Raw genomic sequence first — 107229 nt, forward strand, 5'->3', positions numbered from 1 at the left:
AAGGGCCGCACCCCCCGGGTTGGACGCCTGGGGTGCGGCCCTTCGGCCTGTCCGTCCTACGCTGGACACATGTACGCACGGCGGCGTCACACGTACTTCGCGATGATGGGCCTCTGCATCGGCCTCTTCGTCCTGGCCTGGGGTGTCGTGCGCCTCTGGTCCGTTCCCGTGGCCGTCGGGATGTGCGTGGTCGCCATGGTCATCCCGCCTGTCGCGGCCATGGTCGCCAACCGGCGCGGCCCGGAGGACCGGTGGTGGGACGACCCGTCCGGGGATCCCCAGTCCGACGAGTGGTGGGACGAACTGGACGGCAAGAAGCGGCCGCGGTGAGCGGCGTCGTCCCGCCCGCCGGGGGGCCGTCGCCGAGGCCGCGCGCCGGCCTCACGACGACGTCCGGGTGCCCATGGACGGAGGCGGGCCACCCGTCCCGCCTCCGCACGCGAACGCCTCAGTAGACGAGCGCCTGCGTCTCGTCCGCCATCGCCTCCTGGACGAAGACCTGCGCGCCCGCGATGCGGACACCCTTGATGACGTCCTGCTCCGTGATCTCGCGGCGGGCGGCGCACTGCGTGCACAGGGTGACGCGGCCGGCCGTGAGGAGGGATTCGAGCAGGTCGGGCAGGGGAGCCGCGTGCGGCAGCTCGAACTCGGCGGCACGGCCCGGCAGGGCGAACCAGGCGGACTCGCCGGTCAGCCACAGGGAGACGTCGACGCCGCTCGCCACGGCCACCGCCGCCACCGTGAACGCCTGAGAACACCGCTCGGGGGCATCGGCCCCCGCCGTCACCTTGATCACCAGCTTCTTCGCCATAGCCGGAATCGTAGTCCGCGATCGTAGGGCCGAACGGGCCCGCGTAAGCTGGGCCCGGCCCCGTGCACACATCCGCAGCCCGCTCAAGGAGCACCCCGTGGAGATCTTCTTCGAAATCCTGTTGGTCCTGGTCGCCGTCGGCGTCCTCGCCTTCGCCGGACTGACCGTGAAGAAGCTGTACCAGGGCCAGCGCTGACCCACGTCTAGGAAGTTCCCATGATCGAGATCCCGTCCGACCTTCACAAGGACCTCGTCCCGCTCGCCTTCCTGCTCGGCGACTGGGCGGGCGCCGGCGTGCACGACTTCCCCGGCTCCGAGAAGTGCAACTTCGGGCAGGAGGTCTCCTTCACCCACGACGGCCGGGACTTCCTGGAGTACCGGTCCCACAGCTGGGTGCTGGACCAGGACGGCAACAAGGTCCGTCCCCTGGAGTCCGAGCAGGGCTACTGGCGGATCGACTCCGGCCGCAAGGTCGAGGTGACGATGACCCGCGACGACGGCGTCATCGAGATCTGGTACGGCGAGCTGGCCGACAAGAAGCCGCAGATCGACCTCGTGACGGACGCGGTGGCCCGCACGGCCGCCTCCCAGCCCTACACCGGCGGCAAGCGGCTGTACGGCTACGTCAAGAGCGACCTGATGTGGGTCGGCGAGAAGCAGACCCCCGAGGTCGAGCTGCGCCCCTACATGTCCGCCCACCTGAAGAAGGTCGTCACCCCGGAGGAGGTCGAGCGCTGGGCCAAGGCCCTGCCCGACGACATGCCGGACGACGGCATCGCCTTCTTCAAGTGACCGCATGCCTTCCTCGACCGGCCGGATGCGAGTCGGCCTAGACTGGCCGGTGTGGTGGACACCGACTGGAAGAGCGATCTGCGGCAGCGCGGCTACCGGCTGACCCCGCAGCGGCAACTCGTGCTCGAAGCCGTGGACACCCTGGAGCACGCGACCCCCGACGACATCCTCGTGGAAGTGAGGAAGACGGCGTCGGGGGTCAACATTTCCACGGTGTACCGGACGCTTGAGCTCCTGGAGGAGCTCGGTCTTGTCAGCCACGCGCATCTGGGGCACGGGGCGCCGACATACCACCTCGCGGACCGGCACCACCACATCCACCTGGTCTGCCGCGACTGCCAGAACGTGATCGAGGCGGACGTCTCCGTGGCCGCCGAGTTCACGGCCAAGCTGCGGAAGACCTTCGGCTTCGACACCGACCTGAAGCACTTCGCGATCTTCGGCCGGTGCGAGGACTGCACACTCAAGGCTTCAACTACCGAGTCGTAGGCTTACGCATATGAAGAGCCCCCTGCTGACCCTGCCCGGCGCCGTCCCCGCCGAGGGCGTGGACGAAGGCGTCGCCGCCCACTACGGCGATCTGTTCCGTGAGCAGCGTGCCCTCGCCGACGGCACCGGATTCGTGGACCTCTCGCACCGGGGGGTCGTCGCCGTCACCGGCGAGGACCGGCTGGCCTGGCTGCACCTGCTGCTCACCCAGCACGTCAGCGACCTGCCGGCGGGCCGGGCCACCGAGGCGCTGATCCTGTCCGCGAACGGCCACATCGAGCACGCGCTGTACCTCGTCGACGACGGCGCGACGGTCTGGGCCCATGTGGAGCCGGGCACCCAGGAGGCGCTGATCGCGTACCTGGAGTCGATGAAGTTCTTCTACAGGGTCGAGGTCGCCGACCGCACGGCGGACACCGCGGTCGTGTACCTCCCGGCCGGGTCCATCGCCGACGTCCCCGAGGGCGTGGCCGTACGGGAGACGCCGCACGGGCGGGACCTGTTCCTGCCGCGCGCCGACCTGGAGACCTACGCGGCGCAGGCCGGGCCGCCCGCCGGGATCCTCGCCCACGAGGCGCTGCGCGTGGAGCAGTACCGGCCCCGGCTCGGCTTCGAGACCGACCACCGCACCATCCCGCACGAGCTGGGCTGGATCGGCTCGGCGGTGCACCTGCAGAAGGGCTGCTACCGGGGGCAGGAGACGGTCGCCCGGGTGCAGAACCTGGGCAAGCCGCCGCGCCGGCTGGTCTTCCTCCACCTCGACGGCAGCGAGGTCCACCTGCCCGTGGCCGGGACGGAGCTCCGGCTCGCGGACGACAGTCCCGACGGCCGGAAGGTCGGCTTCATCACGACCTCCGCGCGCCATCACGAGCTCGGGCCGGTCGCCCTCGCCCTGGTGAAGCGGAACGTGGCCGTGGACGCACCGCTGATGGCCGGAGACACCGCCGCAGCGCAGGAAGTCGTCGTCGAGCCGTAGGACTTGTAGATCTTTCGGGTCAGATTTCGATCTGCACGGTGAACGGGCCGTCGTTCGTCAGCGATACCCTCATCGCCGCCCCGAAACGGCCCGTGGCCACCGTCGCGCCCAGCGAGCGCAGCCGGGCGACGACCTCGTCGACGAGAGGTTCGGCCACGTCGCCGGGGGCGGCGGCGTTCCAGGTGGGGCGGCGGCCCTTGCGCGCGTCGCCGTAGAGGGTGAACTGGCTGATCACCAGCAGCGGGGCGTCGATGTCGCTGCACGACTTCTCGTCGTGCAGCATGCGGATCGACCAGAGCTTGCGGGCCAGCTGGGCCGCCTTCTCCTTGGTGTCCTCGTGGGTGACGCCGACGAGGACGCACAGTCCCTCGCCCTCGATCGCCCCCACGGTCTCGCCGTCCACGACGACGCTCGCGCCGTCCACCCTCTGCACCACTGCTCGCATACGTCCATCATGCAGGGCGGTGACATCGACGCCGCGGGCGGTCGGCGCATGGCCCGAAAGGGTGGTTTGCGCGGGCGCCAACAGCCCCTGCACGGCCGTATTTTGCTGCTATACCGCCCATCTGGGGTCTATCGGGGGCACTCGTTCCCATAGCGGCCACTTGGGGTGGCACGATGCATGCACACACCGGTCGAGGGGACGGTTGAGGCACATGAGCACACCAAGCACCGGACAGCAGCAGGCGGCTGTCCGGTCGACGTACACGGGGATCGGCGCGTCGGAGTACCACCGGCCGCCCACACAGCGCACGGACAGCCCGCGGCTGCCTTCGGACGCCTGCGCGCCCGAGTTGCCCGCGCTGAGCCTGCCCGACCTGCGCAGGCTGCGCCGTGAGGCCCAGCGCGACGAGGCCGACCTCAGCTATCTGCGGCGGCTGCTCCAGGGGCGGATCGACATCCTGCGCGCCGAGGTCGCCCGGCGCGGCCCGGCGGGCTTGGCCTCCGTGGCCGTGTCCGACGCGGGTTCGGTGGTGGAGCGGCTGGCGGAGATCCTGCGGGACGGCCCGGCCCTGCACCGCTCCTCAGCCCGCCATCTGACCCTGGGCACCCCCCAGGGCGAGGAGTACCGGCGGCTGGCCGCGGAGATGCTCGCCGAGGTCGAGCTGTCCGACCTGGACGCGCGCACGGACCAGGAGCTGACCACGGCGATGGGACGGCTCGAACGCCACGAGCAGCAGGTCTCCCGGCGGCGCCGGCGGCTCCAGCGCACCGCCGACGAGTGCAGCGCGGAGATCGCCCGCCGGTACCGCGAGGGGGAGGCGCAGATCGAGGACCTGCTGGTGTGAGCCGTCCGGGGCCCGGGGGGAGGGGGGCGGTCGGATATTCACGCGACACCGACCGGCCCTCCGCCTAGCGTGAGTTCATGACCTCCGTGTCCCGTGCCGACGACATCGACGTACGCCCGATCACCGCGTCCGAGTTCACCGACTGGCTGCGTGCCGTGAACACCGGCTTCCTGCGGGCGCCCGCCCTCACCGAGGAGGAGATCGAGGGCCGGCGCGGGAAGTTCGTCGAGGGCCGCTACCTCGGAGCCTTCGACCACGGCAGGTGTGTGGCGACCTTCCGGTCGTTCGACCAGGAGCTCACGGCCGTGGGTGGCGCGAGGGTCCCGGCGGACGCGATCTCGGGCGTCACCGTCACTGCCACCCACCGCCGCCGCGGGCTGCTCAGCCGGATGATGGCGCGGGACCTGGCGGCCGCGAAGGAGCGCGGGGACGTCGTCGCGACGCTGATCGCCGCCGAGTACCCGATCTACGGCCGCTACGGCTTCGGGCCGGCGACCACGATGGCGGAGTGGACGATCGACGTGCCGCGCACCGGCCTCGACGCCCGCTGGGCGGGTCCCGCGGACGGCGGGCGGGTCGACCTGGTGGAGGGCGAGGACGTCCGCAAGCTCGGCCCCGAGCTGCACGAGCGGCTGCGCCGGGGCCTGCCCGGCGCCATCGACCGCGACGAGACCTGGTGGAAGGTGAACACCGGCGCCCTGCTGTTCGACCCGTCGTGGAAGACGCCCTTCTTCGCCGTGTACCGCTCGGCGTCCGGCGAGGTCGAGGGCATGGCCGCGTACGACGTGGACGACAACTGGGGCGACGCCAAGCAGCCGCTGAACACGGCGACCGTGCGGTGGCTGCTCGGCGTGACACCGGCCGCGGAACGCGCGCTGTGGGAGTACCTGTGCTCCGTCGACTGGGTCGTGAAGGTGAAGAGCGGCTGGCGGGCGCCCGACGACCTGCTCCCGCACTTCCTGCCCGATCCGCGAGCGGCCGGGATCACCTCGCTGGCGGACTGGCTGTGGGTCCGGATCCTGGACGTCGTACGGGCGCTGGAGGCGCGGACGTACGAGGGGCAGGGGACGCTGGTGCTGGAGATCGCCGGGGTGGACGGGCTGACCGGCGGGCGCTACCGGCTGGAGGCATCACCCGAGGGGGCGTCCTGCACGCCGACCACCGAGAGCGCGGAACTCGAACTGGGACTGGGCGAGTTGGGGGCCCTGTGGCTCGGGGGCGAGTCGGCGGTGCGGCTGGCGGCGCTGGGGCGGGTGCGCGAAGAACGAGCGGGCGCCGCCCGGAAGGCAGACGCCCTGCTGCGTACGCCCAGGCGGCCTTGGTGCCCGGACATGTTCTGAGCCGCTCCCTCCTGCCGGTGTGCTGGGCCCGCATCCGTAGCGAGCTGTTCAGTTGTGGTTGCCGTGCGGCCGTACCGGCCGGGCGGGACTCCCGGCTCCCCTCCGGAAGGGAGTCCCTGAGCGGGTGGCCAACCCCCAGAAGGTCTGACCATGTTTCCCAAGTTGGTTACCAACTTCACTGTTCTTATCTCCGCTTGGAAGCGGCTCATAACCACCTTTCCGTGAACTGCCGCAAGATGGCGGGAAGTTGTACTGTTCAGTTGTGGACCCGGAACACGACTCCGTCACTGGACGGAACAGGTCGCAGCGGCCACAGAGAACACACCACGAGGTGGCCGACGAGCTGCGCGCCCGGATCAGGTCCGGGTCACTGCGGCCGGGCGAGCGCCTGCCCACCCAGGCCCGGCTGGCCCAGGAGTTCGGTGTCGAGCGCGGTGCGGTGCGGCAGGCGCTGCGCGTCCTGCAGTCCGAGCGGCTGCTCACCAACGTGTCCAAGGGCAGCCCGGCGACCGTCGCCCCCGACCCCGCCGGTGCGCTGACCGGCCCGCAGTCCCCGCCGCTGCCCACCACGGTGGCTCTCGCGCCCCGGATCGCGACGGCGTTCGCGGCGGACCACGTCGAGATCGACGCCGTGTGCCTGACGTCCATATCCCTCACGCTCGCCATCGGGGAGCCACTGCGGCAGATCCACGCCGGACGGCTGAAACCGGCCAAGGTCGACATGCGGGTGCTGCTGCCGAGCCGGGACATCGACCTGGCCTTCCCGGTGCCGGTCGAGGGGAGCGGAGACGACTGGGTGCACGAGCGGTGGCTGGCGATGCGCAACGCCCAGGGGCAGGTCCTCCAGCACAATCTGCTGGCCCTGCGCGCCACGCACGGCATCGATGTGCACGTCACGTTCCGGGCGCTGCCCTTCACCCCGCCGGTGAAGCTGTACCTGCTCAACGGCACGGAGGCGCTGTTCGCGTACTACACGCTGACGCGCCGGGAGGCCGAGGCCGATCACGAGCAGCCGGCGCTGTACGACGCCCAGGGCACCCAGTCCATGCTGTTCGCCTTCCGGCAGGGTGCCGGGCTGCGCGACACGACGTTCGTGGAGCAGTCGCACCTGTGGTTCAACGCGCTGTGGGAGACGATCAGTTCGGAGCTGGTGCTCACGAGCTGACGTCTCCCACGGGCCGTTCGGGGTGGCGCGGTGCGTCATCGGGCGGGCCCCGTCATCAGCAGCGCGAGCACGACCGCTCCCGCGGAGCTGACGGCCGGGCTCTTGGCCTTGACGCCTACGGTGAGAAGGATCAGGCCGACGATGCCGGCCGGACCGTACCTCCACTGGACGAGCTGTTCGAAGGCGACGACGAAGGCGGCGGAGAGGAGAGCGAGGGCGGGCATCGGTGTTCCCCCTTCGGAAGTCCGGAAGCAAAACTTCCGCCAACTCCGAGAAGTTGGCAACCAACTCTGATTAAGTTGTCCCCACTTGGCCCCTAGTTATAAACAACTTTCAAACAACTCCCGCCAGATGGATCAGAGTTGTAGCGTTTGGTCGTGACCCAGGAGAGCGTGGCGGAGAGCGTGGCAGTGAACGGCAGCAGAAGGTCATCGCCCCAGGAGATCGCCGACATCCTGCGGGAACGCATCCGTGCCGGTGAGCTGAAGCCCGGGGACCGTCTGCCCACCCAGGCCGAACTCGCCGAGGAGTTCGGCGTCGAGCGCGGCGCCGTCCGCCAGGCCCTGCGCGTCCTCCAGGAGGACGGCTTCCTCACCAACGTCAGCAAGGGCAGCCCGCCACGGATCGCCGCCCCGGCCCCGGCCCGGGCTGAGCCCCAGCCGACGATGGTGGGCCTGGCACCGCGCCTGACGGAGGCGTTCTCGGCCCCGCGCGTCCGCGTCGACGTCGTCTGCCACACCGCGGAGACGCTGATGGTCGCCATCGCCGAGCCGCTGCGCCTGATCCACGAGGGCCGCATCCACCCCGAGGCCATCGACGTCCGCATCCTGGTCCCCTCCCGGGACATCGAACTGGCCTTCCCCGTCCCGGTCGAGGCCCACGGGAAGGACAACCCGGTCCACACCCGGTGGCTCGCCATGCGCAACGCCCAGGGCCAGGTCCTCCAGCACAACCTGCTGGCCCTGCGCTCCACCCACGGCATCGACGTACGCGTCCGCTTCCGCGCGCTGCCGTTCACCCCGCCTGTGAAGCTGTACCTCCTCAACGAGCAGGAGGCCCTGCTCGGCTATTACATGCTGACCAGGCGCGAGGAGGAGTGGGGCAGCCAGACCCTCGACATGTACGACGTCCTCGGCTCCCGCTCCCTCCTCTTCGCCTTCGCCAGGCGAGCGGGCCTGCGAGACGGTGCGTTCGTGGAGGAATCGCAGAAGTGGTTCAACGCCCTCTGGGAAACCATCACGACCGACCTGACACTCTCCTAGTGACTTCAGATGCGACGCAGACTGGTGCGGTGCCCGACGAGACCGAGAATGATCCGAATCGACTCCCTCATCTGATCAGACGTGCCCGTGTCGTGCTCTGGGACTTCGACGGCCCCATCTGCCGCCTGTTCGCCGGACACTCCGCGGAGCGGGTGGCGGGCGACCTGGTGTCCTGGCTGGAGGGCCGTGGCCTGCACGGCCTGCTCAACGACACCGAGCGCGAGTCCCTGGACCCGCAGGTGGTGCTGCGCGCCGTGGACCGCAGGCACCCCGGCAGCGACCTCGTCGCCGCGCTGGAGGAACGTCTCACCCAGGAGGAGCTGAGGGCCGCGTCCTCGGCGTGGCCGACCGCGTACGCGGACCCGCTGATCCGCACCTGGACGGCGGTGGGCACCCGCCTGGCGATCACGACGAACAACTCCCCGCGCGTGGCCCGCGAGTACCTCGCGAGCCGCGGCCTCGTCGACTGCTTCGCGCCCCATCTCTACGGACGGACCCAGGAGCTGCACCACCTGAAGCCGGACCCGCACTGTCTGAACCGCGCGTTGAGCGAGATGGGGGCCGCGCCGGCGGATGCGCTGATGATCGGCGACGCACCCTCCGACCTTCAGGCGGCGGAGCGGGCCGGGGTGCCGTTCCTGGGCTACGCGCGCAACGACAGGAAGGCGAAGTTCCTGCTGGAGGCCGGCGCGGAGTGGGTCGTGGGATCCATGGAGACGCTGCTGAAGCTGCTGCGCGAGTGACGAGGAGCGCGACCGCTAGCGCTCGGCCAGCAGCAGACCGAGGAGGACGGCGGCGATCGTCAGGCATGTCGGGTTGCGCGTCCTGACGCCGACTCCCAGGAGGAACAGGAACAGCATGCCGGACGTGCCGTAGCGCATCTCGAAGACGCGCTCGATGGTCGTGCCCAGAAGCACGGGCCACGGTCGAACGAGTTTCATGGTGCCCCCAGCTACCATTTTCCGTTAAGCGATCAACTTGCAGTCCAATTGGACTGGTTGTCGTAATCTGGTTCTGCCCTGGGCTGTTGATCCCTTAACCAGCAGCTGATTTGGCTGCTGAGTTGACTGAAACTGGTTTGGCCCTACGTATGACGAGGTACGGTCGCGGTGTGAGTGAGGGGCACACCGGCGAGGGCGGCGGCAGGTCATTCGAGCGCGTCGCGGGCGAGTTGCGGGCGCGTATGGCCGACGGACGTTACCCGCTGCACGCGCTGCTGCCCCCGCAGCGTGAACTGGCCGAGGAGTTCTCCGTCTCCCGCGACACCGTCCAGAGGGTGCTCAGGGAACTGAAGAGCGAGGGCTGGATCGAGTCCCGCCAGGGAAGCGGATCACGGGTGATCAGGACCCAGCAGATCCACTCGCCGACGAGCAGCAAACGGCCCGACCGCATGGTCACGCTCGGCCCGCTCATCAGTGAGGCGTTCGAGCAGCCCCACGTGACCCTGGACGTCTTCACGCTGACCTCGGAGTCGCTGGACGCGCACATCCGCCTGCAGACGGAACGGATCGGGGCCGAGCTGATCGCCCCGCAGAGCATCACCCTGCGCATGCTGCTGCCCGACGAGTCCCTCGACTTCCCCTACTGGCGTACCAAGGACGGTGCCAGCGACACCATCCTGAAGGAACGGTTGCTGGGCATCACGCGACGGCACACCGCGTCGCTGCGCAGCGTGCTGAGTGATCTGAAATCGATGGGGCTGGTGCCGTCGGTGGATTTCGAGATCCGTCAGGCACGGCTGGTGCCGACCTTCAAGCTGTATCTGGTCAACGAGGTGGCGGCGCTGCACGGTCCCTACCAGCCGTTCCAGCGGAAGATCGTTTTTGAGGACGGGCGGGAGATCGAGGCCATCGACGTGTTCGGCCTGGGGGCCCAGCTCACCCACCACGTCAAGGACGAGGACCCCTACTCGCCGGGCACGGTGTTCGTGGAGACGCACCAGACCTGGTTCGACTCCGTCTGGACGCACCTCACATGACGCGGCAGGACGCCCCTGAGCCGAGGAGCTTCCCCGCACCCGCGAGGACGGTGAGATGTGAGGACACCACGAAGTCGGCACCGTCCTGCCGCATTCCCTCGGCCCGGCCCTCGTCCCGGGTGTAGCCGAGAAAGCACGTTCCGGCCGAGCGGGCCGCCTTGAGGTCGGTGAGCTGGTCCCCGACCATCAGGCAGGACGCGGCCGGAAGCTCCAGGTGCTCCCTGGCCCGCTTGATGCAATGCGGGTCCGGCTTCATATGCCGCGCGTCGTCCTGGTCCCGGCCGAAGATCCGCTCGAACTTCGTGTCGAGCCCGTGAGTTTCCAGGTACGTCCGGATCGGATCCTCCGCGTTGTTGCTCACCATGACCAGGCGCATGCCGAGGTCGAGCAGCGCATCCACGAGATCCGCGACATACGGCGTCGGCGTGGCACGTCCGACTGCTCTGGCCTCCTGCTGGGCGACGATGCCCTCCGCCAGCTCCAGGGGACGCCTGCAACGAGGCCGGGGTGAGGGCCGGTCGTACATGTCCCTGAGCCTCAGCAGGATGCCGTGGGAGTCGGCGCAGGCGCTGACGTCCGGGTCGAGGGTGCCCCAGTACCGCCGGGCCACCCGCTTGACCTCCTCCGCGACATCCCGCGTCGACGTACCGCCGAAGAGGTCGCAGACCGGACCGTCGAAGTCGAACAGAACCGCTCGGGTGGGGCCGAGCAGGCGCACCAGGGCATCCTCGTCGGCGGTCGCGTCGGTCATGGGCCTCCCCGGCCTCTCGTAGTCGCGCGCGTCAGTCTTCACCATCGGCGCCGGTCGTACCAACGGCGCAGGTCCGACAGCGTGATGGCCTTCAGCCGCCGTCCGGGTGCGCGTCGACTGCCCCGGGGAGGGAACCCGCTCTCCGGTTGGCCGGGTTTTCCTCCGGCAACCGAGTTCGGTGGAGTAACGTGCGTTCCCCCTTACACCATCGGTACCACCGGAACAGGCTGAACCATCGAATGACATCCCCCTCGGTCTTCGGTGCTCGAGAGCGAGCAGAGGAGATGAGCGGCGACCCGAGCCTGGTCATGGGGCCGCTCAAGGGGTATCACCACGAGACATACGTCTTCGCGTTGCCGGGCCGGGCACGAACCGTCAAGGTCCGTGAGCCGCGGGCCGAGATCCTGTGGTTCGACCGACGGTGCTTCAGGTCGGAGGAGGAGCTCCTCAAGGCTCTTCAGGCGCACATGAGCCGTGTCCCGGACATCATCGACGTGGGGGGCATGGCGCTGCAGGGCTTCATCGAAGGGCGGACGCTCGGAGAGCAGCGCCGGCCTGGACGGCGCGTTCCCGACGCCACGTTCCGTCAGATCGTGGACCTCTTCGGCGAGATGGTGCGGGTCACGCCGGACATGCTCAGTGTGCAGCGGCGCTGCGAGGACCGGGACCGTGCCGAGGACGGCGACAGCGACGGATTCCTGGAACGCCTGATCGTCTTCGTCGAGGAGCAGGTCTACGAGAGGAATCACAGCGGGTTCGCCCGGCTCTTCCATGCCCTCGGCGTCTCGGAGGAATCGTTCACCCTGCTCAGGAAGCGCGTACTGGGGCTGCAGGAGCGTCCCTTCTGCCTCCTGCACGCCGACCTGCACCGGGAGAACTTCGTCCTCGACCCCCGGCAGCGGCTCTGGGCCATCGACTGGGAGCTGGCGATGCTGGGGGACCCGCTCTACGACCTGGCAACCCATCTGTACCTGATGCGCTATCCGGCCGATCAGGAACGCCGCATGGTGCGCGAGTGGTGCCACGTCGTCGAGGGGATCCGGCCGGGCGGCTCGTCCGGCCGGGAGCGGGACCTGCCGATGATCCTCGACTTCAAGAAGGCGCAGTCGGTCTTCACCGACGTCATCCGGGTGTCGCTGTCCCTGCGCGAGGAGTGGGGCTTCAACTGGCTGGCCCTGCCCGTCGCCGCGGGCCGGCTGCAGAGAATCCTGGCCGCCGCCGCACAGCCGCTCGGCCTGGAACAGGTGCCGAGCCGGTCCCACATCATGGCCGCACTCGTGCGCTGGCACGGGGAACGCGAAGCGTCGCGCGAGGAACGGCCCATGCCCACCGCGTCGGACGTGTACTGACACCGGGCTGCCGCGACCGCTTCCGCTCCCGGGGTTTGGGCCGGGTGAGTGGTGCGCCCCTTATGGTGGTATCCGGCTCCGCCGAGAGGCCCGAGCGATCAGGAGCAGCCCGTGGGCGCACCTCCTCACCCGTCACGCTTCCCTGGGAAACCCGAGAGGCCGGCATCCGTCGTCGAGGACTTCATGGAGACGGCCGTGGAGCGGGGCCGGGAGACCAGGGGTCATCACAACAGCAACTACGTTCTGCCGCTGACCGAGGGCATGGCCCGGCTGCTCGGCCGGGAGGCGGGCACTTCCGTGACCGTACGCATCCGTCGTCGTGATGCCCTGCCTGTCGTGATCCGGACCTGGCAGGACGAGACGGAGATTCTCCGAGCCGTCGCGGGGGCCCTGCCGCACGTCCCCGAATGCCTGATGAAGGGCGCGGATTTCGCCATCCACAGCTTCGTGGAAGGCGTACCGCTCTCCAGCGTCTGCGGCAACGGCAAGCCTGTCGACGGCCTCCTCGTCGAGGCGTTGGCGGGCCTGCTCGTCCAGATGGCCCGCGTGGGGCGTGCCGCACTGCCCGTCCTTCCACCGGGCTGGCCTCGCGACGACGGGGACAGCCAGGGTTTTCTCCGGACGCTGGTCCACTTGGCCGACCGGCAGATCAGGCGTCCGAACTGGGCCGCGTTCGGAGGGCTCTTCGCGGCGCTGGGCGTCAGGGACGACGCCCTCGACGAACTCGCCGGGCGGATACCGGCCATGGCCCGACGGCCCTACAGCCTGCTCCACGCCGACCTGCACCGCGACAACGTGATCATTTCGTACGCGGGCGACCCGCCCCTCATCTGTGTCGACTGGGAGCTGGCGACCTACGGCGACCCGCTGCACGACCTCGCCACCCACCTCGTGCGCATGCGGTACCCCGGTCACCAGTGGGCCGAAGTGGTCGACGCCTGGGCCGAAGCGATGCACGAGGTCCGTCCGGCCGCTGTCGACGGGCTGGCCGGGGATCTGCGGCACTACCTGGCGTTCGAACGGGCCCAGTCCGTCTTCCCGGACGTGATGCGCGCCGCCCGGTCCCTCGAAAGCTCCCTCACGCACACGAGACTTGACGAGGCGACGGCCCGGGTACGGCTCGCCCTCGAAGCGGCGGCGGCACCGCTGCGGCTCGCCAGCGTGCCGGGTGAGGGCGAGGTGCGGCGGGCCCTTCTCCGGTGGCTGGCCCCGCGGATGAACGAGGAGGGCACCGGCCCGGTCTGGACCGCGAAGGTGATCCAGTGGCGGCCCGACCGGCGGATACCGGAGCGTCCCGACTTCCCGGCGTCCGCGGTCCGTGAGGCTCTGCTGGCGGAGGGGGCCGCGCCCGCAGGCAGGGTCTTCAAGGGGACGGCGCACCTGAACACGGTCGTGTCGGTGCCGGACATCGACTTTCCCGTGGTGGTACGGCGCGAACTGCCCGGGGTGCACCGGCGGCAGCGCCGCCTGCTCAGCGAGCACGCCGTGCTGCGCGCGATCGAGGAGTCGTCCGTCGAGGTGGCGGCACCGCGCGTGCTCGCCCTGGGCGAGACCTATCAGAGCGACAGCATCGCCCTGCACACGTACGTCGGGCCCCGGGACGCCGGCCGGCCCCCCGGCCATCCGGTTCACGGCCTGCTGCCGCACGAGGCGGACGGCCTGGTGGACCAGCTGTGTGCCCTGACGCACGTCGGGTACCAGGTGCTGGACCCGACCGCCGGCGAGTGCGCGTTCCACCACTGGCTGCGGGACCAGCTGATCTTCCTGGTACAGGATCTGCCGAAGGAGTCCCAGCAACTGGCCCGGCAGCTCGGGCTGCCCGGCGCGGACCGGTTGCGCCTGCTCCTTTCACGGCACGAGGTGAGTCACAGGGAGCCGGCCCTCCTGCACGGGGATCTGAGTCCCCACAACCTCGTACGCCGCGACGACCGACTGGCGCTGACCCTCATCGACTGGGAGATGGCAATCGTCGGCGACTCCCTCTACGACCTCGTACGGCACATGCACCTGACCCCTACCCGGCCGGAGATCCGGGATCGCCTGTTCCGCCGCTGGGAACGCCGGCTGCCCGCCGCATACACCCGTGACTGGCGCAGGGACTGGCTGGTGTACCGCCGGCTGGAGATCGTGCGGTCTGCGTATCTCGATCTCGACCGCCTCGTGACCGGTGCGAGCCCGAGCGTTCCGGAAGCCCGGCGGGCCGCGGATGCGTACCCCATGACTCTCGCGGCGGCGATGGCCCTTCTCGGGCTGCCGGCGCCCCCCAGGGCGAACCCCTACCTCGCCCGCGCCCTGGCCTGACTCCCCCGCTGCGTAGGCTCCCCTCATGAGCGACCCCGGCCTGCGTGAGCGCAAGAAGCAGCGGATGTACGAGACCGTGTCGGACATCGCCGTGCGGCTCTTCATGGAGAAGGGGTTCGACGCGGTGTCCGTCGCGGAGGTGGCGGCGGCCGCCGAGATCTCGAAGCCGACGCTGTTCCGGTACTTCCCGGCCAAGGAGGATCTGGTGCTGCACCGGATCGCCGATCACGAGGGGGAGGCCGCCCGGGTGGCGGCGGCGGCCGAGGGGGCGGCCGTGGAGGCGTTGCGGCGGCACTTCCTGGAGGGGCTGGAGCGGGAGGACCCCGTGACCGGGCTCAGCGACCATCCCGATGTGCTCGCCTTCCACTCCCTGCTCTACGGGACGCCCTCCCTGGTCGCCCGCGCGTACGCGCACCAGGAGCGGTCGGAGGCCGCGCTCGCCGAGGTGCTCGGGGGTGAACTGGACGCGCGGCTCGCGGCCGGGCAGATCATGGCCGTGCTGCGGGTGCTCGCGCTGGAGAACTGGCGGCGGATCGCGGCGGGGGAGCGGGTGGCGGACGTGCGGCCGGACGCGGTGGCGGCGGCGGAGCGGGCGTTCGGCCGGCTCGCGGCCGGGCTGCCACCGCACCTCTCCGGTGAGACTCGGTAATTTATTTAACCGGGTCACGTTTTCGCGTACGCTCGGTGGAATGACCTCGCCCGAGCCTGCCCTCCAGTCCGTCCTCGACCGGGAACGCGCCCACCACGAGCGCTGCCGGACCGCCCTCGCCGCGATGGTCGAGGGCGCCGGCGAACAGGTCGTCATCGGAGAGGACGTGTCCGCGTCCGGGGCCGATGCCGAGGTTCTCGGGTACCAGCTGCGCAGCCGGGCGAAGGCACTGCGGGAACTGCCCGAGGGGCCACTGTTCTTCGGGTCCCTGCGGGGCGGCGAGGGGCGGTTGCACATCGGGCGGCTGCGGATCTCCGAGCACCCGGCCGAACCGCCCCTCGTCGTCGACTGGCGTGCCCCCGTCTCGCGGGCCTTCTACCAGGCCTCGGCCCGGGACCCGCAGGGCGTCGCCGTACGGCGCCGGTTCGGATGGGCGCCCGGGAGCCGGGGCGACTCCCGGGATCTCACCGGCCTGGAGGACGAACACCTGGAGCAGGGGGAGACGCGCGACAGCGAGATCGTCGCCCGGGAGATCGAACGGCCCCGGGTCGGGCCCATGCGGGACATCGCCGCGACGATCCAGCCCGAGCAGGACGACCTCGTCCGCGGCGACCTGGCGCTGTCGGTGTGCGTGCAGGGCGCGCCGGGCACCGGCAAGACCGCCGTCGGGCTGCACCGGGCCGCGTATCTGCTCTACACGTACCCGCAGCGCATCCGGCGCGGGGGTCTGCTGATCCTCGGGCCCAACCGCACCTTCCTGTCGTACATCGCCGAGGTGCTGCCCGCCCTCGGCGAGACCGGGGTGCGGCAGTCGACGCTGGGGGAGGAGATCGCGCGCTGCCCGGTCCGGGGCGTGGACGGCGAGCGGGCCGCCACCGTGAAGCACGACGCGCGGATGGCCGAGGTGCTGCGGCGGGCGCTGTACGCGAGGGTGCGCGCCGAGGGGAACGGCGCGGAGATCGCCCTGCCGGACGGGGCCTACCGGTGGCGGGTGCCGGCGGGGCGGCTCGCGCGGATCGTGGCCGAGGTACGGGAGGAGGAACCGCCCTACGAGGTCGGGCGGGAGCGGGTCAGGGCGCGGATCGTGCGCTGTCTGCGCGAGCAGGTCGAGCGGCGTGCCGGGCCGCCCCCGGGCGCCTGGGTCCGGCGGATCGAGCGGGCGCGGCCGGTGTCGGCGTACGTCGACGCCGTGTGGCCGCGGGTGCGGCCCGAGGAGGTCGTGGCCGGACTGCTCGGCGACGAGAAGGCGTTGGCGGAGGCCGCCGAGGGGCTGCTCGACGCCGGTGAGCAGCGGGCCCTGCTGTGGGAACGGCCGCCCCGGTCGTGGAAGTCGGCGCGCTGGTCGGCCGCCGACCTGGTGCTGCTCGACGAGGTCGCCGGGCTGATCGCGCATCCGGAGGGCTACGGGCATGTCGTCGTGGACGAGGCACAGGACCTGTCCCCGATGGAGTGCCGGGCCATCGCCCGCCGGGCTCGCTTCGGTTCGCTGACGGTGCTGGGCGATCTGGCACAGGGGACCACGCCTTGGGCGGCGCGGGAGTGGCCCACGGTCCTCGCGCACCTGGGGAAACCGGACGCGGCCGTGGTCGGGCTGACCACCGGGTTCCGGGTGCCGCGGGCCGTCGTCGGGCTCGCCAACCGGCTGCTGCGGCGCCTCGACGTGGACGTGCCGGCGGCCCGTTCACTGCGCGGGGACGGGGAGTTGCGCATGCGGGAGACGACCGTGGACGGCGTGCCCGGGGCGGTCGTGGCGGCCGTACGGGACGCGCTGGGGCGGGAGGGCTCGGTCGGGGTCGTCGCGGCGGACGCGGACGTTCCCCGGGTGCGGGCGGCACTGGAAGCCGCCGGCATCGGGGCGGCGGGCCCGGACGAACTCGGCGCGCGGCTCGCCCTGGTGCCGGCGAGCGTGGTCAAGGGCCTGGAGTACGACCATGTCGTGGCCGTCGAGCCGGCGGCGATCGCCGAGGCGGAGGAACGGGGGCTGCACCGGCTGTACGTGGTGCTGACGCGGGCGGTGTCGCGGCTGGAGGTGGTTCGGGGAAGGCCGCTGCCCTTTTAGGGAAGGGTGGTTAGGCTCCGTGCCATGACCGACGTCGACGCGTTCACGGACATCCCCACGACCACCCTGGCCCCTCTGCTGGGCCGCGAACAGGTCATGGACATCGGGATCCGCCCGCTGTGGGACCCTGTGCCCCGGGTGGCCGGACCCGCCTTCACCGTACGGTGTCCTCCCGGCGACAACCTGATGCTGCACGCCGCGATCCACCGGGCAGGCCCCGGCTCGGTCGTCGTCGTGGAGTCGGGCGACCTGGACTATGCCCTGGCCGGCGGCAACGTCTGCGCCGTCGCCCGGCGCCGGGGCATCGCCGCGTTCGTCGCCGACGGGGTGATCCGCGACCTCGCCGAGGTCCGGGAGATGCGCTTCCCGGTGTTCGCACGCGGCGTCATCCCCATCCCGGGCACCAAGTCGGCCGCACGGCCACTGAACGAGCGGGTGCGCTGCGGCGGGGTCACGGTCGACGCGGGCGACACGGTCGTCGCCGACGAGGAGGGCATCGTGGTGGTCCCCGGGGCCCGCCGCGAGGAGATCCTGGCCGCGGCCCGGACCAAGCTGGCCGAGGAGGCCGCGGAGTCCCTGGACACGTGGGAGTCGGAGCACCGCGCCCGCGTCGGCAAGATCCTGGCGGACCAGGGCTTCGACGACTGACGGACCGGCTTCGGCCGATCAGACGCCGGGGCCGCTCACGCCTCTGCCGCGAAGGGCCCTCCCCGCGTGAAGGCCAGGTCGTGGAAGCGGTCGCCGATGTGGTGGTGGGTGGCCGCGTCCGGGTGGACGTGGTCGGGCAGGGGGAGGGCGGCGGCGTCCTTCGGGCCGTAGAGGGCGAGGCCGTCGAGGTAGTGGAGGTCCGGGTCGTCGGCGGCGCGCTGTTCGACGATCCGGGCCAGTTCCTCGCGGATGACGGTCAGGGTGAGCTTGCCGGCGGGTGTCTCCGCCGGGTCGCCCATGGCGGCGAAGGTCAGACGCCCCTTGCCGATCTCTTCGCTGTCCGGGGCGGTGGGGCCGGGTGTGTCCTCGTGGATGGCGCAGTGGATCGGGGAGACGAGCAGCAGCGGGGTGTCCGGGTGCCCGTCGCGGATCGTGTCGAGGAAGCCGTGCACGGCCGGGCCGAAGGCGCGCAGCCGCATCGCGTCCGCGTTGACGATGTTGATGCCCATCTTGACGCTGATCAGGTCGGCCGGGGCGTCGCGCATGGCGCGCGCGGTGAACGGGTCGAGCATCGCGCTGCCGCCGAAGCCGAGGTTGACCAGCTCCACACCGCCACGCAGCGCGGCGATCGCCGGCCAGATGGCCGTGGGGCTCGCGGCGTCCGAGCCGTGGCTGATCGAGCTGCCGTGGTGCAGCCACACCCGGCGGCCCCGGTCCGCCGCTGGGGTGACGGGCGCGTCCGTGCGCAGGGCGACCAGCTCGGTGGTCTCGTTGTGCGGCAGCCAGATCTCGACGTCCTTGTCCCGCGCGGGCAGGCCCGTGAAGCGGACGGTGCCGACCGGGCCGGGCGTGACCTCGCCCGCCCAGGTGGCCAGGTCGACGGTGAGGACGTTGCCGCCGGTCCCTGCGGCCCGGCCGGCCGGGACGCCGTCGACGAGCAGGTCGTACAGGCCGTCCGGGCGCGGCGGGAAGCCGGTGTAGTCGCGCTTGGTGCGCAGCGTGTCCAGTTCGACGGCGGTCGCGGCGGTACGGAAGACCAGGCGTACGCCGGAGGGCTGGGCCTCGGCCATCGCCAGCTGCGCGTTGGTGTTCTGCGCGCGGGCCCGGGCGGGGAGCCGGTGGGGGAGCAGGCCGTGCTCGGTGCGCTCCACGTCGAGGGCGCCGCGCAGCAGGTCCGCCGTGAGGGGGGTCGTGATCCAGTCGTGCTCGGTGTGCATGGGTGTCAGCCTCGGGGATCGGTAGGGGCCGCGGGCCAGTTCCGCAGCAGCGTGTCGAGGGCGTCGAGGATCCGGGCCCAGGTCTCCTCGGTGTCCGGGGCGCTGTGGCTGAAACCGCCGCCGAGCTCCAGGCTGACGTAGCCGTGGAAGACGCTGCCGAGCAGCCGGACCGCGTGGGTCTGGTCCGGTTCCGTCAGGGCGTAGCCGCGCAGCAGCGCCCGGGTCATCTGCGCGTGCCGGACACCGGCGCTCGCGGCCGCGGTGTGCGGGTCGAGCCGCAGCTGGGCCGCGGAGTAGCGGCCCGGGTGTTCCCGGGCGTAGTCGCGGTACACGTTCGCGAGGGCGGCCAGGGCGTCCTTGCCGGCCCGTCCGGCCAGGGCCTCGGAGGCCCGGTCGGCGAGTTCGGTGAGGGCGAGCAGGGCGATTCTCGTCTTCAGGTCGTGGGAGTTCCGCACGTGCGAGTAGAGGCTCGCGACCTTGACGTCGAACCGCCGGGCGAGTGCCGAGACGGTGACCTGCTCGAAGCCGACCTCGTCGGCGAGCTCGGCGCCGGCCTCGGTCAGACGCTCCGGGGTCAGTCCTACGCGTGCCATAACAACTCTCCCTTCTGCCTGAAGAGAGTGTGCCTCTGCCTAAAGCTTTTAGGCAAATCACTGTGACCTTCTGCCCCGGCGGGTCTTCCCCCAGGGCTTCAGGACGGAGATCACCGTCATGAAGACGTACGCGGACAGCGACACGACCGGCCCGAACAGCACGTCACCGGCGTCCGGCAGCGGCCCGCCCGCGGCGACGGCGGTGACCGCGGAGTCCACCCCGGGGCGCAGTGCGAACACCGTCGCGGTGGTCGTGGCGAGAGTCAGCCAGAACTTCGTGTACACCCAGCGGTACCGGGCCAGCCCCCACACCGTGCCCAGCGACAGCAGCAGGCCGCTGAGGAGCGTGAGGAACGCGACGGGCAGCAGGAGCCAGTCGGCGAAGAGCTTCATGGCCCGGACGGAGCCCTCGACGGTCCGGGCGGATCCGGTGGTGGCGGCGGTGATCCCGAGCGCGAGCAGCCCGAGCGTGAGCCCGAGCCAGCAGGCGGAGGCGATGACGTGCACGACGAGAGCGGCCCGGCGGGCCGGGCGGCTAAGCCTCGGCGGCGGGCTCGACATCTGCTTCTTCGGCTTGGTCGGCTTCGGTCCGGTATGCGTGTCCACACCGGACACGGTGCCGAACGGGGGCCGCGGGGTCGTCTCACGGCGGGAGTAGACCGGCGTACCGGCGTCGGAGTACGGGTCGTGTCACCGCTGTCGCCTAGGTTCGTGGCATGACCGAGCCCTCCCACCTCACCGCGGTCCGCGAGTCCTACGACGCCGTCGCCGCCGACTACGCCCGGCGCGTCAAGGAACCGGCCGACCTGGACCCGGTGTCCCGCGCGATGCTGGCCGCGTTCGTCGACCTCGTACGGCCCCCGCACCCCGGGCCGGTCGCCGATCTGGGCTGCGGCCCCGGCAAGGTGACGGCCCATCTGGCCGCCCACGGGGTGCCGGCGTTCGGCGTGGACGTGTCGCCGAGGATGATCGAGCTGGCCCGGGCGGCGTACCCGGAACTGCGCTTCACCGTCGGCTCGATGACCGCGCTGGACATCACCGACGGCGAACTCGGCGGCATCCTGGCGTACTACGCCACCCACCACACCCCGCCGCAGTGGCTGCCGACCGTGTTCTCCGAGTTCCACCGCACCCTCGCGCCCGGCGGGCGGCTGATGCTGGCCGGCCATGTCGGCAACGACGAGCACCTCCGCCCGACCCACGCCTACGGCGACCACCCGGTGTCCTACGCGTCGTACCTGCTCCCCCCGGACCGCATCGCCGAACTCCTCCACCGGGCGGGCCTGGTGGTCACGACGCGGGTGGTGCAGGAACCGGAGGGAGGGACGAAGAGACAGGTGGGCACGTTCCTGGCGTACAAGCCGGAATGACGCCGGGGGCTCAGGCCGGCCGCTCGTGCACCCACACCCGGAGCGGTCCGGCGGGCTCGAAGCCGTGGCGGAGGGCGGCCGCCAGGTCGTCTCCCCGCTCGTAGCCCACGACGGGCAGGGCGGGGAAGAGCCGGCCGACCGCGTGCAGGACGAGGGGCCAGGCCACGTCGGGCGGCCCGAAGAGGTTGGACACACCGACCACGTGACTGCTCCGGCCGACCACCGCTCCCACGACCACCCGTCCGTCGGCGGACCGCCCGGCGAGCACGAACGTCTCCGGATCGTCGAGCAGCCCCGGCCCGAACAGGTCCGCGTTCCCGCCCCCGTCGTCCCAGGCCAGAGCCCAGTCACGCAGCGCTCCAGGATCACTCACGACATCCCACGCGAGGTCCGGCGCGGCCACGGGCAGACCTGCCGCACGATGAATCCACTCCGCCTCGAACAGCACCCGGAACCCCGCCCCCGTCAGATCGAGGTCGGCGAAACTGTCCTTCACCGAGGCCCCGGGCGAGACCGTGTCGATCCGCGCCACGAGCGCCTCCGGGTCAGCGCCCGGCTCCAGCGTCACGGCGTCGGGGTAGTACAGAGGCGTACGTCGGGCAGCGGCCCAGGCTTCCTTCCCGAACCCACTGTCCACCTCGTGTGCCCGGCCCATCACCGCACACCACGCGGCGTTGTTGCGGGCGGCCGACCGGACCAGGGCTTGCTGCGGAGTCGTCACGACGCGCATCAAATCGATGGCCGGCCCGGTCCGTCCACCGATTTGATGATTGCCGCCCCCGACCGCTGCTGGAAGGACCCCCTGTGCCTGTCTCCCCTCCCGGCTCAGGACCGGCCGTCGCGCTCCTGCGCGGGCTCGGCGCGGCGGACGTCGCCCATCCGGGCGGCACCCTCCTCGCCCACCTCACGCGGGTCCAGCGGCAACTCGCCTCGTGGGGCGCCCGCCCGGCCCTGCAACTCGCGGGCCTGTGCCACGCGTTCTACGGAACCGACGGTTTCCCTGAAGCCCTGCTTCCCCTGGACCGCCGTGGCGAACTCGCAGCGGCGATCGGCGCCGAGGCAGAGGCCCTGGTGTACCTGTACGCCTCGTGCGATCGCCGGGCCACCTATCCGACGCTGACGGATGCCGACGGGCCTTTTCATGACCGGTTCACCGGCCTGAGCCATGTCCCGGAGCCGCAGTGGCGGCGTGACTTCGCCGAGCTGTCCGCCGCCAACGAGACCGACCTCGCCCGCCTCGACCCGGCTTTCCGCGCCCAGTGGGGACCCGAACTCCTCGGCCTCTTCACCCGCATCCGCCCCCTGCTGAGCCAACCGGCCTGGGCGGACTGCCAGGAGGTGCTGGCCGGATGAGGTTGAGCGCGATAACCCTGGACTGCGCGGATCCGCTCGCCCTCGCGGAGTTCTACCAGCGGGCCACCGGGCTGGAACCGCATCCGAAGTCGGACGCCGACTTCGCCGCGCTGGGCAGCGATGGCGGAATCTCCCTCGGCTTCCAGCGGGTCGACGGCTACCGGGCACCGAGCTGGCCCGACCAGGAGGTTCCTCAGCAACTGCACTGCTGCTTCGAGGTCGAGGACCTGGACGAGGCCGAGGGGCGGCTGGTGGAGTTGGGCGCCGGCAGGCCGGAGCACCAACCGAACCCGGGCAGGTGGCGGGTGCTGACGGATCCGGCGGGGCATCCCTTCTGCCTCCTCGCGGGCTGAGCGAACGGCTCGGCCGCCAGGCAGGCTCGGGGTTCAGCTGTCCGGTTCGCCCTCCTCGTGCGTGTCGCCGGTTGCCTCCGGCAGTTCGATGACGTAAGTGCCCTTCGCGGGCAGGGTGGCGACGAGTCCTCGCCTGCGGAGTTCGACGACGGCGCGACGCACGGTGCCGATGCTCACGCCGTACAGATCGGTCATGGCGCGCTCACCCGGCAACGCGGCGCCCAGCGGCAGCTTGCCGGACGCGATGTCTACGGCGATGGCGTCGGCGAGTTTCACGTACTCGTAGCGCGGGAGTTCCGTCATCTTTACACCGTGCCGCAGCCCTACGCGCGCCGCAGTGGCGGGACGCGTCCCACCGCAGCAGGACGCGGAAAGACTCAGAGGGGTGCAGGGGGACGCAGTTGGTGGTAAGGTCGACATGACGAGACCCCGGCGAGGTGGCTAGACCTCCCGGGGCGCGGCCAACGCTTACAAGGAGCGTCGACATGCACGACCTTATCCCCCGTGCCCTCCATCGGCTGCGCCTCTTCTTCGCTCCCGGCGCCGGGAAACGGCGCGGGGGCCGCCCTCGGCGGCACCTGTCCCCCCACGTCCACCTCACCCTCGTCAGCTGCCCCTCCGCCCCCCAGCCACCGCAGCTCCCCCGCCACCGCTCCCCGTACGGCCTGCACAGCCCGCTCGACGGCAACACCTCCCCCGTTGTCCGCCGCTACGTCGCCGCCGACCTCGGGATCGATCTCGACCGGCACCTGATCGGCGCGGGGAAGGTGGCCGCCTGATGGAACGCCCCACCGGTCGGACACACATCACGCCGCCACCCCGGCTTCTGCCCTGGCCATCCCCGGACGGCAACCCCTGCTACCTGGTGACCGACGACAACGGCAGCCACCTCTCCCGTCTCGCCGACGACCTTGAGGCCGTCCAGCTCGCCACCGGCACCGACGTGCTCGGCCTCGCCCGCAAGGTGCTGGACGACCCGGCCTCGCCGTACACGGAGGTCCGTTTCGCCGGCCTCCGCCTGGCCGAGTGCCTGACCGACGCCCTGCGGGTCGCCGAGTCCCGGGGGATGCGCGTGCCCCTGCCGGACACCGTGGCCACCGAAGCGGGCGAAGACGCTTACGGACAGATCACGCACCACGCAAGGAGCGGACTATGGTCGTAACCACGACGCGTCGAAGGAGTTCACCGGCCATGACCGCCCACGCCGCCGAACCGACACCGGGCGTCCCGCCCATGCCCGAACGGACCCCGAAGGCCCTGCGCGAGGCGATCGTAGAGCACGCGCCTCAGCTCCTCCCTGACTTCGACGAGCACTGGAAGTGGGCTGTCGCCGACGCCTACGACATCAGCACGGTGCCCGCGTTCATGGCCCGCTGGTGGGGCCAGTACGCGATCGCCCGCGACCCGAAGCTCGACGCCCACGTGGCCGATCTCGAACACCGTGCGGCGGAGTCGACCGACATCGCCGAGGCCAAGGCGATGCTCGAAGAGGCGTCGAACATCCGGCACCAGGTGCGGCGGCTGGAGCCCGGCCAGTGACCGACGAGGGATTCATGGGTCCGCCGTGGCAGATGGACTGGACGCTCAAGGCCCAGGCGGCTCGCGACACCCTGCCCGAGAGCGTGCGGAAGACGGTCGACGCCGCGCGGGCCGAGTTGGTCACCGCAAAGGACCCCTACTTCCGGGGCGTTGACGTCGACGCTGATCTTCCCGACGGGATGAAGGTTCGGCCGCTTGAGTCCAGCAAGCCGAAGGGACCCCGCATCCTCCTCTTCGACAACGGGCACGGTTGGATGACGTACACGTTCATCCGGCGCGTCGATGATCCTCAGATCGTTGTCGAGGAAGTTTTCTGGCAGTGAACTGAGGTCAGTCACGCGACGGGCCGGCAGGTGGCGTGGCGCACTTTTGCAAGCGGGTGCTTGCAATAGTTAGCGGAGTGCTGCACTGTGAAGGCATGGCATCGCTCAACGTCGGCAATCTCGGTGATTATCTGCGCGAACAGCGGCGCACAGCGCAGCTGTCGCTCCGGCAGCTCGCCGATGCCGCCGGGGTGTCCAATCCGTATCTGAGCCAGATCGAGCGCGGGCTGCGCAAGCCGAGCGCGGAGGTGCTGCAGCAGGTCGCCAAGGCCCTGCGGATCTCCGCCGAGACGCTGTACGTCCGGGCCGGCATCCTCGACGCCGAGCGCGACCGGGACGAGGTGGAGACGCGCGCCGTCATCCTCGCCGACCCGGCGCTGAACGAGCGCCAGAAGCAGGTGCTGCTGCAGATCTACGAGTCCTTCCGCAAGGAGAACGGGTTCGGGAGCGGCGACGGCTCGGATGACCCGGGTGTTTCCGGCGGTGCGGGCGTCGTCGGTGTCGTCCCCGATCTCCCCGGGGACGGCGCGGGGAGCAGGGACGGGGACGCCCCCGACGCCGGAGCCGAGATACCGGCGCCCGGCCCGGCCGCGGGCGCTCAGCCCGCCCGGCGCCGCAGCCGCAAGAGCACCGGCGACAGCACCGGCAAGAACGCCAAGAAGAACGACGCCAGCGACATCGACCCGCAGCAGACGGCCGGCTGAGCCGGACCAGGGCACCGGCCGCTCTGCCGCGGATCACACAACCCTCAGCCGAACCCTCAAGCGAGACAGAATCCGGGAGGACCATCACCATGGCCATCACCGACGACCTGCGCAAGACCTTCAGCGACCCGACCCCGCTCTACTTCGCCGCAGGCACCGCCGACCTGGCCCTTCAGCAGGCCAAGAAGGTGCCGGCCCTGGTGGAGCAGCTGCGTTCCGAGGCCCCCGCGCGGATCGACGCCGTACGCAACACCGACCCCAAGGCCGTCCAGGAGAAGGCGTCCGCCCGGGCCAAGGAGGCCTCCGCCCGCGTCAAGGAGACGCAGGAGACCCTGCAGACCAAGGTCACGGAGTTCATCGGCTCCATCGACGTCGACATCAAGAAGCTCGGCACCACGATCGACTCGGACCTGAAGAAGTTCGGCGAGAACGCCCAGGACTTCGCGCTGCGCGGCGTCGGCGCGGCCGCCGAGTACGCCGTCAAGGCCCGTGAGACCTACGAGAAGGTCGCCGAGCACGGCGAGCAGGCCGTGCGCACCTGGCGCGGCGAGGCCGCCGACAGCATCGAGGACGTCGCCGAGGGCGTCGAGGAGCTGGCCGTGGCCGTCGAGCCGAAGCCGCAGCCGGTCGAGGTCAAGGAGGAGCCGGCGAAGCCGGCCGCCGCCGCCCCGGCGAAGAAGGCTCCCGCCGCCAAGAAGGCCCCGGCGCGCAAGACCACCACCGCGAAGAAGACCACCCCGCCCGCGAAGTAGGACGGCGGAGCGGCCACACGGGCCGGGCACCCTGGGGGTGCCCGGCCCGTTGTACGGGTACGGTGACCGCGTAGGGACGAGCCGAGTCGGGTGGTGGACGTTGTGCTGATGCAGGGCTTCCAAGGATTTTTGTCGCTTCTGAGCCTGGCCCTGATCCTTTTCAGCGGCTTCGCGTTGCTCGACGCCGCCGTGCGCCGGGAGGACGCCTATCGCGCGGCCGACAAGAAGACCAAGCCCTTCTGGCTGATCATCCTGGGGATCGCCGTCGTGGTGAACCTGCTCTTCGGGATCCTGTCGTTCCTGCCGATCATCGGCCTCATCGCGACGATCGTGTACATGGTCGACGTCCGGCCCGCGATCCGGGCGCTCCCGGGCGGCGGCCGCAGCCAGCGCGGCTCCAGCAGCGACGGCCCGTACGGCCCGTGGAACGGCGGCCGGTAAGGGCCCGGCTTCGGCGGTTCCGGCAGCGACGGCCCGACGGCCCGTGGAACGGCGGCCGGTAAGGGCCTGGCTCCGGCGGTTCCGGCAGCGACGGCCCCGGCTCTCGGCGGAACCTACGGGACGCGGTCCAGCAGCAGGACCGCCACGTCGTCCGTCAGCTCGCCACCGTTGAGGTCCCGCACCTCGTTGACGGCCGCCCGCAGCAGCTGCTCGCCCCGCAGGCCCTCGGCGAACTGACGGCGGACCATCTCCGTCATGCCGTCCTGGCCGAGCCGCTCCCGGCCCTGGCCGATGTGGCCCTCGATCAGGCCGTCGGTGTAGAGCATCAGGCTCCACTCGGCGCCCAGCTCCACCTGCATCCGCGGCCAGCGGGCGCCGGGCAGCAGCCCGAGGGCCGGGCCGTTGTTGTCGTACGGCAGCAGACGGGCCGGCTTGCCCGGGCTGGCCAGCAGCGGCGACGGGTGGCCGGCCAGGCACAGGCCGGCCCGGCGGCCGTCCGGCGCGATGTCCACCGTGCACAGGGTCGCGAAGATCTCGTCGTCGGCCCGCTCGTGCTCCAGCACCTGCTGGAGCGTGCCCAGCAGCTGGTCGCCGCACAGACCGGCCAGGGTCAGCGCACGCCAGGCGATCCGCAGCTCCACGCCGAGGGCGGCCTCGTCCGGGCCGTGCCCGCAGACATCGCCGATCATGGCGTGCACGGTGCCGTCCGGCGTGCGCACGACGTCGTAGAAGTCGCCGCCGAGCAGCGCGCGCGAGCGGCCCGGGCGGTACCGGGCGGCGAACCGCAGCGAGGAGCCCTCCAGCAGCGGCGTCGGCAGCAGGCCGCGCTCCAGGCGGCGGTTCTCCTGCGCCCGCAGCCGGCCCTCGGCGAGCCGGCGCTCGGCCGACTCGGAACGCTTGCGCTCCACCGCGTAGCGGATCGCCCGGCTCAGCAGCCTGCCGTCCAGCTCGTCGCGGAAGAGGTAGTCCTGGGCGCCGACGCGCACCGCCTCGGCACCGCGCTCGGCGTCGCCGGACGCGGTCAGCGCCAGGACGGCGTGCCGGGGCGCGAGCTCCAGCACGTGCCGGAGCACGGCGAGCTCGTCCGCGGAGTCGCTGTGGCCGGGCGCGGGCAGCGCCAGGTCCAGCAGGATGCAGTGGACGTCGTCGGTCAGCAGCCGCCCGGCCTCCGTCAGGTTGCGGGCCGTGCGGACGCGGATCGGCTTGCCCGCCTGGTCGAGCATGTCCGGCACGATCGGTGAACCGGCCGGATCGTCCTCGATCAGCAGCAGCGTCAGGTTGGTGTGGGCGGTGTTGTTCTCCACCTTGTCCGTGGTGTTCCCGGCGGTGTCCGGCGTGCGGCCCGTCGGCGAGGCGTCCTTCACGGACTCCTCGGCCGAGCCGCAGCGCGGGGACGCGGCCTGCGCCTGACCACTCTCCACGGCCGGGATCGCTCTCTGCCGCGGTATGGGTACGGGCATCGTCTTGGGTTCCTTCCCTCCCCCCGAGGGCACGATGGGGCGAGGGACCTCGACCCACCGACGGGGACCATAGCGGGTGTCGGCGCCGCATTGGAATGGTGTGAGCCACGCCGCTGTGCCATCGGCCAGTGTCATATGCCGCGATATGTGCCCCAGTTGGACACCTCGGAGATGCCGCGGTGATGACGAACGTCACGTCAGCGCGCGGTCTGCTCGCGGTACGACGTGCAGTGGGTCACGTGGGCCAGGTCACCGCGGATGTCCGATATCCGGTGTGCCGCCTTCAGGTCGCCGTCGGCGATCAGTTGGTGCCGCTGTCCGCGTCCGGCCGGACCACGCCGAGGATGGGCATGGACCCGGCCCCCGCGATCGTCACGGTACGCCCGGGCCGCGGCGCGTGCACCATCGCCCCGTCGCCGATGTACATCGCGACGTGGCTGGCGTCGTCGAAGTAGATGATGAGGTCGCCGGGCCGCATGTCCCGGATGTCGATGTGCCGCAGCCGCTTCCATTGCTCCTGCGAGGTGCGCGGGATGCCGCGTCCGGCGGATGTCCAGGCCTGTGACGTCAGCCCCGAGCAGTCGTAGGTCTTCGGGCCCTCGGCGCCCCACTGGTACGGCTTGCCGATCTGGGCCGTGGCGTACTGCACGGCCTTCTTGCCCTGCTCGGAGGCCTTTGTGCTGACCTCGTCGAGGACGCCGGAGTCGAGCCAGGCGGTCTGCGCCTTGTTCGCGGCCTCCTTCTCCAGCTCGGCGAGGCGCTCCTGCTCCTCCTTCTGCAGGGCGGATTCGAGCTTCTCCGCCTGCGCGATCTGCTTCTCGATCTTCTTCTGCGCGGCGGCCTTGGCCTTGCGGCCCGTCTCCAGCTTCTTCAACTGCGCGGAGGCGTCCTTGGCGTACTGCTCCAAGTCCTCCTGGGTGCGGGTCACTTCGCCGAGCAGGCCCTTTGTCGCGTGGTGGCCCTCGCGGACCCGGCCGGCGCCGTCGAGGAAGTCCTGCGGATCGTCGCTCAGCACCAGGTGGGCCTCGGGCGGCAGCCCGCCCCCGCGGTACTGGGCGGCGGCCGCGGCGCCCGCGCGGTCCTTCAGCTTCCGGAGCTTCGCCTTGCCCTTGACGATCTTCTTGGCCAGTTCGACGACCTCGGCGGACTGCTTGTCCGCCTTCTCCTCGGCGGCGTTGTACTCGTCGGTGGCACGGCCCGCGGCGCGGTAGAGCTTGTCGAGCTTCTTGCGGACGGCTTCGAGGTCCTTGCCGGTCGTGAGGGCCGGGCCCGCGCTCGGGGTGGGGGAGGGGGCGGGGTTCGCGAACGCCGTGCCCGGTGCGGCCAGCACCGTGACCGCGCAGACCACGGCCACCGCCGTCGTGATCAGGCCACGCTTGCCCGTTCCCATACCTCGGCCCCCAAACTGATTAACCGTCAGTAACATGCGGTTCGTCCGGGGATGCTGCCACGTCGGCCCGGAAAGCGACAGAGGTAGTACTTCCCGCCGCCCCCTCGCCGGTATGCCCCCGGCATGCGATCTCCCCGGTCTGTGTGACGAACGACTCAAAGAGATCGTTCCATCGGGGCCTCGCCCGGTCCGTGACGGCCTTTTCCGGACCGCAGCAGCCCGTGCCCGGTCCGTGACGGCCCTCTTCGGACCGCAGGAGCCCTTGCCCGGACCGCAGGAGCCCCTGCCCGGGCCGCAACGACCCCGCCCGGGCCGCAACAGCCCCCGCCCGGGCCGGAGGAGTCGGGTGCCCGGGCCGCAGGAGTCAGATGCCCGCACCGCAGGAGTCAGGTGCCCGGCGCCAACGCCTCCCAGCGCAGTGTCACTTCGCCCTGCCGCCACCGCACCGGCCCGTCCACCACCGGCCAGTCGGCCGCCAGGTCCCGGACCGCGCGGATCCAGCGCTGCCGGGCACCGTACGAGGCGTAGGGCGCGGCGGCCGCCCAGGCGCGGTCGAAGTCGCGCAGGAAGGCGTGCACCGGCTCGCCCGGGACATTGCGGTGGATGAGTGCCTTCGGCAGCCGTTCCGCCAGGTCCGAAGGGCGCTCCAGGGAGCCCAGCCGGGTCGCGAAGGTGACCGTGCGCGGTCCCTCCGGGCCGAGCGCGACCCAGACGTGCCGGCGCCCGATCTCGTCGCAGGTCCCCTCGACCAGCAACCCGCCGTGCGACCCGGTCGCCGGGTCCGCCGGTGCGAGCCGCGCGCACAGCCGTCGCCACACCGCCGCGACCTCGCCCTCCTCGTACTGCCGCAGCACGTTCGCCGCGCGCACGAGCAGAGGCCGCTGCGGGATGGGGATCTCGAAGCCGCCGTGCCGGAAGACCAGGCCCGGGCGCTCGTAGGGCAGCGCCGCAGCGACCCGTGCAGGTTCGATCTCGACGCCCACCACGCGCGCGCGTGGCGTGACCGTACGCAGGCGCTGCAGCAGTTCGACGGCCGTCCAGGGGGCGGCGCCGTACCCGAGGTCGACCGCCACCGGGTCGGCGGCGCGGCGCAGCTCGGCGCCGTGCGTGGCCGCGATCCAGCGGTCCATGCGGCGCAGCCGGTTGGGGTTGGTCGTCCCGCGGGTCACCGTTCCGAAGGGGCGGGTGGTCGCGCGGGGTGTCATGGGTACGAGGTTAAGCCGCTTCCTGCCGCTGTCACGGGGCGAGGTGCCGCCGCCAGTAGGTGGTACGCCAGTAGTAGAGGCCGGTGAGGTCGTCGGGCATCGGGGTGCCGGCCGGCCCTTGCTCGAAGGGGTCCCGGTCCGGGTCGGCGGGCCGGAAGCCCGGGTCCAGCGGCTCGTCCTCCCGCGGTGGCCGCACGTAGCGTCGCATCTCCTCGGTCACGGCCCCGAGCCGCCGGTAGTTGGCCTGCGCCTCGATCAGGCTCAGCCCGTGGTTGGGGCCTGTGCCGGCCGTGGGGTGGCGGAGCTGGAAGGGGTCCTCCTCCCAGTAGCAGACCGGGCAGATCTCGTAGGCCCACAGCTCGCCCAGGGTCCGGTGGCCGCAGCACGGGCAGGGGAGGAGCTCCTCGGGCGCAGGCGCAGGCGCAGGCGCAGGCGGAGGAGGATGCGCAGGCGGAGGAGGAGGTGGCGGAGGCGGCGGTGGTGCGGCGCGATGCCGTGGGCCTGTCATGCCCGGAAGGGTAGGGATCCCGGGGCCTCACCGCCTCGCCTTCCGGCGCCCCGGCGGCTACTGGCTTCCCCCGTACGTCCCGAATCCCGCCGCCCCCGCCGACTCGAAGACATGCACCGACAGGCCGCCCGGTGTCGTCCGGTGGCCGGTCAGCCGGAGCCCCGCGGGGGCCCCGCCGTCCGGGAAGAGGCGCCGCCCCTGGCCGACCACGACCGGTGCGATCGCCAGCCGGAGGGTGTCGACCAGTCCGGCGGCCAGCAGGGACTGGGCGAGGCGGGCGCTGCCGTGGATCTGGAGCTCCCGGCCGGGCTGCCGTTTCAGCTCCGCGACCTGGGCGGGGACGTCACCGGACAGGATCGTGGTCGGGTTCCACCCGGCCTCGGTCAGGCTGTGGGAGGCGACGTACTTCGGCAGGCCGTTCATGATCCCGGCGAGGGGATGCCCGGTCATCGCGGGCCAGTCACGGGCGAATCTCGTGTACGTACGGCGCCCGAACAGCAGAGCGTCCGCCTCGCCGAGCCAGCTGCCGGCCAGCCGCTCGAACTCCTCGTCCAGATGCGGTACGAACCAGCCGCCCCGCTCGAAGCCGTCACCGGGGTCCTCGTCCGGCGCGCCCGGCCCCTGGGAGACGCCGTCGAGCGACAGGAACTCCTGCACCACCAGTTTCATCACGCACCGCCTTCTTCCCGCTTGTCGCCGTCCGTGGTTCAGACAGCGTGAGGCGCGAAAACTCATCGGCCCCCGGTCTCCTTCACCCTCGAACGGTTGAGCGACAAGCGGTAATGATTCGGTAAAACCTCCGAATCGGGAAATGGAGCACCTGCTTCCGGCGTTGGACTCCGTCGGAGGGCAGCGTGCGCCCTGCGGAAGGCATGCCCCGAGCGAGGAGGAACGCCACGTGAGCCAGTACATCGGCAGGCTCGGTCGGCGCTCCGCGTCGTCACCCGCGCGCCTCCGGCTGCACCGCAGGCCCCGCCGCGTCGCCATGCTCTCCGTGCACACCTCCCCGCTCCACCAGCCGGGCACCGGCGACGCCGGCGGCATGAACGTCTACATCGTGGAGCTCGCCCAGCGCCTCGCCGCGCACGGTGTCGAGGTCGAGATCTTCACGCGCGCGACCGCGGCGGCCCTCCCCCCGACCGTCGAGCTGGCTCCCGGCGTCCTCGTCCGGCATGTCGACGCCGGTCCCTACGAGGGCCTCAACAAGGAGGACCTCCCCGCCCAGCTGTGCGCCTTCACTCACGGCGTCATGCAGGCCTGGGCCCACCAGCGACCCGGCCACTACGACCTGGTCCACTCCCACTACTGGCTCTCCGGCCACGTCGGCTGGCTCGCCGCCCAGCGCTGGGGCGTCCCCCTGGTGCACGCCATGCACACCATGGCCAAGGTCAAGAACGCCAACCTCGCCGACGGCGACACCCCCGAACCGGCCGCCCGCGTGATCGGCGAGACGCAGATCGTCGCGGCCGCCGACCGGCTCATCGCCAACACCACCGAAGAGGCCGACGAGCTGGTCCGGCACTACGAGGCCGAGACCGACAAGGTCGCAGTCGTCCACCCCGGCGTGAACCTCAGCCGCTTCTCGCCCGCCGACGGCCGCGCCGCCGCCCGGGTCCGCCTCGGTCTGCCCCAGGACGCCCTCATCCCGCTCTTCGCGGGGCGCATCCAGCCCCTGAAGGCCCCGGACGTGCTGCTGCGCGCCGTGGCCGTCCTCCTCGACCAGCGGCCCGAACTGCGCTCGCGCATCCTCGTGCCCGTAGTCGGCGGCCCCTCCGGCAGCGGCCTCGCCAAGCCCGAGGGCCTGCAGAAGCTCGCCGCGCGCCTGGGCATCGCCGACGTCGTACGGTTCCGCCCGCCGGTCGGCCAGGAACAGCTGGCGGACTGGTTCCGCGCCGCCTCCGTGCTGGTCATGCCCTCCTACAGCGAGTCCTTCGGCCTGGTCGCCATAGAGGCGCAGGCGGCCGGCACCCCGGTGCTCGCGGCGTCGGTCGGCGGCCTGCCGGTCGCCGTGCGCGACGGGCACACCGGCTTCCTCGTCCAGGGGCACGATCCGGCCGAGTACGCGCGCGTGCTCGGCGATTTCGCCGACGACCCGCAGCTGGTGCCCCGGCTCGGCGGGCAGGCCGCCCGGCACGCCCAGTCCTTCGGCTGGGACACGGCCGCCGCCGCCACGGCGGACGTCTACACGGCCGCGATGCAGGCACACCGCCGTCGCGTACGCTCGCTGCATGGGTGAGACCGATCAGGAACAGCGCGCGGCCCAGGTCATCGAGGGAGTGCTCAAGGACGCCGAACTGGAGTGGGAGAGCCCCCGGCCCGGCACGTACGTCGCGCAGCTCCCCGGCACCCGCAAGCTGAAGACGACGCTCTCCCTGATCGTCGGCCGGCACTCCCTGTCGCTGAACGCCTTCGTCATCCGCCACCCCGACGAGAACGAGCAGGGCGTCCACCGCTGGCTCCTGGAACGCAACCTCAAGCTCTACGGCGTGAGTTACGCCGTCGACCAGCACGGCGACGTCTACGTCACCGGCCGGCTCGCCCTGCCCGCCGTCACCGCCGACGAGCTCGACCGCCTGCTCGGCCAGGTCCTGGAGGCGTCCGACGGCGCCTTCAACACCCTGCTGGAGCTGGGCTTCGCCTCGGCGATCCGCAAGGAGTACGAGTGGCGGGTGTCGCGGGGGGAGTCCACGCGCAACCTGGACGCGTTCACTCACCTGACCCAGCGCCCCGAGCGTTAACCGGCCCGACCCGCCCGGTAACGCCCCGGCGGCACACCCACCAGCTTCCGGAAGTGCCGGGTGAGGTGCGACTGGTCGTAGAACCCGGACGCCACCGCCACGTCCCCCGGTGAGCGCCCCTCCAGGAGCAGCCGCCGGGCGCGCCCCACGCGCAGGGACGTCAGGTACTGGTGCGGGGCGATGCCGTAGGCCGTGCTGAACGCCCGTACGAGATGGGCGGGATGGGCGCCGAGCAGTCCGGCGGCCTCCCGCAGGACGACGCCCTCGACGATCCGCTCGTCCAGCAACTCGCGCAGCCGCCGCGCGAGAACGGAATCGGCGGACCGGGGGGAGGCGGGGTCCCCCTCCAGATGCCCCCGCAACCGCTCCCCGACGAACAACAGCCTGCTCTCGGCCTCCAGTTCCTCACCGGGCCGCCCCAGCGTGCCGTGCAACTGCCCCACGCGCCGCCGCAGCAGCGGATCGCGCAGATCGGGCCGGTCGACGGCGGCCCCGATGAACTCGTCGCCCAGATGCGTCCCGTCGAGGTACAGCACCCGCTTGCGGAAGCCCTCCGGGGTGACGGGGGAGCCGTTGTGCGGCACGTGCGGCGGCAGCAGCGACACGCTGTCGTGCGGCGTGCCGTGCTCGTGCCGGTCGAGGTCGTACCGCACGGCGCCTCTGTCGACGATCAGCAGCGTCCAGGCGTCGTGGACGTGCATCGGATACGCGTACTCGGTGAACCGCGCGTGGAAGACCTCGACGACACCCGGGACGGCGGGCCGCCAGGCGGAGACGATCCGGGCGGGCTGGGGGGCCATGCAAAGAACGTACAAGACCTCGACGAGGACCGCCCGGCACGCTCGGATCATGAACACGATCATCGAACCCCCGCGGCCGGAGCCGATCCGCTTCGACACGAAGATCGCCGTGCTGCTGCGCGCGGACCTGGAGCCCTGGCAGCGCCTCAACGTGACATCGTTCCTGGTCAGCGGCCTGGGAACCCAGCTCCCCGAGGTGATCGGCGAACCCTACGAGGACGCGGACGGCGTGCCCTACCTCCCCATGTTCCGCCAGCCGGTCATGGTCTTCGAGGCCACCAAGGAAACCCTGGCCACCGCCCACGCCCGGGCCCTCTCCCGCGCCCTGACCCGCGCGGTCTTCACCTCCGACCTCTTCACCACGGGCAACGACCGCGACAACCGCGCCGCCGTACGGGCCGTGCCCACCGCGGACCTGGACCTGGCCGGGCTCGCGGTCCACGGTCCGAGGAACGCGGTGGACAAGGTGGTCAAGGGAGCGCGGATGCATCCGTGAGACCAAAGTCGGAGGCACGTAGACCAACGGCTGATGACAGTGCGGACGGCCCTTCCCGAGACTGCTTCCATGGAGGAAGCCAGGAAAGTTCGCTTGGGGAAGAGGCCCGTTCCGTCCACGCCTACGGACGACAAGGCCACGCAACTCGCCGAATCGGCATGGGCCATCGTGCTCTTCTGCGTGGCCTGCGGTGCCGTCGGTGGCGTGCTGCTGCCGCTCATCGCCCGCTGGCTGCTCACCCTGCCGTGGGCGCCGCTCGAAGGCCCGGCCGAACTGCTGACCTCGGTCCCGGAACCCGCCCTCACCCTCGGCACGATCACGGTGGGCGTGCTCGGCGGCCTGCTGCTCGGCTTCACGGCGGCACACGAGTCACTGTCCGTGCGCGTCCGCGACACCCATGTGACCCTGGCCGTCCGGGACGGCTCCCCGGAGTTCACCCGTGAGGAGATCTCCGTGTTCTTCCGGGACGGCAAGCAGCTCGTCCTGCTCGGCCCGGACGGCATGGAACTGGCAAGGGAGCACTGCGGCCTGCCCTGGCAACGCCTTGCGGACGCCTTAGCGGAACACGGATACACGTGGGCGGAGGAGGACCCGTACCGCGCCGAGTTCCGCCGCTGGGTGCCCGGCACCCCGGGCCTGCCCGAGGGCGCGGACGCCCTGCTGAGGGCACGCGCGCAGGCCCGCAAACACGAGGACGACGCCAAGGACGCCCGGGAGTTGCGCGGCGAGCTGCTGCGGCTCGGGGTGGTCGTACGGGACGAGGAGAAGCGGCAGTACTGGCGGCTGGTGCGACGGGATTGAGCTTCACGGGGTCGGTCCGCGCTGCCGGTCCCGGGGGGCAGGGTCGGGTTGGTCCGCGCCGCAGGTCCCGGGGGCCAGGGGGTTTCTGACGGATCTCCGCGGAGAACCATCAGAAACCCCCTGGCCCCCCTAAACTCCGTGCGGAGGTCCCCGTGACAGTGACCCGCTCACCCGGCTCAGCCGCCGCGCTCGCGTTGCTCGTCGCCACGGCGTTGGTCGCGGGGTGCGCCGACCGGGCCCCCGACGCGTCGTCGGACCGGAGCCCGGCCGGATCCGCGCCCCGCCCGGCCATTCACCTGGACGAGGACGACGGCCGCGAGGTGGTCCCCGGCGGCCCGCCGGTCCCCTTCCGTGTCTCCGTCGAGGGCCGCCTGACCCGCGCCCAGGCGGCACGACGCGTACTGGGGCTCCACCTCGGCCTGATCCCCGACCGGCTCCAGTTCCGGGAAGACGGCGCGTGGCACGACGTGCCGCTCCTGTGGACCAACGAGCAGGACGACGACGGCGAGTTCGCCGCCGTCCTGCCGCTCGCGCACCGCGGCAGAGCCCGGACGGAGTTCGACTTCCGGGTGTTCACCGCCGACAGGGAGCGGGACTCCACGCAGGCCGGACTCTCCGCCCTGCGCATCGCCGCGCAGCTGGCCCCGAAGGGCTGGACACCCGGTCCCCACCCGGTGGCATCGGCGCCGCGAGTCCGCCTGCCGGTCGACCCCACGCACCTCACCATCGAGGCCCCGAACCTGCCCAGGGCGGTCAAGGGCGGCCCACCCGTGGAGTGGAAGGTGCGCGTGCGCAACGCGGCGGGCACCCGCACCCGCTCCGGCCTGCGCATCGCCGTCACCCTGAGCCCGGGAGACGTCGGCCGGCCCGTCGGCCACCTGCCCTGGTCGATCGGCGGGGACGGCCGGTGGACCGACCTGACGGGACGGACGCACGTCGAGACGGACGAGTTCACGCTCACGCCCGGCCGGTCCCGCACCGTCCGCATCCGCGTCGCCCTGCCGCCCGGAGCGGCGACGAACTCCGTCGGAGCCGCCGCGGTACTGTCCGCCGCGGTCACGGCCCCTTGGTGGCCGTCCGACCCTGACGAACCCTCGGGCATCTCCGGCGACCCGGCGTCCACGAACGTCCTGGCTCAGCGGTAGGGCGTGGTCACGGGGCGCAGGCCTGGGCGATCGACAGGCTGTTCTCGTAGAGGTGGTGCCGGGTGATCCGCCCGTCCTCGACGGTGAGCCGCAGAGCGAAGGGCCCCGAGAAGGACTTCCCGGTCGCCCGGACCGTCCCGGAGAGCTGCCCCATCAGCACGGCGTCGGTCCCGTCCACGAGGACGGCGTCCACGGACGCGCGAGCGTCCTCCGGGACGGTGTACCGGGCCAGCTCATCGGCCTGTGCCGCACATTCGGCGGCGGTGGACCGAGGCCGGATCCAGGGGACGCCCGGGTTGTCGGCGAGCATCCAGTCGACCTCGTCGGCGAAGAGCGCGGCGAGCCCCTCGGTGTCACCGGCGAGCCGGAGTCCGAGGAACTTCTGGACGGTGAGACGGGTGGCTTCCGCGGTGTCTGCAGGTGTCATGGGACCCAGCCTGCCGGGACAGCTGGGGAGCGTCGATTACGTCGGAGGTAACCGCGGTGCCGCCGCCGGTGGTGATCCGGGATGGGCCGGGAGGCGGGGTGGGCCGGGAGGTGACGTCGAACCTAGAATCGAACGCATGAACGATCCAGAGTCGCGGCTCGCGCTGCTCCGTTTCCTGGAGCGCGTGCAGGAACGCGACCTGGCACGCACCCGTCGATGGATCGCGGACGAGGAACGCCGCCAGGCCGAACACCGGCACGGTCTCCTGGCCAGGCCGCCCGCTCCGGACTGGCTGATCGAACGCGGCCTGTCCGGACGCGCAGCCGCGTACGTCCACGTCGGCGGCTGCTGGAACGCGGGCCGGCGCAGCAAGGGCGTCGACCGCGACCACGCCCGGCGCGCACTCGCCGAGGGGATCAAGGCCTGCCCGCAGTGCCGGCCGGACACGGAGCTCGGTTTCGTGGACGGGTAGAGCGGACGCGTTCGCGGTCACGAGCGCCGGAACCCGAGTATCAGCATCAATGTCAGTGCCCGGGGTTATGGTCGCGAGCGCGCGGGCCGGCTTCCGGGGGCTTCAGCTCTGCAGGGAATGGTTGCATCCCCGGCCTGTCAGGGGGCGGCCCGGAGAAGTCGCCCGGGACCCAACCGACGACCGGGCTCCGTCGATGGCCAGGAGGAGACCCGCCAGCGCCGGCCGCGCGGCACGCCGCCGCGGATGCGAGGGCCGGACCAGGGGGGCACGGCGTGCCCTCGGCGGGTCGGCGGGTCACCGCCGAGTCCTGCCACGCAACCGTGTGCGCCATCACGCCGAGGAGCGGTACTCCTCCCGCGTGATCGCCATGACCTGGACCGGCTGCCGCATGACGTCCGGATCCGGGTCCGTCTCCGCGAGCGCGTCCAGGTCCGCCTCGCTCCACCGACGCAGCCGCAGGTGTTCGGTGTGGCGCTCGGGGTGCCGGGTGGTCACAGCGTCCCGCTCCTTCGTGTGTCCTTGCCGGGCCGGGCCGGCAGCGCCCGGAGCCCGTCCGTCGCCTCCGCCTTCTTCCCGTCCTCCGTAATCCGCCGCATCAGCACGGCGTACCCCGCCCCGGCCGCCGTCCCGAGCACCGCGCAGGATCCCCACAGCCACTCCGCCCCGAACCGGTCGATGACGAACCCGGACAGCAGCGGGGCGACGAGGGCGGCCACGGACCAGGACATCGTGTACATGCCCTGGTAGCGCCCGCGTCCGTGCGCCGGGGACAGCTGTACGACGAGACCCGTCTGCGTGGGCGCGTTGACGATCTCCGCCAGTGTCCACACGCACACCGTGAGCGCGATGACCCCCACCGACCCCGCGAAGGCGGTGAGCGCGAAGCCGTACCCCGCGAGGAGGGACGAGACGACCAGCAGCCGGCGGGGATCCCGGTGCTCGATGAAACGGGTGACGGGGATCTGGAGGACGACGATCAGCACGCCGTTCACGGCGATCGCCATGCCGTACTCGGCCGGGGAGAAACCGGCCTCGCCCATGGCGACCGGCAGCCCCACCGACCCCTGCTGGAAGATCAGCGCGATCAGGAAGGACAGCCCGACGACGCTCATGAACCGCCCGTCGCGCAGTACGGTGCCCAGACTCACGGAGTCGTCGAGTGCGGCGGCCCGCACCGCCGGCTCGGCGGGCTTGGACTCAGGCAGCCGCAGGAAGACGAGGATCGCGCAGGCCATCGTCATCCCCGCCTCGATCAGGAACCCGGCGCGGTAGCTGGCCTCGGCGATGAACCCGGCGGCCGTGGAGGAGACGGCGAAGCCGAGGTTGATGGCCCAGTAGTTGAGGGAGAAGGCGCGAATCCGGTCCTCGGGCCGGACGATGTCCGCCATCATCGCCTGCACGGCGGGCCGCGAGGCGTTGCTCGCCATGCCGACCAGGAAGGCGACACCGGCGATCGCGACGGGGTCGTGCACGAAGCCCAGCAGTGCGACGGACACGGCGGTCGAGGCCTGCGCGATCAGCAGCGTCGGCCGTCGGCCCAGCCGGTCCGCCATCACCCCACCGCCCAGCGAGGAGACCACCCCGCCGAGCCCGTGCAGGGCGGCGACCAGACCGGCGTACGTGGCGGAGTAGCCGCGGTCGAGGGTCAGGTACAGCGCCATGAAGGTGGCGACGAATGCACCGAGCCGGTTGACCAGCGTGCTGGTCCACAACCACCAGAACTCGCGAGGCAGACCCGAGACCGTCTCCTGGACGGCACGTCGGGCACGCAGGACGTACGGCATGGATCCCCCCGGAGCGACAAGTGTCAGCGGCACTGACTGCCGCACTGTGTAAGCGGCACTAACGGCAAGCGCAAATTACAAGTCGCCGCTTGACGGGGACCACTCAATTAGCAGATCCAGTCAAACGTCCGCCTGCCGGGCAGCCACGCGAACGGGCGAAAGCGTGGATTACGCTCTGGGGCATGGCCGACGCACCGTACAAGCTGATCCTCCTCCGCCACGGCGAGAGCGAGTGGAACGCGAAGAACCTGTTCACCGGCTGGGTGGACGTCAATCTCAACGAGAAGGGCGAGAAGGAGGCAGTCCGCGGTGGCGAACTCCTGAAGGACGCCGACCTCCTCCCCGACGTGGTCCACACGTCCCTCCAGAAGCGCGCGATCCGCACGGCCCAGCTGGCCCTGGAGTCCGCGGACCGCCTCTGGATCCCGGTCCACCGCTCGTGGCGCCTGAACGAGCGCCACTACGGCGCCCTGCAGGGCAAGGACAAGGCCCAGACGCTCGCCGAGTTCGGCGAGGAGCAGTTCATGCTGTGGCGCCGGTCCTACGACACCCCGCCCCCGCCGCTCGACGTCGACGCCGAGTACTCCCAGTTCTCCGACGCGCGCTACGCGACCCTCCCTCCGGAGCTGCGCCCGCGCACGGAGTGCCTGAAGGACGTCGTCGTCCGCATGCTCCCGTACTGGTTCGACGCGATCGTCCCCGACCTGCTGACCGGCCGCACGGTCCTGGTCGCGGCCCACGGCAACTCCCTGCGCGCCCTGGTCAAGCACCTGGACGGCATCTCCGACGCGGACATCGCCGGCCTCAACATCCCCACGGGCATCCCGCTCTCCTACGAGCTCGACGCCGACTTCAAGCCCCTGAACCCGGGCGGCACGTACCTGGACCCCGAGGCGGCGGCAGCGGCCATCGAGGCGGTCAAGAACCAGGGCAAGAAGAAGTAAGCAGCGCTGAAGAAGCCCCCTGCCTGCGGGTTGTCCGCTGGCAGGGGGCTTGTTGTTGGGCTTGGGCCGTCTCTGGGCCGTCAGGGGTGACGGCGCGAGCGACGGACTCGGATGTCGAGAGCGATCAGCAGCGCCACCGGCACAGCGATCTCGGCCGGGGCGTTGGCCCAGAGGGCGAGCGCACCGCCGGCCGTGCCGATGAGCGCGAGCGGCAAGTCGCGGGGACAGATGTCGACGGTGACACCTGTGCGTGGGACCATGTGGCCTCCGTCTGTGGTCGGTTCCTGGCTAGGGATTCCGGGTGCGGAAATGCAAACGAATGCCGCCCCTGCACGGGCGGCATTCGCATGTGGTGAGACTTTCGCACAGATACGTCTTCTCAGACAAACGTGCAGCTAGATCAAGGGCTTCTACTTCTACAGTAGAAAAGTCGAAGATGAGGATGCTTCATGGAGTCGACGTTCCAGCTGTGGAACAACTTGTTCCATGAGTTGAACGACAACTTGTTCCACAGCTTGAGCAGGGCATACGCCCTTGGTTGGACTCCGTGAGATTCGCGCAGGCAGGGCTCCTTGCATGCGTGCAAGAAAGCCTTTCTTGCACGCATGCAAGAAACTCTCCCTAGGGAGGGAAAGAGCTCGACTGCTGTTCCTGGAACGTTCTCGCCTGTTCGTGTTCGGCTTCAGGTGAATGGTCGTAAGTATGAGCGATTGCTTTTCTCGTGCGCTCTTGACTGGACGGCATCAGATGCGCGTACACACGGAGCGTCAGGCCCGGGTCCGAATGGCCGAGGTACTCCGCGAGGGCCTTGATGTTCTCGCCGGCGTCCAGGAGCACCGAGGCGTAGAAGTGCCGGAGGGCGTGCATGCCGTTCTCGCGGGACTCCGCGTAGGACTCGCCTGGCTTCCGCTCAGGGATCACTCCGGCCGAGGCAAGCGCCCTCTTCCACACTTCCTCGTTGAGGGACGTCCGCCAGACATGACCGCCACGCGGGCCGGTGAAGATCAGCCGCTTGGTCACGGGAGGCCCGTCCGCCACCTTCCACGGCAAGGTGATCTCCACCGGCGGGAACCGCTTCCTGTGGTCCCGGAGGGCATCAGCGACCGGACCGGGCAGCGGCACGTCCCGCAGCTTGCCACCCTTGGGTGGAGCGAACACGGGCTTGCTACGGCTCAGCTTGAGCTGCTGGACCACGTGGAGCGTGCCCGAAGCGAAGTCGATCGCGTCGACGGCGACGCCAAGGATCTCTCCCTGACGTAGACCGCAGCCGACCCCAAGATCGACCATGGCTTGGTACCGCTCGGGCATGCCGGCCCGGACGGCGAAGACCCGCTCTGCCGTCCATGGGACGACTCGCTTGCTGTCCACGGTCGGCGGCCGGACCGAGCGAGCAGCACACGGGTTCCGAGGAAGGTGCCCATCGTCCACGGCAGCGCTCAGAGCCGCCCGCACGTTGGAGTAGATCGTCCGAGCGTACGAGCCTCGGACGCCGTTCTCTTGGAGCTGCCTCACCCAGTCACGGATGTGAGCAGGCTGGAAGGAGCCGAGCGGACGCGACCCCAGGTACGGGAACGCGTGCAGCCGAAGCTGCGACTCCATCGACGCCTGGGTGTTCGGATCCGGTGCGTGAGTCACCCAGTTCTCGGCGTACTGCTGAAACGTGATCCGTGCCGCGCGCGGGTCGGTGTACTGCCCGCGCGCCATGTCGGCCTCAGTCTGGGTCAACCACTGCTCGGCGAGCCGCTTCTGCCGGTCAGGAAAGCTCTTCGACTTCTCCGTGCCGTCCGGGCCGACGTACCGAGCGCGGTACCGCATGCCCGAGCCGTACCGCTCGGTCTTGACCTTGCTGGTCTTGCCGTCCGGGCCAACCTCGATCTTGTACCAACGGTCCTGGATGTGCCCGGCCATCAGGCAGCCTCCCCAAGCTGGGCATCCACCCAGGCCCGCACGTCGATCGGGTCGAAGCGCAGGTGCCGGCCGACACGGAAGCCTCTGGGACCGGTGCGCTTCCTACGCCACTGGTAGACCGTCTCGACGCTGGGCAGGTCGAACATTTCGACCAGGTCTTCAGGCGTCAGATACCGGGAAGGCAGAGGGCGCGGCTCGGCAGCCACGTCCGCCAGGTTGAGGCGTCGGTTAGCCACGGGTTGGTTCTCCTTCCGTTCCGGGGGCGGGTTCGAGGGATGCGGCCAGCCAGGCTTCGGCTTCGGACAGACCGGTTCCGGCGAAGACCCAGTGAGCGAGGACGTACGTCGTCTCGGGCTCGGGGCCGGTGGCTGCTGCGGCTTGGGCGCGGCGCCATGCGGCGCGGGCGTCGCGGAGGGCGCCGAGGGTGGTGGAGTAGCGGCGGGACTTGGTGGAGAAGTGGCCGCGGAATCCGAGCATGTGAGCCCACGCGCGGAGCCGCAGGTGTTCGAGGTCCTTGCGTGCGCCGAGGAACCATGCGGTGCGGATCAGGCGGCGGGCGTGGTCGCTGATGAGTGCCGGCCGGAGTAGTGGCGTGCGCGGGGAGCTCCCATCCCGTCTGCCATCGACCCAGGCAGAGCCGAGCAGACGCGGCCCCTGGCGTCCAGGTCGTTCGTACAGTGGCGCGCTCCACCTGGACGCCAGGGGCCACGCCCGCTCCACGGTGTGTGGGTCGACGGCAGACGGGATGGGAGCTGGGGTGAGTGGTGGGTTGAGGTAAAAACGCCTCGTGTGGCCATGCCGTCGAGAAGGGGAACGGCTCCAGGGAAATCGGGTTCGCGAAACGGACGCCTCCTGCGACGCTGTGCGCATGACCGAGACGACCCCCTACGACGTCGACCGCGCCCGATTTTTCCGCCAAGCGCTGGCACGCTTGGTGCTCTGCGACCATGCCGTGGACGTCGCTGACAGCGCGAGTGGCCTGGTCGCGACCCGCCACGACCCTGACACGGGCCCCGGGGGCCGGGTTAGTCAAGCGCTCCAGCTCATCGAACTTGCTGAACGCGCGCTGGTCTCGGCTGTGGTCTATGAGCGCGAGCGGGGTACCTCTTGGGCGGACATCGCCCGCTACTTGGGAATCGATCCTTCGGAAGCTGAGGCGCGTTTCGTCGCCGACCTAACCCTCTGGGATACGGCGTTCGAGGTCCCTTACCGACTCGACGACACAGGTCGCAAACGCGTACCCCAGCTGCCCACGGCGGCTTATGACCCCGCCTGGGCCTGCACTCAGCTCGACCGCTGGGCCTACCTCCAGCGGCTGGGCACCGACGACGACCATGCAGTGAGCTCCGGTCTCGTCATGGCCGCGACGGAAGAAGAAGGATGTCCGGGAGCGGAAGAAGGCTGAACGTGTCACCTCGGCCCATGTCAAGACCACGTGGGGCGGCTGACACCAGTGGCTGACACCAACAAGCGCGAACAGTTGCGGTCGACGCCGCACCCCAGTGGACGATGTGCCGAGGCTCAGGCCCGGTTGTTCGACGACGACGGACCCCCGTGATCGACCTGATAAGGATGAGGCCACAGGTTCAAATCCTGTTAACCCCACCGGTTCGAAGACCCTCGGCCCATCGAAGTCGGGGGTCTTGGGCGTTCACGGCTTCTCGCTCAGTTATTCCTCAAGTCTTCGTTGATGCGCTTGTGACGCTTGCTTCACATGTGGTGAGATGATGATCGCAGCCGGGAAGCGACCAACCCGGCTGGAGGCAACACACAAAACGGGGGGCGCACTTATGCGCAGCAAGATACGGATTCTCGCCGCTGCCACCGTAGTTGCGGTGCTTGGTATGTCGACTATCGCGCACGCCGATAGCGGGGAGGATGAGATAACTCCCGCTGACGGCGGCGGGATTGTCCTGAACGATGGGCGTGTCATCGGTTTCGGTGACGAGGTCACGTTCACCTTCGAAGGGGAGCGCGAGAAGGCGAGTGATGGCAGAAGCGCGAGCGCGTGCCCTGAGGTGAACGACAAGCCGAAGTACAAAGTCAAGGGATCGCCGTACTTCATAGCCAGCAAGCCGCCGAAGTCGACCTGGCTGCTGCCCGGCCAGAGCGTGTCCTGGGCCTTGACCGAAAGCTATGAATTCACCTGGGACATCGGCGTCAGTGCGGAAGCCGAGGCCGGGATCATCCTGTCGAAGGCCAAGACCTCTGTCGATACCAAGATCAGCAACAAGTGGACATGGTCCGGTACGCAGACCGTCACCGACAAGAACACCACAACGAAGGGGTACCGGGCGGTGCTCGGCCAGCAGGGATGGAAGCTCACGGCCACCAAGACGTGGATTGCTCCGCCTTGCAAGGTTAAGAAGAAGACCATCGTCATCAAGGCTCCCAGGAAGGGCGACATTTCGATCGGGCGGAAGAATTCGTGATGATCAGCGGCAGGCGCGTGCGATATCTCTCCATTTGCCTGGGCATCTCCATGCCGCTCGCTGTGGGGGCTTGCAGCTCCAGCGAGCCGTCTCCTCCGAAGGCCTCGACTTCGAAGACCTCCGCTTCGGACGGGGCAGAATCGGCGAAGTCGGTGCTGGAGAAGGGAATTATCGAAATGGAGTCGCTGAGTGACGGGTCTGGCGTGCTGGAGCGGAACTTCGGGAACACGCTGGCATCCGTGCCCGACGATGTATTGAGCGTGGCATTCGCGTTCACTTGTACGGGTGGCGAAAAGGTGAAACTGACGCTCACCACTGCGGGCAAAGACGCTGCATCGGGCACCCTTGTATGTGACGGGTCCATTTTTCAACGGAGCATCAACACGGCCGAGTCGGGCCCTGTCGCATTTTCGGCTGTTACCGCTGACGGCACGAGCGGTGGCTATGCCTACGCCTACTACGTCGAGAAGAAGAATCATTCGTAGGATTCCCTGAAGGCTCGCGAGAGCGTATGAGCCCCCGACACTTCCCAAGTGGTGGTCGGGGGCTCGCCCAGGGCGGTTGCAAAGTCTTGGCGGGGTCGAATGGTTGCAGGTCACGGTGGTGTGACGACCGCCGGTGGGCCCGTCCCGTACATATCGAAGTTCCGGTTGGAGTGGGCGAGAGATCAAGTCGCCTTGCCTAACCGGAGCTTCAATGTGCCGTCAGTCTGCCAGCGTCTGCCTGATCAAGTCGCCCTCGCGTCAGCACCGCGCACTGCCCGGACTACCCGAGCTGGCCACGTTGGCTGACCCCGCGCCACCGGCGCGGGAGGCGTCACCCGTTCGTGAGCGTGTTGCTCATCGCCTGCTCGGCCGTGCTCAGCGGCGCAAGGTGGTCGGCCGACAGCGTCTGGATCAACGACGGCGGGCACTCCTACCGAAACCCGGCGGCTCTGCAGCTGCGCGGCAGAGCGTGATCAACGCGTTTCACGGACTCGGAGTTCTGCGGCGAGGGCATAGAGCGGTTCGGCATGGTTGCCTTGGACGTCCCGCCCACCGCTGATCTCGCCAAGGTGCAGAAGCTGCTCAGCCATGGCGTGGCCAAGGAGCGGTGGGACATGGAAGAGGGGTGCGTCACCGCGCAGTGGCGGGTTACCTCCGCCGGCTGAGGCCGTTCATGTGATCCACGGCTGGGCCGTCCCTGGGCCGTCCGAGGCCGCTCAACAGTGGCCAATGACGACCAACGACGACCACCAGGCACGCGAGCCCACCGGGCCTGACCAGCAAAAAACCAGCTCCCCAAGATCCCCGGCGAGACCCAGGGCAAGAAGAAGTCGCTTTTGTGATCATGCCTCCCACCTGCGCATATGGCGCGAGTGGGAGGCATTTTCGTGCTCTGGATCCTCCCTGGAACCTCGGCCCTCGTGATCTTGTGGCCTGAGTGCCCTGCCGAGAGCCTTACGGGCCCGGTCCCGACTGCTCGGCATGAGGTGCGCGTACACCTTGAGCGTCAGCCCCGGGTCAGAGTGCCCGAGGTACTCCGCGAGTGCCTTGATGCTCTCTCCCGCATCGAGGAGCACGGACGCGTAGAAGTGACGCAGGGCGTGCATGTCGTGCTCGCGGGCGGCGGCGTGCTCGCGGCTCTTGGCCCTGGGGATGACACCCGCCTTCGCCAGTGCGGGCTTCCAGTGGTCTTCGTTCAGCGACGTACGCCAGACGTGCCCGCCGTTGGGGCCCGAGAAGATGAGCCGCCGGGACACCGGCTGGCCGCGAGCGCAGCGAGCTGCCAAAGGGCTGTCCCGTAAATGATCTTTGGGTCACCTCGGGCGTGCTTGGCCATCGCGTGGTCCGCTCGTTTATCCGGCGATGGCGAGGTTGTGCATGCGGGCGATGCCGAGCATGGCGTGGTGGACGCCGTCCCCTTTGAGGCGGCAGTCGCGCAGGATCTTCCAGGTCTTCATTCGGGCGAAGACGTGCTCGACGCGGGCGCGGACCTGCTGGTGGGACTTCTTGTGCGCTTCCTTCCAGTCGGGCAGGTCTTCGCCCTTGCGGCGGCGATGGGGCATGACAAGTCCGGTGCCGGAATAGCCGCCGTCGGAGATCGTGAGTGTCCTGCCGACGGCGGCTTTGGCGCCGGATTCCTCCCACGCCTTGCAGTCGTTGCGGTTGCCGGGCAGTGGTCGGCCGACCACGACGACGAGCCGGGTGTCGGCGTCGATGACGACCTGGTGGTTGGTGGAGTACCGGTAGTTCTTCGACTGCTCGGCGATGGTGCGGTCGCGGGTGGGGACCAGGGTGCCGTCCACGATGAGCACGGTGTCCTTGGCGAACCGTTTGCGGGGCTGGAGCGCGAGCATCGGCCCAAGATGGTCGATCACGCGGTCCGCCGCGAACTCGGACACCCCGAACAGCGGGGCAAGTTGGCGCATCGTCAAGTTCGTGTGCCAGTACGCCGCGACCAGCAGTGCCCGGTCCTCCAGGGACAGGCTCCACGGCCGACCCTTGCGGACCGCATCCGCACCCTCACGCCGCAGCACCGTCAGCAGCTTCCCGAAGGCACGCGGGCTCAGCCCGGTGGACGGGGCAATCCAGGACGGCTCCGACGCCGTGATCACACCAGCCACGCCAGGATCATGGCACCGGTCAGCAGGTCCGTCAGCAAGCCTCCCCGCCTCAGCGGAACTCGTGCACCACCTGGATCTCGCCGACAATGTGGGCGTTGAAGTCGTCCAGCTCCTCGGCCGGAACCCAGAGCTCGAGGATCGTCTGCCCGCCGGCCTGCTGTACGGGATACCGGCTCAAGAACACCGACTCGACCTCAAAACGAGTGACGAACCCGGCGCCATCGTGCTTCACGTTCCAGTCCCGCGCGATCCTGACCGCGTAGTCCTCGTTGAGGACCGGGTAGAAGATCGGCTGCTCGGGCAGCCGGGGCGGCCAGGCACGCCAGTTCAGCTCCCGAACCAGATCCAGCTCCTTGGGGCCGGTGGGGCGCCACAAGGTCGTCGTTGCTCGCTGGCTGGTCATCTGTATCGCTCTCTGAACGTAGGCCGTCGGTACGACGGGTCGAGACCGGACGATACCGGCACCGCGAACTCAGCAGCTACGCAGTTTCCGCACCCTCCCAGCTCCGTGACCAGCAATTACGGGACAGCCCTAAGGGACGCGCGGCCGTAGGCCGTTCGTTCTTGCCCTTCCTCCGCCGGGCGCGCCGGCACTGCTGACGCCCTCGTCGCTTGTCTTGTCGCTTGTCGTGATGAGACAGGGCCGCACTTCGGGTGACCCGGAACAGGCTCTGACCTGCGGGCCGACAAGCGACAAGACAAGTGACAAGACAAGCGACACGCGGATCAGACCCGTGGGTTAGCCCGGACACGTCGGCGGAAGGATGCCGATATGTCCAAGCCAAAGAGCTTCACCGCATGGTTGAAGACCCACGCCGATCACCGCACTGCCATGGGAGATCTCGCGCGGGACGTCTCCCATGACCCCGACTGGCCCTCAAACAAGGGAAAGCAGGGCCAGCTTGACTACCTCGAAGAGCGCGGCGCCATCGACGCGGCTATCGAGACGCTCGAACGTGCCTGGTCTCGATACGAGGCGTACCAGGCCGCTCAGACAGATACCTGAGCAGCCAGGGAGCCGAAACCTGCCTGGAACCTCCGAGGTCAACAAGCAGCGACAGAGAACGACCGCCAACGACCGCCCGCACACAGGTCAGTTGCGGTGCAGCCCCCGTTGATCAGGGCCAAAATGCGGGCGGTCGAAACCCAGGGCAAGAGGAAGTAACGCGACACCAGGATTCTCTGGGGCTGGTCAACCGCATCGGGTGCAACAGCGTGGCGCCGTCGCTGAATCGGGCGATGGCGCCGTCCCGGCGGATGGACGTTCACCTGTCGGGCGCGTCCGGGTCGGGCGCGTCCGGGTCGGGGGCTCGCGGCGGGCGCTCGCTCTGTGGCAGACCGTCGACGACCAGGTCGTAGGAGTGCTCGACTGCATCGTTGATCAGCTGCTTCGTGATGCCCCGCCCGGGCCCGCGACGTCCAGTGGCTGTTGTCGAAGCAGACCGGGTCGTCGGTGACGATCAGGAACACCCTGTCCGCTACTCCGCTCACCGGGCCGCCCGCGTGCTGATGCCGTAGGTGTGCGGGTCGACGGGCTGCTCGGCCTTGGTCAGGTGGGCGACGACGAGCAGGTAAGAGTCGGTGACAAGTTCCCTGACGAGCTCCTTGTCGACCCCTGTCCCGCCCTCCAGCGTGATCCAGTGCTTCTTGTTCATGTGGTAGCCGGGGGTGATGTGACTGTTGTGCTCACGGAGAGCCTGGGCTTCGCCGGGGTCCGCCTTGAGAATCACGACCGGGCGCCCGGGGACCTCGGTCATCAGCATGAACACCTTGCCTCGTACCTTGAAGACCTCCCAGTCGGGTCCGAAGGGATGCTCCAGCTGCGCTCCCGGAAGTTCTTCCGCGCACTCGGCGGCGAATATCTGCAGGGTCGATCCGTTCATGAGGGTTTCCTTTCTTCAATGGTGGGGGCGGAAGGGGCGTCGGCCAAGGGACGCGGGCGGCATGCCCAGCCCCCTTCCTCAAGCGGGCAAAGCGGGCAGTAAGCTGCGGACACGTGATGGTCGACAAGCGACACCCCAGGCCTTCTCCATGTGCCGGACGCAGCGAGCAGGCCGTGCAGGCCGCGGTTCCGCTGTACGGTTTCCAGCCCCCGGTCGGCACTCCGTACGGCCTTGAGGTGAGCACCGTCGAGGACTTCTTCGCCGAGCACGACGACTGGCCATGGAATCCGCCCCGTCCGGGCCGTGCCACCTTCCACTACCTGATCCTCGTCACCGAGGGTGAGCTGCTCCACGATGTCGACCACGTCATGCGGACCGTCGCCCGCGGCCAGTGGCTGTGGGTGCGTCCCGGGCACGCGCAGTGCTGGCATCCGCCGGGTGCCGTCCGCGGCTTGTTCATCCTGTTTGAGCCGGACGTGCTGTCGTCCGACGCCGCCCGTCTGCTGGCCCCGCTCACCGGGCACGACGCCCCTGCTGTTCTCAGCCCCCAGCCCGATGACGCGGCCTGGCTGCGGCAGACGGCGCTTCAGCTCCTGGACGAGCACCGTGCACTGGGGCGCCGCCGGCTCGATGTCCACCACGCGCTGCGGCGCAGCCTGCTGGAATCGTTGTTGCTGCGCCTTGCCAGTTCCCCGGATGCCACCTCCGACGGCGTATCGGCGGGCGGCGCAGGCCGCGGGGACACGTATGCACGGTTCGTGGACGCTCTGGAGCTGCACTTCCGGGAACTGCACCGGGCTGCCGACTATGCCGGGCTGCTCGGCTGTTCGGTTCGCACCCTCAGTCGCGCGGCTCGGGACGCCACCGGCAAGGGGGTGCGTCAGGTCATCGACGAGCGGCGGCTGCTCGAAGCCCGGCGCTTGCTGGGAGGTGCCGGTTGGGGCGCCCGGGATGTGGCCGTCCATCTCGGGTTCACCGATCCCGCGAACTTCGGCCGCTTCTTCCGTGGCCACACCGGTCTCACCCCGGCCGCCTTCGCGGCCCGCGAAGCCAGGACCGGCATGTGAGGCGGGCGCGGCACGAGCCTGCATCCCCACGGCCGCCACTGCCTTGATCGCGTCCGGAACAGGAGCCGGGCCGGGGCCGGCCGCCCCCCCGGATCCTCTGCTCACTGGCGGGGGCGCGTCACCTCGGATCCCCGGTCAGGACGCGATCGCGCCTGTCGCGGTCTGGGCGAACGCCCAGTTGGAGTGCACGATGCGCCACTCGCCGTCATTCAGCCGATACGCCTCGGTGGCGTTCCAGGCGCGCAACTGCCGCTCGTTGCCGTTGTCGTCGAGCACGTAGGTGTTCAGGTTGTAGGCCAGGACGGCGAAGTCACCGCCGTCGCTGACGTGCACCACGGGATTGAGGTACTCGTTGCGCACGATGTGCGGGTTGGAGTAGATCGCCTCGATGTGGGCGACGGCCGCGTCGCAGCCCACGACCAGGTCCTTTTCTATCGGGTCGAAGTAGCTGATGTTCTCGGCGTAGTTGTCGAGGTAGCCGCGGTTGTCGCCGACGCTCCACCGCTCGTTGAAGGACTTCTCCAGTTCCAGGATGGTCTTGCTGATTTCTTCCTTGTTGACGCCCATGACAGTCTCCTTGTCGTGCATGCCGCCGTCGGCCGGCTCCGACCGGCGGCGGATGAGTGCGTGTCTTCTCAGTCGTCGAGCAGCACCACGTGCTTGCCCGGTGTCGTGCCGGCCTCGACGTCGGCCTGGGCATCGCGCACCTGCTCCAGGCCGTGGTGGACCTTCGCGACCGGGGCCTTGAGCCGCCCGGCGGCGTGGTCGCCGCAGCACCCCTCGATCCTCTGCCGACATCCGGCGAATCGCCCAGTCAGTGGCGGACACCTGATGGTCAAAAGGGGACACCCGCGGAAGCGTCGCGATCGCACGGCTTCACCGGGCCCTTCGCCCCGGCCAGGAAACGCTGAGCGCCCGCCCCGTCACCCGTTCGGCTCGGCCGGAACCGCCATGGACCAGGAGGGATGGGCCAAGGCGTCCTGGTCAGGCCGCCGGGCAGCGAGGAGCGGGACGTGGAGCTGTCACCGGTGGTGTGCGGTGCGCAGCTCATCGGTGAACCGGGCGAGGGCCTCCTCGGCCGTGGGGACGGGCCCGAACAACTGCTCCTGGCGACTGGGGTCGGCGACGTAGCGTCCGGTCTCGAACCAGCGGAACATCGCGGCCATGTCCTTGATCAGGGGCACGAAGCGGCCGGCGACGGCTCCTGCCGCGCGGGCGACGACGGTCGGGACGACCCACACCTTGATCTTCTTTCCGGCCCGGCGGCCCATCACGTCGGCGACCTCCCGCATGCTGACCGGACGGTCCCAGCCGATGTCGATACGCTCACCGGCCTCGGCCTCGGCGTCGACCGCGGCTGCCAGGTACGCCGCGAGATCGGAGGTGTGGACGAAGGTCAGCGGGACGGTGGCCTTGCCGATCCAGACCATGCGGCCCTTGTCGACCGGGTCGCCCGCCATGTTGGCGACCTGGTCGAGGAACGCCCCCGGGCACAGGGCGACGAACGGGACGCCGAGCTGTTCGAGCTTGTCCTCGGCGAGCTTCTTGTGCCAGAAGTGCGGGACATCGGGCGTCTGGTCGCTGGTGAGGATGCTGGTCAGAACGAACCGACGGATGCCGGTGCGGTGGGCGGCCTCGGCGAGGTTGGCGTTGCCGATGGTGTCGATGTCGTCGGCGTTCTTGCCGCCGCGGGTGTAGCCGGCGGCGGTGGTGATGACCGCGTCGGCGCTGTTCATGGCGGCCACGAGCGAGTCGACGTCGAGCATGTCGCCGCGGGCGATCTCCACGCCCCGGCTTTCGAGCCGGCCGGCGTCGCTGGCCGGCCGCACCAGGGCGCGGACGTTCTTGCCGCGCCCCAGGAGTTCGTCGACCACCTTGCTCCCCAGGGAGCCGGTGGCCCCGACGACGAGGACCGGGAGGGTGGTTGAGTGGCCGGCAGGCATGGGGGTCTCACTTTCTGTCAGGTCATCAGCGAGGGGCCTGGCGGGCGGGGCAGGACCGGTTGCAGACATGGGCACCTGGGTGCTGGGCGGGCCGATGGATGCGGTCCGTGGGCACCTGCGCGCTGGGCGGGCCGATGGATGCGGGCCGTGGGGGCGGGTCCGCAGTGCGCTGCGCCACCGGAACGTGCCGCGTCCGAAAGCAGCCGCGGCGGGGTGCGTGACAGGGCCGGCCTGAAGGTGGTCGCGCCGCAATTGGGGCGGTGTGCACCCCGGGCCGGGTGCCCCTTGTCACTTGAGGTGTGGCGTACGGGGATGGGGTGCACACCGGGGAGTCACGGAGACTCTTCTTCCGGCAGCGCGCGGCTGCTGATCGCCTCCGTGATGGCGTATGCGGTGCGGACGAAGGACTCCGCCTGCTGCTCCGACAGATTCCGGGCGGAGGCCTCCTCCAGGGCCTGCCACAAGGCCGCGATGGGCTCGCGCATCGCCCGGCCCTTGTCGGTGAGGTGGACCACCATGACGCGCCGGTCATGTGCGGCCGGCTCGCGCATGACCAGGCCGGCGTCCTGCATGCGGCGTAGCGCCTTGGAGATGGTGGAGTGGTCCACGCCGAGGCATTCGAGCAGCTCGGACTGGGACTGGCCGTCCCGGTCAAGAAGGTGCATCAGCAGCAGTTCCTGTCCGGGATGCAGGTCCATCTCGCGCAGCAGGGCGGCGGCGTAGGCGCGGTGGGCGCGGGCGAGTTGGAAGATCGCGTAGCTCATCGGTCCTGCGTCGGCCGTCGTGGGGATGCGGGGGTCCGGAGTGGGCATGGTTCGGTTCCTCAGCCGGTGTGGGTGGGGTAGTCGGTGTAGCCGGCCGCTCCGCCGCCGTAGAAGGTGGCCGGGTCGGGGGTGTTCAGCGGCGCGCCGGCGCGGAGCCTCGCCACCAGGTCGGGGTTGGCGAGCGCGAGGGCGCCGACGGAGACGAGGTCGGCCGTGCCGTTGTCGACGTCCTTGGCGCGGGCGGGCAGGTCGGTACCGGCCCGGTTGAGGATCAGCGTGGTCGGCCACAGCGCGCGCAGGGTTCCCAGCAGCTCCTCGTCGCCCGCGTGCACCACGTGGAGGTAGGCCAGGTCCAGGGGACGCAGGGCCTCCAGGAGCGCCGGGTACAGCTTGGCGGTGTCGGACTCGGCGATGTCGTTGTAGGGGTTCGCGGGGGAGATGCGGATACCGGTGCGCTCGGCGCCGATCTCGTCGGCCACCGCGGCGGCGACCTCGACGGCGAAGCGGAGGCGGTTGTCGAGGGAGCCGCCGTAGCGGTCGGTGCGCTGGTTGGTGTTGTCGGACAGGAACTGGTGGACCAGGTAGCCGTTGGCGCCGTGGATCTCCACGCCGTCGGCGCCGGCCGCGATGGCGGCCGCCGCGGCCCGCCGGAAGTCGTCGACGGTCGCCGCGACCTCCTGCGTCGACAGAGCACGGGGGGTCGGCATCTCCTGGGGCCCGGACGCGGTGAACATCGCGCCCTGTGGACGGATTGCCGAAGGGGCGACCGGCCGGCGGCCGTGGGGGGTGTTGTCGGGGTGGGCGATGCGTCCGGTGTGCATCAGCTGGATGACGATCCGGCCATCGGCCGCATGCACGGCGTCGGTGACCTTGCGCCACCCGGCGATCTGCTCGTCCTTGTGGATGCCGGGGGTGAGGAGGTAGCCCTGGCCGTCGGCGGAGGGCTGGGTCCCCTCGGTGATGACGAGTGCGTGCGAGGCCCGCTGGGCGTAGTACTCGGCGTTCAGCTCGGTGGGCACGCCTTCCGGTGTTGAGCGGTCACGGGTCATGGGGGCCATGACCAGGCGGTGGGGGAGAGACATGCCGCCGAGAGTGGTCGGCGTCCAGAGGGAATCCAGCATGAGAGGTCCTTCGACATGGCGGTGACCGGCCGGTCACCGGAGGCAGCGGGTAGGTGTGTGCGGGGCGGGCGGGCGTGCTCAGCCGACGGTCAGGACGAGCTTGCCCCTGACGTGCCCGGTGTCGCTGACCTGCTGGGCCGTGGCGGCCTCGGCAAGGGGGTAGGCGGTGACGGTGGTGACGAGCTTGCCGGCCGCGGCATCCTGGGCCAGGGCGGCCAAGCGGACGGTCGAGCGTTCCGGGGACCCCTGGGAGAAGGTGATGCCCAGCCGGCGTGCACCGAAGTCGGCGATGGTGACGATGCGCTCGGTGCCGCCCCGCAGGGTGATGGAGTCCTCCAGGGCTCCCTTCCCGGCCAGGTCGAACACCGCGTCCACGCCGTCGGGGGCCAGCGCCCGCACCCGCTCGACCAGGCCCTCGCCGTACACGGTCGCGGTGGCGCCGAGCGAGGCGAGGTAGCCCTGGTTGGACGGGCCCGCGGTGGCGATCACGCGTGCTCCTCGGGCCGTGGCGAGCTGGACCGCCAGGGTTCCCACCGCTCCGGACGCGCCGTGCATCAGCACGGTTTCCCCGGCGGTGACGCCCAGCAGGTTCAGGACCCGCTCGGCCGTCTCGCCCGCCACCGGCAGCGCGACCGCGTGCTGCCAGTCGAGGCCGTCGGGCTTGAGGGCGACGGTGGTGGCCAGCGCGTACTGGGCGTACGAGCCGGTGTCCGACCAGCCCAGCACCTCATCACCGACCTGCACGTCGCTCACACCCTCACCCAGGGCGTCGACCACGCCGGCGAGCTCGCCTCCCGGGACGGCGGGGAGGGTCGTCGGGCGGATGGCCTCCAGCATCCCGGAGCGGATCTTGCCGTCCAGCGCGTTCAGGCCGGCTGCCTTCACCCGGACCCGGACTTGGCCGGGGCTGGGCTGCGGGACCTCCATGTCCGCCTCGTGGAGCACGTCCGGGCCGCCGAACTGGTCGAAAACGATCGCTTTCACGATGACTCCATTTCTTTGGCCGCCGGCCGCCAGAAGTGTGGCTGGCCACATAATCAACGTAGCAGCAATCATGTGGCTAGCCAAGTATTCGCGACGGCGGGGCGAGGACACCGGCCCTTGAAGCCCTGCACTCAGGACGAGAACCCGCGTGCCGCCCGCAGGATGTCACCAGGGGCCGTCCCGCACTGGGCCCATGCGATGCCGACACCCGAGTGCATGCGCACGGTCTGGTCGCCCAGGGGGATCGGCAGGTGGATCCGTTCCTGCATCCACACCGCGGCGGTGTGCGCGTCGGCGGGGTCCAGACCGTCGGCCAGGACGACGAACTCGTCACCGCCGTACCGCGCGACCGTGTCGCCGTCGCGCACGGCCTCACCGAGCCGTCGGGCGACCTCGACGAGGACGCCGTCCCCCGCGTCGTGCCCGAAGCGGGTGTTGATCGCCTTGAAGTCGCGGAGGGCGAAGAACAGCACGGCCAGGCCATGGGTGTTGTCGTCGCCCACGGGGGCCCGGACATGGCTGTGGGAGGTCGCGGCCGGGTAGGCGTGGCCGAGGTAGGGGTCGTCGACCCCTTCCGTGGCATCGGACCCGTGCTCCCGGAGTGCGCAGAGCCGGGCGTCGATACGGGCGTGCAGCTCGGCGGAGTTCGGCAGGCCGGTGAGGGCGTCGTGCGAGGCGCGATGGGCGAGGTCGAACTCGCGCTGTTTGCGCTCCTCGATGTCCTCGACGTGAGTGAGCAGGAAGCGGGGGCCGTCGGCCTCGTCCGCGACCACGCTGTTGCGCATCGACACCCACAGGAACGTCCCGTCGCGGCGCCCGAGGCGCAGTTCCGCGCGCCCGCCCTCGGCGCTGGTGCGGAGCAGGATGCCGAGGTCCTCGGGGTGGACGAAGTCGGAGAACGCGTAGCGGCGCATGGCGGAGGCCGGGCGGCCCAGCATGCGGCACAGCGCGTCGTTCGTCCGGAGGATGCGGCCGTTCTGGTCGCCGCCCAGCTCGGCGATGGCCATTCCGTTGGGCGCGTACTCGAAGGCCTGCCGGAAGGACTCCTCGCTGGCCCGCAGCGTCTGCTGCTCCCTGTCCAGTCTGACCAGTGCGCGTTGCATGTTCGTGCGCAGCCGCGCGTTGCTGATCGCGATGGCGGCCTGGAAGGCGTATTCCTCCAGGTCCCGGCGTTCGTCCGGCCGGGGACGGCGGCGGGTGAGGGGGTGGTCCACGGAGATCACGCCGACCAGCTCGCCGTGGGAGGCACCGGAAGCGCTCCGGGCGTACATGGGCGCGAAGAGGCGGTCGGAGGGGTGCCACTCGTCCTCGAAGCGGGGGGCGGGGCCGTCGGTGTGCCACTGCGGGACGTCGTCGTCGTCGAGGACCCAGCCCTCGGTGTGCGGTATGAACACCAGGTCCCCCCAGTGCCGGCCCATGCTCAGCCTGCGTTCCCAGGACTCGCGCGAGCCGACACGGCCGGTGAGGAGGGCGTCGGCGGCGGAGTTGCCCGCCAGGGAGGCGACCACGAGATCGCCGTCCGGGCGGACGAGGTTGACGCACGCCAGTTCGTAGCCGAGACCGGTCACCACTCCGTCGGCGACGACCTGCAGGGTGTCCGCGAGACTGCGGGCGAGATGGAGACCCTGGACCGCGGCCTGCAGGTTGTGACTCTTGTCGATGGCGAGCGCGCTGCGGGTGGCGAACTCGGCGGCGACCGACAGGTCGGCGTCCTGGAAGGCCCGCTCGGCGGCGTGGCGCAGGAGGACCGCCGTGCCGATGATCCGCCGGCGACCGTGCAGGGGCACGAGGACGGTGTGGCCTCCGCCGGGTGTCCCATGGCCCTCACCGAGCAGCTCCGGCAGCGCGGCGCCACCGACCGGAGAGTCGGTGGCGACCGGCAGCGCCCCGTTCAGTACGTCGAAGAGCGCGCCGCCGGGACGCACCTCGCACAGCGTGGCTCCGCCTCCGGCGTGGAGCGGGTGCACCTGCTGCAACCGCAGGACCAGCGGGCCCACGTGTTCTTCGTCGCTCGTCGGGATCGGGTCCCGCAGATAGACCATGACCGCGTCGGCGACGGTGGGGACGACGGCCCGGCACAGTCGCGTCACGATGTCCTCCGGGTCCCTGCCCCGGGTGATCCCGCGGGCCGCCTCGGAGATGTCGCCCTCGGGGTCGGCGACCGGAGGCCGGGGGGACTCAAGTGCGGGGAAGGACGTCTCGTGGCTGGTCGGCGGGTTGTTCGGGGTTGTTCCGGACAACTCGAAGGGTCGTCCCCTCAGGTTCTGCCCGACCTCCCCGAGCGCGGAGACGCCGGCTTCCTCCGCGGGAGAGGCCGAGGGGATCGAGGACGACCAGTAACCCACTTCGTCGGCCGCCTGCTGAACGGCCTCGTGCTCCTCGTCGAGGACGGCGCGCGCCTTCTCCAGCGCGCGGTCCACGTCGTTGAGCGCGGCGTCGTCGGGGTCGAGGGCGTGCAGGTCGGGGTGTGACAGCAGCGGCGCCGGCTCCTGCGTCCGGGAGGGCCCGTCCTCGCCCATACGGAGCCGCAGCTCGGCGAGTTCGGCCTCCAGTTCGTGGATACGGCGTGCCGCGTGGTCGGCGACCTGCTGGGCGATGCCCCGCTCCCGCTCGGCGCGAACCAGCTGTTCGCGCAGATCCGTCTCCTGCTGTCGCGCCCGTGAGAGCAGCTCCACGACCCCTTGGCCATCGGGGAGTTCGGCCGTCACCGACTCCAGCGCGTCGAGCCGGCGCCTCAGTTCGGCGACCTTCGCCTGGGCCTGTCCGAGCATGACGAACAGCAACGTGGCGATGGACAGGGCCTGTTGCCGCCCGTGCTCGCCGGCCTCGTAGGCCTGCCGGGCACGCTGCATCTCCTGGAGGACCTCGATGGTGCGGTCCTTGGCCTCCAGCAACTCCCGGGCGGGTACCAGCTCCTGTGCCTCCGCGATGGCTGTGGGATCGGTGCCCGCCCGGTCCCACAGCGTCCTCGCCTCCGCGAGGCGGCGCCGGGAGAGGTCGGCCTGTTCGTCGGGAAAGCACACGTCGGCCACGGCCTCGACGAGATCCCACTCCAGCGACTCACCGGCCAGCCGGTCGCGCAACCGGCGTAACTCGGGCACGGATCCGGTGACGAAGTGCTCGGGAGTGAGCCGCGCGTGCAACTCCCTGACGGACACCGCCGATTCGTCGAGCCAGGACCGGACCACCGCGACCAGCTGGTTGATCTCGACGCACGAGCCCCGGGCCGGTCCCCACGGTCGTCCCCCACGCTTCCTCTGGCCGGCCACTCGTTCTCCCCCACGGTTTGTTCGCCGGACAACCCCCTGTTGTCACCGGAGAACACATCCAACCGTCCCACCTGCGGTTCCGCCCGGGGATCGTCGTAATTCGTCATCGACACCACACGACCCAGGCGGTGCCTCCATGAATCACACCTTCCCGGCGTTGCTGCTTCTCGCGCTGGCGGTGGCCGTCCTCTTCTCCCTCGTCGCCGCTGCGATCGCTTTCGTCCTCGCCCGCTGGGAGGGGGCCGCGGTGCCGACGGCCCTGTCCCGGTGCGGCATCGCGTTCGCCGCGAGCCTCACCCTGTGCCTGGCCGTCTTCACGGCGTTGGACCGGACGTAGCGGAGGGGACAGGGGGCTCCGTCGACCCGGTCGACGGAGCCAGGCCGCGAGGGTGCGGAAGCCGGCGGCCGCGAGGCCCGCGACCGGGTCGACGCGATGGAGCAGGGGACGCTCCGTCACGCTGGTCACGGCGGCACGACAGCCCCCGTGGCTCGAAAGCGGGCCGGTCGTCGACGCCGGCCGCCGCCCCCTGTCACGTCCGCGGCCGATATTCGGTGGCGTCCCCGCCCCACCCGGTCCACCATGCCCGCATGGTCTCAGGCGAGCACACCGGCGAACGAGCAACGTCCACCGCGTCAGCAGACTCGGAGACGACGCGGTGGACGAAGGCGACGGTCTACCCCGACATGTGGGTCGACCCCGACGACGACCCTCGCGAGACCGACGCCCAGCCGGTCGACGAACGGGGCATCCTCCTCGACTACCTGCGCAACTACCGCCTCACCTTCGAGATGAAGTGCGCGGGCCTGGACGCCGGGCAGATGGCCCGGCGGTCCTGCCCGCCGTCCACGATGTCGCTGCTCGGACTGGTGCGGCACCTGACGGAGGACGAGCGGCACCTCCGCCGGGTGATGGCCGGTGAGGACGCGCCGAAGCTGTACCGCACGGAGGACGACCGCGACGGTGACTTCAACGGTGCCGTCGCCGACCCGGTGGTCGTGGAGGAGGCCTGGCGGCAGTGGCGTGCCGAGACCGAGCGCACCGACCGCTACCTGGCCGGCATCACCGACCTCTCCACCCGCAACGCCGGCCACTCCGACTACGGCCCCGAACCCGGCGGGCAGGTCCAGATCCGCGACATCCTGGTCGCGCAGATCGCGGAGTACGCCCGGCACTGCGGCCACGCCGACCTCCTGCGCGAACGGATCGACGGCCGCGTCGGGCAGTGAGCACCCGCCCAGAAAAAAGCTTCGGCGGCGATGTCGAGAACCCGGGCCCCGCTCCGTCCCCGGGGTGAAGGCGGCCAAGACGGGTCGCAACGGCACCGAGGAGAGTCACCATGGCCAAGTACCTGCTTCTCAAGCACTACCGCGGCGCTCCGGCAGCGGTCAACGACGTGCCCATGGACCGGTGGACGCCCGAGGAGATCTCGGCGCACATCCAGTACATGAACGACTTCGCGGCCCGGCTGGAGAAGACCGGCGAGTTCGTCGACGGTCAGGCGCTCGCCCCGGAAGGGGCATGGGTCCGGTACGACGGTGAGGGGCGCCCGCCGGTCACCGACGGCCCGTTCGCCGAGACCAAGGACCTCATCGCCGGCTGGATGATCATCGACGTCGACAGCTACGAGCGTGCCGTCGAGCTGGCCGGGGAACTGTCGGCCGCCCCCGGGGCGGGCGGGAAGCCGATCCACGAGTGGCTGGAGGTGCGCCCCTTCCTGGCCGCCCACCCGACCACCACGGAGTGACCTCACCGATGGACGAGGCCCTCGTCAGAAGCCTCACGCCCGGCGTCCTCACCATCCTCGTCCGCCGCGGAGCCGACTTCGCGGCGGCCGAGGACGCCGTTCAGGACGCGCTGATCGAGGCGTTCCGCGTCTGGCCGTCCGAGCCGCCCCGGGACCCCAGGGGCTGGCTGGTCACCGTGGCCTGGCGCAAGTTCCTCGACCGGGCGCGGGCCGACAGCGCCCGCCGCCGGCGTGAGGACCTCGTCGAGGAGGAGCCGCCGCCCGGGCCCGCGCCCGGCGTGGACGACACGCTCCAGCTCTACTTCCTGTGCGCCCACCCCTCGCTGACGCCGTCGTCGGCGGTCGCGCTCACGCTGCGCGCCGTCGGCGGGCTGACCACCCGGCAGATCGCCCGGGCCTACCTCGTGCCCGAGGCGACGATGGCCCAGCGCATCAGCCGGGCCAAGCGCACCGTCTCCGGCGTGCGGTTCGACCGGCCCGGCGACGTCGCGACGGTGCTGCGCGTGCTCTACCTGGTCTTCAACGAGGGCTACTCCGGTGACGTCGACCTCGCCGCCGAGGCCATCCGGCTCACCCGGCAGCTCGCGGCCGCGATCGACCACCCCGAGGTGGCGGGGCTGCTCGCCCTGATGCTGCTCCATCACGCGCGGCGGGCGTCCCGGACCGCGCCCGACGGCGGTCTGGTGCCGCTCGCCGAGCAGGACCGCGGCCGGTGGGACACGCGGATGATCGCCGAGGGCGTCGGGATTCTGCAGGCGGCCCTCGCCCGCGACCGGCTGGGCGAGTTCCAGGCCCAGGCCGCCGTCGCGGCGCTCCACGCCGACGCGCCCACCGCCGGTGAGACCGACTGGGTGCAGATCGTCGAGTGGTACGACGAACTCACACGCCTGACCGACAGCCCGGTCGTCCGGCTCAACCGCGCGGTGGCCGTGGGCGAGGCCGACGGACCGCGCGCCGGGCTCGCGGCGCTCGCGGCACTGGACGACTCACTGCCCCGGTACGCCGCGGTGGCCGCGTACCTCCACGAGCGCGACGGTGACCCGGAAACGGCGGCCCGCCTGTACGCCGAGGCGGGCCGCAAGGCTCCCAACCTCGCCGAACGTGACTACCTGACCCGGCAGGCGGCCCGCCTCAACGCCGGCCGGCGCTGACGGGTCGCGTGCGGCAGGTCACCGCACCGTCAACGGGACGGGGTGCACCTCGTCCGCCTTGTGCCCGGCGCGCTCGTGAATGCGCTGGACCGCTTCGGCAGAGGGGGCCTCGGAGAGGCAGTAGACGTGGCCGGACTCCGGGTCCGCCCAGGCCATCTCGAAGTGGACCTGCTCGTCCTTCTCTATCGCGAGGTCCGCGTTGTGGGCTTCACGCAGCTGTTCCTCCGTGATGCCCTTCATGCCGCTGTGGACATCCATGAACTTGGGCATGCCTCGCGCCTCCTTCCAGGCGGCGGCGCGGCCCGCGCCGCCTCGCCTCCCTCCCATGCTCCGCCCGTACGGCGACCCCGGCGACCCCAGGCCACACGCCGCAGCGCCCCGGCGACCCACGGCCGTACGCCCGCAGGGCCCCGGCGACACCGCCGGGGCCCTGAAGGACGTACCGAGAACACTGCGTCGGCGTCAGCCGCACTGGCAGGGGCTGCCCGACTGGCACCCGCAGCCACAGCCCGAGCCGCAGCCGCACGCGGCGATCAGGGGCAGGCTCCTGATCTCGGCGGGCTGCTCGGTCTCGCGCTGGCGGGCGGGGTCGGGCGTCGTGCTGGGGGATTCGGCCATGGGTCCCTCCTAGAGGCTGGTGCCTGTGCCCATTGGATGCCCATGGCCCTGGGCGCATCAACGGCGCATCGAGGCGCCCGCGCGCCCGGGCCCGGCTCCCGGGCACGCCCCGTCAGCGCTCTGCGCCCACGGGACAGCCCGGATCTCCGGCCGCGGATCCGCCTGGAGCTCGCCCGCGCGCCCGGACCTGACCCCCGGGCACGACCCCGGGTACGACCTCAGGCACCACCCTCGGGCAGAACCCGTCAGGCGCTCTCCGCCCCCGGGGCCGCCTGGATCTCCGGCTGCGCATCCGCCTGGAGTTCGTCCGCGTGCTCGCCCGTCACCAGGTACACCACGCGCTTGGCGACCGACACGGCGTGGTCGGCGAACCGCTCGTAGTAGCGGCCGAGCAGCGTGACGTCCACGGCCGTCTCGATGCCGTGCTTCCAGCGGTCGTCCATCAGGTGCTGGAAGAGCGTGCGGTGCAGCAGGTCCATCTCGTCGTCGTCCTGCTCCAGCTGGAGCGCCAGGTCGACGTCCTTGGTGATGATCACCTCGGCGGCCTTCGCCATCAGGCGCTGCGCGAGCTGGCCCATCTCCAGGATGGTGGCGTGCAGGTCGCTCGGGACCGCGCGGTCGGGGTAGCGCAGGCGGGCGAGCTTCGCCACGTGCTGGGCGAGGTCACCCGAGCGCTCCAGGTCGGCCGACATCCGCAGCGACGTGACGACGATGCGCAGGTCCGTCGCCACCGGCTGCTGCCGCGCCAGCAGGGCTATGGCCCGGGCCTCGAGGTCGTGCTGGAGCTCGTCGACCTTCTGGTCGGCCTCGATGACGTTCTCGGCGAGCTTCAGGTCGGAGTCGAGCATGGCGGTCGTGGCGCGCCCGATCGCCGACCCGACCAGCCGGGCCATCTCCACCAGACTGTCGCCGATCGAGTCCAGTTCCTCGTGGTACGCGTCCCGCATCAGGCTTTCCCTCTCGTGCGTCTCAGTCGGGGGTCCAAGGGCCGGGGCCACCGGACAACCGGCGGTACGACCGTCGTATTACCGGCGGTCCGAACCCCACGCTCCCACGTTCCGCCCCGTACGCGTCCGTTTCCGGCATCCCGGATGAACCCATACTGGCTCCAAGGTGAACTCTGGGCGACGAGTGTTCGAGCTCGCACCCCGACGGCTGTGGAGGGTGCCCGAGCCATGCCTAACCTGGGTGCATGGACGTGAACGCGGCGGTCGCCGCAGTGGCAGCGATCGCCGGGGTGCTCACCGGCGTCATCGCCATGCTCGCGTTCCGCTGGAGTGAGCGCGAGCAGAAGCGCCCCACCCGTAGCTCGCTGCACACGGACGCGGTGCTTCCGCCGGGCGTGGACACCGTCCTGTCGGTCCTCAGGTCGTCCGCCGTCGTCCTCGACGAGGCGGACGCCGTGGTCAAGGCCAGCTCGGCGGCGTACGCCCTCGGCCTGGTCCGCGGCGGCAAGCTCGCCGTCGAGCCGATGCTGCAGATGGCCCGGGACACCCGGCGGGACGGCGAGATACGCCAGGTCGAACTGGATCTACCGCGGCGCGGCACCGGACGCGGAGAGGCCCTGGCCGTCTCCGCGCGGGTCGCGCCGCTCGGCTCCCGGCTGGTGCTGCTCCTCGTGGAGGACCTGACCGAGGCCCGCCGCATCGAGGCGGTCCGGCGTGACTTCGTCGCGAACGTGAGCCATGAGCTGAAGACGCCCGTGGGGGCCCTCTCCCTGCTCTCCGAGGCCGTGATGGACGCCTCCGACGACCCCGAGGCCGTCGAGCGGTTCGCCGGGCGCATGCAGATCGAGGCCACCCGGCTCACCAGCCTGGTGCAGGAGCTCATCGACCTCTCGCGGGTGCAGAACGACGACCCGCTGGAGGACGCCGAGCCGGTCCGTGTCGACGAGCTGGTCGCCGAGGCCGTCGACCGCTGCCGGCACCAGGCCGGCGCCAAACAGATCACGATGGCCTCGAACATCTGGGCGCCCGAAGGGCCCGATCAGGGTGGTGGCGGGCGACGGGCGGGAGGCACCACCGACCTGCGCGTCTGGGGAAACCGCGGCCAGCTCGCCGCCGCACTCGGCAACCTCGTCGAGAACGCGGTCAACTACTCGCCCGCCCGCACCCGCGTCGGCATAGCGGCCCGCAGCGTGAACGCGTCCGGCGGGGACCACATCGAGATCGCCGTCACCGACCAGGGCATCGGCATCTCCGACAAGGACAAGGAGCGCATCTTCGAGCGCTTCTACCGCGTCGACCCGGCCCGCTCCCGTGCCACCGGTGGTACGGGACTCGGGCTGGCGATCGTGAAGCACGTGGCCGCCTCGCACGGCGGGGAGGTCACGGTGTGGAGCGCCGAAGGCCAGGGCTCCACCTTCACCCTGCGGCTGCCGGAGGCCGGTGCGGCCCGCGACCGCGCACATCAGCAGACCGCCCGAGAGACACGCGCAGGAGGCGCGGGCCTCGACGTGGAGGCCGGGCGGTCCACCCCCACATCCCCCGAATCAACAGCGTACGAAACGCTTCCCGCCCCGGAGGTCCTTCCGTGACCCGTGTGCTCGTCGTCGAGGACGAGGAGTCCTTCTCCGACGCCCTGTCGTACATGCTCCGCAAGGAGGGCTTCGAGGTCGCGGTCGCGACCACCGGGCCCGACGGACTCGACGAGTTCGAGCGCAACGGCGCCGACCTCGTCCTCCTCGACCTGATGCTGCCCGGCCTGCCGGGCACCGAGGTCTGCCGTCAGCTGCGCGGCCGTTCCAACGTCCCCGTCATCATGGTGACCGCCAAGGACAGCGAGATCGACAAGGTCGTCGGGCTGGAGATAGGAGCCGACGACTACGTCACCAAGCCGTTCTCCTCGCGCGAGCTGGTCGCCCGCATCCGCGCCGTGCTGCGCCGCAGAGGCGAGCCCGAGGAGGTCACGCCGGCGGCCCTGGAGGCCGGCCCGGTCCGTATGGACGTCGACCGGCACGTGGTCACCGTCGGCGGCACCAAGATCGACCTGCCGCTGAAGGAGTTCGACCTGCTGGAGATGCTGCTGCGCAACGCCGGCCGCGTGCTGACGCGCATGCAGCTCATCGACCGGGTCTGGGGCGCCGACTACGTCGGTGACACCAAGACCCTCGACGTCCACGTCAAGCGTCTGCGCGCCAAGATCGAGCCGGACCCGGGCGCCCCGCGCTACCTGGTGACGGTCCGCGGCCTCGGCTACAAGTTCGAGCCGTAGACCGGCCGTGCACGACGGCGGTACGAAGAAGGGCGGGGCCTCTCCCGGGAGAGGCCCCGCCCTTCTTCGTACCGCGACCGGCTCAGTGTCCGGCGCCGGCGCCCGCGCTCGCCGTGGCCGCGTCGGTCGGCGTGCCGGACGCTCCGTGGCCACCGGGCGTCTCACCGCCCGCGGGGTTCTCCGGCGCTCCCGGCTCACCCTCGGCGGGGGAACCGGACGGCGAGCCCGACGGGGACGACGAGGCGCCCGGCGCGGCCGGAACCTCCGTCGGGCCCCACTCCTTGAAGTAGTGCTCGGCGGGGACGACGAACGCGCGCAGGCTCACGGCACCCGTCTCGCTGAAGGTGAAGGTGACCTTCTGGGCGTTGCCGTCCTGCACGGCCTCGCGGCTGCTCGGCAGCATCGCCGTGGCGTTGTTCCGGCCGCCCAGGATCAGCGAGCCGCCGGGCGGGATGCTGAGGCTGCCGCCCTTGGCGGGCTTCAGCTGGGCGGTCTTGCCGGTGCCCGGGAGGGTGATGGACTCCAGCGTCTCGGCACTCTTGCCGGAGTTGAAGAAGGTCGCGGAGATCGCGGCCGGGCCGGTCGATTCGAGGTCGGGCTGCGTGATCACGACCGCGTTCTGGATCTCGATGTCGCCGACGCTGGTGGCGGCGTTGTCCGGCTTGATCTCCAGCGTCTGGGCGTTGTTGCCGGCGCCGCACGCGGCCAGCGAGGCGATCGAGAACGCGGTGACGGCGGCGGCGAGGGCACCGCGTCGAAGGCTGCTGCTCACGGCGGCGGTAACTCCTTGACTCGAGCGGAGCGGCCGATAGAGCCGCCCTAAGTGTCTGTCAGCGGGCCTTAGGTTACCGAGCCGCCCTCGTCCGGCCGCACCCGACCCCCCGTCACCGCCGAGTCCACCTGAGTCACACATGACTGCCGCGTCACATTGCCGTGGCGCTCGTCCGGCATTCACATTAGAGCCCCGGGTGGCAGCACGGATTTTCCGTGAAGGAATGCGCGGGGTGCCTCGGAATTGATCACCGGCGGTCCGTCCGGGCGCCTCGTGATCAATTATGGATTCGACCGGAACCCGGCTCGGGCCGCCGAACGGAGTAGCGGAAGTCGATCATACGGAACCGGACATATGGGGATGTTCATCCTTCTGGAGGATGCTCCGGATGCGTGTAACGTACGCGTTTCGCTCACCCCGGAGAGCCGCTCCCACCTGCGAATACCTTCTTCCACTCCCTGTCCGAAGCACGTTCCTGTCGGAGTTGTCAAGCCCCGAGATATGCCCTGACCTGCGAAAACGTCATTCAGAACCCGCAGTTTCCGTGTTACCCTGGATAGCCACGGAAGGGGTACCTGTCACATGACGTTCAAGGTTGGCGACACCGTGGTCTATCCCCATCACGGGGCCGCGCTGATCGAGGCTATCGAAACTCGCCAGATCAAAGGCGTGGACAAGACCTACTTGGTGCTGAAGGTCGCCCAGGGCGACCTGACGGTACGTGTGCCAGCGGACAATGCGGAGTTCGTCGGCGTGCGTGATGTGGTCGGTCAGGACGGGCTGGACCGGGTCTTCGAGGTGCTGCGCGCGCCGTACGCCGAGGAGCCCACGAACTGGTCCCGTCGATACAAGGCAAACCTGGAGAAGCTCGCCTCGGGCGATGTCATCAAGGTCGCGGAAGTGGTGCGTGACCTGTGGCGTCGTGAGCGCGAGCGTGGACTCTCCGCCGGTGAGAAGCGCATGCTCGCCAAGGCCCGCCAGATCCTGGTGAGCGAGCTGGCCCTCGCGGAGAACACCAACGAGGACAAGGCCGAAGCCCTGCTCGACGAGGTTCTCGCCTCCTGAGGCGAAGCCGGTCGTTCAGCGCCCTGCTTATCAAGCGCGCGCCTGCACATCGATATGCCGCGGTGCCCGATGACGAATTCTCTGTCGCCGGGCGCTGCGGCATGTTCATTCTCCGACGCCGATGCGCCGCCGCCCCGGGCTGTGTTATCACTCACGCCCCGGTGATTGGCGTGCCGGGCCCGGGCAGCCGGCTCGACCAGCGTCACGGAAGGGTCCGGTCGAGCGCGTCGCGCCCGGCACTCCTCCAGGCCATACCCACGCCAGGCCAGCACACAAACCTGACAGGAACCGATGTCTGACGATTCGCGTCCCTCGCCGTCCGCCGGCCCCTCGGCGGCCCGTACGGCGGCCGTGATCCCGGCCGCCGGCCGCGGTGTGCGGCTCGGCCCGGGCGCCCCCAAGGCGCTGCGCGCGCTGAGCGGCACACCCATGCTGATCCATGCGGTCCGCGCGATGGCCGCCTCCCGGGCCGTCTCCCTGGTCGTCGTCGTGGCCCCGCCCGACGGCGCCGCCGAGGTCAAAACGCTGCTCGACGCGCACGCGCTGCCCGAGCGGACGGACTTCCTCGTCGTCCCGGGCGGGCAGAGCCGCCAGGAGTCCGTGAAGCTCGGCCTGGACGCGCTGCCGACCGGCCACGACATCGTGCTGGTCCACGACGCGGCCCGGCCGCTGGTGCCGGTGGACACGGTCGACGCCGTGATCGAGGCCGTACGCGACGGCGCACCGGCCGTGGTGCCCGCGCTGCCGCTCGCCGACACCGTCAAGCAGGTCGAGCCCGCCGGTACGCCCGGTGCGCCGGAGCCGGTCGTCGCCACGCCGGAGCGCGCCTTGCTGCGGGCGGTGCAGACCCCGCAGGGCTTCGACCGGGCCACGCTGGTCCGGGCGCACGAGACGGTCACCGGCGAGGTCACCGACGACGCCGGGATGGTCGAGCAGCTCGGCCTCACGGTCGTGGCCGTCCCCGGCCACGAGGAGGCGTTCAAGGTCACCCGCCCCCTGGACCTGGTCCTCGCCGAGGCGGTCCTGGCCCGCAGGAGGCTCAACGATGGCTTCTGACCAGCCCGTTCTGCCCCAGGTGGGCATCGGCACCGACATCCACGCCTTCGAGGAGGGCCGCGAGCTGTGGTGCGCCGGCCTGAAGTGGGAGGGCGAGGGCCCGGGCCTGGCCGGTCACTCCGACGCGGACGTCGTCGCCCACGCCGCCTGCAACGCCCTCTTCTCCGCCGCCGGCCTCGGCGACCTGGGGCAGCACTTCGGCACCGGCCGCCCCGAGTGGTCGGGCGCCTCCGGGGTCACCCTTCTGACGGAGGCCGCGCGCATCGTGCGCGAGGCCGGCTTCCGGATCGGCAACATCGCCGTACAGGTGGTGGGCCCCCGCCCGAAGATCGGCAAGCGCCGGGACGAGGCCCAGAAGCTCCTGTCCGAGGCGGCCGGAGCCCCGGTGTCGGTGTCGGGCGCGACGACGGACGGCCTCGGCTTCCCCGGCCGGGACGAAGGACTGATGGCGGTGGCCACGGCGCTGGTGGTGCGAGCGGGCTGAGGACAAGCGCTCGGGGCGTACCCGTTGCCTATGTCACGAATATGTGCGCCCCGAGGTGAAGGTCCTGATGCACACCCCGGGGCCCACTACCCTGGAGTGGTGACTATTCGCCTGTACGACACCAGCGCCCGGCAGATCCGTGACTTCTCCCCGCTCCAGCCGGGTTGCGTCTCGATCTACCTGTGCGGTGCCACCGTGCAGGCCGCCCCGCACATCGGGCACATCCGTTCCGGGCTGAACTTCGACATCATGCGCCGCTGGTTCGAGTACCGCGGCTACGACGTCACGTTCGTGCGGAACGTGACGGACATCGACGACAAGATCATCGGGAAGGCCGGCGAGCAGGGCCGCCCCTGGTGGGCCATCGGCTACGAGAACGAGCGGGCCTTCAACGACGGCTACACCGCGCTCGGTTGCCTGCCGCCCACCTACGAGCCGCGTGCCACCGGCCACATCACCGAGATGGTCGAGATGATGCGCGGCCTCATCGAACGCGGGCACGCCTACGAGGCCGACGGCAGCGTCTACTTCGACGTCCGTTCCTGGCCCTCCTACCTGGAGCTGTCCCGGCAGGACCTCGACGAGATGCGGCAGCCCTCGGAAGAGGGCATCACCGGCAAGCGCGACCCGCGTGACTTCGCCATGTGGAAGGCGGCGAAGCCGGGGGAGCCGAGCTGGGAGACTCCGTTCGGCCGCGGCCGTCCCGGCTGGCACCTGGAGTGCTCGGCGATGGCGCACAAGTACCTGGGGACCGCCTTCGACATCCACGGCGGCGGCCTCGACCTGGTCTTCCCGCACCACGAGAACGAGATCGCCCAGGCCAAGGCCTACGGCGACGAGTTCGCGCGGTACTGGGTGCACAACGCCTGGGTCACCATGAGCGGCGAGAAGATGTCCAAGTCGCTCGGAAACTCGGTGCTGGTCAGCGAGATGGTCAAGCGCTGGCGGCCCATCGTGCTGCGCTACTACCTCGGCACCCCGCACTACCGCTCGATGATCGAGTACAGCGAGGAGGCGCTGCGCGAGGCCGAGTCGGCGTTCGCGCGCATCGAGGGCTTCGTGCAGCGCGTGGTCGAGAAGGCCGGCGTCGTCGAGCCCGCCCCCGAGGTGCCGCTCGCCTTCGCCGAGGCCATGGACGACGACCTGGGCGTTCCGCAGGCGCTCGCCGTGGTGCACACCACCGTCCGGCAGGGCAACAGCGCCCTGGCCGCCGACGACAAGGAAGCCGCCGTGGCCCGGCTCGCCGAGGTGCGCGCGATGCTCGGCGTGCTCGGCCTCGACCCGCTGGACCCCCGGTGGGCCGGAGAGGGCGACCGCGGCGAGGACCTGCACGGCGTGGTCGACACGCTCGTCCGCATGGTGCTGGACCAGCGCGAGGCCGCCCGGGCCCGCAAGGACTGGCCCACCGCGGACGCCATCCGCGACCAGCTGGGCCAGTCCGGCCTGGTCATCGAGGACAGCCCGCAGGGGCCGCGATGGAGCCTCGGCCCGCGCTGAGACAAGCCCCACGGGCTGCTCGACTGTGCCGCCCGGGCCTCCGGGCGGCACACTGCACAGACGTAAGAGCCGTACACAGACGTACGTACGCATCACTTCACGGAGACAGGTAGCTCAATGGCCGGGAACAACCGCCGCATGTCCGGCAAGAAGGGCGCGCAGGTCGGCAGTGGCGGCCAGCGGCGCCGGGGTCTGGAAGGCAAGGGCCCCACCCCGCCCGCCGAGATGCGCAAGGGACACAAGAAGAACCGCATCGTCAACGCCAAGGCCAAGCAGGCCGTACGCCGGCCCACCGTGCGCGGCCGCGGCGGCAAGGGCACGTCCGAGCTGGTCGTCGGACGCAACCCGGTCCTGGAGGCGCTGCGCGAGGGCGTCCCGGCCTCGACCTTGTACGTCCAGCAGTTCATCGACAACGACGAGCGGGTGCGCGAGGCCCTCCAGGTCGCCGCCGAGCGCGGCGGCATCAACCTCATGGAGGCCCCGCGTCCCGAGCTGGACCGGATGACCAACGGCCTCAACCACCAGGGCATGGTCCTCCAGGTCCCGCCGTACGAGTACGCCCACCCCGAGGACCTGGCGTCCGCCGCCTACGACGACGGTGTGGACCCGCTGATCGTCGCGCTCGACGGCGTCACCGACCCGCGCAACCTCGGCGCGGTCGTCCGCTCCGTCTCCGCCTTCGGCGGGCACGGCGTCGTCGTCCCCGAGCGCCGCGCGGCCGGCATGACGGCCGGTGCCTGGAAGACGTCCGCCGGTACGGCTGCCCGCACGCCGGTGGCCCGCGCCACCAACCTCACCCGGGCGCTGGAGGCCTACAAGAAGGCCGGTATCACGGTCGTCGGCCTGGCCGCCGACGGTGAGGCCGAGGTCGGTGAGCTTCCGGCGCTGGACGGCCCCGTCGTCATCGTCGTCGGCAGCGAGGGCAAGGGGCTGTCCCGGCTGGTCGGGGAGACCTGCGACCACCGGGTGCGGATCCCGATGCCGGGCGGCGCCGAGTCGCTCAACGCCGGTGTCGCGGCGGGGATCGTGCTGTACGAGGCGGCCCGCCGACGCCACTGAACAGGCATCCGAAACTTCACCCGTACGGGGTAATTCCGGTGTCATCGGGGCGACGAGGACAAGCTTGACGGGGTCCGGACAGTTCCGGCGGGTCAAAGCAGTGTCCTAACGCGACGTCACTCGGTTAGATGAGTGTGGACACCAGAACACCCCGCACACCCACGGGGGACCGCTCGTCGGGACTCGACGACGCTCCCGCGCTGAGCATGGTGAAGGTGCCGAGCGACCCGGCGCAGGTCATCGTCAATCACGCGAGTTTCCGCGTGCAGTTGGGCGTATCGACGCGTCGCGCCCAGTCCCCCCGGGTTGCTCGGCATCTGACCGCCACCGAGGACACCGCCCGCATCCCCCAGGTGGGGGGCGGGGCGGACGGGGCCTCCGCTCGCCGCCGGCCCGTCGTCTGGAGCGGCAGATCCGCCCCCGACGACACCGGCGCGCACCGGCTCCTGCAGGCCGTGCGGCACGAGAGCGTCCGCCACACCGACGAGCCCGCCTCCGACACGGGTGCCACCCAGGTCATCTCCCGCGTGGGCCCGGGCCACGACGGCCCCGGATACCAGGGCGCGGGCTACAGCGGCGCCGGCTACGGGGGCGCCGGCTTCGAGGGCGGCTACGAGGACGACCTCACCCAGACCGTCGAGACCCCGGTCGTCGGCCCCCAGCGCACCCACGAACCCGCCGACGGCACCCGGCTGCTGCCGCCCATGCGCACGGTCGGCAGCGCCTACGACGAACCGGCGTACGGAGAACCGGCCTACGGGGACACCGAGTTCGAGGAGCCCGCCCCCGACGCGGACGACACCGGGCGCCGGGCCAAGCGGCACGGCGACGACCCGGGCCGGCACGCCTACTACCCGGGCCGCCGGATGAACCTCGGCGTCGTCCTGCTCCCGCTGCGTGTCTTCCTCGGCTTCATCTCCATCTACGCCGGCATGGGCAAGCTGTGCGACCCCGTCTACTTCGAGGGCGGCAAGCGCGGCTCGATGGTCAAGTGGCTCAACACGCTCCACCCGTGGGAAGTCGCCGAGCCGCTGCGCCAGTTCGCCCTGGAACACCCGGTCGGCGCCGGTCTGGTCATCGCCTTCGCCCAGGTCATCGTCGGCGTCCTGACGGTGCTGGGCTGCTGGCAGCGCGTCGCCGCCTGCCTGGGCGCCCTGCTGTCGGCCGCGCTGCTGGTCACGGTCAGCTGGAAGAGCGTCCCCGCCTACGAGACGCCCGACATCATCTACCTCGCCGCCTGGTCACCGCTGATCATCGCGGGCGCCCCCGTCTACTCCGCCGACGGCCGTCTGGCCGGCAGTGCGTGGCGCCGTCTCGGCCCCCGCGCCGACATCTGGGACCTGCGCCGCTACGTGCTGCGTCGCGGCGCCCTCGTCACCGCCATCGCCACCGGTGTCACCCTGCTCGTCGGCTCGCTGCTCGGCGGTGCCGTCCGCGACGCCGACCGGGTCGTCGTCCCGGGGCCCGGCGAGGCCCCGCGCAACGAGCTGCCCGGCTCCCCGCTCCCGGGTGAGCCCGGCAAGCGCAAGGAGAAGCAGACCCCGTCGGCCTCCTCCTCGCCCACCCAGGGCGCCACGGCCGGCTCCGCGAGCCCGAGCGCGGGCACCACGACCCGGCCGGACGCCACCCGCGACACCGGCACCGTCACCGGCGGCACGCCCAGTCAGACCCAGGGCACCGCGGGCCAGGCCCCGCCCCAGCAGTCCTCCCCGGCCGACCAGGCCCCGAGCACCACGACCGGCCCCACCTCCGGCGGCGGCACGGCGACGGGCGGCACGGGTTCGACCGGCGGCACGGGCGGCGGCTCGTCCTCCACGGGTCGCCCGGGCCTGGTGGGCGGCCTGCTGGGCTAGCACCGACCCCCAACACCAGAAGGCCCCGCACCAGACAGGTGCGGGGCCAACGGGCTTTCAGGGCAACGGGCTTCAGGGCGACGGACCTCAGGGGCGCGGGGAACTGCGCGACGAACCACAACGAACGGTCGGCCGCCGACGGGGAGCAACCGGCCGAGCCCTCAGCGGCCTGACGCCGACGGCTCCTTGACGGAAGTCGGGCCTCTCGCCGACCGGCGCGACCGGCGGGGCCTTCTGTGCCTCAGCGCCGCCGGCTTCTTGGCGGAGGCCGGGCCCGTCGCCGACCGGCGCGACCGGCGGAGCGCTCAGCGGCCTGACGCCGCCAGTTCCTTCGCCGCCTCGGTCAGATCCTTCGCCGTGTCGATGGCCCGCCAGTACGATCCCTGGGGGATCGTGAACCCGGCCAGCCGCCGCTCCCGGGCCAGGTGAGGGAACGTCGTCCGCTCGTGGTCCCCACGGTGCGGCAACAGCCCGGAGAACTCGGGGGAGAAGACGTACACGCCGGCGTTGATCTCGAAGGTCGACGGGGGCGCCTCGATGAAGTCGGTGATGCGCCCGAAGCCGTCGGTCTGCACCGCCCCCCACGGCAGCCGGGGCCGCGCCAGCGCCAGCGTCGCGACGGCGTCCCGCTCGGCGTGGAAGTCGGCCATGTCCCGCAGCGAGAACCGGGTCCAGATGTCCCCGTTCGTCGCGTACCAGGGCTGGTCGGGGTGGGGGAGATGCGCCGCGGCGTACTTGAGGCCGCCGCCGCGCCCGAGCGGCTCCGGCTCGACGACCGTCGTGACGGACACGGACAACTCGGCCGTCTCCAGCCACTTCTGCAGCACCTCGGCGAGATGGCCGCAGGAGACCACGACGTCCGTCACACCCTCGTCGGCGAGCCAGGACAGCTGATGGCCGATGATCGGCGTCCCCGTCCCGGGGATCTCGACCATCGGCTTGGGGCGGTCGTCGGTGTACGGGCGCAGCCGGGAGCCCTGGCCACCGGCCAGAACGACGGCTTGAACGGGGCGGGACGCGGCGCTCGGATCGCTCATGGACACGAACTGTACGTGGCGTCCCGCCCCGGGACATCGGCTGACGGTCGTTCCCGCGTCAGCCGTCAGGGACTTCCCACCCGGTGGCAGGGCGGTGCGCTCAGCTGTGCGCGGCGGCGACGCCGGTGGCGAAGGCGGTGTCGCAGACCGGGCGCGCGTAGGACTGGGCGCGGGTCGGGCCGTAGACCCGGACGGCTGCATGGCCGAGGGCGCGGGCGATGGACGCGCAGTGCTTCGCCAGCGACGGGCGGCCGTTGACGGCCTGCTGGAGGTGGGTGAGGGCGACGCCCGGGTCCTCCTCCTGCAGTTCGGTCAGGAGCCTGTCGCGCAGGATGTCCTGGGGCGCGCGCTTGGCGGCCCGCGGGGTGCCCACGGAGGTGTCCGCGGCGGTGAGCACCGGGTCGGTGGAGTTTCCCGACCAGTTGACTCGAGTGACCGCGAGGGTCCCGGAGAGCACCAGGACGACGGGCAGGACGAAAGCGAGGGTGCGGCCGATCCGGCGGGCGGGGCCCCGGCCGCGTCGCGTCTGTTGGTTCATGGAGTGCTTCACGCGTGTGAGGGTAGCGCCCGGTAATGGTTTGTAGACATTTAGTCACCGGTTCGGGGGATGAGAGAGCGCCACTTTCTGGGTATGGCGTTGACGCACACAGCTCGAAACGTCCGGTCTGCCGGGGTATTTGTCGACAACGGGAAGGGCCCCGCAGCGTGCTGCGGGGCCCTCTCCGTCAACCTGGGTGATTCACCCGGGGTTGTGCGTTTGCTGGTTGATCAGTCGGACAGGCGCGCACCGGTCGACGTGGAGAACACGTGGGTCTCGCCGGAGCGCGGCACGACGTGCAGCGTGCTGCCCTTCTCCGGGACGTCACGGCCGCTGACGCGGACGACGAGGTCCTTGGAGTCGCTGCCGACCTGGGCGGTGCCGTACACGTAGGCGTCGGCGCCCAGTTCCTCGACCACGTTCACCGTGACCGCGAGGCCCAGCTCGGCGTCCGCGCCGGCCACCTCGAAGTGCTCGGGGCGGACGCCGACGGTGACGGTCTTGTCGGTGGCGGCGGCGATCGCGTCACGCTGCACCGGCACGACCGACTTGCCGAACTTCACGCCGCCGTCGGTGATCGGGACCTCGACGAGGTTCATCGCCGGGGAGCCGATGAAGCCGGCGACGAAGAGGTTGGCGGGCTTGTCGTACATGTTGCGCGGGGTGTCGATCTGCTGGAGCAGACCGTCCTTGAGGACCGCCACGCGGTCGCCCATCGTCATGGCCTCGACCTGGTCGTGGGTGACGTAGACGGTGGTGATGCCCAGGCGGCGCTGGAGCGAGGCGATCTGCGTACGCGTGGACACACGGAGCTTGGCGTCCAGGTTGGACAGCGGCTCGTCCATGAGGAACACCTGGGGCTCACGCACGATGGCGCGTCCCATGGCGACACGCTGGCGCTGACCGCCGGAGAGGGCCTTCGGCTTGCGGTCCAGGTACTCGGTGAGGTCGAGGATCTTCGCGGCCTCCTCGACCTTCTGCCGGATCTCCGCCTTGTTGACGCCGGCGATCTTGAGCGCGAAGCCCATGTTGTCGGCGACGGTCATGTGCGGGTAGAGCGCGTAGTTCTGGAACACCATGGCGATGTCCCGGTCCTTGGGCGGCAGGTGCGTGACGTCGCGGTCACCGATGCGGATGGCTCCGCCGTTGACGTCCTCAAGGCCCGCGAGCATGCGGAGCGAGGTGGACTTGCCGCAGCCGGAGGGGCCGACGAGGACGAGGAACTCGCCGTCCTCGATGTCGATCTCCAGCGCGTCGACTGCGGGCTTGGTGGAACCCGGGTAGACCCGGGTCGCCTTGTCGAACGAGACAGTGGCCATGGTGAATGAACCCCTTCTACCGGCAGGAACGTGCCGGACGATCCGAGTAGGAAGGCGGTGCCACGACGGTGGTTGCCGTTGTGGTGTAGTCCACGCGTGTGAACTGGCTCAGGACGGTACCCGGCGTTCACACGTCTGTCAGTAGTTCCGGGCCTGTGAACTTCGCGGAAATTTTCGAAGCGGCACGTTACGGCTGATCGGACCTGCCTCCGGCCGCCCGGCTTGCTCACGGCCGCCCGAGCCCGTTCACGGCTGCCCGTACCGGTCGGCCAGCGCCGCCACCGCCCGGGCCACGGCCTGCCGCAGCCCGGGCGGGCCGAGCACCTCCGCCTCCGTGCCGAGCCGGAGCAGATCGCCCACGGCGACCGCCTCCGACTCCACGGTCAGCTCCACCTCCACCCAGCCGTCCCCGTCGGGCGGCCCCGCGCCGTCCAGGGCCCGTACGCCCGCCGCGCCGAACTGCATCGGCAGCAGCCGCCGCGCGCGGGGTGAGATCCGCAGCCGTGCGGTGTCCTGGTGCAGGGCGGCTTCCAGACGCCGGGAGGCCTCGGCCCAGTAGGCGGCCAGGTCGAACCCCGCGGGCCGCTCGAAGACGTCCCCCGTCTCCTCCACGGACAGCACGCGCGACACCCGGTAGGTCCGTCCGGCCTCCTCCGCGAGGGCGACCAGGTACCAGATGCCGCCCTTCAGGACGAGCCCCAGCGGCCGCACCTCCCGGCGCACCTCGCCGCGCCAGCGCCGGTAGTGCAGCCGCAGTGCCCGCCGCTCCCACACGGCCGCCGCCACGGCCGTGAGGCACGGCACGGGGTCGGCCTCCCGGAACCAGGCGGGCGCGTCCAGGTGGAACCGCTCCTGGACCCGTCGCGCCTGCGAGGACAACCCGGCAGGCAGGGCCGCCTGGACCTTGAGCTGTGCGCTGGCCAGGACCGCCCCCAGCCCCAGGTCCCGTGCGGGCCCGGGCATCCCGGCGAGGAACAGCGAACCGGCCTCGGCGTCGGTCAGACCGGTCAGCCGCGTCCGGTACCCGTCGACGAGCCGGTAGCCGCCCTCGGGCCCCCGGTCGGCGCACACCGGCACACCGGCCGCCCCCAGCGCCTCGACGTCCCGGTAGACCGTCCGCACCGACACCTCCAGCTCGGCGGCGAGCTCGGGGGCGGTCATCCGCCCCCGGTTCTGGAGCAGCAGGAGCAGGGAGAGGAGCCGGTCGGCGCGCATGGGGGCCATTGTCGCGGCGGACGTCTCCCGTACCTGACAGGAGATGTCAGGTACGGCGTCCAGGCTGGTGGAGGACATCAGCCCGACCGGGAGGACCACCCATGCCCGGCACCCGCACCACCACCGGTCACTTCACCTCCGCCGACTGGCAGGAACGCGCGATCGGCCCCGGCGAGGACGCGACCCCCCGCCTGGCCCACGCCTCTGTGCGGAACGCCTTCACGGGCGGCATCGAGGCGGCCGGGACGATCTGCGAGTACACGATCGTCTACGTCACCGCGAAGACCGGCTCCTTCAGCGGCATGGAACTCGTCACCGGCCGCGTCGAGGGCCGTGAGGGGAGCTTCGCGGTGGAGGAACGGGGATTCTTCGACGAGGAAGGCACCGTGCACTGCACCTTCGAGGTGGTGCCGGGGTCGGGGAGCGGGGAGCTGACCGGCCTGGCCGGAAAGGGCGACTTCACCGCACGGCACGGTGAGACGGCGGTGGCGTACCGCTTCGCCTACGAGGTGGCGGAGGGGGCCGGCCGCACGGAACTTCGTGGCTCGGCGTAACAGGCTCTGTGTACAGTGGTGCCGCCCTCGCGCACGGCAACACGGCGCACGGCACCCGCCTCCTTAGCTCAGCTGGCCAGAGCAACGCACTTGTAATGCGTAGGTCGTCGGTTCGAATCCGACAGGGGGCTCTGCCGAACCCCAGGTCAGGCGTCTCTGGCCTGGGGTTTTGTCGTCGGTGGTCTCACGTCTGCGAGCCGGAGGTCCCGGTCGGCTCCGGGGCGCCGAGGTCCGGTTCACGATGAGCAGCGGCTTCGCTGGTGACACCGGCCAGTGGAAGGTCCCGGCTCCGTGACCGACCGGCCGGGCCGGGCGGCCGGGGCTTCCAGGCCGGTGGACGGCGGCTGCACCGGTCAGCGTCCATGGCCGCGCAGCCGCCGGGCGATCTCCAGTTGGGCGTCGTCGACAGGGCGGCCGTCCTCCGTGTCCCACAGGGTGTTCTGGAGGAGGCGGGCGAGGGTCCAGGCGTGGGCTCGGGAGCGGTCCAGGGTGAGGATGTCGGTCATGGCGTCGAAGCGCCAGCGGATGTCGTCGGGGTCGTAGCGGTTGTCGAGGGCGGGCCACAGTTCGAAGCCGGGGTCGCCGGCGAGGGGCTTGGGGTCGATCGCGAGCCAGGGGGCGCGGCCGGAGGCGAGGACGTTCTCGTCGTGGAGGTCCCAGTGCAGGAGCCGGTCGCCCGGCTCGTCCATGACCTCGCGTACGGCGGCGGCGCAGTCGGCGACGATGCGGCGGGCCTCCGGGTCGGGGATGCGGGCGACGGCCCGGGGGGTCCGGTCGAGCATCCCCCGGGCGATGTCGCCGAGGCGGCGCATGCCGGGCGGGGCCGGGAAGGACGTGAGGTGGGCCAGGAGCTCGGCGATGGTGACCACGGCCTGATGGGCGTCCGGCACGTGGGACAGCATGCGGGTCTCGTCGAGGCGTTCCAGCAGCATGGTGCCGGTGGGAGCGTCGTGGTCGAGGAGACGGACGGCTCCGTCGCCGTTCCAGGCGCGCAGCGCGACCGGTTCGCCCTCGCTCTCCTCGTCGAGGATCTGGAGCTTGAGGACCGCGGGGGTGCCGTCGGCGCGGACGACCGGGAGGACCAGGGCGGAGACGCCGTGCATGGGCGGTCCGTCGGGCCTGAGGTCCCAGTGGTCGAGGAAGCGGGCCGACTGTTCCGGAAGCCCGGCGATGAAGGCGCGGCCCGCCTCTCCGTTGAACTTCTCCTGTGATGCCGCCAGTTCCCGGGGAATGTCGATCACCCTCGGCACGGTAGTGGGGCGTGCCGGGCGGGGCATGTGGATTTGCCGGGGGGCGTACCCGGCTCGTCGCCGGGGCCGGTCAGCTCCAGGACCACCTTTCCGGCGCCGGGGGCGGTCAGGGCTCCAGGACCACCTTTCCCACCGTGCCCCGGGTCTCCAGCGCCCGGTGGGCCGCCGCTGCCGCGCTGAGCGGGAAGCGCTGCACGGCCGGGGTGAGCCGGCCGGACGCGGCCTCGGCGAGCGCACGCAGTTCCAGGGTGCGGAGGGGGGCGGGTCCGCCCGCCTTCCCCAGCATCACCGGGCCGAGGACCTCCTCGGAGACGCCGTCGACGAGGTAGGGACCGCCGTCCCGGATGCCCTCGCCGGACCAGCCGAAGACGATGTGCTTGCCGCCCGGGCCGAGGAGGGCGACGGCCTCACGGGCGATGTCGCCGCCGACGCCGTCGAAGACGACGGTCGCGGTCCGGCCGCCGAGGTGCGCGCGGACCTTCGCGGGCCAGCAGGGCTCCTTGTAGTCGACGGCGAGGTCGGCGCCGCCCGCCTGCACCCGGGCGGTCTTCTCCGGCCCGCCCGCGAGGCCCACGACGGTTGCCCCGGCGTTCCGGGCGTACTGCACGAGGAGGGTGCCGAGGCCTCCGGCGGCGGCCGGGACGACGACCACCGACTCGGGCCCCAGCTCCGCGAACTGCAGGATCCCCATCGCCGTACGGCCCGTGCCGATCATGGCTACGGCCTCGGCGAAGTCCAGGTTCCCGGGGATCTCGTGCAGGCGCTCGACCTCGGTGACGGCCAGTTCGGCGTAGCCGCCCGGGACGAAGCCGAGATGGGCGACGACCCGCTTGCCGCGCCACACCTCGGCCACGCCCTCGCCCAGGGACTCGACGACACCGGACACCTCGCGGCCGGGGACGGTCGGCAGCGGCGTCGGCTCGGCCGCCGGGCCACCCCGCACGCCCTCGCGCAGGGCGGCGTCCAGCAGGTGGACGCCCGCCGCGCGTACGGCGATACGGACCTGGCCGGGGCCCGGCACAGGGTCCTCGACCCGCTCGTGGGTGAGGTTCTCGGGCGGGCCGAAGGCGTGCAGGCGGATGGCGTGCATGACGACTCCTCAGGAAGGGGCGTTCGGGCGTTCGGTGCGACAAGTCTTCGACCTCAAGCTTGCTTGAGGTCAAGCTCGCGCCGACCCAGGGCCAGGGACACCGCCGTCAGGGCGCTGTTGAAGGACACCTCCGACAGCACACCGGGGGCCGCGACCTGGTCGCCGGCGAGGTAGACGCCGTCACCCCGGTCCACGGCCGACCGGTCGCGCCAGCTGGTGCCGGGCAGATCGACCGCGCCCGTACGGCCGTTGGCCACCGACTCGCGCCGCCAGGTGACCCGCTCGCGCCAGCCCGGGAAGCCCAGGTCGAGCAACTGCTCGGCGCGGGCGGTGCCGTCGGCCTTCGACTCGTGCGGGGCGATGGGGAAGTGCCCCTGGATCAGCTGCTCGCCGGCCGGGGCGAGACTGCGGTCCTGGGCGGTGAACCGTTCGAGCCAGCCGGGCGCGTCCAGGTCGGAGACCGCGAAGGCATCCCCGCGCCGGGTGCGTACGGCCAGGTCGACGAGGGTGGTACGGCCGCTCGGCCAGGTCAGGGAGCCGTCGCCCAGCAGACGGCGGGCGGCGTCGAGGGAGGTGGCGACGACGACCGGCGTGTCGGTGGGGAGCGTGTCGACGCGGGACAGCGTCTCCATCCGGACGCCCAGGTTCCAGGCATGGGCGGCCATCCGGTCGATGAGGCTCGCCCAGCCACCGCGCGGGTAGTGCGCCTCGGGCGGCAGCTTGGTGGCGCGGCGCAGCCGTTCCTGCACGAACGCGGCCGACAGCGAGCCGGGATCGTGGTGGAACAGGGCGACCGCCGCATAGTGCGCGGCCGCCCGGGCCCCCTCCTCGCCGGCGATGCCTGTCGCCCAGGTCAGGAAGTCGGCGTCGACGGGTGCCTGCCGGCCCGTCCGGCGCAGCAGCTTCAGCATCGCGAAGGGCGGGGTGCGGCGCAGCGCGCCCTGGTGCCGCAGCCGGAACCGGGCCACCTCCAGGGGCGGGAGCGGGGCGAGCGGCCCGATGAGGTCGCGTTGCCTGAGCCAGGCCCAGTGCGGGCCGCCGTTGTAGAGGGCGTGCGGGCCCTCGTTGGCGCGGTACGGGCCCTCGGCGGTGCGTGCCCGGCCGCCGAGCGTGTGGTGGGCCTCGTGGATGGTGACCTTGGCGCCCGCCTCGGCAGCGGTGATGGCCGCGGTCAGTCCGGCGAAGCCGCCGCCGATGACGGTGATGCGGTGCATGACTGTGGATCTCCCTCGGGTCGGGTCCGCCTTCTGGGAGTACGACCGATCGAGGGCGCCGGAATGTGACATCGCCGGTGTCCGCGCAGGTCAGAGCCGGTTGTCAGTGGTGGGGTGCAGCATGGGGGCATGGCGAGGAGAGCGGTGGGCGGTACGGGGGTGAAGGGCGCGCGGCGACCGGAGGTGCGGCTGCCGGTGCTGGAGCCGTACGAGGGCGGTGACCTGGAGCCGGACGGGGACTACGACGGGCTGGAGCTCCGGGACGCCGACTTCACCGGGCAGGACGGATCGGGCGCCCGTTTCATGGACTGCGCCCTGACGGGCTGCGCGCTCGACGAGACCAGGCTGCGGCACGCCCGGGTCCTGGACTCCACCCTCACCGGCGTCCGCGGCGTCGGCACCGACCTCGCCGAGGCGACCCTGCGTGACGTGGAGCTGACCGATGCCCGGCTCGGCGGTCCGCAAATGCACGGGGCGGTGCTGGAGCGGGTGCTGATCCGCGGCGGCAAGATCGACTATCTGAACCTGCGCACGGCCCGGCTCAGAGACGTCGTCTTCGAGGGCTGCGTCCTGGTCGAGCCGGATTTCGGCGGTGCGCGCCTGGAGCGCGTGGAGTTCGTGGACTGCGCGCTGAAGAGCGCCGACTTCCACGCGGCGACCCTCACGGACGTCGACCTGCGCGGCGCCGCTTCCCTGGACATCAGCCGCGGTCTTGACCGTCTGTCGGGAGCGGTGATCAGCACGGCGCAGCTGCTGGACCTGGCGCCCGTGCTGGCCGCGCAGTGGGGGATCCGCGTGGAGGGATGACCGGGGCGGCGTTCTCGGCGCAGGCGTTCAGGATCCGCGGGGAGGGCTGGAGGGGCCCGGCGCTTCACGGCTGACGTTCTCGGCAGGCGCTTTACGGCAGATGTTCACTGCAGGCGGGGGAAGCGGGCCTGGAGGGTCCAGATCGCCGGGTTCTCCGCGAGGTCGTCGTGCAGGTCCGTGAGGTCGGCGATCAGGTCGTGCAGGAAGTCCCTTGCCTCCCGGCGCAGTTCGCTGTGGGACACGGTGAGTGCGGGCTCCTCCGCGCGCATCCAGTCGGCCTCGATGTCCACCCAGCCGAAGCGGCGCTCGAACAACATCCGGTCCGTCGACTCGGTGAAGTCCAGCTCCGCCCGCTGCGGCCGGGAGGCCCGCGAACCCGCCGGGTCCCGGTCGATCCGCTCCACGATGTCGCACAGCGCCCATGCGAAGTCGAGCACCGGCACCCATCCCCAGGCTGTGGACACCTCGTGATCCGTCTTGGTGTCCGCCAGGTAGACGTCCCCGCAGAACAGGTCGTGCCGCAGCGCCCGGACGTCCGCGCGGCGGTAGTCGGTCTGCGGCGGGTCGGGGAAGCGGTTGGAGAGGGCGTAGCCGATGTCGAGCACGGAGGTGATGGTGTCACGCGCCCGTAGGATCGCGACCGTGGCCCGATCTGTACGCCTTGTCCCCACCCGGCCCGCAGCCCCCCTGCCCGGAGCCACTCGGCCCTCAGCCTCCCGGCCCTCAGCCGCCCTGCCCCTGTCCGCTCTGCTCGCCTCCGCTCTCGTCCTCACCGCGTGCGGCGGCGGGGTGCACGGCACCCCGGGCGGCTCCGGCGTCCGCGACCCCTACTTCCCGAAGGCCGGCAACGGCGGCTACGACGTCACCCACTACGGCCTGCGCCTCGCCTACGACCCCGGCGCCCACCACCTCACCGGCGCGGCCACCCTCACCGCCCGCGCGACCAAGGACCTCTCCGCCTTCAACCTCGATCTGCTCGGCATGGAGGTCGAGCAGATCACCGTCGACGGCGAGACGGCCCGCTGGAACCGCGCCGGGCAGGAGCTCACCGTCCGCCCGCGGGAGGACCTCGACCGGGACGAGACGTTCCGCGTCACCGTCCGCTACGCGGGCGCACCCGAAACCGTCACGGACCCGGACGGCTCCCGGGAAGGCTGGCTGCGCACCACGGACGGGGCGCTGGCCCTGGGCGAGCCGACGGGGTCGATGGCGTGGTTCCCCGGCAACCACCACCCCTCCGACAAGGCGGCGTACGACCTCACGGTGACCGTGCCGGAGGGGCTGCGGGCCGTGTCCAACGGGGAGTTGCGGAGCGAGACGACCGCTCGGGGGCGTACGACGTCCACCTGGCACATGGCGCGGCCGATGGCGAGCTACCTCGCTACGGTCGCGATCGGCCGCTTCACCGTCAGCCGGTCCGGGGCCGGGAGCCTGCCCGTGTACACGGCCGTCGACCCGGCGGAGGCGGCGGCGAGCCGGCCCGTGCTCGGGCGGCTGCCCGAAGTGCTGCGATGGGCGGAGAGGCGGTTCGGGCCGTACCCCTTCTCCTCCACGGGCGCGATCGTCGACAGCGCCGCGTCCGTCGGCTACGCCCTGGAGACCCAGAGCCGGCCGGTGTTCCCGGGGGCGCCCGACATCACACTCCTCGTCCACGAGATAGCCCACCAGTGGTACGGCGACTCGGTCTCGCCGGAGAGCTGGCGGGACATGTGGCTCAACGAGGGCTTCGCGACGTACGCGGAGTGGCTGTGGGAGGAGGACCACGGAGGGGACAGCGCACAGGAGATGTTCGACGCCCTGTACTCCGGCGAGCACTTCGACTCGGAGGAGGCCGGGGAGGAGATCTGGGAGTTCCCGCCGGCGGACCCGCCGAGCGCCGCCCGGATCTCCGACCCGCCGGTGTACTGGCGGGGGGCGATGGTGCTGCAGAAGGTGCGGCAGACCGTCGGGGACGACCGGTTCTTCTCGATCCTCAGGGGTTGGGCGGCCGAGTACCGGTACGACAATGCCGACACGGCCGACTTCACGGCCTATGCCGAGGAGCAGGCTCCCGGGGACGACTTGGCGGGGGTCTGGGAGGAGTGGCTGTACGGGGAGGGGAAGCCGGAGCAGCCCTGAGGCCTCACGGCGTGGTCGGTTCCTCGCGGCGGGGTCGGAGCGGAGGCGTCCCGCACCGTCCCCGCCGATCGGCACGGCCGCCGATCGGCACAGCCCCGCGCCCCGGAGGCGAAGCCCCCCGGGCCGGTGGTCCGGCCCGGGGGGCTTCCCCTCGAAACGCTCAGGCGTCCGTCAGACGTTCACGCCGAAGTCCTGGGCGATGCCGACCAGGCCCGAGGCGTAGCCCTGGCCGACCGCGCGGAACTTCCACTCCGCGCCGTTGCGGTACAGCTCGCCGAAGACCATGGCCGTCTCCGTGGCCGCGTCCTCCGACAGGTCGTAGCGGGCGATCTCCGCGCCGCCGGCCTGGTTGACGATGCGGATGTAGGCGTTGCGCACCTGGCCGAAGTTCTGCGAGCGGTTCTCCGCGTCGTAGATCGACACCGGGAAGACGATCTTCTCGATGTCGGCCGGGAGGCCGGCGAGGTTGACGTTGATCGCCTCGTCGTCGCCGGCGCCTTCACCCGTGCGGTTGTCACCGGTGTGGACGATCGTGTTGTCCGGCGTCTCCTTGTTGTTGAAGAAGACGAAGTGGGCGTCCGAGTAGACCTTGCCCTGTGTGTTGACCGCGATCGCGGAGGCGTCGAGGTCGAAGTCCGTGCCGGTGGTGGTGCGGACGTCCCAGCCGAGGCCCACGGTGACGGCGGTCAGGCCCGGAGCCTCCTTGGTGAGCGAGACGTTGCCACCCTTGGACAGGCTTACAGCCATTGTTGGGAGTCCCTTCCCTCGTTTATGTGCGGCAAAGACACTGCGGCATCGAAGCTACAGCTACCCCGGTGAACGTGGAGAGGGGTACGCGAGGTTCCAGCTCCTTTACTTTCTTTACTCGCGATTATTCGGGTGACGTGGACGGGACAGGAGCGGGAACATGGGGGGCATGTCTGGTCCCCATGTCATCCGCGGCTCCGTCTCCCTGCCCGAGGCCGAGCTCATGTGGCGTTTCTCGCGGTCGTCGGGGCCGGGCGGGCAGCACGTCAACACCAGCGACTCGAAGGTCGAGCTGAGCTTCGACCTGGCGAAGACCGAGGCGCTGCCCGCGGTGTGGAAGCAGCGGGCCCTGGAGCGGCTGGCCGGGCGCCTGGTCGACGGGGTCGTCACCGTACGGTCCTCCGAGCACCGCTCCCAGTGGCGCAACCGCGAGGCCGCGGCCGTACGCCTCACCGCGCTCCTGGCCGAGGCCACCGCGCCCCCGCCCAGACCCCGCAAGCCGACCCGGATCCCCCGGGGCATCAACGAACGCCGGCTGCGGGAGAAGAAGCAGCGCTCGGAGACGAAGCGGGGGCGTGGCGGGCAGAACTGGTCCTAGGTTCTAGACCAGCTCCATGACGCCCACGGTCTGGCCTCCGCTGGTCTCCCCGTTCGGGCGGAAGCCCAGGCCGAGGTAGAAGTTCTCCGGGCCGTCGGGCCCCGGGTGCCAGGTGACGTAGAACTCTTCGCCGCCGCGCCGGCGCAGTTCCTCCGCGACCGACTCGACGGCGAACCGGCCGTACCCCCGGCCCTGCTCACCGGCCGCGATGTTCAACCGCCACAGGCCCGAGCGGCGGACGCCGCCGTTCTCGTACCAGTCGATGTCGAGGAAGGCCATCAGGAAGCCGACCGGGCGGTCACCGTCGAGGATCAGGCGGGGCCAGGCGATGCCGGGATGGGCGTAGGCCTCGGCGAGGGACTTCACGACCGGGGCGACCGCGTGTTCCTGGTCGGGACGGACGGCGATGCCGAGGGCGGCGTCGAGGTTCCCGGGGGTGATCTCTGCGAGGCGCATGCCGGTCTTGGTCATGCGCGCACCCTAGGAGGGCGGTCAACCACCGGGCCAACGATTTCCTCAGCCCAACTGCCGGTACCGGCCCCGGAAGTACGTCAGCGGCCCGCCCTCCGCGCTCGGCACCCGCGCCGTCAGGACGCGGCCGATGACCAGCGTGTGGTCGCCCGCCCGGACGCGCTGCTCGCTGCGGCACTCCAGGACGGCCAGGGCGCCGCCGACCAGCGGCGCGTCGGTGTACTCGCCGCGGGTGTACGGGATGTCGGCGAACAGCAGCCGGTCGCTGAGGCGGCCCTTCATCGCGAAACGGCCCGCGATGTGCCGCTGGCTCTCGGACAGGACCGAGACCGCCCACAGCTCCTGCTCCTCCAGCAGATCGTCCATGCGGGAGCCCTCGCGCAGGCTCACCAGCACCAGGGGCGGGTCCAGGGACACCGACATGAAGGCCGTGGCCGTCATGCCCACGTCCTCGACATCCGGCGCCGTGGGGTCGTCCGGGTCGAGCGACGCCTCCTGCGCGGTCACCAGGACCACACCCGAGGCGAGCCGGGACATGGCGGCGCGGAACTCGTCGTTGCTCACCCCCTCAGCATGCCCGGAGGCGGGCGACGGAATGATCGGGGACGTGGCAGCGGGAGTGTTCGGCACGCCCGAAACGCTAATCTCCGCCCCGCACGTCCCGCATCGGACCCCCGCCCGATCACGGTCCTAGGACTCCCGACGGACCCTGCGTGGCCCGCCGGAGCGCACGGAGGAAAAACATGTGCGCAACCTGACAAAGTTTGCGTTCGTGGCCGCACGTGAAGAACGCAGAAACTCCACTCAATTGTTCAGGTTTGCCTGTGACTTGAGTCACAAGGGGTAGGAATTGTTGACCCTGTGTACCGAGTGGGCAGCGCGCTGTGATTCAGTGGCTGGGAAGCTGCCAGGACGATACGCCGATGAGAACCCTTGATTCGCTGCGAGGTCTCGGGGGGAGGGCGAGCATGGAGAGCGAGTCGGAACCCTACGTCCGCCTGGCGTCCCTGCGACAACTGCACCAGGTCATGGCCGACATGAACACGGCCCGCAGCCTGGCGGACACACTGCAGACCGTCGCGGACGGCGTCGTCGCGGCCCTCGGGTACGAGCTGGCGTGCGTGAACCTCGTACGGCCGGACGGCGACCTCGTCGTCGCCGCCTTCGCCGGGAACCCCGCCGCCGAGGCCCTCATCACCGGCCGCGTCGGATCGCGCGAGTCGTGGGAGCGCCGCCTCGGCATGGGCGAGAACTGGGGCGACCTGGTGTTCATACCGCACACCGAGGGCTGGGTCCTCGACGACGACGACGTCCCGCAGTGGTACACCGACGGCCCCGCCCCCCGCTTCGAGGACGAGTGGCACCCGGCCGACCGCCTCTTCGCCCCCATGTACGCGCCCGCCCCGAAGGGCAGCGGTACGTGCGGCGAGCTGATCGGCGTGCTCTCCGTGGACCGGCCGCGCAACGGCCGCCGGCCCGGAGCCTGGGGCCGCGAGGCGCTCCAGATGTATGCCTTCCAGGCCGCCATCGCCATCAGCAACGCCCGGCTGCGCGCCAACATGCAGCGCGCCCTGGTCCGGCTGGAGCGCGAGCAGCAGGCCCTGCGGGCGAGCGAGGAAAGCTTCAGGCAGGCCTTCGAGTACGCACCCTCCGGCATGGCCATCGCCGAGATGGGCGGCGACCAGCACGGCCGGATCCTGCGCACCAACGACGCGCTGTGCCGGCTGCTGGGCCGCCCCGCCTCCGCGATGCGCCGCTACTCGTTCTCCGACCTGGTCCACCCCGAGGACATAGGCACCCTGCTGCGCACCTCGGCGGAGGGCGGGCGCGCGGAGCTCCGCCTCGGCCGCCGTGACGGCACGTACGTCTGGGTCAGTCTGCGCAACAGCGTGGTCGCGGACGCCGCCGACGGGCCCCGCTTCCTCCTCACCCACGTCGAGGACATCGAGGAGCGCAAGCGGCGCGAGCTCCAGCTCGCCCACCGAGCCTCGCACGACTCGCTCACCGGCCTGCCGAACTCCGCGGAGCTGCGCTCCCGGCTGTCCGCCCGGCTCTGTCAACGCGCGTCATCCCCGCGCACCGCCGTGGAGTCCGTCGACGCGGCCTACGGCCATCCGGCCTTCGACGTGGTCGGGCCCGGCTTCGACTTCCGGCAGGGCGCCGAGCCGTACGACGCCTACGACCACCACGTGCACACCGTCGCCCCGGACGGGGACCACGACGACGGCACCAAGGGGCTCGCGGTGCTCTTCTGCGACCTCGACGGCTTCAAGTCGATCAACGACCGGTTCGGGCACAACGCGGGTGACGCGGTTCTCATCGAGGTCGCCCGGCGGCTGAGCAACGGCGTGCGCGACGGGGACACGGTCGCCCGGCTCGGGGGTGACGAATTCGTCATCCTGGCCGACGGGCTCGGCCGCGCCGACGCGCAGGACCTCGCGGTCCGGCTCCGCAACGAGATCATCCAGCCCATCCGTGCCGAGGGGCGGGCCGTCCGGGTGGGCGCCAGCTTCGGCATCGGATGGGCACACTGTGGAATGACGGCGGACGAAGTGTTGAAATCCGCTGACGAGCGGATGTACGTCGAGAAACGATCTCGTCCCAAACAACACAGACGCGCCGGGTGAAGCCCTGGTCAGCGAGTTGATGCGGTCTGAGTCACCCGTTTGGGTCTCTGGGAGCGGGTAGGCTCGCTTACTCACCCGTGTACCGCATGCACCGCACTTGACTGAGGAGACCAAGGGATGACGCCCGGCAACAACGGCGCGAGCACGCCCGAGGACGACGACCCGTTCGGCTATCTCTACGCCGACGGGCAGGCCAACGGGGCCCAGCCGCCGTCCGGCGGGGGCTACGGCTACCCGAACTCGGTCAACCGGGTGCGCGCGGTGGGCACGCGCCAGTACGGCCAGCAGCCGCAGACCGCGCAGACCGCGCCGTACGGCCAGGTCCCGCAGCAGGGCTCCCACAGCCAGCCGAACGCGCACTACGCGGCGCCGGAGACGCTGCCGGGCGGTGCGCAGACCGCGCACCACGCGACCCCGGCGGGCGGCGGCGGCCGGGGTGGCCGCGGCCCCAACACCAAGGGTCTGCTGATCGGCGCGATCGCGGTGGTCGCCGCGGTCGTCATCGGCATCGGCGTGGCCATGCTGGGCGGCGACAAGGACAAGGACGACGCGTCCGACAAGGTGGGCACGAGCCCGACCCAGTCCGAGGAGTCGAAGCCGAGCCCGTCGGCGAGCAAGGCGGAGGAGAGCAAGGCGGACCTGCCCGAGATCGACGCCAAGGCGCTGCGGCTAGGGGGCGGCGCGAGCCTCGCCCAGGACGTCAAGGGCGCTCAGTCCGAGGGCGGTATCTACGTCGGGAACCTTCAGCAGGTCGGCGCCTCGGTCACCTGGACCGTCAACGGTGTCCCCAAGGAGGGCCTGTACACGGTCTTCGCCCGCTACAGCACGGTGGACGAGGACCAGGAGATGACCCTCACCGTCAACGGCAAGCCGTTCGGCAGCAAGATGAACATGGGTAACTTCACCCATACCTCGGACGGTGACCTCGCCAAGGCCTGGACGGATACCTACGCCTGGCCGACCCTGAACAAGGGCAGCAACACGATCACGCTGTCGTGCGAGGACGGCGACAAGTGCAACGTCCTGCTGGACCAGCTGTGGCTGAAGGCCGGCCAGGTCAAGGATTGATTGGGAAACACCGCCAGCTTCGGTGATCCGGCGGTGTTCCGATCTGCGTGTGTGCTATTCGTCAGACCCAGTCGGTGCAGGAATTGAGCAGCCTGTCACCCTCGAACCTGGCCACCTGCACGCCGAGCTCGTGAAGTCCCGCATCATCTGAAGCGCTGCTGGTCCAGGTCTCGGTCGTTCCCGATCCGCCGAAATTCTTCCTCCAGGGCCAGTTCACTCTCTTACCGTTGTACTGCTCGCTGATCAGCCGTATCCGCACGTGGTGGTTGTCTGGCTCGATGTCGCTCAGGTTGAACTCAAGGCCGACCCTCGCGCCGGGCCCGTGCCAGTTGGTGATTTTGACAGCGCCTGAGGCGCCAGTAGTTGTGCACCCTGCGTAAGCCGTCGGAGCAGCTTGTGCCGGACTGGTTGCGAATGCGGCCAGCAGAAGAGCCGCTGCGCCAGTACAAGTTGCTATGGTCCGCTTTTTCATACCCGCCCCTTTGGATTGGCAGTACACCGTCAACCTATATCGACGATCACAACCGTGGATAAAAGGGCGGCAGATTGACTGAAACCTACGTGCAGTGTCCAAATGGCATCGCAGGGCGCAACTGCGGAGGGTCAGGCCGCGCTGACCTCTCCCGAAACCGTCACCTTCCCCAGCAGCTCCTCGTACACCCCCCGGTCGAACTCCCCCGCCACCGGTGCCAGCACTGTCGCCGTCGACAGGGCGATGGCCCGGGCCAATCGGGCCGGCCAGGGGAGGTGTTCCACCAAACCTGAGAGCAGGCCCGCCACCACCGCGTCGCCCGCGCCCGTCGGGTTGCCTCGGGTCGAGGTCGGTGGGGTGGCTCGCCAGCGGCCCTCTCGGGTGGCGGCGAGGAGGCCCTCGGGGCCGAGGGAGGCGACCACCGCGCCCGCGCCCCGGCGGCGGGCGTCCTGTGTGGCTCGCAGGGGGTCGTGGGAGCCGGTGAGCTCCGCCAGTTCGTCGGCGTTCGGCTTGATGATGTCGGGGCGGGCCGCGACGCCCCGGCGCAGGGGCTCGCCGCTGGTGTCCAGGAGGACCGGGAGACCGAAGGAGCGGGCCGTGCGGATCAGGCCCGCGTACGCGCCCACCGGGACGCCCGGCGGCAGGCTGCCGCACAGGGCCACCACGGAGGCGGAGGCGAGCAGGGTCTCGTAGGCCTCCTGGAAGGCCGACCATTCGGCGGGCGTGACCGTGGGGCCGGGTTCGTTCAGTTGCGTGGTGTCGCCGGTCCGTTCGTCGACCACGGCGACCGTGCGGCGGGTCGCGCCCGAGAGCGGGACCAGCGCGTCCATCACGCCCGGTACCGCCGCGAGCTTCTCCTGCACCACCCGGCCCGTCGCCCCGCCCGCGAACCCCGTCACCGTCACCTCGTGCCCGAGGGCCGCGAGCACCCGGGCCACGTTGACGCCCTTGCCGCCGGGGCGTTCCGTCACCTCGGAGACGCGGTGCGAGGCGTGCGGCCTGAGGGACCGTACGCGGTAGGTGATGTCGAGAGCGGTGTTCAGCGTGACCGTGAGGATCACCTGGGCCGACCTCCCCCGATGTGCTTGCCGACGTGAACGTGCAGGTAGCCCGATCATGCCAAAGAGACGGCGGTCGGCCCAGTCCTGGAGTCGGCCACCGTCTCCCGACGGGGGGATGGATCAGCCCAGTTGGGGACCGACCACCCATTCACCCCGGCGCATCACGCCCTTCAGCTCGTACGCGGAGTCCAGGATCAGCAGGTCGGCATTTTTCCCGGGCTCCAGTGAGCCGATCGTGTCGGCCATGCCGAGCAGCCGGGCCGGGGTGGCGGACAGGGCCGTCACCGCGTCCTCGACGGACAGGCCGTCGACCGTGACCGCCCGCTTGAAGGCGCGGTCCAGCGTGAGGGTCGAGCCGGCGATCGTGCCGTCCTCCACCAGCCGGGCCACGCCGTCCGCGACCTCCACCTCCAGCGGGCCCAGCCAGTAGCGTCCGTCGCCGAAACCGGCCGCGTCCATCGCGTCCGTGATGAAGGCGACCCGGCGGGCGCCCGCGTGGTGGAACGCCAGTTGCAGCGCGGCGGGGTGGAGATGCGTGCCGTCGTTGATCAGCTCGACCGTGATCCGGTCGTCCTCCAGGAGAGCCGCGATCGGGCCGGGGGAGCGGTGGCCGAGCGGGGGCATCGCGTTGAAGAGGTGGGTGGCGACCGTTGCGCCCGCGTCGATGGCCTCGACCGTCTGCTCGTACGTGGCGTCCGTGTGGCCGATCGCCGCGATCACGCCGTGGTCGGCGAGGAGGCGTACGGAGTCGAGGCCGCCGGGGAGCTCGGTGGCCAGCGTGAGCATCTTCGCCCGGCCCCGGGCCGCGTCGATCAGCTTGCGGACCTCCGCGGGGTGGGGGTCGCGCAGGAGGGCCTCGGAGTGGGCTCCCTTGCGGCAGGGGGAGATGAACGGACCCTCGAAGTGGATGCCGGCGATCTCGCCCTGCTCGGCCAGCTCGCTCAGCAGGCCGGCACGGTGGACGAGGGAGTCCATGTCGCCGGTGACGGTGGAGGCGACCAGGGTGGTCGTGCCGTGCAGGCGGTGGGTGTGGATGCCCTTGAGGACGTCGTCGACCGAGCCGGAGGTGAAGGAGGCTCCGCCGCCGCCGTGGTTGTGCAGATCGACGAAGCCGGGGATCACGTAGTGGTCTGTTACGTCGATGACCTGGGCGTTTTCCGGGGCGGTGGCGGCGATGCGGGTGCCGTCGATGGTCAGCCGGCCGTTCTCGGAGGGTCCTGTGGGGAGAACCACCGTCGCGCCGGTGAGGACCGTGGGGGTTCCCGGTGTCGCGGGGTGCGGGGGGTGTGTGGCTGGTCGCGCTCCGCGGCGGAGCCGCATATTGACACTGTCCCGCGCCCCTGGGGCTTCCGTCATCAGGGTGTTACCTCCATACGGTCGGTCGATGCCAGAAGATCCCAGGCCAGCAGGCCCGCCCCCAGGCAGCCGGCGCCGTCGCCCAGCGCCGCGGGGACGATCGTCGGCTGTTTCTGGAAGGTGATGCGCTGCCGGACGGCCTCCCGCAACGGCGTGAACAAGGTCTCCCCGGCCTCCGCAAGGCCGCCGCCGATGATCAAAGTGCGGGGGTCCAGCAATGTCAGGGCCGTGACCAGGCCGTCGGCCAGGGCGTCCACGGCCTGTTGCCAGACCGCCCGGGCCTTCGGGTCGCCGGAGTCCACCGCCTTGGCGCAGTCCGCCGCGTCCGCGTCCGGGTCGCCCGAGGCCGCGGCCCAGGCCTCGCTCACGGCCGCCGCCGAGGCGAAGCGCTCCAGGCAGCCGTGCTGCCCGCACGGGCAGGGGGATCCGCCGGGGCGTACGACGATGTGGCCGATCTCGCCCGCGAAGCCGTGCGCGCCCGCCTCCACCCGGCCGTCGACGCCGATGGCGCCCGCGATGCCGGTGCCCAGGGCCACGAACAGGAACCGGTCCGCGCCCCGGCCCGCTCCGACCCGGCCCTCGGCGAGGCCGCCGGTGCGCACGTCGTGGCCGAGGGCGACCGGAACGCCGAGCCGCTCCGACAGCCGGGCACGCAGCGGGACGTCGCGCCAGCCGAGGTTGGCGGCGTAGACGGCGATGCCGCCCGCCTCGTCGACGATGCCCGGGACGGCCACACCGGCGGCGGACGCGGGCGTGCCGAAGTGCTCGGCGCCGTAGGCGTGCAGCTCGGCGGCGAAGTCGAGGATGCCCGCGACGACGGCGTCCGGCCCCTGGGCGCGTCCGGTGGCCCGGCGGGCCCGGTGCAGCACCTCGCCCCCGGGCCCGGCCAGGGCGGCCTTCATTCCGGTGCCGCCCACGTCGAGGGCGATGACATGTCTCACGGAAACAGTGTGACCCGGTGACCCGCAAGAGGTCTAGTCCACTCACGTGGTGTAGACCTTATTCCGAATATCGAAATGTTTCAGAGGCGGCGACGCCAGGGTTGGGGAAGAACAGCGGTGCAGCGGCGGCGAATGGCAGGAACGATCGCGGCGGTGTCCGCACTGGGCATGACGGCGGTGCTCGGCGGCTGCGGCATGACGGGCGGCTCGGGTGACGTGACGCTCAAGCTGGTCGCCGCCGACTACGGCGACAGCGCGGCCAACAGCTCGAAGAAGTACTGGGACAAGCTCGTCCAGGAGTACGAGGCCGACCACCCCGACGTCACGATCGACGTCAGCGTCTACTCCTGGAACGACGTCGACCGCGAGGTCAGGGAGATGGTCGCCGCCGGTGACCCGCCGGACATGGCGCAGATCGGCGCCTACGCCGACTACGCGGCCAAGAACCAGCTCTACAAGGCCGACGACCTGCTCTCCATACCCGTGCAGGCCGACTTCGTCGGGCAGCTGGCCTCCGCGGGCCAGGTGAAGGGCGTGCAGTACGGGATGCCGTTCGCCGCCTCGACGCGCGTCCTCTTCTACAACAAGACCCTCTTCGCCAAGGCCGGCATCACCCCGCCCGAGTCCTGGGACGACCTGGCCGAGGGCGCCGAGGCGCTCAAGGCCGAGGGCGTGAAGTACCCGTACGCGCTGCCGCTCGGCCCGGAGGAGGCGCAGGCCGAGACGATGCAGTGGATGCTCAGCGGTGGGGGCGGCTACACCGACAGCGTCGACAGTTACGGCATCGACTCCCCAGAGAACATCGACACCTTCTCCTGGCTGAAGAACGACCTGGTCGGCAAGGACCTGACGGGGCCGGTCGCGCCGGGCGAGCTGAACCGGGCCGCCGCGTTCGCCGCTTTCACCAAGGGCCAGGTCGGCATGCTCAACGGCCACCCCTCCCTGATGAAGACCGCCGAGAGCAAGGGCGTGAAGTACGGCATGGTGCCCATGCCGGGCAAGGGGGGCCCGAGCAAGTCCACGCTCGGTGTGGCCGACTGGATGACGGCCTTCCGCGAGAACGGCCACCGCGACCAGGTGGGCGACTTCCTCGACTTCGTCTACAGCGAGAAGAACGTGCTGGCCTTCTCCCGCGAGTACGACCTGCTGCCGGTCACCTCCTCCGCGTCCGGCACCATGGCCGACTCCGACGAGGACCGGCACCTCAGGCCGTTCCTGGAGGAGCTGCTGGCCTCCGAGCTCTACCCGGTCGGCAAGACGTCCTGGGCCGACGTCAGTGCCCAGGTCAAGCAGCAGATCGGCAAGGCCGTCGCGCCCGGCTCCAGCCCCTCGGGCGTCCTCGGCCACCTCCAGGCGGCGGCCGGCCGGGCGGAGAGTGCGGAGTAGCCACGCTGTCGGTGGCGGGCGTTACGGTGCCGGGTATGGACGAGGACACGGGTGAGCAGGGGCTCGGGCGCCGGGAACGGGACATCCTCGCGCTCGAACGCCGGGGTTTCCCCGGGCCCGGTGCGAAGGAACGGGCCGTGCGTGAGGAGCTGGGGCTCGCCCCGGTGCGGTACTACCAATTGCTCAACGCCCTGTTGGACGACCCCAGGGCCCTGGCCCAAGACCCGGTGACCGTGAACCGGCTGCGGCGCGTCCGGGAGACGCGTCGGTCGGAGCGCTGAGAACCGTGGGGCTCCCGGCCGTACGACGGGTGCGTTGTGGTTGTTCGCGCCCCGCGGCGGAGCCGCATATCGATGCTGCCCCGCGCCCCTGAAGGGGCGTGTTCAGCCGAGCTGGTCTGCGAGTGCTGCCAGCAGGCCCACGACCCCTTCCGGGCCGTCCACCACCAGGTCCGCGCGCTCGCGCAGTTCCGTCACCTCGTCGCTGCCGCTGCACACCAGCAGGCCCGGGGTGCCGGATGCGCGGAGGGTGTCGACGGCGGCGTAGGCGGGCAGGTCGCCCAGGTCGTCGCCGGCGAAGAGGACCGACCCGGCGCCGACCTCCCGGGCGAATCCGGTGAGGGCGGCGCCCTTGTCCATGCCGGGCGGGCGCAGTTCGAGGACCATGCGGCCGGGCTCGACGATCAGGCCGTGCCGCATCGCCAGGCCGGTGAGCGGCTCGCGCAGGGCGTCGAAGGCGGCCTGCGGGTCGGCGGCCCGGCGGGTGTGCACGGCCACCGCCCGGCCCTTGTCCTCGACCCAGGTCCCGCTCCCTTCGAGCAGCCCGGGCAGCTCGGCGCGGACGGCGTCGACGCCGGGGTGCGCTTCGGGGGCGGTGACCTCGCCGGTGCGGGCGTCCCACCGCTCGGCGCCGTAGTGCCCGAGGACGACCAGGTGCTCAAGACCCGGTACGCCCGCGAAGCCGCCGTTGCGTACGGCGACCTCGGCCGGCCGGCCGGTGATCACCGCGACGGCGGCGACCTTCGGGGCGAGCGCCACCAGCGCGCCCAGTGCCTCCGGATGGGCCCGGGCCAGCTCCGGGTCGGCGACGATCGGGGCGAGCGTGCCGTCGAAGTCCAGTGCGACCAGCGCCTTGCCGGGATCGGCGAGCAGAGCGGCGAGCCCGTCCTGCCCGGCCTTCGTGACCGGCGCGGGCAACGCGTTCGTGCTCATCGCCGCTCAGCCCCTCAGCGCGTCGAGCTGGTCCACGAACCACTGGGCCGGCGGCAGTGCCGTCGCCGCCGCCGCCAGGCGCTTGCAGCGCTCGGCGCGTTCCTCCGGGCGCATCGACAGCGCCTCGTGCAGAGCCGCGGCCGTGCCCGTCACGTCGTAGGGGTTGACCGTGATCGCGTCCTCGCCGAGCTCCTCGTGCGCCCCGGCCTCCCGCGACAGCACCAGTGCGCAGCCCGCGTCGGAGACGACCGGGACCTCCTTGGCGACGAGGTTCATGCCGTCCCGGATGGGGTTGACGAGCGCCACGTCGGCCAGCCGGTAGGCGGCCAGAGAGCGGGCGAAGTCGTCCTTGAGGTTGAGTACGACCGGCGTCCACCCCGGCGTCCCGTACTCGGCGTTGATCTCCTCCGAGAGCCGCCGGACCTCGGCCGTGTAGTCCCGGTACACCGCGAGGTCCTGCCGCGAGGGGTACGCGAAGGCCACGTGCACCACCCGCTCGCGCCACTCGGCGTGGGTCTCGAGGAGCCGGCGGTAGGCCAGCAGGCCGCGCACGATGTTCTTGGACAGCTCGGTGCGGTCGACCCGGACGATGGTGCGGCGGCCCTCGCCGATCTCCTGCCGCAGCGCGGCGATCCGCTCCTCGACGTCCGGCTCGTGGGCCCGCTTGCGCAGGAAGTCCGCGTCCGCGCCCAGCCCGTGCACGCCGATCCGCGTGCCGCCGAGCCCCCCGGCGAACCGCTCGGCGCACGCGGTGAACGCCTCCGCCCAGCGCTCGGTGAGGAAGCCCAGCCGGTCCGCGCCGAGCATGCCGCGCAGCACCTGCGCGGCCACGTCGTCCGGCAGCATCCGGAAGTACTCGGGCGGCGCCCACGGCGTGTGCGAGAAGTGCCCGATGCGCAGGTCGGGCCGCAGCTCGCGGAGCATGCCCGGCACCAGCGTCAGGTGGTAGTCCTGCACCACGACCGCCGCGCCCCGCGCCGCCTCCTCGGCCAGCGCCTCGGCGAACGCCCGGTTGTACGTCTCGTAGGACGCCCACTGCCGCCGGAACTCCGCGTCGAAGGCCGGCTCCAGGGGCGTCTGGTAGAGCATGTGGTGCACGAACCACAGGACCGAGTTGGCGATGCCGTTGTAGGCGTCGGCGTGCACGTCGGCCGGGATGTCCAGCATCCGCACGCCGTCCTCGCCGACGCCCTGCCGGACCGCCTCCCGGTCGCCGTCGGACAGCGCCGAGCACACCCACAGCGCGTCCGCGTCCGAGCCGATCGCGGAGAGGCCGGACACCAGCCCGCCGCCGCCCCGTTTGGCGTCCAGCGAACCGTCCTCACCCACCGTGTAGGAGACCGGACCCCGGTTGGAGGCCACCAGCACCTGCGCAGCACCGTACGTTGAAGCCATAAGCCTCAACCTAGCCCGGCCCGGAAACGCTCAAACGTGCGGATCTGCCGTACGCGGCCGAAAACGGCCCCGGTCAGGCCGCCCTGCGCGCCTGGTACTCGGCGATCTCCACCATCGGCGGACGCTCCTCGGTGTCCACCGAGTACGTTCGTGGCTCGAAGCCGTCCTCCCCCCGCTCGAACTGGGTCAGGGACGGCCGGATCAGATGCCCGCGGGCCAGCCGCAGCTGGGCCGTGCGGTAGATCGCGGCGGCCATCCGGCCCAGCGCCTGCCCGTCCTGGTGCCGGTGCTTGCGCACCCCGACGTCCACCTGGGCGAGGGCGTCCAGGCCCACCAGGTGCAGGGCGTCGACCAGCATCCCCAGCTCCACGCCGTAGCCGACGGGGAACGGCAGCTGCTCCAGCAGCGAGCGGCGGGCCGCGTACTCGCCGCCGAGCGGCTGCACGAAGCCGGCCAGCTGCGGCCAGTGCATGTTGAGCAGCGGGCGTGCCATCAGCTCGGTGACCCGGCCGCCCTGCCCGGCGGCACCGGAGAGCGGCCGGTCGTACATGGCCTTCACCAGGTCCACGTCCGGGTCCGTGAGCAGCGGGCCCACGATCCCGGAGACGAAGTCGGACGAGAAGTCCCTGAGGTCGGCGTCGACGAAGCAGACGATGTCCCCGCGGGTGACGAGCAGCGAGCGCCACAGCACCTCGCCCTTGCCGGGCACGGCGGGCAGACGCGGCAGTATCCGGTCCCGGTGCACCACCCGGGCGCCCGCGGCGGCGGCCACCTCCGACGTACGGTCGGTCGAGCCGGAGTCGACGACGACCAGCTCGTCGACGAGCGGGACCTGCCGCATCAGGTCGTGGCGTATGACGGCGACGATGTCGCCGACCGTCGCCTCCTCGTCGAGGGCGGGCAGCACGACGCTGACCGTCCGGCCCGTGCGCTGCTTGGCGGCCAGGATCTGGTGGAGCGGGCGATCGTTCGCGGACCAGGAACGCGCGCTCAGCCAGCGCTCGACTTCTTCCAGCACAGTGGCGGCTCCTCTGCGTGCTCTCGGCGGGACGCACTGCCCGCCGCGGTGCGGCTGACGGGTACAGTCATCTCGCGTTTCGGACGACTATCTCAACTGTCCTGGTCGTCGGTTACAGTCTTGAACAAGGCGGATGACCATCGCATGTCCGGCGTCAGCCGCCGCCTACAACCACATACAGCTCATCCAGAGGGGCAGAGGGATACGGCCCGATGAAGCCCCGGCAACCCTCCAGCCGATACTCGTAGGTCACTGTCGACCGCTCCGCGAGGTCCCGGCTCGGGAAGGTGCCAAATCCGTCTCACGGCGAGATGCGTCGTGAGGAAGATGAGGAAGGGCCTCGCCTCACATGGCTGTGCAGACTGTTGCAAGCACCACTGACTCCACCGTAGACCTCGGTCCCGCCGCGGCGCTGAGCTGCCGCGAGTGCGGTCACCGCGTACCCCTCGGACCGGTCTTCGCGTGCGAGGAGTGTTTCGGCCCGCTGGAGATCGCCTACGACTTCTCGGCCTACGACACCGAGGAGCTCCGCGAGCGGATCGAAGCGGGCCCGGCGAACATCTGGCGCTACGCCCCGCTGCTGCCGGTCCCGGCCGACGTCGCGGACAAGCCGAACATCAATCCCGGCTGGACCCAGCTCGTCAAGGCCGACAACCTCGCGCGCGAGCTGGGCGTCGACGCCGGCAAGCTGTTCATCAAGGACGACTCCGGCAACCCGACGCACTCCTTCAAGGACCGTGTCGTCGCCCAGGCCATCGAGGCCGCCCGCGCCTTCGGCTTCACCACGCTCTCCTGTTCCTCCACCGGCAACCTCGCCGGCGCCGTGGGTGCCGCCGCGGCCCGCGCCGGCTTCCGCTCCTGCGTGTTCATCCCGCACGACCTGGAGCAGGGCAAGGTCGTCATGGCCGCGGTCTACGGCGGCGAGCTCGTCGGCATCGAGGGCAACTACGACGACGTGAACCGCTTCTGCTCCGAGCTGATCGGCGACCCGGCCGGTGAGGGCTGGGGCTTCGTCAACGTCAACCTCCGGCCGTACTACGCGGAGGGTTCCAAGACCCTGGCGTACGAGATCTGCGAGCAGCTCGGCTGGCGGCTGCCGGACCAGCTGGTCGTGCCGATCGCCTCCGGCTCGCAGCTCACGAAGATCGACAAGGGTCTCCAGGAGCTGATCAAGCTCGGGCTGGTCGAGGACAAGCCCTACAAGATCTTCGGCGCGCAGGCGCTCGGCTGCTCGCCGGTGTCCACGGCCTTCAAGGCCGGGCACGACGTCGTACGGCCGCAGAAGCCGGACACGATCGCCAAGTCGCTGGCGATCGGCAATCCGGCGGACGGGCCGTACGTGCTGGACATCGCGCGGCGGACGGGTGGTGCGGTGGAGGACGTGAACGACGAGCAGGTCGTCGAGGCGATCAAGCTGCTGGCGCGGACCGAGGGTGTGTTCGCGGAGACCGCCGGTGGTGTGACGGTCGGCGTGACGAAGAAGCTGCTGGAGAACGGGCTGCTCGACCCGTCGAAGTCGATCGTCGTCCTGAACACCGGTGATGGTCTGAAGACGCTGGATGCGGTGGCCGGGACCGGGCTCACGGCGACCATTCGTCCCAGCCTGGAGTCGTTCCGGGACGCGGGACTCGTCTGACCGTTGTTCGCTGCGGGCCGGTGGGGGGCTGGTCGCGGCCACGCGGCGGAGCCGCATATCGGCACAGCCCCGCGCCCCTGGAAGCAGGTGCGTCACCCAACCCGGAGGTTTTGAAGTCATGAGCGTCACCGTCCGCATCCCCACCATCCTGCGCACCTACACGGGCGGGCAGGCCGAGGTCGCCGCCGAGGGCGCGAACCTCGGTGAGGTCATCGCCGACCTGGAGAAGAACCACACCGGGATCGCCGCCCGGGTGCTCGACGACCAGGGCAAGCTGCGCCGGTTCGTCAACGTGTACGTGAACGACGACGACGTGCGGTTCGAGCAGGGGCTGGAGACGGCGACGCCGGACGGTGCCGGTGTGTCGATCATTCCCGCCGTCGCCGGTGGCTGAACGGGTCGACCGGCCTGTTTGTTACCTTCGGTAACGACGATTACCGAGAGTTCATCGAATTGCCCCCTCCGTGAGAGAAGCGGAGGGGGCAATTCTGTGTGGTTGAGCGGGGTACAGTTGGGGAACGCGATACCGATCCTCTGATCGGAACCCTGAATTCCTGCCGCGAGTCCGACAAGATGTAGCCAAAGTGTGCGCGTCTTTCGAGGCTTTTGTTCCCTTCGTGGAGCCCGACTTGCCCTGAATTCAGGCGAATTCTCCCCACATTCCGGACCCTGCGCGTCCAGAATTCTCGTCCGATTGACCTGTTGCAGACGGCAGTTGGACAGATACATTCGGCCGCGGTCGACGCGTTCCGGCGCACGCCCCCAACCGTGGGGGGTGAGGTCTGACCCGGATCCGCGAAGTGTGGATCTGTGCAAGGGCCAGTAATAGGGGAGTTAGGCATGGCTCAGGGCACCGTCAAGTGGTTCAACGCGGAGAAGGGGTACGGCTTCATCGCGGTCGACGGTGGTGCGGATGTTTTCGTCCACTACAGCGCGATTCAGATGGACGGCTACCGCACCCTTGAAGAGGGCCAGCGGGTCGAGTTCGAGATCTCGCAGGGCCAGAAGGGACCGCAGGCCGACATGGTTCGCGTCGCTGCCTGAACGCGCACCACGACCAACGCTCACGCGACCGGTCTTCTCAGAAGGGCCCGTACCCCCCGGGGTGCGGGCCCTTCCGCGTGGTCGAACGGCCTGGCCGGCGGTGGTCGCGGGGGCCGACGCCCGTGCCCGGCCCAAGGGGCGCTCGCGCCCGCCCGTCACCCCTCGACTCACCCGATCGCCACCCCTCGACGAGCGCTCGCCGCGCGAGCGCGCCTTGCACTCTCGGGGGTCGAGTGCTAATCATTGCGTTAGCACTCTGAAGGTGAGAGTGACAACGTAAGGACCGGGTCGGTGAGGCCCGCAGGCCGGGTGGGAAGGAACCACGAGGCAGGCGAGCCGTCCGTCGCGGGCGCGGGCGCGGTCCGAAGTAATCACCCCCAGTCCTGGAGGGACCACTTCACATGGCCAAGATCATCGCGTTCGACGAGGAGGCGCGGCGCGGCCTCGAGCGCGGCATGAACCAGCTCGCGGACGCCGTGAAGGTGACGCTCGGCCCCAAGGGCCGCAACGTCGTCCTCGAGAAGAAGTGGGGCGCCCCCACGATCACCAACGATGGTGTCTCCATCGCCAAGGAGATCGAGCTCGAGGACCCGTACGAGAAGATCGGCGCCGAGCTGGTCAAGGAAGTCGCCAAGAAGACGGACGACGTCGCCGGTGACGGTACGACCACCGCGACCGTTCTCGCCCAGGCCCTGGTCAAGGAGGGCCTGCGCAACGTAGCCGCCGGCGCCAACCCCATGGCCCTCAAGCGCGGTATCGAGCGTGCCGTCGAGGCCGTCTCCGCCGCCCTGCTGGAGCAGGCGAAGGACGTCGAGACCAAGGAGCAGATCGCCTCCACGGCCTCCATCTCCGCCGCCGACACCCAGATCGGCGAGCTCATCGCCGAGGCCATGGACAAGGTCGGCAAGGAAGGCGTCATCACCGTCGAGGAGTCCCAGACCTTCGGTCTGGAGCTTGAGCTCACCGAGGGTATGCGCTTCGACAAGGGCTACATCTCGGCGTACTTCGCGACCGACATGGAGCGTATGGAGGCCGTCCTCGACGACCCGTACATCCTGATCGCGAACTCCAAGATCTCGAACGTCAAGGACCTGCTCCCGCTCCTGGAGAAGGTCATGCAGTCGGGCAAGCCGCTGCTGATCATCGCCGAGGACGTCGAGGGCGAGGCCCTGTCGACCCTGGTCGTCAACAAGATCCGCGGCACCTTCAAGTCCGTCGCCGTCAAGGCCCCGGGCTTCGGCGACCGCCGCAAGGCGATGCTGCAGGACATCGGCATCCTCACCGGCGGCGAGGTGATCTCCGAGGAGGTCGGCCTCAAGCTGGAGAACGCCACGATCGACCTCCTGGGCAAGGCCCGCAAGGTCGTCATCACCAAGGACGAGACCACCATCGTCGACGGTGCCGGCTCCGCCGACCAGGTCCAGGGCCGGGTCAACCAGATCCGCGCCGAGATCGAGAACAGCGACTCGGACTACGACCGCGAGAAGCTGCAGGAGCGCCTGGCGAAGCTCGCCGGCGGTGTCGCGGTCATCAAGGCCGGTGCCGCCACCGAGGTGGAGCTCAAGGAGCGCAAGCACCGCATCGAGGACGCCGTGCGCAACGCCAAGGCGGCCGTCGAGGAGGGCATCGTCGCCGGTGGTGGCGTGGCCCTGCTCCAGGCCTCCCAGGTGTTCGAGAAGCTGGAGCTCGAGGGTGACGAGGCGACCGGCGCCAACGCCGTGAAGCTCGCGCTGGAGGCCCCGCTGAAGCAGATCGCCGTCAACGGTGGTCTCGAGGGCGGCGTCGTCGTGGAGAAGGTCCGCAACCTCCAGGTCGGCCACGGCCTGAACGCCGCGACCGGTGAGTACGTCGACATGATCGCCGAGGGCATCATCGACCCGGCGAAGGTGACCCGTTCCGCGCTGCAGAACGCCGCCTCCATCGCCGCGCTGTTCCTCACCACCGAGGCCGTCATCGCCGACAAGCCGGAGAAGAACGCCGCGCCCGCCGGCGGCGGCATGCCGGGCGGTGACATGGACTTCTGATCGACCCGGTCGATCACGTCCTTGCCGAGGGCGGCACTTCCTGTTCCGACAGGGGGTGCCGCCCTCGGGCGTTCGCCGACCGTCTTACTGCTCGTTTCAATAAGAGATCCATCAAGAGGGCCTCGAAGGCTGAAGGCAGGCGCCATTGGCTTGTCGCGTGGTAGGCATGAGCGGTGATTGGTCGCCTCCCGCTCGACGAGCAGCTCGCTGCCCTAAGGTCTGTGCTGTCCCGTAACGAGGTGCTGGTGGAGGTGTTGAACCGCACGGCTCGATTGGGGCTGCCGGGCTGGTACCTGACGGCAGGTTGCCTGTTCCAGACCGTCTGGAACGTGGCCACGGACAGGCACCCCAGCAGCGGTATCCAGGACTACGACGTCTTCTACTTCGACGATCATGATCTGTCGTGGGAGGCGGAGGACGCTGTGATCAAGGCCGCCGACGGTGCCTTCGTCGACGTGCCGGCAGAGGTCGAGGTCCGTAACGAGGCCCGCGTCCACCTCTGGTACGAGGAGAAGTTCGGCGTCGCGTGTGCTCCCTATGCCTCCACCGAGGCTGCCATCGACAGCTTCGCTGCTACTACCTGCTGCTTGGGCGTTCGCCTGGAACGGGATGGACAGTGGCGCGTCTACGCACCGCATGGGCTTGCCGACGTGTTCAACCTCGTCGTCCGGCCCAATCCAGTGCTTGCTCCGCGCGATGTATACGAGACCAAAACCGCCCGCTGGCGGCAGCAGTGGCCCGAGCTGACCGTGCTCGACTGGCCTTCCGAGCCCACCACCCTGACGCCTGCCTCGACATGATGCGCGAGTCGACGCAGAACAGATGATGCTGCACGCGAGCTGAAGCAGGCGGACGTGGAGGTCCGTGCGCCGTTCGTAGCGGACAGTTAGTAAGGGACGGAGTCGCGAGGGCTGCGCGAAGGGCTCGGGGGAGGAGGCGTCACAGGGGGGCCGGGTGGCTGACGCAAGGTGCGGGAGATTCCCTTGCGCTCGTACCTCAGGTGCTCCTTCTTCAGTTCGTCCTTGAAATGCCGTCCATGCGTGGCGATGGCGTCAGCGATGAGGAGTTCGGCGTAGGCGGCCTTGTTCGTCTTCTCGAGCGCGCAGGCCAAGGAGGCCTGGTCGAACAGGGAACAGACCTGGACCACGTGGTGCAGGATGCGCCGCACAACAGGGGGGGCCTCTGAGAACTGCGCGCCGGGCGCGTTCTCGAGATCCGTCATCAGCAGCAGGATGCGGCGTGAGGAGTACTCCTGGCACAGACTGCGCACCACGGCGTCCAGGCGTTTGTGGAGAGATGCCGACGCGAGAGCCAGCAGGATCCGCGCGGTAAGCGGTGCTGCGGGTTCGGCGGAGTGGCAGAGGACGGCGCGGTCTACATGGCGTGACCCCGCCCGGACGAGTGTGGTCAGGAACTCCCCGAGGTGTCTGATCGGCCGGTCGGTCAGTGCGTCCTGGAACACGACCTGGGCGTGATCAGGCAAGTCGTGTCGCTCCAGGCAGAGCAGGAGTGCGGCGACATCCTGCGGTGTGCTGATCCTGGCCGCCGCCTGCACGATGCTCTTCGAACCAGGGAACGCTCTGTCCAGCGTGCTGAACAGAGCGTGGATCTCGGCGGATGTTCTGGCTGCCCGCAGGGTCAGGACCAGAAGCTCCGCCGCGTACCGACGGCGCCCCGAGCCGTAGAAGTTGCTCAGGAGCGCGGCGATCTCGTGAGGCGGGCGGGACTCCGCGGCGCGGCATGCGATGGCCCAGGCGTCGTCGTGACGCTGTGTCTGCGACAGCACCGAGACGAGCGCGATCAGGTGCTCCACCCCGCGGCGCTGAGTGTCGTCGAAGATGGTGTCCGCGTCACGGCCCAGCCCGTGACGTGTCAGCGAGTCCATCAGGAGTACGACGTCCGACGCGGAACGCTGGGTCGCGGCTGCGGTCTGAAGGGCATCGGCGAATCGGGACAGCTGATCCTCGCGCAGCGTGAGACTCATCTCCACCAGGTCCGAGGTGGGACGGCGGGCAGCCGCAGTGCTCATGGCGGTGATGATCGCGTGGTCGAGTTCGCCGTCGGCGAGGGCCGCGGTGATGATCACCAGATCGGCCACGGGCCGGACGGCCGCGACCGCGCCGAGCAGGCTCTCGGCGTGTTCGCGGAGCTCGTTTCGATGGAGTGCGAGGACGAAGGCGCACATGTCGTCAGCCCGATGAAACTCCGCTGAGGCGCGCAGCAGCGTCAGGACGTAGTCCTCGAAGCCTCGTTGAAACAGTTCCCTCGCCAAGACGCCGACGTCTTCGACCGGGCGGACCATCACCATCGCCGACAGGGCGGTGTGCGCGTGTGCGTCGAAGCCCTCCTGCCGCAGCGCGGCCAGAAGTCCCGCCACTTCCTCGACGGTGCGTGACTGGCTCGCCGACCTCACCAGCTCGCCGGCCGTGGCCTGCCGGGTGCGCAGCTCCAGATCACCCACCACGCGTACGAGCTCCGGTACCGACGCCGTACGGTCGGCCTCTTCGAGCATGACCGTGAGCGAAGGAATTCCTGCCTGGTCCGGATCGGGGTGGAGTTCCTGCACAGCCTCCAGCTGGACCTCCAGCCGATGGCACTCGTCTTCGACGGCGATCAGTTCGGCCCGGGTGACGGCGAGGGCCTCCTGGAGATAGCTCACCTGGTCTTGCAGGTCGGTGCATTCCGCATCGAGCTGCTTGTACTCGCCTTGCCACAACTCCACTTCGGCCCGTTGGGCGAGTTGCTGCTGTTCCATCCGCATCTCGAGGTTCCGGCACCGGCTCTGCACGTTCGCGAGCCGGGACTCCCGGTCGACCAGCGCTTCCTCCAGGGCCCGTTGCCGGGTGGTGATGCGCCGTGCCTCCTCATCTGCTTCCGCCAGCTTGTCCTGGAGCTCCTGAAGCTCGCCGTTGCGCCTGTTCTGCTTCTGCGCCGCCCTGTGCAGCTCTCGCAGGGCCCGCTCCGCCTGGACGGTCAGTGGAGCATGCTCCTCTCGACGGTCCGCGATGACACCCGCGACGAAATCCCAGGGCGGGCACCGCTCGCCGTTGAGGTAGCGGGTCACCGAGCTGGCGTCCAAGTGCCGACGAGCGGCATAGCGGCGCACGCTGACCTTGAGAGCGAGAAAGACACTGCGCAGATCTTCTGCCAAGGCCCGCTTCTCCGGAGACAGCCCGTCCTTCAGCGGGGCCAGGCGCACTGGCCGGATCGGGCCATCGTCTGCTTCCTCACCGTCAGTAGACGTCTGTCCGTTGCGCATTCGGCCAGTATCACCGCGAGAGCGACCGCTCGCTCGGGAACTGGTGTTGCCGCCTGAAGCGGCAACACCCGGGCGGCACTGCCACTTCGGACGGCAACGCCTGAGGGGGTCTCCGGAGCCCTCCGTCCGGCCATGATCGAGCTGGACCGACACCGGGGACTTCCCGGGAGCCGAGCAGGAGGAAACACGATGACGAGCCATGACGAGAGCAAGCGGTCACGCTACGCGGCGGTCTGGCGCCGTCTCGCCCGTCAGGCCGCACTCGGCGCCGCCGGCGCCTTGGGGTCCGGCCTCGTCAGTGGGCTGCTGTGGTGGCTGCGGGGGCAATGAGCGTTCCGGATGCCGCCCTCGCGCGTGTCCGGGATCACAGCGGAGCTGGGATGGCCATGACCGGACCGGATGGTTGAAGGTTACGTCCCATGCGTATGCACATACCTTCCGGTATCCGAAAGTGAGCCCCCACGTGACTGTCGCCGCCTCCGCTTCCCGCGCCGCCGAAATCCTGTCCCGGCCCGTATCGCTGGGCGGCCTGACCGTTCCCAACCGGATCGCGATGGCGCCGATGACCCGCATGTTCTCCCCGGGCGGCGTGCCCGGCGAGGACGTCGTG

Annotated in this window: 119 protein-coding genes, 1 tRNA gene, 5 pseudogenes and 1 riboswitch (1 of these 126 running past the window's edge); of the genes and pseudogenes, 67 read left to right on the forward strand and 58 right to left on the reverse strand. The window is 70.7% G+C overall.

What is annotated here, in order from left to right; translation table 11 throughout:
• Positions 1 to 69: 69 nt before the first annotated feature.
• Entirely contained in the window at positions 70 to 330 is a 261-nt protein-coding gene (locus ACFY9S_RS15330) for a DUF3099 domain-containing protein (RefSeq protein WP_037759339.1), read from the forward strand.
• Positions 331 to 448: 118 nt separating this feature from the next.
• On the opposite strand, the gene ACFY9S_RS15335 is transcribed toward ACFY9S_RS15330, so the two are convergent.
• On the reverse strand, positions 449 to 811 hold the full coding sequence (locus ACFY9S_RS15335; RefSeq protein ID WP_391127827.1) for a DsrE family protein: 363 nt from the start codon (positions 809 to 811) through the stop codon (positions 449 to 451).
• Between the two features lie 216 nt (positions 812 to 1027).
• On the opposite strand from ACFY9S_RS15335, the gene ACFY9S_RS15340 reads away from it, so the two are divergent.
• The 3 genes from ACFY9S_RS15340 to ACFY9S_RS15350 are packed head-to-tail and all read left to right on the forward strand — an operon-like array spanning position 1028 to position 3068.
• Entirely contained in the window at positions 1028 to 1603 is a 576-nt protein-coding gene (locus tag ACFY9S_RS15340; RefSeq protein WP_391127830.1) for a heme-binding beta-barrel domain-containing protein, read from the forward strand.
• Positions 1604 to 1654: 51 nt separating this feature from the next.
• A complete protein-coding gene (locus ACFY9S_RS15345; RefSeq protein ID WP_102909325.1) occupies positions 1655 to 2092 on the forward strand; it encodes a Fur family transcriptional regulator in 438 nt (145 codons plus the stop codon).
• Positions 2093 to 2102: 10 nt separating this feature from the next.
• Positions 2103 to 3068 carry a YgfZ/GcvT domain-containing protein gene (locus ACFY9S_RS15350; RefSeq protein ID WP_391127834.1) on the forward strand — a complete coding sequence of 322 codons (966 nt, stop codon included), beginning with the start codon at positions 2103 to 2105 and terminating at the stop codon, positions 3066 to 3068.
• Between the two features lie 19 nt (positions 3069 to 3087).
• Here the strand turns inward: ACFY9S_RS15350 and dtd are convergent, their stop codons facing one another.
• The gene (dtd, locus tag ACFY9S_RS15355; RefSeq protein WP_102909323.1) at positions 3088 to 3513 is read right to left on the reverse strand and encodes a D-aminoacyl-tRNA deacylase; all 426 of its coding nucleotides are present in this window, start codon (positions 3511 to 3513) and stop codon (positions 3088 to 3090) included.
• Positions 3514 to 3724: 211 nt separating this feature from the next.
• On the opposite strand from dtd, the gene ACFY9S_RS15360 reads away from it, so the two are divergent.
• From ACFY9S_RS15360 to ACFY9S_RS15370, 3 genes are all read left to right on the forward strand, one after another.
• Entirely contained in the window at positions 3725 to 4357 is a 633-nt protein-coding gene (locus tag ACFY9S_RS15360) for an aerial mycelium formation protein (RefSeq protein ID WP_391127837.1), read from the forward strand.
• A gap of 77 nt (positions 4358 to 4434) precedes the next feature.
• Positions 4435 to 5697: a GNAT family N-acetyltransferase gene (locus ACFY9S_RS15365; protein WP_391127840.1), complete on the forward strand. Its 1263-nt coding sequence runs from the start codon at positions 4435 to 4437 to the stop codon at positions 5695 to 5697.
• 247 nt (positions 5698 to 5944) lie between these two features.
• A complete protein-coding gene (locus tag ACFY9S_RS15370) occupies positions 5945 to 6862 on the forward strand; it encodes a GntR family transcriptional regulator (protein ID WP_391127843.1) in 918 nt (305 codons plus the stop codon).
• A 35-nt stretch (positions 6863 to 6897) separates the two neighbouring features.
• Here the strand turns inward: ACFY9S_RS15370 and ACFY9S_RS15375 are convergent, their stop codons facing one another.
• Positions 6898 to 7086: a hypothetical protein gene (locus ACFY9S_RS15375; protein WP_102909320.1), complete on the reverse strand. Its 189-nt coding sequence runs from the start codon at positions 7084 to 7086 to the stop codon at positions 6898 to 6900.
• Positions 7087 to 7233: 147 nt separating this feature from the next.
• On the opposite strand from ACFY9S_RS15375, the gene ACFY9S_RS15380 reads away from it, so the two are divergent.
• Positions 7234 to 8124, forward strand: a complete 891-nt coding sequence (locus ACFY9S_RS15380; protein WP_391127847.1) for a GntR family transcriptional regulator — start codon at positions 7234 to 7236, stop codon at positions 8122 to 8124.
• 29 nt (positions 8125 to 8153) lie between these two features.
• Positions 8154 to 8867: an HAD-IA family hydrolase gene (locus tag ACFY9S_RS15385; protein ID WP_391127850.1), complete on the forward strand. Its 714-nt coding sequence runs from the start codon at positions 8154 to 8156 to the stop codon at positions 8865 to 8867.
• Positions 8868 to 8882: 15 nt separating this feature from the next.
• Here the strand turns inward: ACFY9S_RS15385 and ACFY9S_RS15390 are convergent, their stop codons facing one another.
• Positions 8883 to 9065: a hypothetical protein gene (locus tag ACFY9S_RS15390; protein WP_388253539.1), complete on the reverse strand. Its 183-nt coding sequence runs from the start codon at positions 9063 to 9065 to the stop codon at positions 8883 to 8885.
• A gap of 170 nt (positions 9066 to 9235) precedes the next feature.
• Between ACFY9S_RS15390 and ACFY9S_RS15395 the strand changes: the two genes are divergently transcribed.
• Positions 9236 to 10102 carry a GntR family transcriptional regulator gene (locus tag ACFY9S_RS15395; protein WP_391127854.1) on the forward strand — a complete coding sequence of 289 codons (867 nt, stop codon included), beginning with the start codon at positions 9236 to 9238 and terminating at the stop codon, positions 10100 to 10102.
• On the opposite strand, the gene ACFY9S_RS15400 is transcribed toward ACFY9S_RS15395, so the two are convergent.
• Positions 10095 to 10853 (reverse strand): HAD-IA family hydrolase, encoded by a 759-nt coding sequence (locus tag ACFY9S_RS15400; RefSeq protein WP_391127857.1) that lies wholly within the window; start codon positions 10851 to 10853, stop codon positions 10095 to 10097. The two genes, ACFY9S_RS15395 and ACFY9S_RS15400, sit on opposite strands and share 8 nt — an antisense overlap.
• A gap of 284 nt (positions 10854 to 11137) precedes the next feature.
• On the opposite strand from ACFY9S_RS15400, the gene ACFY9S_RS15405 reads away from it, so the two are divergent.
• The 5 genes from ACFY9S_RS15405 (at position 11138) to ACFY9S_RS15425 (ending at position 17859) form a co-directional block, all read left to right on the forward strand.
• Positions 11138 to 12202, forward strand: a complete 1065-nt coding sequence (locus ACFY9S_RS15405) for a phosphotransferase (protein WP_391127860.1) — start codon at positions 11138 to 11140, stop codon at positions 12200 to 12202.
• A 111-nt stretch (positions 12203 to 12313) separates the two neighbouring features.
• Positions 12314 to 14503 (forward strand): phosphotransferase, encoded by a 2190-nt coding sequence (locus ACFY9S_RS15410; RefSeq protein ID WP_391127863.1) that lies wholly within the window; start codon positions 12314 to 12316, stop codon positions 14501 to 14503.
• 25 nt (positions 14504 to 14528) lie between these two features.
• Positions 14529 to 15152, forward strand: coding sequence for a TetR family transcriptional regulator (locus ACFY9S_RS15415; protein WP_391127865.1), 624 nt, complete (start codon positions 14529 to 14531; stop codon positions 15150 to 15152).
• Between the two features lie 40 nt (positions 15153 to 15192).
• The gene (locus ACFY9S_RS15420; RefSeq protein ID WP_391127868.1) at positions 15193 to 17211 is read left to right on the forward strand and encodes a HelD family protein; all 2019 of its coding nucleotides are present in this window, start codon (positions 15193 to 15195) and stop codon (positions 17209 to 17211) included.
• 24 nt (positions 17212 to 17235) lie between these two features.
• Positions 17236 to 17859 carry an RraA family protein gene (locus tag ACFY9S_RS15425; RefSeq protein ID WP_391127871.1) on the forward strand — a complete coding sequence of 208 codons (624 nt, stop codon included), beginning with the start codon at positions 17236 to 17238 and terminating at the stop codon, positions 17857 to 17859.
• A gap of 35 nt (positions 17860 to 17894) precedes the next feature.
• Here the strand turns inward: ACFY9S_RS15425 and ACFY9S_RS15430 are convergent, their stop codons facing one another.
• From ACFY9S_RS15430 to ACFY9S_RS15440, 3 genes are read right to left on the reverse strand one after another with little or no spacing between them, the layout of a single operon-like run.
• Positions 17895 to 19076, reverse strand: a complete 1182-nt coding sequence (locus ACFY9S_RS15430) for a GDSL-type esterase/lipase family protein (RefSeq protein WP_391127874.1) — start codon at positions 19074 to 19076, stop codon at positions 17895 to 17897.
• Between the two features lie 5 nt (positions 19077 to 19081).
• Positions 19082 to 19669 carry a WHG domain-containing protein gene (locus tag ACFY9S_RS15435; RefSeq protein ID WP_391127877.1) on the reverse strand — a complete coding sequence of 196 codons (588 nt, stop codon included), beginning with the start codon at positions 19667 to 19669 and terminating at the stop codon, positions 19082 to 19084.
• Between the two features lie 57 nt (positions 19670 to 19726).
• Positions 19727 to 20230, reverse strand: a complete 504-nt coding sequence (locus ACFY9S_RS15440; protein WP_391128774.1) for a DUF2269 family protein — start codon at positions 20228 to 20230, stop codon at positions 19727 to 19729.
• Positions 20231 to 20385: 155 nt separating this feature from the next.
• Between ACFY9S_RS15440 and ACFY9S_RS15445 the strand changes: the two genes are divergently transcribed.
• Positions 20386 to 21039, forward strand: coding sequence for a methyltransferase domain-containing protein (locus ACFY9S_RS15445; RefSeq protein ID WP_391127880.1), 654 nt, complete (start codon positions 20386 to 20388; stop codon positions 21037 to 21039).
• A gap of 10 nt (positions 21040 to 21049) precedes the next feature.
• On the opposite strand, the gene ACFY9S_RS15450 is transcribed toward ACFY9S_RS15445, so the two are convergent.
• Positions 21050 to 21769 (reverse strand): hypothetical protein, encoded by a 720-nt coding sequence (locus ACFY9S_RS15450; RefSeq protein WP_391127883.1) that lies wholly within the window; start codon positions 21767 to 21769, stop codon positions 21050 to 21052.
• Positions 21770 to 21843: 74 nt separating this feature from the next.
• Here ACFY9S_RS15450 and ACFY9S_RS15455 point away from each other — a divergent pair, with 74 nt between their 5' ends.
• Positions 21844 to 22392 carry a DUF6817 domain-containing protein gene (locus ACFY9S_RS15455; protein ID WP_391127885.1) on the forward strand — a complete coding sequence of 183 codons (549 nt, stop codon included), beginning with the start codon at positions 21844 to 21846 and terminating at the stop codon, positions 22390 to 22392.
• Positions 22389 to 22745, forward strand: a complete 357-nt coding sequence (locus tag ACFY9S_RS15460; RefSeq protein WP_391127888.1) for a VOC family protein — start codon at positions 22389 to 22391, stop codon at positions 22743 to 22745. Before ACFY9S_RS15455 ends, ACFY9S_RS15460 begins: the two co-directional genes overlap by 4 nt.
• Before the next feature lie 33 nt (positions 22746 to 22778).
• Here the strand turns inward: ACFY9S_RS15460 and ACFY9S_RS15465 are convergent, their stop codons facing one another.
• Positions 22779 to 23048, reverse strand: coding sequence for a GntR family transcriptional regulator (locus ACFY9S_RS15465; RefSeq protein ID WP_391127891.1), 270 nt, complete (start codon positions 23046 to 23048; stop codon positions 22779 to 22781).
• A 182-nt stretch (positions 23049 to 23230) separates the two neighbouring features.
• On the opposite strand from ACFY9S_RS15465, the gene ACFY9S_RS15470 reads away from it, so the two are divergent.
• From ACFY9S_RS15470 to ACFY9S_RS15500, 7 genes are all read left to right on the forward strand, one after another.
• Entirely contained in the window at positions 23231 to 23524 is a 294-nt protein-coding gene (locus ACFY9S_RS15470; RefSeq protein WP_391127894.1) for a hypothetical protein, read from the forward strand.
• Complete coding sequence (locus ACFY9S_RS15475; protein ID WP_391127896.1) at positions 23524 to 23907, forward strand: hypothetical protein; 384 nt, start codon at positions 23524 to 23526, stop codon at positions 23905 to 23907. The genes ACFY9S_RS15470 and ACFY9S_RS15475 overlap by 1 nt, the downstream gene beginning before the upstream one ends.
• A 29-nt stretch (positions 23908 to 23936) precedes the next feature.
• On the forward strand, positions 23937 to 24284 hold the full coding sequence (locus ACFY9S_RS15480; protein ID WP_391127898.1) for a DUF6247 family protein: 348 nt from the start codon (positions 23937 to 23939) through the stop codon (positions 24282 to 24284).
• Positions 24281 to 24607 carry a hypothetical protein gene (locus tag ACFY9S_RS15485; protein ID WP_391127901.1) on the forward strand — a complete coding sequence of 109 codons (327 nt, stop codon included), beginning with the start codon at positions 24281 to 24283 and terminating at the stop codon, positions 24605 to 24607. Before ACFY9S_RS15480 ends, ACFY9S_RS15485 begins: the two co-directional genes overlap by 4 nt.
• Before the next feature lie 95 nt (positions 24608 to 24702).
• Positions 24703 to 25311, forward strand: coding sequence for a helix-turn-helix domain-containing protein (locus ACFY9S_RS15490; protein ID WP_391127904.1), 609 nt, complete (start codon positions 24703 to 24705; stop codon positions 25309 to 25311).
• Positions 25312 to 25400: 89 nt separating this feature from the next.
• A complete protein-coding gene (locus ACFY9S_RS15495; RefSeq protein WP_391127906.1) occupies positions 25401 to 26063 on the forward strand; it encodes a hypothetical protein in 663 nt (220 codons plus the stop codon).
• 108 nt (positions 26064 to 26171) lie between these two features.
• A complete protein-coding gene (locus ACFY9S_RS15500; RefSeq protein ID WP_391128777.1) occupies positions 26172 to 26504 on the forward strand; it encodes a DUF2516 family protein in 333 nt (110 codons plus the stop codon).
• Between the two features lie 113 nt (positions 26505 to 26617).
• Here the strand turns inward: ACFY9S_RS15500 and ACFY9S_RS15505 are convergent, their stop codons facing one another.
• From ACFY9S_RS15505 to ACFY9S_RS15525, 5 genes are all read right to left on the reverse strand, one after another.
• Positions 26618 to 27964 (reverse strand): SpoIIE family protein phosphatase, encoded by a 1347-nt coding sequence (locus ACFY9S_RS15505; protein ID WP_391127909.1) that lies wholly within the window; start codon positions 27962 to 27964, stop codon positions 26618 to 26620.
• A gap of 301 nt (positions 27965 to 28265) precedes the next feature.
• On the reverse strand, positions 28266 to 29354 hold the full coding sequence (locus ACFY9S_RS15510) for an NlpC/P60 family protein (RefSeq protein ID WP_391127912.1): 1089 nt from the start codon (positions 29352 to 29354) through the stop codon (positions 28266 to 28268).
• Positions 29355 to 29740: 386 nt separating this feature from the next.
• Positions 29741 to 30559, reverse strand: a complete 819-nt coding sequence (locus ACFY9S_RS15515; protein WP_391127915.1) for a class I SAM-dependent methyltransferase — start codon at positions 30557 to 30559, stop codon at positions 29741 to 29743.
• A 31-nt stretch (positions 30560 to 30590) separates the two neighbouring features.
• Entirely contained in the window at positions 30591 to 31067 is a 477-nt protein-coding gene (locus ACFY9S_RS15520; RefSeq protein WP_391127918.1) for a CPCC family cysteine-rich protein, read from the reverse strand.
• Positions 31068 to 31124: 57 nt separating this feature from the next.
• Positions 31125 to 31736, reverse strand: a complete 612-nt coding sequence (locus tag ACFY9S_RS15525; RefSeq protein ID WP_391127920.1) for a dihydrofolate reductase family protein — start codon at positions 31734 to 31736, stop codon at positions 31125 to 31127.
• Positions 31737 to 31965: 229 nt separating this feature from the next.
• On the opposite strand from ACFY9S_RS15525, the gene mshA reads away from it, so the two are divergent.
• A complete protein-coding gene (gene mshA, locus ACFY9S_RS15530; RefSeq protein ID WP_391127923.1) occupies positions 31966 to 33303 on the forward strand; it encodes a D-inositol-3-phosphate glycosyltransferase in 1338 nt (445 codons plus the stop codon).
• Entirely contained in the window at positions 33296 to 33805 is a 510-nt protein-coding gene (locus ACFY9S_RS15535) for a YbjN domain-containing protein (protein ID WP_391127926.1), read from the forward strand. Before mshA ends, ACFY9S_RS15535 begins: the two co-directional genes overlap by 8 nt.
• On the opposite strand, the gene ACFY9S_RS15540 is transcribed toward ACFY9S_RS15535, so the two are convergent.
• Entirely contained in the window at positions 33802 to 34605 is an 804-nt protein-coding gene (locus tag ACFY9S_RS15540; protein ID WP_391127929.1) for an AraC family ligand binding domain-containing protein, read from the reverse strand. The genes ACFY9S_RS15535 and ACFY9S_RS15540 overlap by 4 nt on opposite strands.
• A gap of 49 nt (positions 34606 to 34654) precedes the next feature.
• Between ACFY9S_RS15540 and ACFY9S_RS15545 the strand changes: the two genes are divergently transcribed.
• The 3 genes from ACFY9S_RS15545 (at position 34655) to ACFY9S_RS15555 (ending at position 37047) form a co-directional block, all read left to right on the forward strand.
• Positions 34655 to 35101: a DUF2000 family protein gene (locus ACFY9S_RS15545; protein WP_391127932.1), complete on the forward strand. Its 447-nt coding sequence runs from the start codon at positions 34655 to 34657 to the stop codon at positions 35099 to 35101.
• 93 nt (positions 35102 to 35194) lie between these two features.
• The gene (locus tag ACFY9S_RS15550; RefSeq protein ID WP_391127935.1) at positions 35195 to 35902 is read left to right on the forward strand and encodes a hypothetical protein; all 708 of its coding nucleotides are present in this window, start codon (positions 35195 to 35197) and stop codon (positions 35900 to 35902) included.
• Positions 35903 to 36054: 152 nt separating this feature from the next.
• Positions 36055 to 37047, forward strand: coding sequence for a hypothetical protein (locus ACFY9S_RS15555; protein WP_391127938.1), 993 nt, complete (start codon positions 36055 to 36057; stop codon positions 37045 to 37047).
• Positions 37048 to 37054: 7 nt separating this feature from the next.
• Here ACFY9S_RS15555 and ACFY9S_RS15560 read toward each other — a convergent pair whose 3' ends face one another.
• Positions 37055 to 37474, reverse strand: a complete 420-nt coding sequence (locus tag ACFY9S_RS15560; protein WP_391127940.1) for a nuclear transport factor 2 family protein — start codon at positions 37472 to 37474, stop codon at positions 37055 to 37057.
• Between the two features lie 136 nt (positions 37475 to 37610).
• Here ACFY9S_RS15560 and ACFY9S_RS15565 point away from each other — a divergent pair, with 136 nt between their 5' ends.
• Complete coding sequence (locus ACFY9S_RS15565) at positions 37611 to 37946, forward strand: DUF6233 domain-containing protein (RefSeq protein WP_391127943.1); 336 nt, start codon at positions 37611 to 37613, stop codon at positions 37944 to 37946.
• Positions 37947 to 38276: 330 nt separating this feature from the next.
• On the opposite strand, the gene ACFY9S_RS15570 is transcribed toward ACFY9S_RS15565, so the two are convergent.
• Positions 38277 to 38441 (reverse strand): hypothetical protein, encoded by a 165-nt coding sequence (locus ACFY9S_RS15570; RefSeq protein ID WP_391127946.1) that lies wholly within the window; start codon positions 38439 to 38441, stop codon positions 38277 to 38279.
• Positions 38438 to 39730: an MFS transporter gene (locus tag ACFY9S_RS15575; RefSeq protein WP_391127949.1), complete on the reverse strand. Its 1293-nt coding sequence runs from the start codon at positions 39728 to 39730 to the stop codon at positions 38438 to 38440. The genes ACFY9S_RS15570 and ACFY9S_RS15575 overlap by 4 nt, the downstream gene beginning before the upstream one ends.
• 182 nt (positions 39731 to 39912) lie before the next feature.
• Between ACFY9S_RS15575 and ACFY9S_RS15580 the strand changes: the two genes are divergently transcribed.
• Positions 39913 to 40674, forward strand: coding sequence for a phosphoglyceromutase (locus ACFY9S_RS15580; protein WP_102912912.1), 762 nt, complete (start codon positions 39913 to 39915; stop codon positions 40672 to 40674).
• Between the two features lie 80 nt (positions 40675 to 40754).
• On the opposite strand, the gene ACFY9S_RS15585 is transcribed toward ACFY9S_RS15580, so the two are convergent.
• The 4 genes and pseudogenes from ACFY9S_RS15585 to ACFY9S_RS15600 all read right to left on the reverse strand — a co-directional run.
• On the reverse strand, positions 40755 to 40934 hold the full coding sequence (locus ACFY9S_RS15585; RefSeq protein WP_391127952.1) for a hypothetical protein: 180 nt from the start codon (positions 40932 to 40934) through the stop codon (positions 40755 to 40757).
• A gap of 361 nt (positions 40935 to 41295) precedes the next feature.
• A complete protein-coding gene (locus tag ACFY9S_RS15590) occupies positions 41296 to 42582 on the reverse strand; it encodes a tyrosine-type recombinase/integrase (RefSeq protein WP_391127955.1) in 1287 nt (428 codons plus the stop codon).
• Positions 42582 to 42818 carry a helix-turn-helix domain-containing protein gene (locus tag ACFY9S_RS15595; RefSeq protein ID WP_391127958.1) on the reverse strand — a complete coding sequence of 79 codons (237 nt, stop codon included), beginning with the start codon at positions 42816 to 42818 and terminating at the stop codon, positions 42582 to 42584. The genes ACFY9S_RS15590 and ACFY9S_RS15595 overlap by 1 nt, the downstream gene beginning before the upstream one ends.
• A pseudogene (locus ACFY9S_RS15600) lies at positions 42811 to 43152 on the reverse strand (replication initiator); the annotation flags it as partial. The pseudogene ACFY9S_RS15600 and the gene ACFY9S_RS15595, both read right to left, overlap by 8 nt.
• A 298-nt stretch (positions 43153 to 43450) precedes the next feature.
• Here ACFY9S_RS15600 and ACFY9S_RS15605 point away from each other — a divergent pair.
• From ACFY9S_RS15605 to ACFY9S_RS15625, 5 genes and pseudogenes are all read left to right on the forward strand, one after another.
• Positions 43451 to 43987, forward strand: coding sequence for a hypothetical protein (locus ACFY9S_RS15605; protein ID WP_391127961.1), 537 nt, complete (start codon positions 43451 to 43453; stop codon positions 43985 to 43987).
• A 385-nt stretch (positions 43988 to 44372) separates the two neighbouring features.
• Positions 44373 to 45014 (forward strand): hypothetical protein, encoded by a 642-nt coding sequence (locus ACFY9S_RS15610; RefSeq protein WP_391127964.1) that lies wholly within the window; start codon positions 44373 to 44375, stop codon positions 45012 to 45014.
• Positions 45014 to 45499, forward strand: a complete 486-nt coding sequence (locus tag ACFY9S_RS15615; protein WP_391127967.1) for a hypothetical protein — start codon at positions 45014 to 45016, stop codon at positions 45497 to 45499. The genes ACFY9S_RS15610 and ACFY9S_RS15615 overlap by 1 nt, the downstream gene beginning before the upstream one ends.
• Before the next feature lie 341 nt (positions 45500 to 45840).
• Positions 45841 to 45972, forward strand: coding sequence for a hypothetical protein (locus tag ACFY9S_RS15620; RefSeq protein WP_391128838.1), 132 nt, complete (start codon positions 45841 to 45843; stop codon positions 45970 to 45972).
• Positions 45942 to 46164, forward strand: a pseudogene (locus ACFY9S_RS15625) (DUF4265 domain-containing protein); the annotation flags it as partial. The gene ACFY9S_RS15620 and the pseudogene ACFY9S_RS15625, both read left to right, overlap by 31 nt.
• Before the next feature lie 177 nt (positions 46165 to 46341).
• Here ACFY9S_RS15625 and ACFY9S_RS15630 read toward each other — a convergent pair.
• From ACFY9S_RS15630 to ACFY9S_RS15640, 3 genes and pseudogenes are all read right to left on the reverse strand, one after another.
• Positions 46342 to 46770 (reverse strand): annotated as a pseudogene (locus ACFY9S_RS15630) (tyrosine-type recombinase/integrase); the annotation flags it as partial.
• Between the two features lie 81 nt (positions 46771 to 46851).
• Entirely contained in the window at positions 46852 to 47619 is a 768-nt protein-coding gene (locus ACFY9S_RS15635) for a transposase (RefSeq protein WP_391127970.1), read from the reverse strand.
• A gap of 49 nt (positions 47620 to 47668) precedes the next feature.
• Positions 47669 to 48022, reverse strand: a complete 354-nt coding sequence (locus ACFY9S_RS15640) for a hypothetical protein (RefSeq protein ID WP_381039968.1) — start codon at positions 48020 to 48022, stop codon at positions 47669 to 47671.
• A gap of 369 nt (positions 48023 to 48391) precedes the next feature.
• Here ACFY9S_RS15640 and ACFY9S_RS15645 point away from each other — a divergent pair, with 369 nt between their 5' ends.
• A complete protein-coding gene (locus ACFY9S_RS15645) occupies positions 48392 to 48625 on the forward strand; it encodes a YozE family protein (RefSeq protein ID WP_391127974.1) in 234 nt (77 codons plus the stop codon).
• Between the two features lie 481 nt (positions 48626 to 49106).
• On the opposite strand, the gene ACFY9S_RS15650 is transcribed toward ACFY9S_RS15645, so the two are convergent.
• Positions 49107 to 49502 (reverse strand): MmcQ/YjbR family DNA-binding protein, encoded by a 396-nt coding sequence (locus tag ACFY9S_RS15650; protein ID WP_391127976.1) that lies wholly within the window; start codon positions 49500 to 49502, stop codon positions 49107 to 49109.
• Between the two features lie 113 nt (positions 49503 to 49615).
• On the opposite strand from ACFY9S_RS15650, the gene ACFY9S_RS15655 reads away from it, so the two are divergent.
• Positions 49616 to 50569, forward strand: a complete 954-nt coding sequence (locus ACFY9S_RS15655; protein WP_391127979.1) for a helix-turn-helix domain-containing protein — start codon at positions 49616 to 49618, stop codon at positions 50567 to 50569.
• 135 nt (positions 50570 to 50704) lie between these two features.
• Here the strand turns inward: ACFY9S_RS15655 and ACFY9S_RS15660 are convergent, their stop codons facing one another.
• The 7 genes and pseudogenes from ACFY9S_RS15660 to cdgB (ACFY9S_RS15690) all read right to left on the reverse strand — a co-directional run bounded on the left by ACFY9S_RS15660 (position 50705) and on the right by cdgB (ACFY9S_RS15690) (position 57042).
• Positions 50705 to 51136, reverse strand: a complete 432-nt coding sequence (locus tag ACFY9S_RS15660; RefSeq protein ID WP_391127982.1) for a nuclear transport factor 2 family protein — start codon at positions 51134 to 51136, stop codon at positions 50705 to 50707.
• A 68-nt stretch (positions 51137 to 51204) separates the two neighbouring features.
• Positions 51205 to 51330: pseudogene (locus ACFY9S_RS15665) on the reverse strand (NADPH:quinone reductase); the annotation flags it as partial.
• Positions 51331 to 51591: 261 nt separating this feature from the next.
• Positions 51592 to 52512 (reverse strand): NmrA family NAD(P)-binding protein, encoded by a 921-nt coding sequence (locus ACFY9S_RS15670; protein ID WP_391127985.1) that lies wholly within the window; start codon positions 52510 to 52512, stop codon positions 51592 to 51594.
• Positions 52513 to 52844: 332 nt separating this feature from the next.
• On the reverse strand, positions 52845 to 53324 hold the full coding sequence (locus tag ACFY9S_RS15675; RefSeq protein ID WP_391127988.1) for a MarR family transcriptional regulator: 480 nt from the start codon (positions 53322 to 53324) through the stop codon (positions 52845 to 52847).
• 11 nt (positions 53325 to 53335) lie between these two features.
• Positions 53336 to 54397: an alkene reductase gene (locus ACFY9S_RS15680; RefSeq protein WP_391127991.1), complete on the reverse strand. Its 1062-nt coding sequence runs from the start codon at positions 54395 to 54397 to the stop codon at positions 53336 to 53338.
• A gap of 78 nt (positions 54398 to 54475) precedes the next feature.
• Positions 54476 to 55381, reverse strand: a complete 906-nt coding sequence (locus tag ACFY9S_RS15685) for an alcohol dehydrogenase catalytic domain-containing protein (protein WP_391127994.1) — start codon at positions 55379 to 55381, stop codon at positions 54476 to 54478.
• Between the two features lie 131 nt (positions 55382 to 55512).
• Positions 55513 to 57042, reverse strand: coding sequence for a diguanylate cyclase CdgB (cdgB, locus tag ACFY9S_RS15690; protein ID WP_391128780.1), 1530 nt, complete (start codon positions 57040 to 57042; stop codon positions 55513 to 55515).
• Between the two features lie 1744 nt (positions 57043 to 58786).
• On the opposite strand from cdgB (ACFY9S_RS15690), the gene ACFY9S_RS15695 reads away from it, so the two are divergent.
• From ACFY9S_RS15695 to ACFY9S_RS15710, 4 genes are all read left to right on the forward strand, one after another.
• On the forward strand, positions 58787 to 58987 hold the full coding sequence (locus tag ACFY9S_RS15695; RefSeq protein WP_391127997.1) for a hypothetical protein: 201 nt from the start codon (positions 58787 to 58789) through the stop codon (positions 58985 to 58987).
• A 251-nt stretch (positions 58988 to 59238) separates the two neighbouring features.
• Positions 59239 to 59877: a DUF664 domain-containing protein gene (locus ACFY9S_RS15700; protein ID WP_391128000.1), complete on the forward strand. Its 639-nt coding sequence runs from the start codon at positions 59239 to 59241 to the stop codon at positions 59875 to 59877.
• A 110-nt stretch (positions 59878 to 59987) separates the two neighbouring features.
• Positions 59988 to 60395 (forward strand): YciI family protein, encoded by a 408-nt coding sequence (locus tag ACFY9S_RS15705; RefSeq protein WP_391128004.1) that lies wholly within the window; start codon positions 59988 to 59990, stop codon positions 60393 to 60395.
• Between the two features lie 8 nt (positions 60396 to 60403).
• A complete protein-coding gene (locus ACFY9S_RS15710; protein ID WP_391128007.1) occupies positions 60404 to 61546 on the forward strand; it encodes a DUF6596 domain-containing protein in 1143 nt (380 codons plus the stop codon).
• Positions 61547 to 61564: 18 nt separating this feature from the next.
• Here ACFY9S_RS15710 and ACFY9S_RS15715 read toward each other — a convergent pair whose 3' ends face one another.
• The 3 genes from ACFY9S_RS15715 to phoU all read right to left on the reverse strand — a co-directional run bounded on the left by ACFY9S_RS15715 (position 61565) and on the right by phoU (position 63111).
• Positions 61565 to 61816, reverse strand: a complete 252-nt coding sequence (locus ACFY9S_RS15715; protein WP_102909218.1) for an SCO4226 family nickel-binding protein — start codon at positions 61814 to 61816, stop codon at positions 61565 to 61567.
• Between the two features lie 192 nt (positions 61817 to 62008).
• Positions 62009 to 62164 carry a hypothetical protein gene (locus ACFY9S_RS15720; RefSeq protein WP_167345925.1) on the reverse strand — a complete coding sequence of 52 codons (156 nt, stop codon included), beginning with the start codon at positions 62162 to 62164 and terminating at the stop codon, positions 62009 to 62011.
• A gap of 245 nt (positions 62165 to 62409) precedes the next feature.
• Positions 62410 to 63111, reverse strand: coding sequence for a phosphate signaling complex protein PhoU (gene phoU, locus ACFY9S_RS15725; protein ID WP_391128010.1), 702 nt, complete (start codon positions 63109 to 63111; stop codon positions 62410 to 62412).
• A gap of 245 nt (positions 63112 to 63356) precedes the next feature.
• On the opposite strand from phoU, the gene ACFY9S_RS15730 reads away from it, so the two are divergent.
• Positions 63357 to 64700, forward strand: coding sequence for an ATP-binding protein (locus tag ACFY9S_RS15730; RefSeq protein ID WP_391128013.1), 1344 nt, complete (start codon positions 63357 to 63359; stop codon positions 64698 to 64700).
• Complete coding sequence (locus ACFY9S_RS15735) at positions 64697 to 65377, forward strand: response regulator transcription factor (RefSeq protein WP_030243122.1); 681 nt, start codon at positions 64697 to 64699, stop codon at positions 65375 to 65377. The genes ACFY9S_RS15730 and ACFY9S_RS15735 overlap by 4 nt, the downstream gene beginning before the upstream one ends.
• A gap of 82 nt (positions 65378 to 65459) precedes the next feature.
• Here the strand turns inward: ACFY9S_RS15735 and ACFY9S_RS15740 are convergent, their stop codons facing one another.
• Positions 65460 to 66149, reverse strand: coding sequence for a DUF461 domain-containing protein (locus ACFY9S_RS15740; protein ID WP_391128016.1), 690 nt, complete (start codon positions 66147 to 66149; stop codon positions 65460 to 65462).
• A gap of 582 nt (positions 66150 to 66731) precedes the next feature.
• Here ACFY9S_RS15740 and ACFY9S_RS15745 point away from each other — a divergent pair.
• The 6 genes from ACFY9S_RS15745 (at position 66732) to ACFY9S_RS15770 (ending at position 73163) form a co-directional block, all read left to right on the forward strand.
• Positions 66732 to 67214 (forward strand): CarD family transcriptional regulator, encoded by a 483-nt coding sequence (locus tag ACFY9S_RS15745; RefSeq protein WP_003953493.1) that lies wholly within the window; start codon positions 66732 to 66734, stop codon positions 67212 to 67214.
• Between the two features lie 291 nt (positions 67215 to 67505).
• Positions 67506 to 68270, forward strand: a complete 765-nt coding sequence (ispD, locus tag ACFY9S_RS15750; protein WP_391128018.1) for a 2-C-methyl-D-erythritol 4-phosphate cytidylyltransferase — start codon at positions 67506 to 67508, stop codon at positions 68268 to 68270.
• Positions 68260 to 68754, forward strand: a complete 495-nt coding sequence (gene ispF / locus ACFY9S_RS15755; RefSeq protein ID WP_062927607.1) for a 2-C-methyl-D-erythritol 2,4-cyclodiphosphate synthase — start codon at positions 68260 to 68262, stop codon at positions 68752 to 68754. Before ispD ends, ispF begins: the two co-directional genes overlap by 11 nt.
• Positions 68755 to 68853: 99 nt before the next feature.
• On the forward strand, positions 68854 to 70251 hold the full coding sequence (gene cysS / locus ACFY9S_RS15760; RefSeq protein ID WP_391128022.1) for a cysteine--tRNA ligase: 1398 nt from the start codon (positions 68854 to 68856) through the stop codon (positions 70249 to 70251).
• A gap of 117 nt (positions 70252 to 70368) precedes the next feature.
• On the forward strand, positions 70369 to 71310 hold the full coding sequence (gene rlmB / locus ACFY9S_RS15765) for a 23S rRNA (guanosine(2251)-2'-O)-methyltransferase RlmB (protein ID WP_391128025.1): 942 nt from the start codon (positions 70369 to 70371) through the stop codon (positions 71308 to 71310).
• A 128-nt stretch (positions 71311 to 71438) separates the two neighbouring features.
• On the forward strand, positions 71439 to 73163 hold the full coding sequence (locus ACFY9S_RS15770; RefSeq protein WP_391128027.1) for a DoxX family membrane protein: 1725 nt from the start codon (positions 71439 to 71441) through the stop codon (positions 73161 to 73163).
• Positions 73164 to 73468: 305 nt separating this feature from the next.
• Here the strand turns inward: ACFY9S_RS15770 and ACFY9S_RS15775 are convergent, their stop codons facing one another.
• The 4 genes from ACFY9S_RS15775 to ACFY9S_RS15790 form a co-directional block, all read right to left on the reverse strand.
• The gene (locus ACFY9S_RS15775; protein ID WP_391128030.1) at positions 73469 to 74200 is read right to left on the reverse strand and encodes a sugar phosphate nucleotidyltransferase; all 732 of its coding nucleotides are present in this window, start codon (positions 74198 to 74200) and stop codon (positions 73469 to 73471) included.
• 100 nt (positions 74201 to 74300) lie between these two features.
• Positions 74301 to 74750: a hypothetical protein gene (locus ACFY9S_RS15780; protein ID WP_102909208.1), complete on the reverse strand. Its 450-nt coding sequence runs from the start codon at positions 74748 to 74750 to the stop codon at positions 74301 to 74303.
• A gap of 218 nt (positions 74751 to 74968) precedes the next feature.
• A complete protein-coding gene (locus ACFY9S_RS15785; RefSeq protein WP_391128033.1) occupies positions 74969 to 76057 on the reverse strand; it encodes a sn-glycerol-3-phosphate ABC transporter ATP-binding protein UgpC in 1089 nt (362 codons plus the stop codon).
• Positions 76058 to 76303: 246 nt separating this feature from the next.
• Complete coding sequence (locus ACFY9S_RS15790; protein WP_391128783.1) at positions 76304 to 77272, reverse strand: WYL domain-containing protein; 969 nt, start codon at positions 77270 to 77272, stop codon at positions 76304 to 76306.
• A gap of 101 nt (positions 77273 to 77373) precedes the next feature.
• On the opposite strand from ACFY9S_RS15790, the gene ACFY9S_RS15795 reads away from it, so the two are divergent.
• Both ACFY9S_RS15795 and ACFY9S_RS15800 read left to right on the forward strand, forming a co-directional pair.
• A complete protein-coding gene (locus tag ACFY9S_RS15795; RefSeq protein WP_391128036.1) occupies positions 77374 to 77826 on the forward strand; it encodes a DUF3224 domain-containing protein in 453 nt (150 codons plus the stop codon).
• Between the two features lie 57 nt (positions 77827 to 77883).
• Positions 77884 to 77957 (forward strand) — tRNA-Thr (locus ACFY9S_RS15800).
• Positions 77958 to 78179: 222 nt separating this feature from the next.
• On the opposite strand, the gene ACFY9S_RS15805 is transcribed toward ACFY9S_RS15800, so the two are convergent.
• The 3 genes from ACFY9S_RS15805 to ACFY9S_RS15815 form a co-directional block, all read right to left on the reverse strand.
• Positions 78180 to 79103 (reverse strand): aminoglycoside phosphotransferase family protein, encoded by a 924-nt coding sequence (locus ACFY9S_RS15805; protein WP_391128039.1) that lies wholly within the window; start codon positions 79101 to 79103, stop codon positions 78180 to 78182.
• A 79-nt stretch (positions 79104 to 79182) separates the two neighbouring features.
• Positions 79183 to 80166, reverse strand: coding sequence for a zinc-binding dehydrogenase (locus ACFY9S_RS15810; protein ID WP_391128042.1), 984 nt, complete (start codon positions 80164 to 80166; stop codon positions 79183 to 79185).
• A gap of 53 nt (positions 80167 to 80219) precedes the next feature.
• Positions 80220 to 81380: an FAD-dependent oxidoreductase gene (locus ACFY9S_RS15815; RefSeq protein ID WP_391128045.1), complete on the reverse strand. Its 1161-nt coding sequence runs from the start codon at positions 81378 to 81380 to the stop codon at positions 80220 to 80222.
• A 129-nt stretch (positions 81381 to 81509) separates the two neighbouring features.
• On the opposite strand from ACFY9S_RS15815, the gene ACFY9S_RS15820 reads away from it, so the two are divergent.
• A complete protein-coding gene (locus ACFY9S_RS15820) occupies positions 81510 to 82187 on the forward strand; it encodes a pentapeptide repeat-containing protein (protein ID WP_391128048.1) in 678 nt (225 codons plus the stop codon).
• A 104-nt stretch (positions 82188 to 82291) separates the two neighbouring features.
• On the opposite strand, the gene ACFY9S_RS15825 is transcribed toward ACFY9S_RS15820, so the two are convergent.
• Positions 82292 to 82792, reverse strand: coding sequence for a hypothetical protein (locus ACFY9S_RS15825; RefSeq protein WP_391128051.1), 501 nt, complete (start codon positions 82790 to 82792; stop codon positions 82292 to 82294).
• Positions 82793 to 82799: 7 nt separating this feature from the next.
• Between ACFY9S_RS15825 and ACFY9S_RS15830 the strand changes: the two genes are divergently transcribed.
• Complete coding sequence (locus ACFY9S_RS15830) at positions 82800 to 84305, forward strand: M1 family aminopeptidase (RefSeq protein ID WP_391128786.1); 1506 nt, start codon at positions 82800 to 82802, stop codon at positions 84303 to 84305.
• 171 nt (positions 84306 to 84476) lie between these two features.
• Here the strand turns inward: ACFY9S_RS15830 and ACFY9S_RS15835 are convergent, their stop codons facing one another.
• Positions 84477 to 85052, reverse strand: a complete 576-nt coding sequence (locus tag ACFY9S_RS15835; protein ID WP_102913888.1) for a TerD family protein — start codon at positions 85050 to 85052, stop codon at positions 84477 to 84479.
• A gap of 160 nt (positions 85053 to 85212) precedes the next feature.
• On the opposite strand from ACFY9S_RS15835, the gene arfB reads away from it, so the two are divergent.
• The gene (gene arfB / locus ACFY9S_RS15840; RefSeq protein WP_391128054.1) at positions 85213 to 85650 is read left to right on the forward strand and encodes an alternative ribosome rescue aminoacyl-tRNA hydrolase ArfB; all 438 of its coding nucleotides are present in this window, start codon (positions 85213 to 85215) and stop codon (positions 85648 to 85650) included.
• Positions 85651 to 85653: 3 nt separating this feature from the next.
• Here arfB and ACFY9S_RS15845 read toward each other — a convergent pair whose 3' ends face one another.
• Positions 85654 to 86121 carry a GNAT family N-acetyltransferase gene (locus ACFY9S_RS15845; RefSeq protein WP_391128057.1) on the reverse strand — a complete coding sequence of 156 codons (468 nt, stop codon included), beginning with the start codon at positions 86119 to 86121 and terminating at the stop codon, positions 85654 to 85656.
• A gap of 45 nt (positions 86122 to 86166) precedes the next feature.
• The gene (locus tag ACFY9S_RS15850) at positions 86167 to 86751 is read right to left on the reverse strand and encodes a flavin reductase (RefSeq protein WP_391128060.1); all 585 of its coding nucleotides are present in this window, start codon (positions 86749 to 86751) and stop codon (positions 86167 to 86169) included.
• A 338-nt stretch (positions 86752 to 87089) separates the two neighbouring features.
• On the opposite strand from ACFY9S_RS15850, the gene cdgB (ACFY9S_RS15855) reads away from it, so the two are divergent.
• Positions 87090 to 88748 carry a diguanylate cyclase CdgB gene (cdgB, locus tag ACFY9S_RS15855; RefSeq protein ID WP_391128065.1) on the forward strand — a complete coding sequence of 553 codons (1659 nt, stop codon included), beginning with the start codon at positions 87090 to 87092 and terminating at the stop codon, positions 88746 to 88748.
• Between the two features lie 117 nt (positions 88749 to 88865).
• A complete protein-coding gene (locus tag ACFY9S_RS15860; protein WP_391128067.1) occupies positions 88866 to 89816 on the forward strand; it encodes a carbohydrate-binding protein in 951 nt (316 codons plus the stop codon).
• A gap of 61 nt (positions 89817 to 89877) precedes the next feature.
• Here ACFY9S_RS15860 and ACFY9S_RS15865 read toward each other — a convergent pair whose 3' ends face one another.
• The 4 genes from ACFY9S_RS15865 to ACFY9S_RS15880 form a co-directional block, all read right to left on the reverse strand.
• The gene (locus ACFY9S_RS15865) at positions 89878 to 90288 is read right to left on the reverse strand and encodes a hypothetical protein (protein WP_391128068.1); all 411 of its coding nucleotides are present in this window, start codon (positions 90286 to 90288) and stop codon (positions 89878 to 89880) included.
• Between the two features lie 131 nt (positions 90289 to 90419).
• Positions 90420 to 91349 (reverse strand): hexose kinase, encoded by a 930-nt coding sequence (locus ACFY9S_RS15870; RefSeq protein ID WP_391128071.1) that lies wholly within the window; start codon positions 91347 to 91349, stop codon positions 90420 to 90422.
• Positions 91350 to 91469: 120 nt separating this feature from the next.
• A complete protein-coding gene (gene nagA, locus ACFY9S_RS15875; protein WP_391128073.1) occupies positions 91470 to 92669 on the reverse strand; it encodes an N-acetylglucosamine-6-phosphate deacetylase in 1200 nt (399 codons plus the stop codon).
• A 35-nt stretch (positions 92670 to 92704) separates the two neighbouring features.
• Positions 92705 to 93646 carry an ROK family protein gene (locus ACFY9S_RS15880; RefSeq protein WP_391128075.1) on the reverse strand — a complete coding sequence of 314 codons (942 nt, stop codon included), beginning with the start codon at positions 93644 to 93646 and terminating at the stop codon, positions 92705 to 92707.
• Between the two features lie 132 nt (positions 93647 to 93778).
• On the opposite strand from ACFY9S_RS15880, the gene ACFY9S_RS15885 reads away from it, so the two are divergent.
• On the forward strand, positions 93779 to 95032 hold the full coding sequence (locus ACFY9S_RS15885) for an extracellular solute-binding protein (RefSeq protein WP_391128078.1): 1254 nt from the start codon (positions 93779 to 93781) through the stop codon (positions 95030 to 95032).
• Between the two features lie 35 nt (positions 95033 to 95067).
• Positions 95068 to 95313, forward strand: a complete 246-nt coding sequence (locus ACFY9S_RS15890) for a DUF3263 domain-containing protein (protein ID WP_391128081.1) — start codon at positions 95068 to 95070, stop codon at positions 95311 to 95313.
• 102 nt (positions 95314 to 95415) lie between these two features.
• Here ACFY9S_RS15890 and otsB read toward each other — a convergent pair whose 3' ends face one another.
• From otsB to ACFY9S_RS15905, 3 genes are all read right to left on the reverse strand, one after another.
• Positions 95416 to 96243 carry a trehalose-phosphatase gene (gene otsB, locus ACFY9S_RS15895; RefSeq protein WP_391128084.1) on the reverse strand — a complete coding sequence of 276 codons (828 nt, stop codon included), beginning with the start codon at positions 96241 to 96243 and terminating at the stop codon, positions 95416 to 95418.
• Positions 96244 to 96249: 6 nt separating this feature from the next.
• Entirely contained in the window at positions 96250 to 97638 is a 1389-nt protein-coding gene (locus ACFY9S_RS15900) for a trehalose-6-phosphate synthase (protein ID WP_391128087.1), read from the reverse strand.
• A 73-nt stretch (positions 97639 to 97711) separates the two neighbouring features.
• Complete coding sequence (locus tag ACFY9S_RS15905; RefSeq protein ID WP_391128090.1) at positions 97712 to 98656, reverse strand: glucosyl-3-phosphoglycerate synthase; 945 nt, start codon at positions 98654 to 98656, stop codon at positions 97712 to 97714.
• 179 nt (positions 98657 to 98835) lie between these two features.
• Positions 98836 to 98990: riboswitch (SAM riboswitch) on the forward strand.
• 15 nt (positions 98991 to 99005) lie between these two features.
• Between ACFY9S_RS15905 and thrC the strand changes: the two genes are divergently transcribed.
• The 5 genes from thrC (at position 99006) to ACFY9S_RS15930 (ending at position 104160) form a co-directional block, all read left to right on the forward strand.
• Positions 99006 to 100292: a threonine synthase gene (thrC, locus tag ACFY9S_RS15910; protein ID WP_391128093.1), complete on the forward strand. Its 1287-nt coding sequence runs from the start codon at positions 99006 to 99008 to the stop codon at positions 100290 to 100292.
• A 118-nt stretch (positions 100293 to 100410) separates the two neighbouring features.
• On the forward strand, positions 100411 to 100686 hold the full coding sequence (locus tag ACFY9S_RS15915; RefSeq protein ID WP_003991133.1) for a MoaD/ThiS family protein: 276 nt from the start codon (positions 100411 to 100413) through the stop codon (positions 100684 to 100686).
• Between the two features lie 446 nt (positions 100687 to 101132).
• The gene (locus tag ACFY9S_RS15920; protein ID WP_003949956.1) at positions 101133 to 101336 is read left to right on the forward strand and encodes a cold-shock protein; all 204 of its coding nucleotides are present in this window, start codon (positions 101133 to 101135) and stop codon (positions 101334 to 101336) included.
• A gap of 401 nt (positions 101337 to 101737) precedes the next feature.
• Complete coding sequence (gene groL / locus ACFY9S_RS15925) at positions 101738 to 103360, forward strand: chaperonin GroEL (protein ID WP_102910466.1); 1623 nt, start codon at positions 101738 to 101740, stop codon at positions 103358 to 103360.
• A 173-nt stretch (positions 103361 to 103533) separates the two neighbouring features.
• Positions 103534 to 104160: a nucleotidyltransferase family protein gene (locus ACFY9S_RS15930; protein WP_391128098.1), complete on the forward strand. Its 627-nt coding sequence runs from the start codon at positions 103534 to 103536 to the stop codon at positions 104158 to 104160.
• Here the strand turns inward: ACFY9S_RS15930 and ACFY9S_RS15935 are convergent.
• Both ACFY9S_RS15935 and ACFY9S_RS15940 read right to left on the reverse strand, forming a co-directional pair.
• Positions 104158 to 104250 (reverse strand): annotated as a pseudogene (locus ACFY9S_RS15935) (IS5/IS1182 family transposase); the annotation flags it as partial. The gene ACFY9S_RS15930 and the pseudogene ACFY9S_RS15935 overlap by 3 nt on opposite strands.
• Positions 104247 to 106772, reverse strand: a complete 2526-nt coding sequence (locus ACFY9S_RS15940; RefSeq protein WP_391128101.1) for a hypothetical protein — start codon at positions 106770 to 106772, stop codon at positions 104247 to 104249. The gene ACFY9S_RS15940 and the pseudogene ACFY9S_RS15935, both read right to left, overlap by 4 nt.
• A 36-nt stretch (positions 106773 to 106808) precedes the next feature.
• On the opposite strand from ACFY9S_RS15940, the gene ACFY9S_RS15945 reads away from it, so the two are divergent.
• Positions 106809 to 106949: a hypothetical protein gene (locus ACFY9S_RS15945; RefSeq protein WP_391128104.1), complete on the forward strand. Its 141-nt coding sequence runs from the start codon at positions 106809 to 106811 to the stop codon at positions 106947 to 106949.
• A 133-nt stretch (positions 106950 to 107082) separates the two neighbouring features.
• Positions 107083 to 107229 carry the start of an NADH:flavin oxidoreductase gene (locus ACFY9S_RS15950; protein ID WP_391128107.1) on the forward strand. 981 nt of this gene lie beyond the right edge of the window, so the window shows 147 of its 1128 coding nt (coding positions 1-147); the start codon lies at positions 107083 to 107085; its stop codon lies off the right edge, out of view.

This window comes from Streptomyces sp. NPDC012474 (assembly GCF_042955185.1).
Taxonomy (GTDB): Bacteria; Actinomycetota; Actinomycetes; order Streptomycetales; family Streptomycetaceae; genus Streptomyces; species Streptomyces cahuitamycinicus.

What these genes read in the sequence shown, in the direction of transcription:
- ACFY9S_RS15330 (WP_037759339.1), top strand. Translation starts at nt 70, where the DNA reads ATGTACGCACGGCGGCGTCACACGTACTTCGCGATGATGGGCCTCTGC.
- ACFY9S_RS15335 (WP_391127827.1), bottom strand. Translation starts at nt 811, where the DNA reads ATGGCGAAGAAGCTGGTGATCAAGGTGACGGCGGGGGCCGATGCCCCC.
- ACFY9S_RS15340 (WP_391127830.1), top strand. Translation starts at nt 1,028, where the DNA reads ATGATCGAGATCCCGTCCGACCTTCACAAGGACCTCGTCCCGCTCGCC.
- ACFY9S_RS15350 (WP_391127834.1), top strand. Translation starts at nt 2,103, where the DNA reads ATGAAGAGCCCCCTGCTGACCCTGCCCGGCGCCGTCCCCGCCGAGGGC.
- dtd (WP_102909323.1), bottom strand. Translation starts at nt 3,513, where the DNA reads ATGCGAGCAGTGGTGCAGAGGGTGGACGGCGCGAGCGTCGTCGTGGAC.
- ACFY9S_RS15360 (WP_391127837.1), top strand. Translation starts at nt 3,725, where the DNA reads ATGAGCACACCAAGCACCGGACAGCAGCAGGCGGCTGTCCGGTCGACG.
- ACFY9S_RS15365 (WP_391127840.1), top strand. Translation starts at nt 4,435, where the DNA reads ATGACCTCCGTGTCCCGTGCCGACGACATCGACGTACGCCCGATCACC.
- ACFY9S_RS15375 (WP_102909320.1), bottom strand. Translation starts at nt 7,086, where the DNA reads ATGCCCGCCCTCGCTCTCCTCTCCGCCGCCTTCGTCGTCGCCTTCGAA.
- ACFY9S_RS15390 (WP_388253539.1), bottom strand. Translation starts at nt 9,065, where the DNA reads ATGAAACTCGTTCGACCGTGGCCCGTGCTTCTGGGCACGACCATCGAG.
- ACFY9S_RS15400 (WP_391127857.1), bottom strand. Translation starts at nt 10,853, where the DNA reads ATGACCGACGCGACCGCCGACGAGGATGCCCTGGTGCGCCTGCTCGGC.
- ACFY9S_RS15405 (WP_391127860.1), top strand. Translation starts at nt 11,138, where the DNA reads ATGAGCGGCGACCCGAGCCTGGTCATGGGGCCGCTCAAGGGGTATCAC.
- ACFY9S_RS15415 (WP_391127865.1), top strand. Translation starts at nt 14,529, where the DNA reads ATGAGCGACCCCGGCCTGCGTGAGCGCAAGAAGCAGCGGATGTACGAG.
- ACFY9S_RS15420 (WP_391127868.1), top strand. Translation starts at nt 15,193, where the DNA reads ATGACCTCGCCCGAGCCTGCCCTCCAGTCCGTCCTCGACCGGGAACGC.
- ACFY9S_RS15425 (WP_391127871.1), top strand. Translation starts at nt 17,236, where the DNA reads ATGACCGACGTCGACGCGTTCACGGACATCCCCACGACCACCCTGGCC.
- ACFY9S_RS15430 (WP_391127874.1), bottom strand. Translation starts at nt 19,076, where the DNA reads ATGCACACCGAGCACGACTGGATCACGACCCCCCTCACGGCGGACCTG.
- ACFY9S_RS15435 (WP_391127877.1), bottom strand. Translation starts at nt 19,669, where the DNA reads ATGGCACGCGTAGGACTGACCCCGGAGCGTCTGACCGAGGCCGGCGCC.
- ACFY9S_RS15440 (WP_391128774.1), bottom strand. Translation starts at nt 20,230, where the DNA reads ATGTCGAGCCCGCCGCCGAGGCTTAGCCGCCCGGCCCGCCGGGCCGCT.
- ACFY9S_RS15445 (WP_391127880.1), top strand. Translation starts at nt 20,386, where the DNA reads ATGACCGAGCCCTCCCACCTCACCGCGGTCCGCGAGTCCTACGACGCC.
- ACFY9S_RS15450 (WP_391127883.1), bottom strand. Translation starts at nt 21,769, where the DNA reads ATGCGCGTCGTGACGACTCCGCAGCAAGCCCTGGTCCGGTCGGCCGCC.
- ACFY9S_RS15460 (WP_391127888.1), top strand. Translation starts at nt 22,389, where the DNA reads ATGAGGTTGAGCGCGATAACCCTGGACTGCGCGGATCCGCTCGCCCTC.
- ACFY9S_RS15465 (WP_391127891.1), bottom strand. Translation starts at nt 23,048, where the DNA reads ATGACGGAACTCCCGCGCTACGAGTACGTGAAACTCGCCGACGCCATC.
- ACFY9S_RS15470 (WP_391127894.1), top strand. Translation starts at nt 23,231, where the DNA reads ATGCACGACCTTATCCCCCGTGCCCTCCATCGGCTGCGCCTCTTCTTC.
- ACFY9S_RS15475 (WP_391127896.1), top strand. Translation starts at nt 23,524, where the DNA reads ATGGAACGCCCCACCGGTCGGACACACATCACGCCGCCACCCCGGCTT.
- ACFY9S_RS15480 (WP_391127898.1), top strand. Translation starts at nt 23,937, where the DNA reads ATGACCGCCCACGCCGCCGAACCGACACCGGGCGTCCCGCCCATGCCC.
- ACFY9S_RS15490 (WP_391127904.1), top strand. Translation starts at nt 24,703, where the DNA reads ATGGCATCGCTCAACGTCGGCAATCTCGGTGATTATCTGCGCGAACAG.
- ACFY9S_RS15495 (WP_391127906.1), top strand. Translation starts at nt 25,401, where the DNA reads ATGGCCATCACCGACGACCTGCGCAAGACCTTCAGCGACCCGACCCCG.
- ACFY9S_RS15500 (WP_391128777.1), top strand. Translation starts at nt 26,172, where the DNA reads ATGCAGGGCTTCCAAGGATTTTTGTCGCTTCTGAGCCTGGCCCTGATC.
- ACFY9S_RS15505 (WP_391127909.1), bottom strand. Translation starts at nt 27,964, where the DNA reads ATGCCCGTACCCATACCGCGGCAGAGAGCGATCCCGGCCGTGGAGAGT.
- ACFY9S_RS15510 (WP_391127912.1), bottom strand. Translation starts at nt 29,354, where the DNA reads ATGGGAACGGGCAAGCGTGGCCTGATCACGACGGCGGTGGCCGTGGTC.
- ACFY9S_RS15515 (WP_391127915.1), bottom strand. Translation starts at nt 30,559, where the DNA reads ATGACACCCCGCGCGACCACCCGCCCCTTCGGAACGGTGACCCGCGGG.
- ACFY9S_RS15520 (WP_391127918.1), bottom strand. Translation starts at nt 31,067, where the DNA reads ATGACAGGCCCACGGCATCGCGCCGCACCACCGCCGCCTCCGCCACCT.
- ACFY9S_RS15525 (WP_391127920.1), bottom strand. Translation starts at nt 31,736, where the DNA reads ATGAAACTGGTGGTGCAGGAGTTCCTGTCGCTCGACGGCGTCTCCCAG.
- ACFY9S_RS15535 (WP_391127926.1), top strand. Translation starts at nt 33,296, where the DNA reads ATGGGTGAGACCGATCAGGAACAGCGCGCGGCCCAGGTCATCGAGGGA.
- ACFY9S_RS15540 (WP_391127929.1), bottom strand. Translation starts at nt 34,605, where the DNA reads ATGGCCCCCCAGCCCGCCCGGATCGTCTCCGCCTGGCGGCCCGCCGTC.
- ACFY9S_RS15545 (WP_391127932.1), top strand. Translation starts at nt 34,655, where the DNA reads ATGAACACGATCATCGAACCCCCGCGGCCGGAGCCGATCCGCTTCGAC.
- ACFY9S_RS15560 (WP_391127940.1), bottom strand. Translation starts at nt 37,474, where the DNA reads ATGACACCTGCAGACACCGCGGAAGCCACCCGTCTCACCGTCCAGAAG.
- ACFY9S_RS15565 (WP_391127943.1), top strand. Translation starts at nt 37,611, where the DNA reads ATGAACGATCCAGAGTCGCGGCTCGCGCTGCTCCGTTTCCTGGAGCGC.
- ACFY9S_RS15575 (WP_391127949.1), bottom strand. Translation starts at nt 39,730, where the DNA reads ATGCCGTACGTCCTGCGTGCCCGACGTGCCGTCCAGGAGACGGTCTCG.
- ACFY9S_RS15580 (WP_102912912.1), top strand. Translation starts at nt 39,913, where the DNA reads ATGGCCGACGCACCGTACAAGCTGATCCTCCTCCGCCACGGCGAGAGC.
- ACFY9S_RS15585 (WP_391127952.1), bottom strand. Translation starts at nt 40,934, where the DNA reads ATGGTCCCACGCACAGGTGTCACCGTCGACATCTGTCCCCGCGACTTG.
- ACFY9S_RS15590 (WP_391127955.1), bottom strand. Translation starts at nt 42,582, where the DNA reads ATGGCCGGGCACATCCAGGACCGTTGGTACAAGATCGAGGTTGGCCCG.
- ACFY9S_RS15605 (WP_391127961.1), top strand. Translation starts at nt 43,451, where the DNA reads ATGACCGAGACGACCCCCTACGACGTCGACCGCGCCCGATTTTTCCGC.
- ACFY9S_RS15610 (WP_391127964.1), top strand. Translation starts at nt 44,373, where the DNA reads ATGCGCAGCAAGATACGGATTCTCGCCGCTGCCACCGTAGTTGCGGTG.
- ACFY9S_RS15615 (WP_391127967.1), top strand. Translation starts at nt 45,014, where the DNA reads ATGATCAGCGGCAGGCGCGTGCGATATCTCTCCATTTGCCTGGGCATC.
- ACFY9S_RS15640 (WP_381039968.1), bottom strand. Translation starts at nt 48,022, where the DNA reads ATGACCAGCCAGCGAGCAACGACGACCTTGTGGCGCCCCACCGGCCCC.
- ACFY9S_RS15645 (WP_391127974.1), top strand. Translation starts at nt 48,392, where the DNA reads ATGTCCAAGCCAAAGAGCTTCACCGCATGGTTGAAGACCCACGCCGAT.
- ACFY9S_RS15650 (WP_391127976.1), bottom strand. Translation starts at nt 49,502, where the DNA reads ATGAACGGATCGACCCTGCAGATATTCGCCGCCGAGTGCGCGGAAGAA.
- ACFY9S_RS15660 (WP_391127982.1), bottom strand. Translation starts at nt 51,136, where the DNA reads ATGGGCGTCAACAAGGAAGAAATCAGCAAGACCATCCTGGAACTGGAG.
- ACFY9S_RS15670 (WP_391127985.1), bottom strand. Translation starts at nt 52,512, where the DNA reads ATGCCTGCCGGCCACTCAACCACCCTCCCGGTCCTCGTCGTCGGGGCC.
- ACFY9S_RS15675 (WP_391127988.1), bottom strand. Translation starts at nt 53,324, where the DNA reads ATGCCCACTCCGGACCCCCGCATCCCCACGACGGCCGACGCAGGACCG.
- ACFY9S_RS15680 (WP_391127991.1), bottom strand. Translation starts at nt 54,397, where the DNA reads ATGCTGGATTCCCTCTGGACGCCGACCACTCTCGGCGGCATGTCTCTC.
- ACFY9S_RS15695 (WP_391127997.1), top strand. Translation starts at nt 58,787, where the DNA reads ATGAATCACACCTTCCCGGCGTTGCTGCTTCTCGCGCTGGCGGTGGCC.
- ACFY9S_RS15700 (WP_391128000.1), top strand. Translation starts at nt 59,239, where the DNA reads ATGGTCTCAGGCGAGCACACCGGCGAACGAGCAACGTCCACCGCGTCA.
- ACFY9S_RS15705 (WP_391128004.1), top strand. Translation starts at nt 59,988, where the DNA reads ATGGCCAAGTACCTGCTTCTCAAGCACTACCGCGGCGCTCCGGCAGCG.
- ACFY9S_RS15710 (WP_391128007.1), top strand. Translation starts at nt 60,404, where the DNA reads ATGGACGAGGCCCTCGTCAGAAGCCTCACGCCCGGCGTCCTCACCATC.
- ACFY9S_RS15715 (WP_102909218.1), bottom strand. Translation starts at nt 61,816, where the DNA reads ATGCCCAAGTTCATGGATGTCCACAGCGGCATGAAGGGCATCACGGAG.
- ACFY9S_RS15720 (WP_167345925.1), bottom strand. Translation starts at nt 62,164, where the DNA reads ATGGCCGAATCCCCCAGCACGACGCCCGACCCCGCCCGCCAGCGCGAG.
- phoU (WP_391128010.1), bottom strand. Translation starts at nt 63,111, where the DNA reads ATGCGGGACGCGTACCACGAGGAACTGGACTCGATCGGCGACAGTCTG.
- ACFY9S_RS15730 (WP_391128013.1), top strand. Translation starts at nt 63,357, where the DNA reads ATGGACGTGAACGCGGCGGTCGCCGCAGTGGCAGCGATCGCCGGGGTG.
- ACFY9S_RS15745 (WP_003953493.1), top strand. Translation starts at nt 66,732, where the DNA reads ATGACGTTCAAGGTTGGCGACACCGTGGTCTATCCCCATCACGGGGCC.
- ispD (WP_391128018.1), top strand. Translation starts at nt 67,506, where the DNA reads ATGTCTGACGATTCGCGTCCCTCGCCGTCCGCCGGCCCCTCGGCGGCC.
- ispF (WP_062927607.1), top strand. Translation starts at nt 68,260, where the DNA reads ATGGCTTCTGACCAGCCCGTTCTGCCCCAGGTGGGCATCGGCACCGAC.
- rlmB (WP_391128025.1), top strand. Translation starts at nt 70,369, where the DNA reads ATGGCCGGGAACAACCGCCGCATGTCCGGCAAGAAGGGCGCGCAGGTC.
- ACFY9S_RS15770 (WP_391128027.1), top strand. Translation starts at nt 71,439, where the DNA reads ATGAGTGTGGACACCAGAACACCCCGCACACCCACGGGGGACCGCTCG.
- ACFY9S_RS15775 (WP_391128030.1), bottom strand. Translation starts at nt 74,200, where the DNA reads ATGAGCGATCCGAGCGCCGCGTCCCGCCCCGTTCAAGCCGTCGTTCTG.
- ACFY9S_RS15785 (WP_391128033.1), bottom strand. Translation starts at nt 76,057, where the DNA reads ATGGCCACTGTCTCGTTCGACAAGGCGACCCGGGTCTACCCGGGTTCC.
- ACFY9S_RS15790 (WP_391128783.1), bottom strand. Translation starts at nt 77,272, where the DNA reads ATGCGCGCCGACCGGCTCCTCTCCCTGCTCCTGCTGCTCCAGAACCGG.
- ACFY9S_RS15795 (WP_391128036.1), top strand. Translation starts at nt 77,374, where the DNA reads ATGCCCGGCACCCGCACCACCACCGGTCACTTCACCTCCGCCGACTGG.
- ACFY9S_RS15805 (WP_391128039.1), bottom strand. Translation starts at nt 79,103, where the DNA reads ATGCCCCGCCCGGCACGCCCCACTACCGTGCCGAGGGTGATCGACATT.
- ACFY9S_RS15810 (WP_391128042.1), bottom strand. Translation starts at nt 80,166, where the DNA reads ATGCACGCCATCCGCCTGCACGCCTTCGGCCCGCCCGAGAACCTCACC.
- ACFY9S_RS15815 (WP_391128045.1), bottom strand. Translation starts at nt 81,380, where the DNA reads ATGCACCGCATCACCGTCATCGGCGGCGGCTTCGCCGGACTGACCGCG.
- ACFY9S_RS15820 (WP_391128048.1), top strand. Translation starts at nt 81,510, where the DNA reads ATGGCGAGGAGAGCGGTGGGCGGTACGGGGGTGAAGGGCGCGCGGCGA.
- ACFY9S_RS15830 (WP_391128786.1), top strand. Translation starts at nt 82,800, where the DNA reads ATGGTGTCACGCGCCCGTAGGATCGCGACCGTGGCCCGATCTGTACGC.
- ACFY9S_RS15835 (WP_102913888.1), bottom strand. Translation starts at nt 85,052, where the DNA reads ATGGCTGTAAGCCTGTCCAAGGGTGGCAACGTCTCGCTCACCAAGGAG.
- arfB (WP_391128054.1), top strand. Translation starts at nt 85,213, where the DNA reads ATGGGGGGCATGTCTGGTCCCCATGTCATCCGCGGCTCCGTCTCCCTG.
- ACFY9S_RS15845 (WP_391128057.1), bottom strand. Translation starts at nt 86,121, where the DNA reads ATGACCAAGACCGGCATGCGCCTCGCAGAGATCACCCCCGGGAACCTC.
- cdgB (WP_391128065.1), top strand. Translation starts at nt 87,090, where the DNA reads ATGGAGAGCGAGTCGGAACCCTACGTCCGCCTGGCGTCCCTGCGACAA.
- ACFY9S_RS15860 (WP_391128067.1), top strand. Translation starts at nt 88,866, where the DNA reads ATGACGCCCGGCAACAACGGCGCGAGCACGCCCGAGGACGACGACCCG.
- ACFY9S_RS15865 (WP_391128068.1), bottom strand. Translation starts at nt 90,288, where the DNA reads ATGAAAAAGCGGACCATAGCAACTTGTACTGGCGCAGCGGCTCTTCTG.
- nagA (WP_391128073.1), bottom strand. Translation starts at nt 92,669, where the DNA reads ATGCGGCTCCGCCGCGGAGCGCGACCAGCCACACACCCCCCGCACCCC.
- ACFY9S_RS15885 (WP_391128078.1), top strand. Translation starts at nt 93,779, where the DNA reads ATGGCAGGAACGATCGCGGCGGTGTCCGCACTGGGCATGACGGCGGTG.
- ACFY9S_RS15890 (WP_391128081.1), top strand. Translation starts at nt 95,068, where the DNA reads ATGGACGAGGACACGGGTGAGCAGGGGCTCGGGCGCCGGGAACGGGAC.
- otsB (WP_391128084.1), bottom strand. Translation starts at nt 96,243, where the DNA reads ATGAGCACGAACGCGTTGCCCGCGCCGGTCACGAAGGCCGGGCAGGAC.
- ACFY9S_RS15900 (WP_391128087.1), bottom strand. Translation starts at nt 97,638, where the DNA reads ATGGCTTCAACGTACGGTGCTGCGCAGGTGCTGGTGGCCTCCAACCGG.
- thrC (WP_391128093.1), top strand. Translation starts at nt 99,006, where the DNA reads ATGGCTGTGCAGACTGTTGCAAGCACCACTGACTCCACCGTAGACCTC.
- ACFY9S_RS15915 (WP_003991133.1), top strand. Translation starts at nt 100,411, where the DNA reads ATGAGCGTCACCGTCCGCATCCCCACCATCCTGCGCACCTACACGGGC.
- ACFY9S_RS15920 (WP_003949956.1), top strand. Translation starts at nt 101,133, where the DNA reads ATGGCTCAGGGCACCGTCAAGTGGTTCAACGCGGAGAAGGGGTACGGC.
- groL (WP_102910466.1), top strand. Translation starts at nt 101,738, where the DNA reads ATGGCCAAGATCATCGCGTTCGACGAGGAGGCGCGGCGCGGCCTCGAG.
- ACFY9S_RS15945 (WP_391128104.1), top strand. Translation starts at nt 106,809, where the DNA reads ATGACGAGCCATGACGAGAGCAAGCGGTCACGCTACGCGGCGGTCTGG.